This is a genomic window from Brevibacterium senegalense, from assembly GCF_000285835.1.
GTDB lineage: Bacteria > Actinomycetota > Actinomycetes > Actinomycetales > Brevibacteriaceae > Brevibacterium > Brevibacterium senegalense.
Window position 1 is genome coordinate 390,542 of the sequence record NZ_HE978600.1, and the last position, 113,283, is coordinate 503,824.

Genomic DNA, 113,283 nt, shown 5'->3' on the forward strand with positions numbered 1-113,283 from the left:
GGCCATACGCATCAGTCGGGCTGTCTGGTCCCGGCCGATGTCCCATCCGGCTCGGTGCATCGCGTGCCACATCTTCCGCACCCCGTAGACACCGTAGTTCGCGGCGTGGATCCGTTTGACCTCCTCGACGAGGAGACCATCGCGGAGGGTGCGGGATGCGGGCGTCCGGGACTTCGCTGCCCGGTAGCCACGGGAGGTGATGAACCCACGTGCCGTCGCGCCCAGGACGCGACAGATGAACTCGACCCCGAAACGACCCCGGAACGTGTCGATGAACCGGATCATTTCGTCGTGGGACGGTCGAGTTCCGCGGCGAAAAACGCTGACGCGGTCTTAAGGATCTCGTTCGCGCGTTTGAGCTCCTTGACCTCGCGGCGCAACCGCTTGAGTTCCTCGAGGTCCGCACTCGTAGGACCTTCTTCGACACCAGCGTCACGGCGAGCTTGTCTCGACCATCCCCGCAACGTGTGCGGGGAGATCCCGAGCTTCTCGCCAGTCGCAGTGGCAGCGCCCCAGACCGAGGTCTCTTCGACCCTGCGGTGGTCGTCCATCATTCGTAGTGCCCGCTCCTTGAACTGCGGGCTGTACGTGTTGGCCATATTCCAATCCTCCTAGATCAAGCGGATCGGAACGAAACCCAGGACGGTTCATGATCGAACGGCCCCGCGACAAACAGGGTGACCGCGACGAGTACTTCACTTGCTCCGGATGCCGCAGGAAGAACGGCTGCACCCGGTCTGCCATCATCATCGACCGCATCGAAGACCGGATCGAATCCACCTACAACACCAACGGTTTCACGGCCGCCGAGGCCGATCGTGTCCGCGAAGTCCTCGGCACCGTCTTCGATCAGCTCGAAGTCACCACCGACGACGAACGCTCACTCCTCCTCACGCAGAAGGAGAAGCTCGACGCCGAGCGACTCAAACTCGTCCAAGCTCACTACGCCGACGCCATCCCGCTCGACCTCCGCAAATCCGAACAAGACCGCATCCGCACCAACCTCGACGCCATCGAACACCGGCTGGAGAACCTCGCCACCAGCCCCGAGGACGCCCGCGAAGGCCTCGACCAGCTCGCCGACATCCTCACCGACCTCGGCGACGTCTACGCCCGATGCGAACCTGCTGAACGCCGCATCCTCAACCGAGCCCTCTTTGACAAGATCATCCTCGACGACGAAGACCACGTTGACTACGTGCCCACGGATGCCGTCAGCGTGACGATTGCCCAGGCCAGGGCCATACAGCCGCCCGACCTGGGGACGAAAAAGAACTTGCCCCGCCATCAGGCGGGGCAAGTTTCGAATTTCTCATCTCTGGTGGAGGTAGCGCGACAGTGTTCGAACCTTGCCCCGGCGCTGACGCGGGCCGTGTCGTCGCATCACGCGATTCGGCGTCGGGACTCGTTGGTTCGCCAGGAGTCTTTGAAGCAGCTACCGCGCCCGGTGACGCGCTTGACGGAAACCATGCTGCTTGAGGCCGAGCGGAGGTATCGGGGTGGGGAGATCCTGCGGACCATCGCGAAGGATCTGGGGGTGAGTCGTGAACGCCTCTCAAGTCATTTGCGCGAGCGAGGGGTCCGGCTCCGTCGAGAGAAGCCCACTCCTGCGCTGGTGCTTGAGATGTGCCGCCGTTACGAACAGGGTGAGTCGTTGGCGAGAGTTGGCGCGCGCCTTGGATTCAACCCCAGTTCCGTGCGTGTCACGCTCCTCGCTGCGGGTGTGAAGCTTCGGGACACTCATGGGCGAGTGCGGTGAGTCTCGGCGCCCCTGTCGGGGTGTTACTCGATAGCCCCGAGTATTGCTGCGACTCGGGGTGGCAGCAGAGGCTTCGTACCAGTGGTGTTTACAAGCGTGGCGAGGTTGCGCCAGGCATGGGCTCGAATCTGAGCGGTGGTGACTCCGCGCTGCTTGGCGAGAGCTGCTTCGACGTCGCGGACGTTGCCCGGTTGATGCGGGCGGGCTCCGCTGCGGTTCCCATCGGGGTGGTCTGTTTCCAGGAGGAGACGGTCCGTGGGGATGAGGTCGATGGCGTCGCTTCGGCGCAGGGTGGCGGTGTTGATCGAGAAGTAGGCTCCGAGTTCAACTGCGCGCCTTGTGGTGGCTCGGTCGCCGAGCCACCAGTGCAGGATCGCGCCGGTGATCGGAGTGTGTTCGAGATGTTCCACGACTTCGTTGGTTGCCCGGTAGCTGTGGATCGACGTGAGCCGGGGCTTCGCTTGGAGTTGCGTGAGCAGCGCGGTCAACACCTCGTGTTGTTTGGCGAGGCGGGATGGGACTTTTGCGTCGAGTCCAATTTCGCCGACGTAGGGGGTGCGGGCGATGAGACGCTCGAACTCTTCGGGGTCGTAGCCGTCGAGTGCGGTCTTCACTCCTGGGTGAACGCCGACGCCCCAGATCGCGAGCAGGTCGCGGTGCTGGCGATCGAGGGCGAGACGCGACTCGGCGAGGCTGCGGCTTGCCGCGAAGATCACGGCTCGGAGGTTCAGCAGGTCCCGAGGGGTGATCGTCGGGTCGATGTGGGCGTGGAGGTCAACGGCCGGGAAGTTGGTCATGTCAGCGTTTCCAGCTCGCGTGCGCCGCGGACGCAGAGGTCACGGGCGTCGGATGCGGAGTACCCGTCAGGCAGGCGCATCGCTGCGATGTCGCTGACCCGGATTCCGCGGGCCACGAATCCGCGGATGCTGGGAAGGATCGACGCCTTTTCGAGTTGAGATCTCGCGGCCTCGCTGGGAGGGGTGTCGATCACGTAGGTGCTTCGGTCGGTGAGTTCCGCGGCCGCAAACGATGCCCGGCGCACCAGGCACCCGAAGCACGTTCCGCAATGATCGGTCGCTGTCACGCCGAGCCATCGTCGGTTGGTGAACGCGCACGAGTTGGTCGCGCTGAGCAGGTCCGAGGCCGTGCCATCGCCGACCTGGTCCGCCAGCCACCGGAACATCTCGCCCTTCGTCTGCGCCGCGAATGGATTGGACAGGGTCCCCCATGCGCCAGCGGCGGAGACGAGTCTGGACAGTTCGGTGAGGAACCACGGGTGGGTGGTGCGGGTGGAGAGACTGCCGAGCTGGTCAGGGCCCAGGGGTGGGTTCAGTGACGCGAACCCGTTCTCGGGGATCCAGAGCTCCACCTCGTTGACCGAGGCGAGGGCGAGGCCGAGCGCGAGGAACAGGAACGATCGGGTTCGCGTGGTGTTCTCGTTCTTGAACCGGTGTCCTCCGGGTTGTGTCTGGCGTCGGGTGAAGCGGATCTGCGCGTGCTGCTGCGTGCTGCCATTGGGGCAGAGGTCTCGGATGCGTTCGGCGACGTCCTGCTGGATGGGTGAGATCGATGTCGCCCCGACGTGAGAGACAAGCAGATGCGGTTCGGGCTGGGTGCGTGCGAGGAATGCACCGGTGGCGGAGTCGGCGCCGCCGCTCATGAGCACCACCCGCTGCACGTCGGGATACCCGTTGGGCGCGATGTCCTCACGAGGGATGCGTGCTGCACGGAAGGTGAGCGTCCATCGGTCACCCGACAAGAAGTCGAGGAGCTGCTGCAGCTGGTCCGTGATGGCGTTCCAGGGTGCCGTGTCGTGGACGGGGACGCTCAGAGCGATGTGGCGTTGGGTCCAGTTGACGCGGCCGGCCCGGCGCGGAACGGAGCGGTCTGCGGCGTAGACCATCGCAGCTAGGCGGAACAGTTCGATGTTCTCGCGTCGCACCGGGCCGAGCTTGCCCAGCCGGGGTCCCAGGGAGGTGTTGAAGGTGCCGGCCCCAGCGGTGGGCCAGTAGAACGTGCGATCGGCGGACTCGGGAGTGAGCGCCGATGGGACTTGGAAACGAAGGTCGAACTGCGCCATCTCAATCTGCCTCGTGGATGGTTCTGAGATATTCGAGTCCGTCTTCGATCGCGCGCGTGAACTCCTCGGGGCTGGGCCCGCTGGGCGAGAGGTCCGCGTGCGCGGCGAGCTCTTCCGCGGCCTGACGGATCCCGTCCTCGAACGCCGCGCGTTCGGCTCCTGACATGTCCTTAGTGTTCAGGCTGGACGCGGTCTCCACGAGGTATGCCTCGGCCAGGATCAGGGCGACCGCTTCCTCGGCGATCTGCCCGAGTGACACGTCCGTCCCCGTGCTGTCGCTCTCGACGAGCCATTCGGCGAGCCTGCCGACGACCTCCATCTGCTCCGCAGTTTCGATCGTTCCCGCGGGGAGGTCCTCACAGACTTTCTGTGCGATCTGGTGGGCGACGTCGAAGATATTCGGGTTCGCCCGCAGTGCGTCGTAGTCCAGGCCGAGATCGCGGAGAGTCTGCGCGTCGCCGCTGCGGTACGCGTAGGCCGCTGCGGCTCCACGGCCGGCGGAACGCGCGGAGGCTGCCGTCGATCGCGTGAGACTCTCGTCGCCCCGGCGGCCGCCCCCACCCCTTCCCCCTCCGCCGCGGGAGGAACGGAAGAGCGCGGCCGTGGGCAGCATCCTGCCGGCCGGTGAGCTCGGGGAGGGCTTCAGCGGAGAGAGAAGCGAGGGCTGGTTACCTGGGGGCGGCGGGGCCTGGCCGTCAGCCCCAGGGAGGCTGGCCAGCCAGTCGTCGAGTCCGTCGCGCAGGTCACCACCGGCGGCGCTGCCGGAGTAGGAGCCTTTCGTCCCCATCAGCGCTTACCACCTTTCGGTGGCGGCGTGGTGAGCGCCTTCTTGATGTTGCCGTCTGGGAGTTGCGCGGCCAACGCGTTGATGACGTCCTTCATCCCGGGGATCTCGACCCCGGCGAGGATGACGGCGGTACCGGGCTGCAGATCGGAGGCCGGGAGCCGACGGAACGCGTCAAGCGCGGCCGGTTGCACGGCGACATGTGCGGTGGCGAGTCTGACGATCCCGGCGACCGCGCCGCGTTGCTCCTGGACTCGGTCTCGTGCGCGCAGCCCCAGGTGCCGCAGCAGCTGATCGACATCGTCGGTCGTGAGCGCTCGCAGGCTCTCGTCGGTGAGTTGCCGCCTGTCCACCGTGCGGGTCGAGGCCAGCTGCGCGGCCAGATCGCGGAGATGTTGGGGAAGCTCGGCGCTGACCAGGAGGTCGCCGCGGAAGGATGCCGCCAGGTGCAGGTACGGGCTCAGGTCGAGGTCATGAAGATCCGGTGGGAGCTTGGCCCACCGAATCATGTCCTCGGCGAAGTGCGGGGCGACCGCGGCTGCTGACGCTGCTTGGGTCGGCGCGTCTTCCGCTTCGGATGGTCGCGCATCTTCCGCGGTGTCGTCCGGTTCCGCTCCGGTCACGTCCGCAGCGATCTCGGCGGGTTCATCCGGTGCGTGGTCGGCGAGGTCAGTTGGCGGAGCGGGGACGGGAGGTTCTTTCGGCCGGTTGGCTTGCGCTTCCAGCGACTCCAGTCGATCTCGAAGCTCACCGGTTCGCAACCATGACAGCACGGACTGGAACTGATCCGGCAAGAGGACTTCGAGAACCATGAGCTTGGCGACGACGTCGAAGTCGAGCTCGATGCCCCGCCGCGCAGCGATGGATCGACGGATGTTCAGGTCGTTGAGGAATCGCTTGATGCGCCGCGGGTTGCCCCGGAGCTTCTCGTAGAGGATCGTGGTGAGCCGACGCGCGAAAGACAGCTCTCGCTGGACGTCGAGGTCGTCAGGCGCCTGGAGGTCGTCGAGAGCGCCGGCCATGCGGAGCCGGTGGCATTCGGTGATGACCTTTTCCAGTTGCTCATCGGTGAGACGCTGGTCAACGCGATTCTGCAGCTGCAGCAAGAGCACATACGACTCGGTGTCGAAGGCACCCAGAGCCGGCAGTGGGACGGTGGTCTGGACGATCTTGTGCAGATAGAGCTTGGACGGGGGTTCCGCTGGGAGAGCGTCTTCGTCCTCTGGACGTTCCGTGGGCATGCTCGAATCTGGCAGGCGGGTGCGGATCGCATCGGCGACCCGGTCCTCGTCTGCCGCGATGACGAACGCCATGCCCTCAACGCTCAGGAAGAGACGGATCGCTTCCAGGGTCTCCACGACGGTATCCACCAGGCACCGGTCGAGGTCGTCGACCAGCACCGCCACCCGGCGTACGTGAGCCATCTCCTCGGCCCCCAACAGCTCAGCGAACTCGGCCTTGAAACCGGCCAGGCCCCGCGGCTGGTCGCCGGCGCCAGTCCCCTCGGACGCCGGTTCGCGAATGAGATCCAGCACGTCGCTGACACCTGGGATCTGCAGGGTGAGCGACGACTTGGCGGCGAGCTTGACCGCCTTGGCCCAGTCGACCCGATCAGAGAGCCTCTTCAGGAGCTTCTTGATCTTCTCGCCCTTGGACTCCTCGACGTCCTTGAGGCGTTCGGTGAGTTCGGCCGCGATGGCGTCGAGGACCTCACCGATCAGGCTTTCCTTCGCGCCCACGGCAGGGTCGTAACGCCAGGGGTCGGTGCGGACGGTGATGATCTTGGCGTTCTCGGGGTCGCTGCGGGAGTCAAGATCGGCCTTGATGAGTTCAAGGACGGTGGTCTTGCCGCTGCCCCACGGGCCGGACAGTCCGATCGCCAGCGGATCGAGCGCGTCATCGAGCACGGCGTCGGAGACTGTTTCCGCGATGGCCCGCGCCGCGAGGAAGTCCACTTTCGACGGCTCATCGGACCAGAGGCGACCGCGAAGGTCCTCGATCGTGGACATCACGCCTCCTCACGTTCAGCTGCGAAGGCGGTTCTGTGAGACCCGCCGCGAGCTCGCCCGCCGTCGGGGCGGTGCGCGAAGCGCGCACAAGCATCCGACGGCCCAAGTTTTCCGTTCAGGATCTCATGTTTGCCCTCGCATTCGGGGCCGACACGCAGGGAGCCCTCGGCGGCTGTAGCGGGTCAGTCCGTGGAGTCGTTGCCGCCGGAGGGGAACGGCCGCCGGGCCTGGGCGTCGAGGTGTGCCTGCTTGACGGCGATCAGGTTCTCCTCGACGGAGCTCGTCGTGCGGTCGTTGGTGACGTGGATGTCGAGTCCGGCGTCGTGGAGTTGCTGGACGACGGCGACGTGATCGGCGTACTTGGAGCCGAGCCGACCGAGATCGGTGACGATGAGCCCGGTCACGTCCTCCCGCGCGACGGCATCGAGCATGTGATGCAGGCCGTGGCGGCTGTGCCCGACGTCGGTGAAGACCTGGGTGACGGTCAGGCCGTGCTCGTCGGCGTAGCGGCGGCAGTCGGCTTCTTGCTGGTCCAGCCAGGTTGGGTTCTCTGCCGCGCTGTACCGGTAGGTGACGGCCTTCATGATGCACCTCCGGCCATGACCAGAACCTCATCCGGCGTAACACCGGGCAGCTCGGCTTCGCGGCGGGCAGTGCGGCGCTGGACGTGCTCTCGGTAGCGGACGCGGGCGAGGGCGATGAGGCTCATCGGGCCGAGCCAGAGCATCTTGAGCGCGTTCCATGCGCACAGCAGGACGACCAGGTGGAGCCAGCCGGGGCCGCCCTGCTCGATGTGGTCGGTCAGGATCTTGACGGCTGCGATGTAGGGGGCGGCGAGCAGCATCGCGGGGACGCCCCATTTGAGTCCGCGGCGGGTGTAGACGGCATCGCGGATGCGGTTCGTCGGGAAGAGCCGGCGGGCCGGTTCCAGGTTCTGGGCGGTGTTCTCGCTCTGGCGCCAGCGGCGTCGGACGCGGTCGCTGAGGAACATCGGTGGGCCTCCATTCAACACGGTTCGAATGATCGAGAAGCGGCGTGTTGGTGGTGGCCCCGAAGGGGCGATCCCGAAGGACCCTACAGATGGAATGCCTGCGCTTCACTTCATAGTTTACGCCGGGGCCGGGCGAAGGGGAAGGTCTCGTCGCGGTGCCGGGTGCACCTGCGCTGGTAATGCCTGGTGAGTGGAAGGACCCGGTCATGGTTGCTCTGGCTGACTACACCTCCGATGAGCGGACGGCCCGCGTGATGCTCTCGATGATGATCGAGCCCGCCGACCGCGCCGTCGGCCGCCTGCTGCGCCGCGAAGGCGCCGTCGAGACCCTCCGGCTCCTCGACGCGGGCGGATCGATGCCCGGCGTCCGGGCTGAGGAAGGAGCGCTCCTGCACCACACCGCGCAGCAGTTCGCTTCCCGGGGCGGCCTCGGCGATGATCTGGCGGGGCTGCTGGACGGGTCGTATGCGCCGCTGATCCCTGGCGATGCGCATTGGCCGGTCTCGGTGGACGCGCTGGGCGATCGTGCCCCGTATGTGCTGTGGGCGCGAGGTGCGACCTCGTTCCTCGCGACCCGGCGCGATGCGCGGTATTGGTAGCGCGCGTTATTGAGCCTCGCGCTATTGAGCCTCGATTTCGTATGCCGTTCAGCAGCAGGTCTCGGGTCCGCAGCAGTTGCTGGACGGCTCGACGCTGCGAGCGGGCTGGGGCCGCTCGTCGAGAATCCCGGTGATCACGGTGCGACCGAGCTCGAAGGCGTCGCTGACGGGGAGGGTCTGCGCGCCGGGGTGTTCGGTGAGCCAGCTGGCAGCGTCCTGCGGGGAGGTGAAGTAGTGGACCTGGTTGCAGAACGAGGAGCGGATCGATGGCGTGTCTGCGGCATTCACGAGGGACATCACCGCGGTCGCCGGTTCGACACTGGTGACGCCGACGGTCGGGTCGACGCTCACCCGGATCGTGTCGCCGCTGGTTGGGGAGATCGACTCGATGCGGGCGGGGCGGTCCAGGAGGGCGGGGAAGATCAGGGTGTCGAACGCGCACCAGGTGTAGAGCTCTTCACCGGAGACGGTGAACCGGTGCCTGGTGGGGCGCAAGGTGAGGCCCTGGCCGATGATCCGGCCCTGGCCGTCGTACTCGGTGTCCGGCGTAGCGGCCAGGCGGGCTCGGACCTCGTCGACGGGGAGCTTTACGGCGCCCGCGAGGTCGTCGATGGTGACCGGGTCACCGTCGACGAGTAGTCGCAGCAACGGGACCAGCAGGGCTTCTTCATCGAATCGGGCGAGCCGGTCGGACAGATCGGTCGTGAGGTCAGTCATGGGCATTTTCTCCGGTTTCGTGGGTGATGAAGCGGGTTGGTCCGTGCTCAGGCGCAGCAGGACAGCATCGAGACGTCGGTGGTGAAGGCTTTCGCGACGATGCGGATGCCCTCGGCCATGGTCAGGTACGGGGCCCACGCGTCGGCGACCTCCGTGATGGTCTTACCGAGGATATGGACGCCCGCGGCGGCGAGCTCGCCGGCGTCCCGGGCGACGGCGGTGAGGCCGAGAATCTCACCGGTGTCGGCGTTGGCGACCATCTTGATGAACCCGCGGGTGTCTCGGTTCACGACCGCCCGCGGCACGTACTCCAGGGGAAGGACGCGGCAGTCGCAGCGGATCCCGGCCGCGAGGACTTCCTTCTCGGTCATCCCGACCGAGCCGATCGCGGGACTGGTGAACGTGACACGCGGCATCCGCGTGTAGTCGACGGACTCGTGTGCATCGGCGAAGGCGTTCTCGGCGACCATCGTGCCGTGCCGGGCGGCGACGTAGACGAACTCGGGATGCCCGGTCGCATCCCCGGCCGCCCACACGCGAGGATTCGAGGACTGCAGGTCGCCGGTGACTAGGACCTGCCCGGCGTCGCCGGTATTCACTCCCACTACATCCAGGTTGAGACCCTGCGTGACCGGGCGGCGTCCGAGCGCGACGAGGATCTCGTCGGCACGGAACTCCTGCTTACTGCCCAAGACTTCGGCCGTGACGACGATCTGACCGGTCGCCACGTCCCGGGCCACGCGTGTGGGAACAGCGCGGCGGACCACCCGGATGCCCTCGTCGGCGAAGACCTCCTGCAACGCTTTGGAGACCTCTGGCTCCTCCTTCGACGCCAGCCGGGACCGCACCAGGAGGGTCACCTTCGCGCCGAGCCGGGCGAACAACTGGGCCATCTCCAGTGCCACATAGCCACCGCCGAGCACCAGCAGCGAGTCCGGGACCTTGTCCAACTCCATCGCCGATGTCGAGGTCAGGAAGTCGACCCCGTCCAGCCCTTCGATCGGTGGGGCCCAGGGGCGCGCGCCCGTGGCGATCAGGTAATGCGCCGCCTCGACCGTTTCGACCCTGCCGTCCGCGGCCGTGACTTCCAGCACCGGTGCATCCGGGGGGCCGGCAAAGGCCGCATCACCCTGATGGTTCTGCCAGCCGTAGGCATCGGCCACGTCGACGTACTTCTCGCTCCGCATCGCCTCCACCAGATCCTGCTTCCCGGCGATCAGCGCCGGCATGTCCACCAGGGCCGCGGTGGCGGCGATCCCCGGGAACCGGGAACCGGCGTCGGCGGCCACATGGCGTGCCTCAGCGGCCGCGAGCAGCGCCTTGGACGGTACGCATCCGGTGTTCACACACGTGCCACCGAACGTGCCACGCTCGATCATCACCACCGACTTACCCAGCATCGTGGCGCGGATCGCGGCGGCGAACGCCCCGCCACCCGACCCGACAATCGCGAGATCAAACGTCGACTGCATCCGATTCCTCCCTGGAGTACTGAAAATCCTGCTGATACAGTCATCATGAACCTTCCAGCATGGGGGAAGGTCAAGAGGTGCGTGCAACATGCGCAGAGGAGCGAGGAACATGCGGATCGGAGAACTCGCCGACGCGGCCGGCACGACCACGAAAACGCTGCGGTTCTACGAAGACCAAGGGCTCCTACCGTCCGCCGAGCGGACACCCGCAGGCTACCGCGACTACACGGCCGATGCCCTCACTCGGATCGGCTTCATCCACCGCGGGCAAGCCGCAGGCCTCACACTCGCCCAAATCCGGCAGATCCTCGACATCCGCGACCACGGTCAAGCACCCTGCGGTCACGTCCGGGACCTGCTCGATACGAGGCTCGCCGATATCGACCAGCAGATCGCGCAGCTCAACGACCTGCGCAACACCCTCGCCGGGCTCCGCGACCACGCCGAACACGTCGAACCCGACACATGTAGTTCTGTCGACGTATGCCGATACCTATAGCCGAAGCCGACCGTCCAAGGACTCCGCTGACAGGGCATAGGGTCATGGTTCAGAGAGTCGGCAAAGGCATGCCGACTCGTTCGATGACTGCGGTGGCGTAGGCGTTGTTGTTCGCGCCGATCGCGTTGGACCAGGCGATTGCGGAGGAGATGTCCAACCCCGTCAGGCGACTGAGAACGACTGGTGGGAGTTCCTGCGCGAGGGCGATCAACGCGCTGGTGCGTGCTAGTTGTATGAGGCCAGCACGTTGTTGACGTGCGTCGGCGTCGCCAGTGCGGGTGGTTGTCCGTCGTGTGCGCCGTGGGGTCGGTGGTAGTTGTAGTGCTGGTTCCAGACATCGAGTGCTGCGGCGCGTTCGTGTTCTGAGCGCCAGGTGCGTGCGTAGAGGAACTCCTCGGCGAGGATGCGGTTGTAGCGTTCGATCTTTCCGTTGTGTCGCGGCGTGTAGGGCGTGATGCGCTGGTGTCGGCTCTCGCCCATGGCAGCAGCGAATGCGCTGGCCCGGTAGCAGGCGCCATTGTCGGTCACGATGCGCTCAATGTGGGTGATGCCGTGCGCGGCGAACCATGCTCTCGCGCGATCGAGGAACGCAACTGCGGTCACTGCTTTCTCATCGGACAGTGCTTCCGTGTAGGCGAGTCGGGAGTATCCGTCGATCGCAGAGTGGAGAAACACGTATCCAGTCTTGGCACCTCTCTTCTTCGTCCGCGCGACCTTCTTTGCTTCGATGCTGCCCTTGCCGTGCACGCGCCAGCCGCCGCCGTCCGGGATGCGTCCTGTCTTCTTCACGTCGATGTGCATCATGTGTCCGGGGCGCTCAGCGACGATCTTCTGCGGTTCTCGGTTCGTTGCACCGGTCGGGTCGATGATCTTCCGGCGATTCAGCCCGAGGTGTGCGAGTAGGCGCGTGACCGTGCGGCGGCTGACGGAAATGCCACGCTGATCCAGCTCGAACGCGATACGTGAGGCTGACCACTTGTGATGGCGTCGCATGGCTTCGATCATCACCACGACTTCGTTCCGCGTTGCCGTTGGCTGACGGATTGGGGTAGACGCACGATCATGCAAGCCGACCTCACCGAATCGGCGGTATCGTCCGACCCATTTGGATGCGGTGGCTCGGGAGATGCCCATCTCGGCGGCGACATGCGCGAGGGGTCGAGTCCGACAGCGTTCGATAAGTCGGCGACGACCCTCGACCGTCAATGGCGAGTTCGCATGCGTCACTTGACCACTTCTCTCTCGGCGGGTGCGACCAGTCGAAGAACGGGAATGGCGAGCAGCAATGCGGCTGCGGTTACGATGACGGCCACCCACACCGGCCCGAGCGCGCCGGGCATTACACCGAGTGCGGCAGCGGCGAGGACTGGACCTGCTGCTGCACCGACGTTGAGTGCCGCGGTCGCATACGAACCCGCCATGGTGGGCGCACTCGCCGCCGCATAGAGCACTCGCGTGATCAGCGTGCTCCCGACAGCGAACCCCAACACCCCCTGAGCGAATACGAGCCCGAGCAGGGCAACGGGGTTCGTCGCGAAGAGCGCCAACGCGACCCACCCGAGCACAAGAACGCTTCCACCGCCCACGATGACGATTCCGGGTCGGGCATCCGACAGGCGTCCCGCAACGGTGACTCCGATGAAGGAGCCGACGCCGAAGAGCACAAGCGCTACCGACACCCACCACTGGCTCATGCCGGCGGTATCCGTAACAATCGGCGCAAGGAAGGTCAGCGTCGCGAAGGTTCCGGCGTTCACCAGGGCAGCCAGCAGCATCGTCAGAAGGAGGCGCGGGGAGGCAAGCTGGGCTAGCTCCACCCGCAGCGAGGTCGAGAACGACTCCTCCCTTGGCGAGTCGTCAGCTTGAGCGGTGAAGCCCGCGGCGATGCCGATCGCAGCGGGGACGCAGAGAAGAGCGATCGCCCAGAACGTCGACTGCCAGCCGAGTGCCGTACCAAGCAGAGTACCCGCGGGCACGCCGGCGACGGTTGCGACGGTGGTGCCCGCCAGCAGAATCGCCACGGCCCGACCTTTGGCGTCGGGTGCCACGAGTTTCGTCGCCGCACCCAGCGCGACCGCCAAGAAGCCTGCGTTGACGACCGCCGCGATCACACGCGTGATGAACAGAACAGTGAAGTCCGGTGTGAGTGCCCCGACGACATGGGACAGCGCGAACACGATCACACAACCCAAGAGTGTCGCTTTCACGGGGAGGCGACGAGTGAGCGCGGCCATCGCAGGTGCGCCGATCACCATCCCTGCCGCGAACGCCGATGTCAGGAGACCAGCTGTCCCCACGGAAACGGCGAAGTATGCGGAGATGTCCGGCACGAGGCCGGCGAGCATGAATTCGGAAGTACCCATGGCGAAGACCACCAGGGCAAGAAGATAGAGAGCAAAAGGCATCGAGATAGCTCCGAAGCGAGAGTACGAACAAGAGAACGTCTCGTCACCACGGTCAGCGCCCAAAGGACACCCGAATGTCGTGCTGCGCGCAGCACTGAACGGCAGAGAGCTAGGGGCTCAGCGGAGGTGAGGGGCTGACGGCGTGACCGAAAGCCCCTGAGTGTCCGATTCAGGGCTCGACATACGCCTCATCGTAGCCGTCTGCGTCGCCACCCCCAAAGAACGTCAACAACCTCATGGCCAGCAACACTCGTCACCGGCCACCACGACCTCGCCACCCTCACCAGCGACCGACGACGCCAGGCCCCGGCACGAACCACGGGCCTGAGCACCGCGCGCGATCTCGATGCCGTCGATCAGAACCGGCCCGGCCGCTCCCTCTGATCCGCGGGTCAGAGCGTGCGCCCCTGCCGGGCCTCCATGGTGAGGTCCGGCTGCTCGGTGTTCGGGGTGTGGCGGCTGAGCTGCTGCGCCCGGGTGAGCGCGGCAGTGGCGCGGGCGGCGTCGAGCTTCTGCGCATCCGATTCCGCAACGGGGCCGAGCGGGGCCTCGTCGGTGATCTGGTACCGGTCGCGGTACGCCGCGACGACCCGGCCGGCCTGTCGCCATCGCTGCGCCGTCCACTCGTCCGCGGGCTTGTTCCCGAGCGCGGCCGTCCACGGCTCGCCCTCGTTCAGGTCGCGGTCGAGGACCGCGGACGCGCGGTGTTCGATCAGCTCTTCGCGTCCGGTGAGGGCGTGGCGCATCTCGGGGTCGATCACGCCGGAGGCATACGGGATGAGCCCGGCGATCAGTCGCGGCGACCGGCGGGTGCGCCCGGACCCGGCAGGTCGGGCGGTTGCGCGGGCGAGGCGGTGATGCAGGACCGAGGCGATGTCGTCGGCATCGGCGAAGCCTCGCGCTGCCACGAGCCGCGGGAGCAGGGCGCCGAGGTCGTGATGGTTGGCCTCGGCGCGGCGCAGCTCCGCGGACAGGGCACCGTAGGCGTCGGAGCCGAGCACGAGATCGACCTGCTCCTCGGTGAGGCCGGACGCGGTGAGGAGGGTGGCCCAGCGGTCGTGCTGTCCGGCTTGGGCGATGGTCTCGTACTCCGCCGCCAACTGGGCGATCGCGCCCCAGCGCTCCTGTTCGGCAGTGATGGTCTCGTGCGCGGACAGCACGGCGCCGACGTGCTGGAGCACCCCGTACAGGACGGACCGGGCGGTGGCGTCGGGGTTGTCGGAGGGGTGCGGGGCGACATGCGCGTCGTCGGTGGTGTCGGTGGCGACGTAGGCGTAGTTCCCGTGCCGGGCGCGGGTCATCGCGACGTAGAAGTTCTCCCGCGTCGTCGTCGCCGTCACGACCGCGTGCGCGGTATCGACGGTGACGCCCTGGGCACGGTGCCCAGTGATCGCATACCCGAGCTCGACCTGCTCCGCCACATACGTGGCCGGCAGCACGAGCGATCCGCCGAAGCGTCGCCCAGCTGGGCGGACGGTGATCGACCCGTCCCCGGCGACGGCGGTGATCGTCCACCGGTCGCCGTTGCGCACCCAGTTCTTGCCGTTCTTCGACCGCAGGCGCCGGTCATTCTCCCGCGTGATGACCCGATCACCCTTGGACGCCTGGGTGCCGTCATGCAGGGCGACCTCTCGGCCGGGGGTGATCGTGCCGTCGAGGATCAGGTCGGCGCGGGCCCGCTCGTTCAGCTCGGTGACGGTCTCGCGGGTTTCGGCGACGAGGACCGACGCCCACCCCGCCTGCACGTCGCGTCGCCAGGCGGTGTAGGCGGCATCGACCATCGCGCCCTGCTCCCCGCCGCGCACCCGGTCGTGCTCGATGAGCGTGTCGATCGCCGAGGTACGGCCGTGCCGCAGGGCCAGCGAGTTGGACTTCTCCCACGCCTGCGTGAACCGGTGCACGTCGGTGAGTTCTGGGGCATCGTCGCGGTCGTGGACGAGCATCCCGAACGCCCCGCCCGCATCCACGGCTTGGAGCTGTGACCAGTCACCCACGAGCAGGACTTTCGCGCCGGCTTGTTCGGCGAGGCCGGTGATGCGATCGAGGGAGCCGGTGCCGGCCAGGGATGCCTCGTCGAGGATGACGAGCTGGTCCTTGTCGAACGTGGTCCTGTGGAGTAGGTGCATCTGCCACCAGCGGGCCGTGTTCTCCGTCTCGATCCCCAGTTCCTCGCCGAGCACTTGCGCCGCGTTCTCCGACGGCGCGAGCCCGACCACGCTGCCGGCGCCGTGCTGCTGTTCCCATGCCCGCTTCAACGCGCTCATCGCCGTCGTCTTCCCCGCACCGGCGGGCCCGACGAGCACGTCCACGACCCGGCCCGACACCGCGATCCGCTGGAGGGCGTCAGCCTGATCGAGGCCGAGCCGTCGCCCTTCCGCGTCGGGCCTGCTGGTGATCCGCTCGACGGTGGCCAGTTCCACGGTCGGCCCGGTCGTCGCGTGCGAGCGGTCGAGGAGGCGGTCTTCCGCGGCCAGCAGTTCTTCGGTTGAGTACAGCACGGCGCCGGGGTGGCGGAAGCGGCTCGACCCGTCCGGACGGCGGAACACGACCGGGCTCGACGCCAGCTCCGGCGGCGTCAACCGCAGCGACGCCTGCTCGGCCGCGTCGGTCACCATCCCGGTGATTGCCTCCCGATCCTCCGCCGACGCAAACCGCACACCCATGAGCTGCCGGGAGGCTTCGGCGTGGAGGTTCCAGCGCCGCCACGTCGACCGCTTCTCCCCCACCGCCACCACCACCGCACTGCCCAGATCGGCAATCGTGTCGAGTGGCACGTCATCAGCCCGCAACAGCACCGACGGCTCGGCGGCGGTGGCGAGCGTGCGCGCCCAGCCGGTCGCGTCTTCGCCCAGCAGCTCGGTGGCGCGATGCCGCCAGCCAGCGGTGAGGTCCGCGAGCGACTGCACATGCTTCTCCGGACGGGTCGCCAGCGTCGCCTGGGCGCGGAGCTTCAGGATCGTCGCCGCCGACGGCTCACGGCCGTGCTTGGTCCGGTAGGCGTCGATCAGGCGGGTCTTCTCCTCCTCGATCTGCCGGGACCGTGAGGAGAACTCCGAGATCAGCTCGTCGGCCACCGGGGTGAGCTCCCACGCGGGGTTCCGATCCCGGCCCCGGTCCCGGGCCTCCCACTCGATCCCGAACATGCCCGTGATCCGGTCGGCAAGGGTCGCGTTGTACATCTCGGACAGAGCGACGACCGAGGCGTGCACCGGGCGGCCGGCGAGGGTGCGCCACTTCTGGTCCTGAACCGTCAGCACCTTATTGCTCACCACGACGTGCGTGTGCAACTGCGGATCACCACTGCGTGAGTCGTAGTGGTCGAACGCGGTTGCGAGGACGCCAGCGACATCGACGTGCGCGACCGCGCCGTCCGGCCCGGCGGCGCCGACGCGGGTGGTCGCAACCTCGCGTTCGAGGAACGCAACCACCTCTGCAACCGCTTGATGATGCGCGTCCGCAATCAGCGATTGCGTGCCTCCGTCCGCAACACCCCACCATGCCGACAGCGACTTCGGCACCGAGAACGTCAAGTCATACCCCGCGACCGCGCGGCGGGTGCCGCGCTCGGCTTCCTCCGCCTCGATCGCCGCGATCTGCTCCGCACGCGACACCGGCCCCAGTTCCGGGTCAAGATCAGCGACGCGCCGATCGACGCGGTCCTGCACGCTCGCGTACTGCCGATACGCCTCACCCAGCGGCTCGCCCGTGATCGGGTCGCGGCCCATCCCGACCAGCAGCTGGAGCTGCGCCTCGGACACCTGCCCGCCCTCGGCGAGCTCACCGCCGCCGAGGTACGGCAGGCCCGACCCCATCCAAAACCCGGGAGGAGTTCCCTCCTCCGTGTAATACCTCGTCAACGGGGTCGAAAGGGAACGGTCGCCGTCACCGGCGGCGATGGTGCGCAGCAGGTACTCGTAACCGTCGCCGGCGCTCATCACTCGCATCGAGACCGTCATGCCGGCCAGGTGAGCCGACGGCGTCTCACGACGGCGAAGCGTCTGAACCCCCGCTGGCAACTTAGGTTGACGGCGGAGGCCTCGTTTGAAAGACGTGTGGCGGCTCATGAAGCGGCGGGAGGAGGCGCTGCTGATCAGGCGGCGGCGGCGGGGACGAGCGGGCGATGACGGTGGTTGAGGGTCCGGGTCGGGGACGCTTCTGAGGCTGCGGTGCTCGGGATGCATCGGGCGGCCGGTGCACCTAGCAGGTGTTCAGCCCGGAGAGTCGGCGCACGCTCGGTCGCGTCGAGGTCCGGGGTTCACAAAGCCTGCGGAGCTCTCATGCGCGACGACCATTCCCATCGCGGCCGCCCTGTCCGGGTCGGGTCGCTGTTCTCCGGCTACGGCGGCCTGGACCTTGCCGTCGAGTACGCCACCGGCGGGGAGACGATCTGGTTCTCCGAGATCAACACCCCCTCCATCCGCGTCTTCGCCCACCACTGGCCAGGCATCCCGAACCTCGGCGACATCACATCCGTCGACTGGGCGGCGGTGCCACCGGTCGACATACTGATCGGTGGGTTCCCCCTGCCAAGACGTCTCGACCGTCGGCAAGGGCGCCGGCCTCGCACCCGGCACCCGCTCCGGGCTCTGGTCGCACATGGCGGCCGCGATCGACGCACTGCAACCCGAGCTCGTCGTCATCGAGAACGTCCGCGGCCTACTCTCCGCACCCGCAATCCGCGCTCTGGAAGGCGCAACCCCCGATGCACGCAACCCCGACGATGCAACCAACGAGCATGCAACCGCCGTTCGCAACCTGGAACCCGACCCGTGGCTGCTGGGAGACGAGCCAACGCGACCTCTTCGGGCGCACGGAGCCGTACTCGGGGATCTGGCCGACCTCCGGAGAAGTGCACGATGGATCGGCTTACCGGCGTCACTGGCCGGCGCACCGCATCACCGGTTCCGGGTCTTCATCACCGCCTACCGCGAAAGCGCTGTTCCGGACGCCTTTGGCCTCGGACTCCTCGCGCGGCGGCGAGACCCTGGACCAGGTACGGGCACGGCGGGGCACGATCGCCCTAAGCCATCAAGTGATCGACCTGGCCCTGCACGGGCCGCATGGCTCGCCCGCCAGCTGGAACGAGTCGGAGCCCCTGTTCGCCCTGATCGAGGACATCTTCACCGCTGGGGGCGATACGCCCACGCCATCGCCCGATGGGAACACATCACCGAACGAACCGCCCCTGACCCCGCGATCCTGAACGAGGAGAAGGACCACGCCCGGCGCCCGAGTTCGTGGAATGGCTCATGGGCCTCCCGACGGGGTGGGTCACCGACCCCGAACACGGCCTGACCGCGAACCAACAGAACACTGCCCTCGGCAATGGCGTCCTGCCCCTCCAAGCAGTCGTCGAGCTTGACGCACTACGGGCGGCGACCGAGCCATGATGAGCGCGGAATTCCTCACCTTGCGTGACAGCCGCAGCGCTGGTGATCGGCCACACGCCACGTCCTCGGAGTTGTGCCGATCTAGAACAGAACGATTTCCCGGGGCACGAGCAGCTGATGCCCGAGGTCAGGTGAGTTGCAGGGTAGTGATGCAAGTCGGGTCGTCTTCGTTCATCGTGGAGATGATCGCGGTTCCCGTCTGACCTTCGTGCTCGATCGTGAGGGTTGCCTCGATGCCGCGGGGCACCCAGACGCCGACGAACCCATTGTCGTAGGTCTGCTGTACCTCGTCGACGAGCACGTCGCCGCCCTTGCTGGTGAGCGTGACCTGGACCTCGGTGTTGGCGAGTTCGCCGAGGCAGGTGGTCAGGCTGTGGAAGTGACAATCGTGCGTTTGCTCCCGATAGGGGGCGACCGAGATGTACACCTCATCATCGGGCATCGGCAGTCGTGTCTCGCGGTCTTGATCGTCGGTGAGGACGAGGGCGTCGGGTTGCACGGATGCGATCAGATCGGCGGGACGGTCGGCTACGGGCATAGTGTCGAGCCGCCCGATGACCTGCGTGGCGTCGAGTCCGTCCAGGTTGTGGTCTGTCAGGAATTCAGTGTCGACGGCTTGACTGCCGATGGAGATGGATTCGGGTTCGGGCGACGTTGTGGCGCATCCAGTGAGAACGAGGGCCGCGGCAAGCGTTGCGGTGGCAGTGACGATCAGATTTCGGCGCCGCGGCATGGTGGGGTGATTCATGGCGTGATCCTTCAAGGGTTTGAGTGGGTAGTCGATCAGAGGGTGGCCAGGAGGTCCTGCATCTCCTGGATCTCAGTGGTCTGCGCGTCGATGATGGTCTGCGCGAGCTCGACGGCATCGGGGTTGCTACCGTCATCGACCTGTGTCTGGGCCATTTCGACCGCTCCCTCGTGGTGGAGGATCATCTGTTCCAGGAACAGGCGTGACGCCTCGGCGCCGTCGGCGGCTTCGAGTGCGGCCAGGTCGTCCTCGCTCATCATCCCGTCGCCGTGGTCCATCCCACCCATCTGGTGATCGTCGGGGTCGACGCCCCAGTCCTCCAGCCAGCCCTGAAGCTGTTTGATCTCGGGCCCCTGGGCGGTCTTGATCGTCTCGGCCAATTCGACGACCCGCGGGTCGACGCCGTCCTTGGCGAGGACGATGTCGCTCATCTCGATGGCCTGCTCGTGGTGGACGACCATCATCGAGGCGAACATCTTGTCCGCGTCATTGACGTCCCCGCCGGTGGCGTCCGGCGTGTGCTCGGACGAGCCGTGATCCATGCCCGACATCGCATCGTCGTCTCCGGCGGAGCAGCCGGCCAGGGCGAGTGCAGCGGTCAGTGCGAGTGCGGCGGTCGCCGCGGTACGAAACTTCATGAGTGTTCTCCAGTGTCAGCAGTCGTGTCAGTGGCGCGGGACCTCAGGGGCACCGCGTGAGTGCAGGGGGAACCGTCGGCGCTGCTGCGCCGGGTTCACCGCTCTGTCACGTGCGACTGATGCAGAGAACCTGTAATGAAGGAGCCCTCGACAGCCCCCTGTCGAAGAAGCGGGCGATCGGGAGAGATCGAGGTGCGGTGCGCGGCCATCCCGGCAGAATCCGCGGCAGCACGAGGACGAGCAGGGCGAGCAGCAGTGCGAGCACGCACGCCATCGCCATGCCCAGGTGTCCATCGCTCCCGCAGTCGGTGCAGGAACCGCCGGGATCGTGCGTTGTGCCGCTGGTCGCGTGAGCGCTCGCTGTGTCGTGATGCGCCGCGCCCTGGCGCGCCTCACCAGAATCGGTGACGGAGACCGCGGCGGTGGCCGCGTGGGCGGCGGGTGTGCCGTGCAGGTTCAGCGTGTGCATGGCGAGCAGACCGGTGATGACCGCGGCGACCAACAGGCCGCCGAGCAACACGCCTCGGAGAAGGCCGAGATGACCTCTCCGGGTACGCGTTGCTGCGGTGGACGCCATGCACCCCAGTTTACTGATCCCGCCGACGGCCGCCTGAGCGCTGCGCCGGATCGCCCCGTACGGCGCACACCGTGGGCGCACTCCGTTCCTCGTGGAGCACCGTCGGAAATACCCCAGGGGGGTATAAGGTTGGAGGGGTTACGTGTTCTTGAGAGGGTTTGAGGAGAAGATTGATGCGCCTGTTCGCGATCCGCGACTTCCGCCACCTGTTCGGTGCGCAGATCATCGCGCTGTTCGGCACTGGGCTGGCGACAGTGGCGCTGGGCCTCCTCGCCTACGACCTGGCCGGCCCGAGCGCAGGGTCGGTGCTTGCCACCGCTCTGACGATCAAAATGGTCATGTACGTTCTGATCGCGCCGCTGGCAGCGGCGTATGCTGACCGGCTTCCGAGGCGGATGTTCCTGACACTGCTCGATGTGGTGCGCGCCGGGGTGGTGCTGGTGCTCCCGTTCGTCACGGAGGTCTGGCACATCTACGTGCTCATCGGCGTCCTGCAAGCGGCGTCGGCGGCCTTCACGCCGACATTCCAGGCCGTGATCCCCGATATCGTCACCAAGGAGTCCGACTACACCCGAGCACTGTCCGCGTCGCAGGTCGCGTACACGATGGAGAGCCTGCTCAGCCCGGTCCTGGCGGCCGTCGCGTTGACGTTCATGGCGTTCAACTGGCTGTTCATCGGCACCTCGATCGGGTTCGCGCTCTCCGCCGTGCTGGTGCTCTCGACCCACATTCCCAATGCCACCCCGAGCGGGCACGTCGGCGCCTGGGCGCGGGTCACATCGGGAGTCAGGGTCTTCTTCGCCACGCCCCGGCTGCGCGGTGTGGTGGCCTTGAACCTGGTCGTCGCGGCAGCGGGATCGATCGTCGTCGTCAACACGGTCAACTACGTCCGCGACCACCTGGGCGGCTCGCAGGCCGACGTCGCGTGGATGCTGGCCGCCTCGGGCGGCGGCACGCTGCTGGTCGCGCTGTTCCTGCCACGCGTGCTCGACCGGATCGCCGAGCGGATTGTGATGATGACCGGCGCCCTGGTGCTTTTGGCCGGAGTGCTCGCCGCCGTCGCGATGACCGCCACCCAAGTCGCATCCTGGATGGTCACCGCACCGATCTGGGTGATCATCGGCGGCGGCATGGCGATGATCGTCACCCCGACCGGGCGCGTCATCCGCGGCTCGGTGGCGAAGCAGGACCTCCCCGCGGGATTCGCCGCACAGTTCTCCCTCTCGCACCTCGCCTGGCTCGTCACCTACCCGATCGCGGGCTGGATCGGCACCGCGTCCGGGTTCACGCTCGCCTGGTCCGTCCTCGCCGCCCTGGCAATCGCGGGGGCGATCGCGGCGCACCTGCTCTGGCCGCGCGAGCAGAAGGACAGCGAGGCCGCCCCGACCGGTGTCGCCGCCGCAGAGCCGGTGATCAGTGATCGGGCGGTGCGCGAGGAGACCGAAGCCGCCGAAGGCACCCTCGCGGCGTGCCAGTGCGCCTGCGTGCGCACCGTCTGAACTCCGTTTGACGCGAGGGGCTCATACGTGCTGTCGCGTCACCGGATCAGCCGCGGTTTCAGGGTGGTGCAGGCCGGGCATCAGCTCACGCATAGGGCCGGCGGCATTCACTCCGGTGAGCGCGACCAGCACCTCGTCGAGGTAGTGGGCTGTGATCAGTGGTTCCTCGGAGACGACGCGGGTGCGTGTGCCCAGGGCGGGGTGTCCAACACCGGTGAGGGTGTGGCCGTGGATGCGTGCGGAGAACGTCGAGCTCGGCAGGTACTGGCCGGGGTCGCCGGCGATACCGAGGTCGTGCAGCAGCGTGTTCGCGGCGTGGATGCCCTGGGCGGCGGAGTCGTCCCAGTGATCGATCCGGTAGGAGCCGTGGCCGGGATAGTGATGCACGGCGACGCCGCCGGCGGCGTAGATCCGTTGCCGCGGGGCGTGCATGGAGCGCAGGCGGGAATCTACGGGGATGCCGTCGGGCCCGGTCCATGGTGCGGGGGCGGCGGGCAGAGTGCCGTGCGCGACGATCGCGAGGTCGCCTTCGACCTGGCTGCCGTCGTTGAGGGTGATGCTGATGCGGTCGGTGTGGGTGCGGATCGAGTGCACGGTGCGTTCCAGGTAGGCGGCGTGCTGGGGGCGGTGCAGGTCGCGTAGCCGCCGGGCGACGTGTTCGCCGATGGCGTTCGCTCCTGGGATCGCGGCGCGGGTGATGAGGGCGACGTCGTGGCCGGCGTCGGTGAGCAGCGAGGCGGTCTCGGAGGTGACGAGGCCGCCACCGAGCATGAGCACCCGGGCAGGCTGAGTGGTCGCGAGTAGATCGCGGACGCGGACGGCGTCGGCGGCCGAGTGCAGGGTGGTCAGTCTGCCGCCGCTGATGGCCTGGTCGCGGCCGATCACCTCCTCGTCGAGAGTGCGGGGCCGGCTGCCGGTGGCGATGAGGAGCGCGTCGTAGGCGTGTGTATCGCCGGAGTCCAGCCGCAAGCGCCGAGCCCTGGGGTCGAGGCCGCGCACCGTCTCCGACCGGAGGGCGGCCCCGGTGTCGGGCAGGGCCGCCTGGGCCGGTTCGAGCAGCCCGATCGCGATGCCCTTGTTGACCAACGTCCGGTTGAACGGCACCTCACCGTTCCGGGCGTAGAGGTCGACGTCGACACCGGAAGCGTGCAGGGTTCTTGCGGCTGCGGTGCCAGCGGCGCCGGCCCCGATGATCGCGATGCTGGGCATCCTCATCAGGCTCCTTCCCCAATGGTGGTGGTGCTGGTGGTGGCGGCGAAGGCGGGCAGCAGGATCGCCTCGATGAACCACGGCGCGTCGTCGGCGTCGAGGCGCCCGGCACGCACTTCTTCGGCGGCACCGTTCATCACCACGTGCGTAGTAGTCAGCAGCCAGGACACCGGCAGATCGACCCGGAAGACACCCTCGCGCTGGCCGCGCAGCAGCAGAGCCCGCATCCGCCCCTCGGCCTTCTCGTGCAGCTCGCGGATGCGTGCCGCAGGCAGTTCTTTCAGCGCGGCCGCCAGCAGCGCCCGCGACTGGTCGACCAGCACCCAGCTGGAGGCCACCAGTCGCCGGAACGCCTCGCCCGGATCACCATCCAGGGGCACCCCGCTGAGCACGTCTTCGCCGCGTTCGAGGCTGTCAACGAGGGCGGCCTCGATCAGCTCCGCGCGGGTCGGGAAATGCCCGTAGACGGTCACTCTGCCCATCCCGGCCTCGGCGGCGATGTCGCCGACCGAAGCGTCGGGGTTCTTGCGGATCGCCGTCGCCGTCGCGACCAGAATCCTTGCCCGGTTGCGCTGCGCATCCGCCCGCTGATTGGCCGCCCGGCCACCGCCGCCTGACGCACCGGTCGTCGTACCGCGGGACGTCGTCTTCTTCACCGTCATGATCCACCTCACAAGTCGTACTGGAATGTATGAGATAGTGTAGCTGTTACAACTCGTACACCGATGATCGAGTTCCGGCTCGGAGGGCGAGGCGGGGCCGACAGAGAGGAGATGACTACCATGTCCACGACACACATCCCTGGGGGTGCGCGATGAGCGACACCGCCGCGCCGCGTGCCGGCGCCAAGCAGTGGTGGGGGCTTGCCGTTCTGGTGATCCCCTCGACGCTGCTGTTCATGATGCTCACGATCCTGTTTCTCGCCGCCCCGAATCTGGCCGCGGACCTGAATCCGTCGAGCACGCAGCTGCTGTGGATTCTCGACATCTACGGCTTCGTGATGGCCGGGTTCCTCGTCGCGATGGGCGTGCTCGGCGATCGGATCGGCAAGCGCCTGCTCATGGTGATCGGCGCGATCCTGTTCGCCGCTGTCTCGATCGCCGCGGCGCTGACGACGATCCCGGAACTGATGATCGTCTGGCGGGCCGTCCTCGGGCTGGCTGCGGCGATGATGGTGCCGGCGACGATCGGGCTGATCTTCGTGCTTTTCGCCGATGCGAAGCAGCGCGGTGTCGCGATCGGCGTGTGGGCCGGCGGCATCTCCGCTGGTGTGGCGCTGGGCCCGCTGCTGTCCGGCTTGCTGCTGGAGGCCTTCGGCTGGCAGGCGACGTTCCTGGTCGCGGTGCCGATCATGGCGCTCGTCGCGATCGCCGCCCCCATCCTCGTGCCCGAGCATCGTGACCCGTCGGCGCGGATCGACCTGTTCAGCGCACTGCTGCTGGTCGCGGGTCTGCTGGCGATCATCTACGGCATCAAGCGCTTCGCCGCCCAGGAGCCGGCCGGCCCCTCGATCGGGCTGCTGGTCGCGGGCGCGCTGATCGGCCTGTGGTTCGTGATCCGGCAGCTGCGCGCCAAGCAGCCGCTGCTGGATGTTCGACTGTTCGCCAACCGCACCGTGTCCGGGGCACTGGCAGTGTTCCTGCTCTCGGCCGCAGCGCTCGGCGGGGTGTACTCGCTATTCACCCAGTACCTCCAGCAGGTCCAGGAGCTCTCGCCGTTGCAGGCGGGCCTGTCGATCCTGCCGGCCGCGGCGGTGCTGATCGTCGTCTCGACGCTCTCCCCGGTGCTCGCGCGCAGGTTCCGGCCCGGCAACGTGATCGCGGTCGGCCTGCTCACCCAGGTCGTCGGCTACATCCTGTTCACCCAGCTCGACGCCGGCACGGGTCTGGCGCTGGTGATCGCGAGCTTCGTCATCACCTACCCCGGCGTGGCCCCCTCGATGGCGCTGACCACCGACCTCGTCGTCGGCTCCGTGCCGCCGGAGAAGACCGGCGGGGCCTCCGGCCTCGCCACCACCGCTAACGACCTGGGCATCTCGCTCGGTGTCGCGGTGATCGGCAGCGTCGGGATCGCCGCCTACCGCAGCCAGATCGGCGATCTGCTGCCCGGCGGCCTGCCCGCCGATGCCGCCGCGGCGGCATCGGACAGCGTCGACGGCGCCATGGCCGCAGCGGCCCAGCTGCACGGTGCGCTCGGAGAGCAGGTGGTGGCCGCCGCGCAGACCGCGTTCACCGGCGGGCTCAACACTGCGGCCATCGTCTCGGCGGTCATCGCCGGTCTCGCGGCGATCATCGCCGCCACGAGGCTGCGCCACGTCCGCCCGACTGGTGAAGCACAGCAGGCCGCCGAGGAGCAAGCCGCACCTTGACTTATACCCCTGGGGGGTATTAGCCTGAATGCAAGTCGTACACGAGTGAAGGAGTTAGAGATGGCGACCACGACCGAGTACCAGGTGACCGGGATGAGCTGCGGGCACTGCGAGAGCGCGATCCGCGCCGAGGTGTCCGAGATCGCCGGGGTGACCGGCATCGAGGTCAGCGCTCAGACCGGGCGGCTGGCCGTGACCAGTGAGCAGCCGGTCGATGACGCCGCGGTGATCGCGGCGGTCGACGAGGCCGGCTACACGGCCGTGAGGAGCTGACATGAAGGCACCTGCACGGCTGGGCCTGTACGGGCTGGTGCTGGTGGCCGTGTTCGCCGTGGCCGCGTTCACGGCGAACACGGTCGTCCCGGAGAGCACGGTGCAGGCCTGGGCGGAAGACACCGAGAGCACCACCCACCAAGGACACGAAGAAGGAGGAGAAGACATGGACAGCACCGGGCACGAGGGCCACGACGCCGGGGCCGGGTCGCTCGGCCTGGGCATCGCGCAGGACGGCTACCAGCTCACCGCCGTCACCGCCCCGGACGCCCTCGGCGCCGACGGTGAGCTGTCGCTGACGGTCACCGGCCCGGACGGCAAGCCGGTCACCGACTACGAGTTGGAGCACGAGAAAGAGCTGCACCTGATCGTCGTGCGCGCCGACGGCACGCATTTCCGTCACATCCACCCCGAACGAGGCGCCGATGGCGCCTGGTCGATCCCGTGGCAGTGGGAGGCGGCCGGCACCTACCGGGTGTTCGCCGACTTCGTGCCCGCCGAGCACGGCGAGGGCATCACCCTGTCAACTGCGGTGCAGGTGCCCGGCGACTACGACCCGGCCGCGGCCGAACCTGTCGCCGAGACCACGGTCGAGGGGTTCGACGTCACGGTCGAGGGTGATCTGGTCGCCGGTTCCGCGTCGGAGCTGACGATGACCGTCACCCGTGACGGGGAGCCGGTCACCGCGCTGGAGCCGTACCTGGGGGCGTTCGGGCACCTGGTCGCGCTGCGCGACGGCGACCTGGCCTACTTGCACGTCCATCCCCACGGGGATGCACCGAAGGCCGGTGAGACCTCCGGGCCGGAGATCGTGTTCGAGGCGACCGCTCCCACGCCCGGCCGGTACCTGCTTTACCTCGACTTCCAGGTTGACGGGCAGGTGCACACCGCGCCGCTGGTCATCGACACGACTACCGGTGGGGCCGAGGGCGAGCACGGCGGCGGGCATGAGGAAGGAGGAGACCATGACCATGGCGAGTGATCCGATCATCAGCACGAACAGTGTCGAGCTGCAGATCGGCGGGATGACTTGCGCCTCCTGCGCGAACCGGATCGAGAAGAAGCTCAACAAGCTCGACGGTGTCACCGCGTCCGTGAACTACGCGACCGAGAAGGCCAGCGTCACCGCCCCTGCGGACTATGACCCGCAGGTGCTCATCGCCGAGGTGGAGAAGACCGGCTACAGCGCAGAGCTCCCCACCCCGAAGGGAAAAGCACCCGAATCAGGTGCCGAGGATGAGGGCGAGTCGCGTGAGGATGCCGAGCTGCGCAGCCTGCGGCAGCGGCTTATCGGCTCGGCCGTCCTGGCGGTGCCGGTCATCGCAATGGCGATGATCCCCGCGCTGCAGTTCGACTACTGGGGCTTCGCCTCCCTGGCGCTCGCAGCACCCGTGGTGGTGTGGGCGGGCTGGCCGTTCCACAAGGCCGCCTGGATGAACCTCAAACACGGTGCCGCGACGATGGACACCCTCATCTCCGTGGGCACGACCGCGGCGATGATCTGGTCCCTGGTGGCGCTGTTCTTCGGCACCGCGGGCGATCGCGGCGTCGTCCACCCCTTCGAGTTCACCATCTCCCGCTCCGACGGGCTCGGGCACATCTACCTGGAGGTCGCCGCCGGGGTGATCACGTTCATCCTGCTCGGCCGCTACTTCGAGAAGCGCTCCAAGCGCCGCGCCGGAGCCGCCCTGCGCGCCCTCCTGGAACTCGGCGCGAAGGAAGTCTCCGTCCTCCGGAACGGGAAGGAGGAACGCGTCTCCATCGACGAGCTGAGCGTGGGTGATGACTTCGTCGTCCGGCCGGGCGAGAAGATCGCTACCGACGGCGTCATCACCTCCGGCAGCTCCGCGATCGACGCGTCCATGCTCACCGGCGAATCCGTGCCCGTCGAGGTCCGCGAAGGCGATGCCGTAACCGGTGCGACCGTGAACGCCGGCGGGCGCCTGGTCGTGAAGGCCACCCGGGTCGGTGCGGATACGCAGCTGGCGCAGATGGCCAAGCTCGTCGAGGACGCCCAGTCCGGCAAGGCCGAGATCCAGCGCCTCGCCGACAAGGTGTCCGGGGTGTTCGTTCCCATCGCGATCGCCGTCGCCGTGGCCGCGCTCGGTGCCTGGATCGGGGCCGGGTTCCCGCTCTCGGCCGGGTTCACCGCCGCGGTCGCGGTGCTGATCATCGCCTGCCCCTGCGCACTCGGCCTCGCCACCCCCACCGCACTGCTGGTCGGCACCGGTCGGGGCGCGCAGATGGGCGTGCTCATCAAGGGCCCCGAGGTCTTGGAATCGACCAAGAAGGTCGACACCATCGTGCTGGACAAGACCGGCACCGTCACCACCGGCAAGATGACCCTCACTGAGGCGATTCCCGCCGAGGGTGTGGATCGGGGCGAGCTGTTGCGCATCGCCGGCGGCCTGGAGGACTACTCCGAGCACCCGATCGCGCAGGCCATCGCCGCCGGCGCCACCAGCGAGGTCGGCGAGCTGCCTGCCCCGGAGTCGTTCGAGAACATCGAGGGCAAGGGCGTGCAGGGCGTCGTCGACGGGCACGCCGTCCTCGCCGGCCGCGAGTCGCTGTTGGCGGACTGGTCGATCCACCTCGACGACACTCTCCGGGCCGCGAAGCAGGAGGCCGAATCGCAGGGCAAGACCGCGATCGCAGTTGGCTGGGATGGCGCCGCGCGCGGCGTGTTGGTCGTCTCCGACCAGATCAAGCCCACCTCGGCTGAGGCGATCCACCAGTTCAGGGAGCTGGGTCTGACCCCGGTGCTGCTGACCGGTGACAACCAGGCGGTGGCCGAGCAGGTTGCCTCCGAGGTCGGCATCACGCAGGTCATCGCTGAGGTCCTGCCCAAGGACAAGGTCGATGTCGTCACCCGCCTCCAAGGCGAGGGAAAGACGGTGGCGATGGTCGGTGACGGCGTCAACGACGCTCCCGCCCTCGCTCAAGCCGACCTCGGATTGGCAATGGGCACCGGCACCGACGTCGCGATCGAAGCCGCCGACATCACCCTCGTCCGCGGCGACCTGCGCGCCGCGGCGGACGCGATCCGCCTGTCCCGGAAGACACTGGGCACGATCAAGACGAACCTGTTCTGGGCCTTCGCCTACAACACCGCCGCGATCCCGCTGGCGGCGTTCGGACTGCTCAACCCGATGCTCGCCGGCGCAGCCATGGCGCTCTCGTCGGTGTTCGTCGTCTCCAACAGCCTGCGGCTACGGACCTTCAAGGCCCGTGCGGACGACGCCTCCACTCCGGCACCGGCCGGAGCGGCGCCGGCTCGCGAGCCGGTGAATGCCTGACCCATCCGTCATCGACACAACACGAAAGGAAACACGATGACTGCATACGAGAACCTGAACCTGACCGACACCTCCTCCAGCGGTGGGAGCTGCTGCGGCCACACGCCGAGCGCCGAAGCGATCGCACAGACCCCCGCCGAGGAGATGACCGAATGCCGGGTGATGGCCGGCACCCCGGTCGTCAAGGCGCAGGCGGAGGAAGCCGGCCTCTACCGCGACTACCAGGGCCAGCGGTACTGGTTCTGCTGCGCCGCCTGCGGCCCGCTGTTCGACGCCGACCCCGACCGCTACGCCAACGCCGCCTGACAGGCGACCAGAACGACCCGGGTTCCGTGCCTCCCGCCTTCGGTGGGAGGCGCGGAACCACCGAATCCGGTGAAAGAGCTTTCGGATGAATACGCGCATGACCACCCTTATTGCCGCAGGCATTCTCGGCAGCAGCCTCACTCTGGCCGGCTGCTCCGCCGCAGACGGCCCCGCGGAACCGTCGGCGTCACAGAGCGAGGACGCACACGGCGGCCACGACGGTATGGATCATCCCGCCGACGGCGGCCCGGTGCCCGAGGGCATGACCGAAGCGGTCGACCCCGAGTACCCCGTGGGCACCGAGGTCACTCTGACCGCCGACCACATGGAGGGCATGGACGGCGCCACCGCCACTATCGTCGGCGCCTACGACACCTACACCTACGCGATCGACTACATCCCGGTCGGCGGCGGTGAACCCGTGACTGACCACAAGTGGGTCGTCCAGGAAGAACTCCAGGATCCCGGCGAGGAGCGCCTGGCCGATGGTACCGAGGTCACCGTCACCGCCGATCACATGGACGGTGTGGACGGTGCGAGGGCCACGATCGCGTCCTCGACCGACGAAACCGTCTACGTCGTCGACTACGAAGCTGGCGGCATGGAGATGACGAACCACAAATGGGTCGTCGAAAGCGAGATGCAGCCCGCCTCCTGATCACGCAGGAGCGTCCGGGCTGGAGAGAGAAGGAATGGACCGACCATGAGCGAGAAACACGCCCACCACGGCACCGAGGTCGATGAACACGCCGGCCATCACAGCCACGCGCCCCACACCGAGCACAGCGCTTACGAGGGACACGGCGCCCATACTGAGCATGGCGACCACGAGACTGATGCTGGTCACGACCATGCCGGGCATACGGGCCACGGCGGGCATGGAGGCCACTCTGGGCACGAGGGGCACGGTGATCACGTCGGTCAGTTCCGCCGGCTCTTCTGGATCATGCTTGTTCTCGCGGTCCCGGTCGTTGGGTTCAACGACATGTTCGCCCACCTCCTCGGCTACCACCTGCCCGACGCGGGGTGGGTTTGGTGGGTCTCGCCGATCCTCGGCACCGTCATCTACTTCTGGGGCGGCTGGCCCTTCCTCACCGGTGGGCTGAGCGAGATCCGCTCCCGCAAGCCCGGCATGATGCTCCTGATCGCCCTGGCGATCACGGTCGCGTTCCTCGCTTCCTGGGGCGCGAGCCTGCACATCCTGCACCATGAGCTGAACTTCTGGTGGGAACTGGCGCTGCTGGTGGTCATCATGCTGCTGGGGCACTGGATCGAGATGCGCTCGCTGGCTCAGACCACCTCCGCCCTGGATTCCCTCGCAGCACTCCTGCCCGACGAGGCGGAGCGGGTCGATGGCGACGAGGTTGTGAAGGTCGCACCGGCGGAACTGCGTGTCGGCGATGTGGTCATCGTGCGACCCGGAGCGTCCGTACCGGCCGACGGCAAGATCGTCGACGGCAGCGCCAGCATGGACGAGTCGATGGTCACCGGCGAGTCCAAGACGGTGCGCCGCGAGGCCGGCGAGAACGTCGTCGCCGGCACCGTGGCGACCGACTCCGGTCTGCGCGTCGAGGTCACCGCCACTGGTGATGACACTGCCCTGGCCGGAATCCAGAAGCTCGTCACCGATGCTCAGGCCTCCTCCTCCCGCGCCCAGCGCATCGCCGACACCGCGGCGGCCTGGCTGTTCTGGTTCGCCCTGGGAGCCGCGGTGATCACCGCGCTCGCATGGACGCTGCTGGGAATGCCCGACGCCGCGGTGGTGCGCACCATCACCGTACTGGTCATCGCCTGCCCACACGCCCTGGGCCTCGCGATCCCGCTGGTCGTCTCGATCGCGACCGAGCGCGCCGCCCGAGGCGGGGTACTCATCAAGGACCGGCTCGCACTCGAGTCCATGCGCACCGTCGACGCCGTGCTGTTCGATAAAACCGGCACCCTCACCAAGGGAGAACCCACCGTCACCGCGATCGATCCCATCGAAGGACGTGACGAAGACGACGTGCTCGCCCTGGCTGCTGCGGCCGAAGCCGACAGCGAACACCCGCTGGCCCGCGCCATCACCGGAGCCGCCAGATCCAAAAAATCCAGGTGCCGAAAGCCTCGGACTTCTCCTCGTCCCCGGCCGTGGGAGTCAAGGCCACCGTCGATGGCGCCGTCATTGAGGTCGGGGGCCCCTACCTGCTCGACCAGCAGAACCGAGATGAGCTGCCGGTGGCCGACCAGTGGCGGGAGGAGGGTGCGATCATCCTCCACGTCCTCGCCGACGGCGACGTGATCGGCGCGCTGCGGCTCGCCGATGAGATCCGTCCCGAGTCCCGCGACGCCGTCGACGCCCTACACTCCGCCGGTGCTCAGGTCGTAATGATCACCGGCGACGCGCAGGCCGTCGCCGACACCGTAGCCAAGGATCTCGGCATTGATCGGGTCTTCGCGGGCGTGCGCCCCGAGGACAAGGCCGCGAAAGTCAAGGAACTCCAAGACGAGGGCCGCAAGGTCGCGATGGTCGGCGACGGCGTGAACGATGCCCCCGCATTGGCCCAGGCCGACGTCGGCATCGCCATCGGCGCAGGCACCGACGTCGCCATCGGTTCCGCAGGCGTCATCCTCGCCTCCTCCGATCCGCGCTCAGTGCTCTCGGTGTTCGAACTCTCCCGCGCCAGCTACCGGAAGATGAAGCAAAACCTGTGGTGGGCCGCAGGGTACAACCTGATCTCCGTGCCGCTCGCGGCGGGCATTCTCGCGCCCATCGGGTTCGTGCTGCCGATGAGCATCGGCGCGATCCTGATGTCGGCTTCGACCGTCGTCGTCGCACTCAACGCGCAGTTGCTCCGGCGCCTGAACCTCGATCCCGCGGCCAGCGCGCGGCGGCTACTCAACCGCTCCGAGTGATCCGGACTGTCCCTATCGTCCATCAGGAGACCGATGATGAGCACCCTGTCCCTTCCCTCCGGTCACGCTTCCGAGAGCGCGGCCGACCGCGGCTACATCAGCGACAAGGCCCGCTACCTCGCTCGCCTCAGGCGCATCGAGGGACAAGCCCGCGGCATCCACCGCATGATCGATGAGGACGCCTACTGCATCGACATCCTCACCCAAGTAAGTGCGATCACCTCCGCGCTAGAGAACGTCGCGATCGGTCTCCTCGATGACCATCTCAGGCACTGCGTCACCGGCGCCATCCGGAACGGTGAGACCGCAGCCGATCACAAGATCGATGAGGCATCCCAAGCCATCGCCCGACTGATCAAGTCCACCTGAAGGAAGGAAACCGATGCGACTCCTCACCCGCATGACCTCAGCCATAGCCCGATCCTTCGAGGCCGAGCTCACCGTGCGCCGATGCTGCCAGGCTGTCCGTTGGGCACTCACCATCCGATCCGCCGGCAGTCAGCAAGAGTCGCCGTGAGGCGCCTCTCGAACGATCCGCATCCAGCTGCGGTCGATCCCTGAGTCAGACAGCAGCAATGAGTGACCGCACGACTCTCCCCGCCCTTGTCTGCCCGCACCCGCACCGTTCATCGCCCCATCGGGCCTGCCTCATATGACTGCGTGCAACTCGTCGTCGTGCGCGATGGCACGGCGATCGTGTTCTCCGAGTTCGGTGAGCAGCCGGTCAGCTTCGGCGACGCGATCCTCCTCGGACCCAACGTGCTCTGCGGGACCGAACCGGAGGGGCAGCTGACTGTCACGACGATCTACATCGACACCGATCTCGCTCTGGATCAGTTCTTCTGGCAATACTCCACGATCCTGCACGATCGACTGGACGCGCAGGGCTTCGCCAAGAAGGTCTACTCCGAACCAGCCCAAGTGCTGCATCTGGGCCGGGATCGGGCGGGCCTGATGCTGCCGTGGCTCGATGAGATGGTCGCACTCAGTGCCGAGGGGCATTTCCATGAACGCTTCCCCCGGTTACAGTCGCTCTGGTTCGCCGTCGTGGACGTCATCGCCCCGCATGTCCGCGTCTCCCCGATGCGGCTGACCAGATTCCAGCGCGCTCGCTCCCGCCCGGTCTCTTCCCATGAGCGAGCGCTGGGACCGTTACGCCGCGAAGCGATGCTCGTGCGCGATGCGCTCCATCGTGATGTCGCCTCCCCGTGGACATTGACAGAGCTGGCTGAGCTGGCGCAGCTCTCCCCGAAGCAGCTCGCCCGCGTGTTCACCGCTGCGTTCGGTAAGACCCCGACCGCCTATCTGACGATGCTGCGAGTGCAGGAGATGGCGCGACTCCTACGGGAGACGAACATCACCGTCGCGGCGGCTGGGCAGCGGGTCGGCTGGCGCAGCCGATCACGCGCGATCGAGGCGTTCACCGCGCATACCGGGGTCACCCCGAACCGGTACCGAGACATGCGGCCGGTCGTCGCCGACGTGCCCTGACTTCCGAGGTTCCCGGTTTCGAGAACGGGACAGTTCGACCGGGAAAATCCCGGTCAGGGCGGCTTCTCCTTCTCCCCGGCGCGGCCCGTGGGTAAGCCGGTATGTCCTACGTCAGGTGCCTCCGCGTTCCTGACGGCCAACCTACCGACTTCGCTGTTCGCTGACCGTCTGACTCGCCGGAAGCTCCTGGCTCACCTCGCTGGTGCAAGGCCAGCAGCCCCTCGTGCGGCTGGCCGCTCGGGAGGAGGCCGACGATGGCGACGAGGCAAGAGGAGGCCCGCCAGGCGCGGGAGGCGAAGCTCGACGAGTTCCACGACAAGCTCACCGGTGCGGTCGAGCGGCTCGTCACCGGGGATGACTGGGCCGATGCGCTCCGGTTCGCCGCGAAGTTCAGGTCACGGAGCTTCAACAATGTGCTGCTGATCTGGACGGCTCATATGGAGGCGTTCGAACAGGGCCGAGTGCCTGAACCTTTCCCCACCCTGGTCGCCGGATACAAGCAGTGGCAGCAACTCGGCCGACAGGTCGAGAAAGGCCAGGCTGGGTATCAGATTCTCGCACCAGTGACGGGCAGATTCGCCTCCGCGAACCTCGCCGACGCAATGTCGTGGCGGCGGCTGAACCGAGGTGAGAAGCCGAAGCCGGGAGAAACAGTGCGCACCCGGATGGTCGGAGTGCGACCGGCCTACGTCTGGGATGTCTCCCAGACCAGCGGTGAACCGATCCCCGCACGACCCGAGCCTCAGCTGCTCAAAGGCGAAGCCCCGGCAGGGCTCCGTGACGGCCTGGCCGATCAGGTGCGAGCGGAGGGGTTCGAGCTGCTGTGGGTGCCGCACGAGGGCATGATCGGCGGCGCGAACGGGCGCACGAACTTCACCGAGAACTGGGTCGCGGTGCGCACGAACATGGACGACGCCGCGCAGGTGAAGACCCTCGCCCACGAGCTCGCCCATGTCCTGATGCACGGCCCTGATCAGCAGGAGGCCCGGCAGCATCGCGGGATCGGGGAGGTCGAGGCCGATAGCGTCGCGCTGATGATCGGCGCCGCTCACGGGATGGACACCAGCGAGTACACGATCCCGTACGTCGCGGGCTGGGCGGCGGCCGTGGATGGGAAGAACCCGGTCGAGGTGGTGCAGGCCGCCGGGGAGCGGATACGGAAGACCGCTCTCGATGTGCTCGACCGGCTCGACACGGAGCAGGTGAGCAATGGCATCCCGCCCGGCCTCACCCGAGACGCACCCCAGCAGCAGGCGCAGCGCGAGCGCCCCCGCATCGCGTCACGAACACGCGAGCCCGAGGAGCCTCAGCCTGAGCTCGCGACACCAGAGCGGGGGCTGTGATGGCTGCCCGTGACCTGTCGGCGATCTTCCTCAACGCCACCGAGCAGCCACTCCCGCACGCGGCCCGTGAGCTTGCGGTCGCTGGGGTGCCGGTGTTCCCGGTCGCGCCGCGCGACAAGGTGCCGCTGATCCGCCACGGCCGGGGCTTCCGGGATGCGACGACGAACCTGCGCCAGGTGGAGGCGTGGTGGCGTAGTTCGCCACACGCGAACATCGGGATACCCACCGGCCGAGTCTCGGGCCTGTCGGTGGTGGATGTGGACGTGCACGGCACGAACGGCTACGACGCCCTGAACCGCGCAGACCGCGCCGGGCTCGTGAGCGGGTGGGAGTTTCTGGTGCGCTCGCCCACGGGCGGCCTGCACCTCTACTACCCAGCCGCCGACGAGATGGAGCAGCGGTCGTGGCAGGTCGGGGATGCGGGGATCGACTTCCGCGGCGACGGCGGCTACATCGTCGCCCCACCCTCGCTGCGGGTGATCGACGGCGAGACCGTGCCGTACCGGATCACCGAGCTCGGCACCGACCCCGCACACCCGCTGGACGCGGGCCGGCTACGGCGTTTTCTCGAACCGCCCCGCCCACCGCGCCGATTCCCACCCCGGATGCGCGGGCAGGGGCGGACCGATCCGCAGAAGCTCGCGAACTGGCTGGGCGGAGAGCGCACCGACCGGAACCGGAAGCTGTTCTGGGCCTCCTGCGTCCTCGCCGAGGAAGGCGTGCCGTATCGAGATGCGCTGGACGCGATGCTCACGGTCGAGCAGCCCGATTTCGGGCAGCGGGAGATCATCCGCACCGTCACCTCCGGCTACAAACGCATCCACGGCACCCCAACACCGGCCAGTCGGACGAGGGTGTCCCGCCCCGGCCCGGCGCGCGACACGGCCCCGGAGCAGCGGCTGACGCCGGCGAGGGGGCTGTGATGAATCGGCGGCGCGGGTGGGCGGTGGTCACGGCCGCGTCGGGAACCGTGCTCATCGGGGCAGGCGCGTTCTGGCTGTCGTTCACGGCGCTGGCCGACCTCGCCGTGCGTTCCGGGATCGGGGCTGGGCAGGCGTGGATCTGGCCGCTGCTGGTCGATGGGCTGATCGTGGTCGCCACCGTTGCCGTGGTCGCTCTCGATGGGCACCGGGCGGCCTGGTATCCGTGGGCGCTGCTCATCGGCGGCGCACTTGTCTCGGTGATCGCGAACGCCGCTCACGCCCTGGTCACCGCCGAGGCGTCCGTGCCGGGCCTGCTCGCCGCGACCGTCGCCGCCGTCCCACCCCTGGTGCTGCTCGCCTCCACCCACCTGACCGTCGTGCTCATCCGCTCCACCCGCACCACGACCACACCGCCGCAGACGGAGGCACCTCCGCCGGCTCTGCCTGCGGCCGGCACCCCACCCGAGAACCCGACCCCGAGCCCGGCGCCGGAGCCCGACGGTCCCTTACCGCAGCACGAGGACGAGGACGAAGTAGAGCCGTCCGCGCCTGCGACACGCGAGTCTCACGAGTCGGCTCCGCCGGGGGCTGGTGCTGGTCGGCGGGAGCGGGCGGCGCGGCTGCGGGAGGCGGGCTGGTCGAACAAGCAGATCGCCCGCGAACTCGATGTGCACCCCTCGACCGTGGGCCGCTGGTTTCCCCGACGGCCCCAGGCCGAGGGGTCTGAGTCGTCCGGCCCGCAGGAGGCCGGCACCCCACCTGAACATTCCGAGGAGGAACCGTCATGAACACCGAACAGTACCCGCACGACCAGCAGTCGCCCGAGCAGCCGCCGCCATCCGAGGCGGCAGGGCCGGAGCGGCCTGATCCGTCGGCGGGGATGGCGCCCGAGGCGATCCAGGCCGCCGACGTCGACCGCGAGAAGCAAAGCGCGGAGGGCGTGGACGTGGAGAGGCCGACGCGCGGGGTGGACTGGGTGCGCGCCTCCGATCTGATCGCCCGTGGCAGCGGCTCTCTGTCGCGGCGCGGCATCGACCTGGACTCCAAGCTGGCTCGTGGGACCCGGCACGGCGTTGCGGTCAGCGCCAAGTATGTCGGTCGGCAGATCGCCACGGGCGCGAGGCGGCTGCCGCCGGTCTCGGCGTTCGGCCGCGAGGAGCCCGCACCCGAGTCGCCGGGTCTGGGCAGGAAGTGACCCCGGGGTGAGCCGTCATGTCTACGATCCGACGTTCTTTCCCTGACCACCCCGCTACTCGTGGGAGCCGGTGTGCACCTGCCTGGCAGGAGGTGCCGAGATGATCCCGCACATGACAACCGCCGCCGCACCGGGAGGCGGCGAGGACTACACGACCGGTGAGGGCTTGCGCGCCCTGCTGGTCCGGCTGCACGCGGAGGGGCCGGGCGGGTGGCGCACCGATCCGACCGCCGCGAAGCTGATGCAGTACGCGGCCGACAAGTACGCCGCTCTAGCGCGTAAGCACGGTCTTGATCCGTGGGAGGCGGCGGGTGCCGCGTTCGATGTGATGCGCACTCGTTCCGCGCGCGAGGCCGATGACCCGTGGGGCGTGGTCACCCATGCGGTGCGGATCACCTGCATCGCCGAGGAACGCGCCCAAGGCCTGCTGTGCTCGACGCATCAGGCGCGCCGCCCGCACTACTCGGTCTTCCACGACGCCGAGCGCCTCTCCGACCGGGAGAACCCGCTGGATGACTACCATCCCGCGTTCCACATCACCGACCCCCGCCCCGACGACGAGAAGCACGAGGGCGAGCGGGAGGTGGTGGAGCCGGCGGGGGTGGTCACGTCGGCGTCTGGTGCGGTGGAGGACGCGATCGCGTTCGTCACCGTCCTCGGGTGGCCGGCGCAGACGGCCCGCGCCGCGGTCGAGCATGTCTGCCATGCCCTCGCCCGTACCGGGTCGCGGCAGTCGGCGTTCGAGGTGCTGCGCCGCGACCAGCACTCCCGCGCCCTGCTCGACCTGCCCGGCTCCTCATGGACGGCGCTGCTGCGGGCACTGCTCGGCAACCCCGCACCCGGGATCTCCGCGACCTCGGCAGGGCGGGGCATCCTGCTCAGGTTGTTGATCGGCGAGACGCTGCCGGTGCTGCTGCACGACGACGACCTCGTGCTCACCGTGTCACTCGCGGCACCCCGGAATGGGGGCCGGCGATGAGTATCGAGCTGGAACGGGCCGTGTCCTCGATCAGGATCGGGAACCGGCATCGCACCGATCTGGGCGACATCGACGCCCTGGCCGCGTCCATCGCCCGCGACGGCCTGCTTCAGCCCCCGACGATCACCCCGGACGGGGTGCTCGTGTGCGGCCGGCGCCGACTCGCCGCGATCCAGCAGCTCGGCTGGCGCACCGTGAACGTGTGGGTGCGGCAAGGAATCTCGAACCGGCTCGGGCACCTCCTCGCCGAGCAGGACGACAACCTCCTGCACAAAGACCTCAACCCACTGGAAGCAGCGTCCCTCTACCGCGAACTCAAGACCCTCCTCGCTGAGGACGCGGCGCGTCGGCAGGAAGCGTCCCGGTTCAGCAGCGACCACCAGCCTGCCGAGGGTGGGGAGGACGGTGGCGGAAAATTTCCGGCACCGTCACCGACACCGGCGGGTGAGGCGCGGCAGCAGGCGGCGACGATGATCCCCGGTGCCGCGTCGTACCGGACATTGGACAAGATCGAGGCGATCCAGCAGGCCGCCGACCGCGACGACCTCCCCGACGACACCCGTACGTCGGTAGCGAATGCGTTGGCGCGGATCGAGGCGGGCGCGCCGGTGCATCCGATCTTCGAGGAGGTCCGCTCCCTGATCGACGATCCCGCCCGGAGCCGGGACGCGGAACTGGACCGGCTCGCGCAGGAGGCGGTCGCCCGCGCCAAGAACCGCCCCCGCCGCACGAAGAGCCCTGCCGCTCTGGCACCGGCGGGGCTGACGGTGTGGACGGCCCGCTCGTTCGTCGTGATCTGGGGCGAACTGGTCGACTGGTGGACGCATTACGACCCGGCCGTGCTCGCCGGCGAGCTCACCGAGGAGCAGATCGAGATGTTCCTGACGATCGCCGACGGCACCGCCCGCTTCGCCACCGCCCTCCGTGCCGCATGCAACCAGAACACCGACAACGACGAAGACCGTGACGAGGGTGAGGGTGGGATGCGGCATCTGCGCGCCCTCTGACCCCCTCCCGTTTCGCCGCCTCGGGCCCCATGAGGGGGTGTCGGGGCGGATGCGCGTTCGGGTGCACCTGGTGGGCATGAACTCGACAGATGCTTCTCGTTCCCGCCGCCGACTGGTCGTCCTGGTCTCGGCCGCAGTCGTCGTGCTGCTCCTGGTCGGTATCGGGGTCTACGGCCTGGTCGCCGGCCCCCGCACCACCAGCGACCCGCCACCCGCGCCCCCGTCACCGACCGCACCAGGCACGACGGAGCAGGGGCCGCGGGACCTAGCGCCGATCCCCGAGACCGACGACCCGGAGAAGTTCGTCCGCGCCGTTGCGGAGGCGCTGTTCGGGTGGGATACGACCAGCGGGCTGATGCCGCTGGACTACACCAGCGTGCTCCTGAAGGTTGCCGACCCGTCCGGGGTCGAGCAGGCGGGCCTGGCCTCGGATATCGCCGGCTATCTCCCGAACCGGGAGACCTGGGTCGAGCTGCGCAAGTACGGCACGACGCAGCGTCTGGAGATCACGGACGTGTTCGTGCCGGAGGCGTGGGCGGAAGCCGAATCGCAGGCGCAGCCGGGGCAACTAGCGCCGGGCACCACGGCGTACGCGGTCGAGGGTGTCCGCCACCGGCAGGGCATCTGGAATGACGAGGCCACGTCGAGTGCGCATGAGGTGGCGTTCACGATCTTCCTGACCTGCCCGCCGGACGGCGACCCGTGCTATCTGCTGCGCCTGTCCATCCTCGACCAGCCCCTGCGCTGACACCGGGGAGGAGGCTCTGATGCTGCGCAAAGCGATCGCGGGGCTCGCCGCCCTCGTCCTGCTCTGCCCGATGGTCGTCCTCGTCTCGGTCGGGCTGCTCGTCAACCCCTCCGCCGCCTCCTGCGCAGCCCCTGGCGGCAGCGTGCAGGTCGGCGACATCCCCGACGAACTGACCTCGATCACCCGCCACGGGGAACAGATCGTCCTCGGCAAGGCCGAGCTCACCCACGCCGCCACGATCATCGAGACCGGTTCGAGCACTGAGGGGGTCGGCCGGGATGGGATCGTGATCGCGTTGATGGCGGCGCTGACCGAGTCGCGGATGCGGATGCTCGCCAACACCTCTGCGTATCCGGAGAGCGGCGAGTACCCGAACGACGGCAACGGCTCCGATAACGACTCTTTGGGGCTGTTTCAGATGCGGCCGGCCTCCGGGTGGGGCACCGTCGCCGAGCTCATGGACCCCGACTATCAGGCCGCCGCGTTCTACGGCGGCCCCGACGGCCCCAACGCCGGCTCACCCAGGGGGCTGCTGGACATTCCCGGCTGGGAGCAGATGGGCAAGGGCGAAGCCGCCCAGGCCGTGGAAGTCAGTGCCTTCCCGGACCGGTACGACAACTACGAGCCCGTCGCCGAAGACATCCTCACCGCCCTCACCGGCAGCGGCGAGCCCGGCCCCACCCGTACCCCGGTCCTGGTGAGCGCGGAACCGGTCGAGTCGGGGCGGGTGGTGTTCCCGCTGCCGGAGGGCACGTGGGTGCCGACCAGCCCGTTCGGGCCGAGGACGCATCCGATCACCGCGGAGCAGTCCTTCCACACCGGCAGCGATTTCTCCGCCCCGGACGGCACCCCGATCCTCGCCGCCGCCGACGGCACCGTCACGGTCTCGGAGTTCTCCGGCGGCTACGGGGGTCTCGTCGTCATCGAGCACCGCATCGACGGGAAGACCATGGCGACCGCTTACGCGCATTCCTGGGAGCACGGCATCCACGTCGCGCCGGGTGACACGGTGCGGGCCGGGCAGCACATCGCCGACGTTGGCAGCTCGGGGATGTCGACGGGGCCGCATCTGCATTTCGAGGTCCGCGACGGCGGCACCGACGGCGAGTACATCGATCCCGCGAAGTGGCTCAACGACCACGACGCCGCCGACCTCGACGAGTCCGACGTCACCCCACCCGGACAGCACGAGGACTGCGTCACCCAGCAGGGCACGCCGGGTGATCCGGCCCCGGTCGAGGGCGACCCGGACGAGCTGGTGGACGACCCCACCACGGATGGGCAGATCACAGTGCGGCTGCGCAGCGTCTACGAACAGACCCTCACCGCGTTCCCGGAGTCGACGTGGGCGTGCTATTCGCCCCGCCCCGGCACCAAGTCCGAGCACCCGATCGGCAGAGCCTGCGATGTGGCGTTCGGGAACGCGATCGGCCAGTACCCGACCCCGGCCCAGCTCGAATACGGGTGGCAGGTCACCGACTGGCTCCAAGAGCACGCCGAGACCCTCGGCGTCGAATACCTGATCTGGCAGGGCAAGATCTGGTCCCTCGCCCGAGCCGACGAGGGCTGGCGCGACTACACCCGCGGCACCGATATCACGACCCGGCACGACGATCACTTGCACATCACGGTCCGAGAGGGGGCGTGATGGAGGTCTTCCCGGATTTCGAGGGACTGTCGGGGATCGAGGACCTGCGGGAGGTCGCCGGCGCGCTGTTGATGTTCGTGCTGATCGTCGCGGTGCTGATGCTCATCGTCTCAGGCATCTGCTGGGCGATCGGCTCCAGCAACGGCAACTACCAGCTCGCTCACCGCGGCCGGGCCGGCGTGTTCGTGTCCTTCGCCGGCGCGATCTTCGCCGGTGCCAGCGTCGCCTGGCTGAACTGGCTCATCACCATCGGCAACCAGCTCTAACCCCCAGCTGCTCGTCGTCGGTTTTCTCTGGCCCGCCCCTCGGGTGCTTCGGCACCTCCGGGGGTCGGGCTTCTTCGTGTGCCCCTGGGGGTCGGGGTGCACCTGGCGGTCGGAACTGTCTCACGTCTCGTGAAAGGGCACATCGTGATCGACATCGACCCCAACTCCAGCGGGCTGCCGGGCATCGAGCAGCTGCGCACGATCGTCGGCGCCGTGATGACCGTCGGCCTCATCCTCAGCGTGCTGGCGCTGATCATCTCCGCGATCGTCTGGGCCTACGGCTCCAACTCCTCCAACCCGCACCTGGCCGGGCGGGGGAAGACGGGGCTGCTGATCTCCTGCGGCGCTGCCGTGATCTGCGGCGCCGCCGTGGCCCTCGTGAACTTCGGCTGGTCGGTCGGCCAGCAGGTCTGACCCCTTCTTCTGAGTGTGAAAGGAGGGGTGCGCCGTGAGCGTGTGCGATATCCCCGTCATCTCCACCGTGTGCGATGCGGTCGGCGAGGGCACCGCGTCCTTGATCGCCGCCCCGTTCGACTGGCTCGCCTCCTCGATGGCCGGGGCCGCCGCCTGGCTGATGGAGACCATGTGGACCGTCTTCGACACCACCACCCTGGTCGACCTGAACCAGGACGGGTTCATCTCGGTCTACAACATCGTCTTCGGGATCGCCCTGTTCATCATCGCGATCTTCTTCTTCCTGCAACTGATCACCGGGATGATCCAGCGCGACCCCGGCGCCCTCTCCCGTGCCGCGCTCGGGGCGGGCAAGTCGATCCTCGGCAGCTTCGTGGTCATCACGTTGACGACGGTGCTGCTGGAGATCGTCGACCAGCTGTGCATCGGCCTCATCCAGGCCGCCGGGGAGACCACCGAATCGATGGGCAACCAACTCCTCCTCCTCGCTGGCGCTCTCGCGGGGTTGAACATTACGGCTCCCGGCGTCGGGGCGATCGTCTCGATTTTCCTCGCCGGCCTGATGATCGCCGCGATCGGCATCGTCTGGTTCTCCCTCCTGATCCGCAAGGCCCTGATCCTCGTCACCGTCGTGCTGGCCCCGCTGGCCTTGTCGGGGGCGTCGTGGGATGTGACCAAGGGGTGGATCGGGAAATGGGTGACGTTCCTGATCGCCCTGATTGTCTCCAAGCTCGTCCTCGTCGTGGTGTTCCTGGTCGCGATCACGCAGGTCGCGACCCCCATCGACGCCGGCCTGACCGCCGTGACCGAGCCCATCGCCGGGATCGTGCTGCTCGGAATCGCCGCTTTCGCCCCGTACATGGTCTACCGGCTCCTGAGCTTCGTGGGCTTCGACCTCTACAACACCATGGGCGCCGAACAGGACGCGAAGAACGCCATGAACCGCCCCCTCCCGATCCCCACCCGGGGCGGCGAGGGCCCGAAGAAGATCCTCGACGGCTCCAGCGGCGGAGGTGATGGTGACGGTGATGGCGGTGGGAGCCCGCCCGCGACGAAGCCGCCCGCCAGCACCGAGACCGCGGGCACGGAGACCGCGACCGCCGAGGCGGGGACCGAGACTGCCGCGAGCAGCGGGCCTGCCGCCCCGGTCGTGGCCGGCGTGATCGTCGCCAAAGAAGCCGCCGAGGCAGGGCCGGCAGCCGGCAACGAGGTCGGCGCCCAGGCCGACACCACCGCCGCGGGCGCGCAGAACACCGGCAACACCACCCCCAACGGCAGCAGCGGCGACGGCGGCCCGGGCGACGGCGGTACGCCGCCGGCTCCGTCGGCACCGGTGCCCAACACCCCGACCGAGCCGTCCGCCCCGGCAGACCCCGGCACGAAGGAGTAGGCGATGCCCCGCACCGACGACACCACGACCACGGGCGCCGGCGAGCTGGTGCCGGTGAAGTTCTCCCGCCTCACCCGACGCGGCCTCATCCTGGGCCTGTCGCTGTCGCAGATGATCGCCCTCGGCATCGGCGGCGCGTCCCTGATCGGGGCGCTCTACGCTGGCGGCGGCATCCTCATCGCCTACTCCGCCCCCATCTGGGCGGCCGCGATCGCCCTGACCTGGGTGAAGATCAGCGGCCGAGCCTTGGTCGAATGGATACCCGTCTGCGCCTGGTGGGCCTGGCGCACGACCGGCGGACAGCTCCTCTACCGGCGCCGGATCGTGACCCCCAGGCCCGAGGGTACGCTCGCGCTGCCGGGTGACATGGCCAGGCTGCGCGAGTACACCGATCCCGAGACGGGGGCCGGGATGATCCACGACCCGACCGCGAACACGCTGACGGTGGTGGTGTCGGTGACGCATCCGGCGTTCGTGCTGCTGGACCCGTCCGAGCAGCACCGCCGCGTCACCGCCTGGGGCCGTGTGCTGGCGACGATCTGCCGCTCCGGCCGGGTCGCCACCCTCCAAGTCCTGGAACGGACATTGCCGGATTCGGGGCAGGGGCTCGCCGAATGGTGGGCCGAGCACGGCACCCACGACACCTCCTGGGCTTCGACCACCTATGCAGAGTTGATCGACCGGGCCGGGCCTGCCGGGGAACGGCACGCCATGACGCTGTCGCTGTCTCTGGATATGAAGGCGGCGGGCCGGCAGATCCGGACCGCCGGCGGCGGCATCAAGGGCGCGGCGAACGTGCTCCGCCAGGAAATGACCACCCTCGTCTCCGCGCTCCGCGCCGCCGACCTCACCCCGTCCGGGTGGCTGAGTCCCGGGGAGATCGCGGTGATGCTGCGCACCGCTTACGACCCCGCGATCGGGCCGACCCTGGAACGCCACGGCCAGCTCGGGCAGGACCTCGCCACTGCCGGCCCCGTCGCCATCGCCGAGACGTGGGAGCGGTTGCGCACCGACTCGGGCTATCACGCCGTGCTGTGGATCAGCGAGTGGCCGAGGGCGATGGTGTATCCCGGGTTCCTCGCCCCGGTGACCTTGTCGACGGGGATACAGCGATCGATCTCGCTGCTGTGCACCCCGCTGAGGACCGATCAGGCCGTGCGCGACATCCGCAAGAAGAAGGTGGAGTACATCAGCGACCGCGCCCAGCGAGCGAAGATCGGCCAGATCCAGGACGCCTCCCAGACCGCCGAGTACGAGGACGTGCTGCGGCAGGAGGCCGACCTGACCGCGGGGCACGGGGTGCTGCGCTACACCGGCCTCATCGCCGTCACCGCCCCGACCATCGAGGAGCTCGACACCGCGGTCGCGGCGATCGAGCAGGCCGCGATCCAGGCCTCCTGCGAAACCCGGCGCCTGGTCGGGCAGCAGGCCGCCGCGTTCACCGCCGCCGCCCTGCCCATTGCCCGCCGCATCTGAGATGTGGTCAGTCGGTGGGCTTGACCAGGATCGTGGCGCCGGGGTCGACGTCGGGAGCTGCGGCGAGGGTCGGGAGCTCGGCACCGTCGAGGCCGGCCATCTCCAACGCGGCCTGTCCGGACAGATGCGCCGAGCGCACGGACTGCCCGTTCGCAATGGAGGCGTAGAACTGGGCGGCGTAGTTGATGGCGTCTCCGTCGTCGATGCTGTCGGCCATGCCGATGGCGAACGGGACGACGTCCGCGACGAGTCGATCGATCTGCGCGGCAGATTTGCAGGCGTTGAGCAGCACGAGCAGCGGCGGGTCGTCGGTGGCGGCGATGGCGCGTGAGAACGCGCGCGCCGTGACGACGTGCCCGTCGTGCGGTGCGTCGGTGTCGTGTTCGAAGACGACGAGGTCTTCGTTGCTGTGTCCGGAGAAGTGCACGACGTGCGGACGGAACTTGGTGATGCCATCCAGCAGGTCGCTCGCGGTCGCGGCAGGGCGGACATCGAGTTCGATCAGGTCTCGGTGCAGCGCGGACTCGACCGCGGATCGGATGCGCTTCTGCTCTCGTCCGACGCGTAGATCGCCTTCGGAGGACGCTCCGAGCAACAGCACCCGCAGCTTCTCGGGCTTGGGTGCTCGCAGTTCCCGGAGCGCTTCGCCGACAGCATGTTCCGTGCGGTCGAAGCGCATTTCGGTTGCCGCACGTTCGGCAGCCGCACGCCGATCAGCGGCGGTCTGCTCTCGCTTGCGCTTGCGTTCCGCCGCGTCGGCCTCGGAGCGCTCTGCCCGGGCGAGCTTGGTCTGGAGGTCTGCTTCCTGCTTCCGGTAGCCGGAGGCCTTGTCCGCCCACTTGTTCGCTTCGCTTCCGGCGGACGCGGCCTCCTTGTCGCGCTGGGCGGCCCGGCTCAACTTCGATTTCTGTGTCGACGCGCTCTTGGTCTTCGTCGCCTCCTGACGCGCCTTGTCCGCCTCGGCACGCTTCTTCGACTCCTTGTTCCGGTACTCACCGGCCTTCTTCTCCGCGTCGACGCGCTGCTTGCGCTTGCGCTCCAGCTCCCCGCGGTACTGCTGTGATCCCACCCCGGCTCCTCTCGACTCACCTGCGTGGCAACGCTATCCGGCACCACGGACACAGCAGAGCCGCGCGCACCTGGCAGGCACAGCGCCCCGACCCCTCACCTCCGCCGGGGTCGGGGCGCTGCCGCGCCCGCCGAAACCTGAGGAGTTGTCATGCCGACGTTCACCGATCCCCAAGCAGCTGCTCGCGAAGCCGCCGAGGCCTTGCGCGGGCTCGCGCACGCCACGATCACCATCGAGGACCCGCGCGCCATGTATGAGGTCATCGGGGACCTGCTGGCCAGCACCCGGTACCTGGCCCAGGTCACCGATCAGCTCGCCCGGAACCATCACCGCAGTGCGGCACGGGCGACGACCGATCACGGCGATCCGCTCGCCGCGCGAACTCTCCTCGGTGACACGATCGACGCGCTGCGCACCGCGTCCGCCCGCATGGATGAAGCCGAAGTCTCCCTCGACCAGGCGTCCGGGAAGGCGGGGCAGATCGCGTGGAAGCCCGACGATCCGCAGCACCGGTGGGTCAGCATCGTGTTCATCCAAGGCGAGGACGCGGACCCGGTGGTGGAGATCATCGACCGGCAGGGCACGGACGCCGCGATCGAATACCTCGCCGCCTGGGATCACGGCGAGGAGACGGTGAGCGATGCGATGGAGAACGGGTACGTCTACGACACCGCCCCGCACAGCGCCGCCGACCGGCTCGCCGCCTCCGGCGACTACGCCCTCACCTACAGCCCCGACCTGGGCTACGTCGGGCTGTCCCGCCGCATCGACGCGCCCGACCCGGACGCTCCGGCCTCCGGCACCACCACCGCACCGCCCCTATCGGAGCCTGAGCCGCGGCGGGAGCGGCATCGCCGACCGGCACGGCCGGAAGCGTCGTCGTGGTTCCGGCCGGACGCGATCGACGAGGTCGCCGAGAACCGGGGGCTGTTGCGGTGAGCGGCGACCGCGAGAAGCTGCACTCCGCCGTCCTCGTCGCCCCCGCCAAGGAACGCCGCCGACTGCGCCAGCAACGCCGAGCCGCCGCCGCGGAGCTCGTCGCCGAGCAGCGCACCCGCGAGCGGGCCGAGGCCCGAGCGAAGCGGGAGCGCGAGCGGGCCGAACGGCGGGCGAACCGGTATCTGCCCGCAGCCGGCGAGCCCGGCCCCGCCACCCTGCGCACGCCGGGCCGGTTCCGCCTCCCGAAGCATCAGGACACCAGCGCGATGCTCGCCGGGGCGTATCCGTTTCTCGCCGAAGGCGGCCTCGGCTCCCAAGGCGTGTTCATCGGCCAAGACCTCTACTCCGGCGGGTCGTTCGTCTACGACCCCTGGGTGCTGTACGCGAACGGGGTCATCACCGCCCCGAACATCGTGGTCGCCGGCATCGTAGGCTCCGGCAAGTCGAGCCTCGCGAAGAGCCTCTACACCCGCTCGCTCGGGTTCGGGCGCCGCGTCTACATTCCCGGCGACCCGAAAGGCGAACACACCGCCGTCGCGGAGGCTGTCGGGGGCCGGGCGATCAAGCTCGGCCACGGCCTGCCCTCCCGCCTAAACCCCCTCGATGAGGGCTACCGGCCGGCCGGGATGAGCGAGGAGCAATGGACCGCGACCGTCGTCTCCCGGCGGCGCGACCTGATCGGGGCGCTCACGGAGACGGTGCTGGCACGACCCATGTCACCGTTGGAGCACACCGCAATCGACACCGCGCTGGCGGCGACGATGCGCGGCAATTCGGTGCCGATCCTGCCGATGATCGTCGACCACCTCCTCAACCCCGCCCACGACGACGATGGACGGCTGAAGGAGGACGGGCGGATGGTCGGGCACGCCCTGCGCCGCCTGGTCGCCGGTGATCTCGCGGGCCTGTTCGATGGCCCCTCGACGGAGGTGTTCGATCCGTCGCTGCCGATGATCTCCCTGGACCTGTCCCAAGTCACCGAGAACTCCACCCTCATCTCCGCCCTGATGACCTGCTCGTCGGCGTGGATGGAAGCCGCCCTCCTCGACCCCGCCGGTGGGCAGCGCTGGTGCATCTACGACGAAGCCTGGCGCCTCATGAGCCAGCCCGCGTTGTTGAAGCGGATGGACGCGCACTGGAGGCTCGCCCGCGCCTATGGGATCGCGAACGCGATGATCTTCCACAAGGTCAGCGACCTCGACAACGTCGGCGACCAGGGCTCAGCGATCCGCGGCCTCGCCAACTCGTTGTTGGCGAACGCGGAGACGAGGATCATCTACCGGCAAGAATCCGACCAGCTCGGCCCCACCTCGGCCGCGCTCGGGCTGACCGGCACCGAGCAAGCGCTGCTGCCCACCCTCGGGGTCGGGCAGGGGCTGTGGAAGATCAAGGGCTCCTCCTACGTCGTCCAACACCAACTGCACCCGGCCGAGAACCGGCTCTTCGACACGAGCTCGCGGGCGGCAGCGCGCAGCTAGGCGGCACCGGATGGTGCGGGTGCACCTGGCGGGCATGAGACACGCACACGCCCCTGCCGATTCCACCAGTTCCGCGCCGGTGTCGGTGCCGCATCTCGTGCTCGACGTGCACGAGGACGGCACCCTCACCGCCACCCTCGACCACCACCCGGTCGCCGCGCCGGATGATGTGGGGGCGTGGCGGCGGGCGATGTTCGCGCAGATCATCGATCACGTCACCGGCGACCGGACGATCCCGGTTCGCGTCACCGTGCACGAGGTGGACGGCAGCTCCTTCACCGACATCCTCCCCGCCGTCAAACGCCCCACCCCGAAGCGCGACACGGACTCGGAGCCGGAGCCGGTGAAAAAGCCGGGCCGGCGTCGTCGCGGGGCCGGTCCCATCGAGGTCGACGGCGGTGACGGGTTCATCTCCGGCGAAGACATCGCCGTCGCCCTCATCGTCGCCCACACCGACGCGACCCCGGATGGGCGGGCCCGCGCCCTCCTCGACCCCCAGGTCATCGCCGCGGCGAAGGCGGCGGAGGTGGTGCTGGTCGGGCGCGTCTCGGGCACGATCGCCGTCCGGGGCCTGCCGTGACCGGCCCGCAGGGCCGCCCCGGCCAGCCGATGGGCGACGAGCTCACCAACCTCCTGCTCATCGCGATCGGCGGGCTGCTCGGGGTCGCCTTCGTGCTCCGCGCCGCGGGAAGCGTCGCCGCGTTCCTCACCGGCACCCCGCAGCCGACCGCCGGGGCGACCGGCGGGGTCGCGGTGTTCTTCCACCCGGCGGACCCGGGCGGGCAGCTCGGCGCCGCCGGCCTGAACCCGGTCGTCTACTGGATCACCGCCGCCCTCATGCTCACCGCCCTGACCGCGGCAGGTCTCTGGGCCTGGAGCCTGATCCGCCGGCGGACCCGGCAGGCCGCGGGCGATCCGCACCGGCAGGAGGGCACCGCCACCGGTCACGAGGTCGCTAAGGTCGCGTCGGCGAAGGCACTCATGCGACGGGCCGGCACTCTCCGCCCCAGCCTGGCGAACCCGCGGCCGGGCGATGTCGGGTATCGGCTCGGCACCGCGCACCGCCACGAGGTGTGGGCGAGCGTGGAGGACTCGATCCTGCTGATCGGCCCGCCCCGCTCCGGCAAGGGCCTGCACCTGATCATCCCCGCGATCCTCGACGCACCCGGCGCCGTCGTCACCACCAGCACCAGGCCGGATAACGTCACCGCCTGCCTGCGCGCCCGCAAGCGCATCGGCCCGGTGGCGGTGTTCGACCCGCAGCATCTCGCCGAGGGCCTGCCTGCGGGGATGCGGTGGTCACCGATCCGGGGCTGCGAGTCCCCGCAGACCGCGATGATCCGCGCCGCCGGCCTGGCCTCTGCCACCGGCTTGTCCGCGGGCGGGGTCGAAGGGGGTGACTTCTGGGAAGGCAAGACCCGCGCCGCGCTGCAAGCGCTACTGCACGCCGCCGCCCTCGACGGCCGCTCACCGTCTGAGCTGTTCCGGTGGACCCTCGACCCCACCTCGGCGGCAGATGCGGTCGCGATCCTCACCAACCACCCCGACGCCGCGACCGGATGGGCGGACTCGCTCGCGTCGATGATCGACGCCGACCCGCGCACCCGCGACTCGATCTGGCAAGGCGTCAGCCTCTCTCTCGCGGCGCTGGCCGATCCAAGGGTGCTCGATGCGGTCTCACCCGCCGAGGGTGAAGAGTTCGACCCCGAGGCATTCATCCGTGAGCGCGGCACCCTGTTCCTCCTCGCCACCGGCGCCGGCGCCGGGAACAGCGCCGCACTCGTCACCGCGCTGGTCGAAGACCTCGTGGAGACCGCCCGTCGCATGGCCGCCCGCTCGACGGGTGCCCGGTTGGACCCGCCGATGCTGTTGTGCCTGGATGAGATCGGGAACCTGGCGCCTCTTCCCAGCCTGCCGACGTTGATGGCCGAGGGCGGCGGCACCGGCATCACCACCCTCGCCGTGCTCCAGTCCCTGGCGCAGGCGCGGGACAAGTGGAACGAGCACCAGGCCGGCGCGATCTGGGATGCGTCCATCGTGAAAATCATCCTCGGCGGCGCCTCCAACAGCCGCGACCTCCAGGACCTCTCCACGCTCATCGGGGAACGCGACGAGCTCACTGACACCACCACCGTCGGCGACCACGGCTCCCGCTCCAACCAACGCTCGGTGCGGCGGGTCGCGATCCTCCCGCCCGATCACATCCGACGCCTGCCGTTCGGCACCGCGGTGACCCTGCTGCGGTCGGCGCCCCCGATCATCACCGACCTGCGGGCCTGGCCCGCCCGCCCCGACGGCAAACAGATCCAGTCGGATCGAGCCGAGGTCGAACAGCTCCTGCACAACGCCCACCGCGAGTAGACGACGCCGGCGGGCCTGGGGTGGTCGGGTGCACCTGTCTGCCACGAGCAGCCCCGACGACGAGCGGGCGGCATGAGCAGAGCAGGAGCACACGATGAGCGAGCAGAAACCAGACGTCGACCCGGAGATCGGTCAGGCGTTCTACGGGTTCGTCGCCTCCGAACCGCAGCTGACCTGGCATGACGGCAAGCCGCGCCTGTACTTCAAGGCGGGGCAGGAGCACTACGAGTACGGCCCGGACGGGTCGCGCACCAAGCTGCCGACCACCTTCCACGATGTCGTCGCGTTCCGCGGCGCCGCGAAGAGCGGTGGCGAGATGCTGTCCAAGCAGGACTGGTTCATCGCGCACGGCCGCCTCGAAACCAGCACGAACCCGAACACCGGGGTGGAGAGCAAGGAGTTCATCGCCAACCGGTTCGGCCCCGACGCCGCCCGGATGAACATCGAGATTGGCACGCCGCGCCGGCTGTCGCAGATGGGGTCCCCGAACCCGCAGCAGCCGCAGCGTCAGGGCGGGTTCGAGCCGCCCGAGCAGGGACAGCCCGCCCACGAGCAGCCCTCACGGGCCATGTGAACGGCGGCGGACGCGATGAACGACACCACCACCCCGCCCGACCGCCCCGAACCGGAGGAGTGGGACGACGAGGACTTCGGTCCGGTCGGCCCCGACGATGATGTGCCGGGGCCGCCGCGGCCGGTGAACTGGAACCTGCTGCTCGCGCACGACCTGGAGCAGGAATGGCTCGCCCTCAACCGTTGGGTCGAGTGGGTCAGGAGAGAGTACGCGCTGCCCGCATCGGTGATCCCGCCGTTGTGGCACCGGCATCCGGCGCTGAAGTGGGAGCTTTCCGCGCTGCACCTGCACTGGCTCGCCGCGTACGATCCGGAACAGGACGCCTCGGCCGCGATCGGGTGGCACCGCGACTTCGCCGCCGCCCGGCAGCGGCTGCGCGACTGGGTCGCCGCCTCCGGCACCCGCCTGGATCGCGACCGCCCCGACCGGCAGACCGCCTGGCCCGGCGAGCCCCCGGCCCCACCGGTCGAAGACATCCCCATCACGAACCGGCGCGAGGACTTCGTGGCCTTCGTGATCGAACAGGTCGCCCGCCGCAAAGCCGCCGAAGACGCCTTCTTCGCCCGCCTCGACGACGCCGACCTCGACACCGACATGGGTAGAGATTCCGAAGGCGGGTGAGTGGCGATGGTGCGGAACTATCAGCGCAAGACCCAACGCCCATCATCGGACCGGCGGTTGCGGGTCACGTTCACGAGGCGGGAGCAGATCGACACCGAGAAGATCGCCGAAGTCCTCATCCGCGTCGCCCTGCGCGAGGCCGGCACCGGCAGCACGGTCGGTCAGGCCGGAGACCAGTTCCGGGCGCTGCTGGCCAGCGAACGGTAGAATCCCTGTTGTACGTCCACCCCAGGGCGCTACCGGCTAACCCATCTGTTGCCCGAGCCCGTCGCGGTTCGGCAGGCCTCCCCATCTGTGTCGTGACCGCCAGTCGGCGCCCGCACCCAACCCCATCGCTGGGGGCTGGGTGAGAGCCCGAAAGGCAGTCACGACCATGACGCTCATCGACCTCCCCGCCGGCCTCGACCTAAGCGCCCTGCGCACACTCGCCACCGGCCCGAAACCCTCCCACGAGGCGACGGCCCTTCCTGATGGGAAGGTGCCCGCGATCTCCTACCTGCGGGTCTCCACCAAGGACCAGGCCACCCGCAACGGTCTCGAAGAAGGCCTCTCCATCCCCGCGCAGCGCGACGCCGCGCAGCGCAAGGCCGACCAACTGAACGCCGTCATCGTCGCGGAGTTCATCGAGCCCGGCGAGTCCGGCAAGACCGCCCGCCGCAAAGCGCTCCAGGAGATGCTGGACTACCTCGCCGAGCACCCCGTCAGGTACTGCATCATCAACAAAGTCGACCGCATCGCGAGGAACCGGCTCGATGACGCGATCATCCACGCCACCCTCCGCCAGGCCGGGGTCACGCTCGTGTCCGTCATGGAGAACATCGACGAGACCCCATCCGGGATGCTGATGCACGGCATCATGGCCTCCATCGCCGAGTTCTACAGCCTGAACCTCGCCCAGGAGGTCACCAAGGGGCTCGTGCAGAAAGCCACGATCGGCGGCACCCCGCACAAGGCGCCCATCGGCTACCTCAACATCCGCACCGTCGACGCGGGCGGGCACGAAGTCCGCGAGGTGCGGCTCGATCCCGACCGGGCCGAGCTGATCCGGTTCACGTTCACCGCTTACGCCACCGGGGACTGGTCGCTGTCGAGGCTCGCCAGGGAGCTGGAGACCCGCGGCCTCACCACGAGGCCGACGCCGTCGTTCCCGGCGAAGCCGGTCACCACGACCGCGCTGCACAAGATCCTCACCAACCCCTACTACCAGGGCATCGTCACCTTCCGCGACGTCACCTACCCCGGCACGCACGATCCGCTCGTGACGCCGGAGACGTTCGAGCAGGTGCAGACGATCCTGCGACAGAACCACGTCGTCGGCGACAAGCCCCAGAAGTACGACCACTACCTCAAAGGCTCGATCTACTGCGCCTGCGGGAAACGGCTCATGTTCGAGCGGCCCCGCAACCACCAGGGCGTCGCCTACGACTACTTCACCTGCACCGGCCGTCGGTTCAAGCGCAACAACTGCCAGCGCACCGCCGTCCTCACCCACCGCGTCGAGCAGTCCATCGAGGCCGGCTACCAGGACATCTCCCTCAGTCCCGGCGAGGCCGCGCAGGTCCAGGGCGTGCTCAGGCAGGTGTTCGACACCCTCGCCGAATCCACCAGCGATGAGAAGAAGCTCCTCGCCGGGCAGAAGGCCAAGCTCGAAGCCGAACAGGTCAAGCTCCTCCAAGCCCACTACGCCGACGCGATCCCCCTCGACCTGCTCAAGACCGAACAGGACCGCATCCGCGCGAGCCTGCAAGCGATCACCAGCCGGCTCGACACGTTGGAGACGACCTACGACAAGGCCAAGGTCGGGCTCGACGCGATCCTCGGGCTCCTCACCGACATCGGCGACGTCTACGCCAAGGCCGAACCCTCAGAGCGGAGGATGTTCAACCGGGCACTGTTCGACCGCATCACCATCGATGACGAGGACGACGCCACCCTCCAACCGACTGAAGCGATCCAGACGATCCTGGCCACCAACCCCAGGCCACACAACGAAAGAACCTTGCCCCGCGATGATGCGGGGCAAGGTTCGAACGTTCAACTTTACGTGGAGCTAAGGGGATTCGAACCCCTGACCTCTTCATTGCGAACGAAGCGCTCTACCAACTGAGCTATAGCCCCGCAGCCACCCGGAGGTGACCGCTGCCGCCCGCAGGCGACCGCTCTATCCTACTGCGACCGCGCGTCCGCGCCAAATCGAGAAGCGCTCCTGAGACGCACGTCGCAGAGGCACCGTCAGCTCTCGCCGGTGGGTGCAATCCGGTAGCTCGCCGGGGTGCGCGACAGCTTCACCGGCGATGCGACACCGCGGTACCCGTCCTCCATCTCGACGATCATCCCGCGATGCCGCGTGTGGGGATGATCCACCGCCTGCTGCGCATCGAGGATGGGTCCGGCCGGCACCCCTTCGGCCATGAGCGCCTCCCCCAGAGCGACCGCCTCGAACGGCGCGAACGCCGCCTCGAGCTCCGCACGCAGGGCGTCCCGGTGCCCGTTGCGGTCCGCATTCGTCGCGAACCGCGCATCGTCTGCGAGTTCCTGCCGCCCCACCCGCTCGCACAGCTTCCGGAACTGCCGGTCGTTGCCCACCGCCAGGAACACGTCGCCGTCGCCCGTCGCGTACGTGGAGTACGGCGCGATGTTCGGATGGTCGTTGCCCGTGCGACCCGGCGCCTTCCCGGTCCCGAACAGATTGGGCATGTGCGGATGCATGACGGACAGCGCCGAGTCGAACAGCGTCGACTCGACCCGCTGCCCCTTCCTCGACACGCTGCGCTCGTGCAGCGCCAGGAGGATCCCGTTGACCGCGTTGAGCCCGGTGATCATGTCGACAGCGGGCATCCCGATCCGCGTGGGACCGGTCTCCGGCCTCCCGTTCACGCTCATGAGCCCGCTCATCGCTTGCGCGATCGCGTCGTAGCCGGGCATCCCGCCCAGCGGTCCGTCCTCCCCGAAACCGGTGATCGAGCAGTGGATGAGACGCGGGAACTCCTCCCGCAGCGCCTCCTCGTAGCCCAGTCCCCACTTCTCGAGGGTGCCGGGCCGGAAGTTCTCGACCAGCACGTCCGCGTCCGCCAGCAGCGTCCGCAGCTCGCCCCGCCCCTCCGGGGCACGGAGGTCGATCGTGCGGATCTCCTTGTTCCGGTTGACGCCGGCGTAGTACCAGGCGACGCCGTCGCGGTAGAAGGGCGGACCCCAGCCGCGCGTCTCATCGCCCTGCGGCGGCTCGAGCTTGATGACCCGCGCCCCGTGGTCGCCCAGGATCTGGGTGGCGTACGGTCCGCCCAGCACGCGCGACAGATCGATGACGGTGAGGCCCGCCAGGCTGCCGGGGCCCGTCGCCCCCGCCGCCGAGGCCGTGCCCGGCTCCCCGCTCACTTCCCACCGCCCAGCGCCACGCCCAGGTAGTCGACGGCCTGCTCGCGGTTCACCGTCTCCTGGAGGATGAGTGAGCGCACCAGATCGTCCGGGTCCTCGACGACGCGCAGCGGGTCCTGGGGCTGCAGGCGGTGGCGGATCACCATCGTCGCCAGGACGACCCGCGACCAGTCGCCCGTCCGCGCGCCGATCTGCACGCCCTCCCACGCGAGAAAGACGGCGGAGCACAGGCAGTACAGCGCAGTCGAGATCTGCCGGGCCTGCGCCTCGTTGGCCTTGTCCCCCAGCATCTCGAGCGCGTGCAGCAGCTCCCCGGCGTAGCGCTCCAGCTCGTCCGCCAGCGGTGCGAGGACCGCGGACCCGGCGGCGGCCTCGGCGACCCCGCCCTTTGCACCGCGGCCGGCGACCACGGCGATGAGGTCGTCCAGGTAGGCCATGAGCGGCTTGAGCGCGGAGGACCGGTGAGCGGCGCGGACGACGTCGAGCGCGACGATGTTCGTCGTCCCCTCCCAGATCGAGCCCAGCTGGGCATCGCGGAACGTGCGGGCGTCGCCGTACTCCTCGATGTAGCCCACGCCGCCGCGGACCTCCATCGCGTCCGCCGTGACCGTGCGGGCCTCACGGGTCGTGCGGACCTTGATGATGGGCGTGAGGATGCGCAGGACCGCCGCGGCCTCGTCGTCCCCGGCGTCCGCGCGTTCGAAGACGCGGGCGGTGTGCAGCGACATGCTGAGCCCCTGCTCCGTGGGCAGCAGCAGCTTCGACAGCTGGCGGCGCTGCAGCGGCAGGTCCAGGAGGAGCGTGCCGAAGGCCTCGCGGTGGGTGCAGACGTAGCGCGACTCGCCCAGCGCGCGGCGCATCATGCCGGCGGACCGGACCGCGTTCGACAGGCGCGACGAGTTCACCATGTCCGCCATCTGCTTGAAGCCCTGACCCACATCGCCCACGAGGTACGCGGTCGCGCCGGACAGGCTCACCTCGCCGGACGGCATCGAGCGCGTGCCCAGCTTGTCCTTGAGCCGGACGATCCGGTAGCTGTTGCGCGTGCCGTCCGGCAGCGTCTTGGGCAGGAGGAAGAGGCCGATGCCCTTGATGCCCCTGGGCGCGCCCTCCGGGCGGGCGAGGATCATCGTGACGTCCGCGTCCGCATTGGAGCAGAACCACTTCTCGCCCGTGAGCGACCACGTGCCGTCGCCGTTGTCCGCAGCGTGCGTCGTCGCCCGGCCCACGTCGGAGCCTGCATCCTGCTCCGTCATGAACATCGCGCCCTGCGTGAGGGTGTCGAGGGAGACGGACGTCATCGTCGGCAGGTAGCGGTCGATGAGCTCCTGGTCGCCGAACTTCCGCAGCGTCCGGGTGAGTGCGTCCGTCATCGACACGGGGCACTCGAGGCCGAACTCGGCCTGCGCGAAGAGGTAGAAGAACATGTACTTGACGAGTGGCGGCATGGGCTTATCCCAGCCCAGCACGGGCCGGTGGCTCATCGCGTGCATGCCCAGCTGCTCGAACGCGACCTTCTGCAGCTCGCGGTAGGCGGGGTGGACCTCGATCCACTGGTGGTCGCGGCCGGACCGCGTGCGGTGGCGCAGCACCGGCGGATTCGTGTCCGCCAGATGCGCCCACTCGTCCATCTCGCCGCCCAGGCGCGGGCCCAGGTCCTCGAGGACCGGCTGCAGGTGGGCCAGCAGGTCCGCGTCGAGGTAGAGCGGCAAGAGCGACCGGAGGCTGCGGTCGTCCGCGTAGCGGTCGATCCCGAAGCTGTCCGGGACGGGCCAGTCCCACGTCGACGCCGCCGGCGTCTGCGCCTGTGCGCTCTCCGTCTGCGAGTCGGCGACTGCGGTCATGGGGGCTCTCCTTCGAACGACCGATGCGGGGTCTCCCCCAGCGGGGAGGATCCCCTCCACCGTAGGGAGTCACGCGATAACCGTCCAAGAGTCATCCGCGAAGGTGAGATAATCACCTGTTATGAACGACCTCGATCTGCGCCGGCTCCGCTACTTCACCGTGCTGGCCGACACCCTGCACTTCGGGCAGGCCGCCCAGCTCCTGCACATCTCCCAGCCCGGTCTCAGCGCGGAGATCAAGCGCTTCGAGACGCAGCTGGGCGTCACCCTCTTCCGCCGCTCTCCGCGCACCGCGCTCACCCACGAGGGCGAGCTCCTCCTGTCCGAGGCCGCCGCTGCTCTGGCCGGCGCCGAGAAGTTCGTCTCCGCCTCCTTGGCCCTGGCCACCGGTCGCGCCGGCGTCGTGACGATCGGGACGACCGCGACGGCCCTGGAGGACGGCCTGCTCGAGGCCGTCGCCGGGCTGCGTGCCGACGCGCCGGACCTCCAGGTCCTCGTCGAGGAGATGGCCAGCGCCGAGGCCGTCGAGGCACTGCGCACCGGTGCCGTCGACCTGGCGCTGGGGAACGCGGCCGGGGACAGCGCGGAGCTGGTCTCGACCCGACTCGCCTCCGCTCCCTTCGCCCTCGCCGTGCCGTCCGCCCGCGCACCCGAGCCCGCGCCGGGCATCCCGACGGACGGACCGCGCAGTCTGGCCGCGTGTGCCCGGGCGCCGTTCGCGGTGTTCCGCCGGTCCGCCTCGCCCCGCTTCCACGACACGATCCGCGCACTGTGCACGGAGTCGGGCTTCGAACCGCGGTTCACGCACCGGACCCGCACGTGGCGGTCCGCCCTCGATGCCGTGAGCGCCGGGGGATGCGTCGCCCTCGCCCCGGAGCCCATCGCCCGCGCACGCGCCGCGTCGGATCCGCGCGTCGACGTCGCCCTCATCGTCGATTCGCACCTGCGGGCGGAATCCTGGATCAGCCGGCGCGCGGACTCCTCCTCTGCGGTCCTCGACCGCGTCGAGCAGGCCGTGATCGACGCCCTGGGCGAGGACTGAGCGGCCTCAGTCGCAGACCCCGTCGATCGAGCAGGAGGCTCCCTGTGCGCTCGCGAAGAGGTCGTCGAGCGTGGGCAGCGCATCGGGGGCCTCGGTGGCCGCTCCAGGATCCTCGGCGCCCTCGGCAGGGTGGTCCTCGACACGCGCCTCATCTGCCTGGGTCGTGCCCTCCGTGGCGTTCGCTTCGTCCGTGGTGTCCCTACCGTTCATCTCCGTCGGCCTCATACTCCGCTCACCTCCTGTGCGTCCGCCAGCTGGCGCAGCGCCCGGCGGTACGTGTCGATGTCCATGGCGCCGGGGGCCGCCATCCGCTCGTCGAAGACCATGAAGGGCACGCCTTGAGCCCCCATCTGCCGGGCCTGCTGGATGTCCGCGGTGACCGCGGCCTCGGCGGCGGTGTCGTCACCGGAGGAGGCGACGCGCACGGCGTCCGCCGGGGCACCTGCGGCGACGGCCTGCGCGATGATCGCGTCTTGGTCGAACGGGTCCAGAGCGCCGGCGAAGTACCCGTCCTGGATCGTGGAGAAGAACGCGGCGGCGGCCGACGTCCCCGCGTGGGTCTCGACGACTTTGACGATCCGGTGCAGCGCGCGGGTGTTCGCCATGGGACGCTCGACGACGTATGGGCGGTCGATCTCCGCGGCCATCTCACCGATCCGCTGCTCCATCGCCTCGACCTGGTCGCGCGGCATCCCCTTCGCCCGCACGAGGTGGTCGAGGTTGGACGGCGCGTCCGCGTGCGCGTGCGGCGCGGAGGGATCGAGCTCGAACGAGTGCACCCGCAGATCCACGTCGACGCCCTCCGCCGCGATCGCCTCGTCCAACCGCGCCTGGCCCACGTAGCACCACGGGCACACGAGGTCCGTCCACACGTCGATGCGGACTGTCCGCGTCTCCGCCGTCTGCTGATCCACTGCCTCTGTCATGCCGCTCCCCTGATCTTTCCCGCACGCGCTCACCCGTGCGCATCTGCCCGGTGAACACCGCTCCGGACGCCGTCATTCCCGCCGGGCCCACACACGCGCAGGTTTCTGCTCACTCTGCGCAGGTTCCGCTTCCATTCCTGAGCGTTACACGCTTATACTCGCTGGAATCTGTGTGCTCTCTGAGTGCGCACGCACCCGCACTCCCCCCCCTCACCCGCACCCCACTAGGAGTCCACCATGGACGTGCAGCTGCTGTTCGCGCTGGTCCTGGGCATCACGACGATCGTCGTGCTCGTGCTCGCAACCCGGCTCGACGCCTTCGTCGCCCTCCTCATCGCAGGCATCGTCACCGGCGTCGTCGCCGGCTCCGGCTTCGTCGAGACCGTCGGCTGGATCACCGACGGCTTCGGAAGCACCCTCGCCAGCGTCGGCATCGTCATCGGCCTGGGCGTCTTCATCGGCAAGATCCTCGAGGTCTCCGGCGCCGCGGACGCCCTGGCCCGCGCCTTCCTCCGCCTGTTCGGCAAGGGCCGCGAACCGTGGGCGATGGCGTCCGTGGGTTCGCTCGTGTCGATCCCCGTCTTCTGCGACTCCGGCTACGTCATCATGAACCCGCTCGCCCGGTCGATCGCGCGCGTCAAGAAGGGCGCGTACGTGACGCTGGCACTGGCGCTGGGCTGCGGCATGACGCTCACCCACCACATGGTCCCGCCCACGCCCGGCCCGCTGGCCGTCACCGGCATCCTGGGCGCGGACATGGGCTCCGTCATCCTCACCGGTGTCATCTTCACGGTCCTCCTCCTGCCGGTCGTCGTCGTCTACGCCCGCTGGATCGGGCCCCGCCTGGAGTCCCGTCTCAACACCGTCGTCGCCGAGGACGTCTACGGCTCCCGCCACGACGTCGCCCTGGCCGCGCGCGGCGGCTCGACGGACTCCGCGGACGTCTCCGGCATCGTCACCTACCGCCCCGAGGACTTCCTGGGCGAGACCCCGGCCGGCCGCAAGCCGCACCGCACGAACGCCCTCCTGGGCTCGCTGCCGCTCGTCATCCCGCTGCTGCTCATCGTCCTCAACACCGTCTCCTCCGCGATCGACCAGGGCAACCAGGGCATCATCGGCGACCAGGAGGTCGACTACGTCCCGTCCGCGTGGGCCCAGCCGCTCGTCTTCCTGGGCAACCCCGTCGTCGCACTCACGATCGGCGTCATCCTCGCCGTCTACGTGCTGCTGCCCCGCTGGACGCCGCGCACCCAGGTGCACGGCTGGCTGTCCGAGGCCGCGGGCTCCGCCGGCCTCATCCTCCTCATCACCGGTGCCGGCGGCGGCCTGGGCATGGTGCTGCGCGAGTCCGGCGTGGGCGACGCACTGGCCGCCGCGGTCGCCGCGACCCCGCTGCCGGCGTTCTTCGTGCCGTTCATCATCGCGACCGTCGTCCGCATCGCGCAGGGCTCCGGCACCGTCGCGATGATCACCGCCGCCTCCGTCTCCGCCTCCGTCGTCGCGGAGTCCGGCCTGGACCCGCTCGTCGCCGTCATGGCCTGCACCGCCGGGTCGATGGTGTTCTCCTACTTCAACGACTCCTACTTCTGGGTCGTCACGAAGTTCTCCGGCCTGGACGGGCTCGAGGCCCTCAAGGGCTGGTCCGGCATCACCACCGCCGTGTGGGCCGGGTCGATCCCGCTGCTCGTCGTCCTCAACCTGGTCGTGGGCTGAGGCGGGTCACATGGCGGACGTCCTCATCGTCGGCGACGATCTGACCGGTTCGAACGGTGCGGCGACGGGCATGGCCCGCCGCGGCCTGCGCACCGCCACGCTGCGCGTGGGCGAGGCACACGAACGGATCACGGCCCAGAGGGAGAACTACGACGCCCTCGTCGTCACGACCGACTCGCGTCACCTCCCCGCCGCCGAGGCCGCCCGCCTCACCGCTGCCGCCGTCCGAGCCGCGTGGCCGGCCTCCTTCGTCTCCTCCCGCTGCGATTCGACGCTGCGGGGCAACGTGGGGGCCCAGGCGCAGGCGGTCATCGACACGGTCCGGGAACTGACGGACCGCCCGGTCATCGGCCTCTGCATGCCCGCGTTCCCGTCCGCAGACCGGCAGACGGTGGGCGGTCTGCAGCTCATGGGCGGCAGGCGGCTGGAGCTCACGGAGCTCGCCCACGACGTGCGCACCCCCATGACGAGTTCGTCCGTCGCCGTCGCCCTGGAGAAGGACTCGACGCTCACGTGCGCGCACGTCGACCTCGAGACCGTCACCGCCGGCGGACGGACGCTCGAGGATGCGATGCATCAGCTACTCGCGTCCTCCCCGGACGTGCTGATCGGCGACGCGTACACGGAGGACCACCTCGACGAGCTGGCACGGGCGGCCCTGGCCGTCCGCCCGGAAGCGCTGTGGGTGGGGATCGACCCCGGCCCCGGCAGCTGGGCGCTGGCCGCACGGATGGGCCTGACCGGCAGTGAGGCCGCACGGCCGCTGCTGGCCGTCTCCGGCTCCGCCACGGAGCTCACCCGCGCGCAGCTGGCCGCACTGGGCCAGTCCCGTGCCGTGTCCGTCGTCCGCCCCGTCTTCCTCCCGGGCACCCGCCGGATCGACGTCGAGGCGACGGCCCGCGACGTCTCCCGCGACCTGCGCGCCGCCGCGGGCACGGAGCCGATCGTCCTGCTCGCCACCGTCCTGGACGTCTCCGACATCTTCGACCTCACGGAGGCGGAGTCCGACGACATCCCCCACGCCCTGGGCCGCGTCATCCGTCTCGTCCTCGAAGACACCGGTGACGAGGAGAGCGCCCCGGCCGTGGGCGGCCTCTACACGACGGGCGGTGACGTGACCGCGGAGGTCCTCGACGGCCTCGGCGGCGTAGGCATCGAGATCCACGGTGAGGTAGTCCCGCTCGCCACGTCCGGCACCGTCGTGGGCGGGCCCGCGGCAGGTCTGCCCATCGTCACGAAGGGCGGTCTCGTGGGCGACACGGACACCGCGATCGTCTGCCTCGACGCGCTGGCCCAGTTGGCCCGCGCCGGCGCCCCTCAGTACCGCGACACACCCCGCACCACCTCTGGGAAGGAATCCTCATGACCGCACCCGTCCTCGCCCTCACCCCCGGCGACCCCGTGGGCATCGGGCCGGAGATCACCGCCGCCGTCCTCCACGAGTACGCCGGAGACAACTCCGTCCACGGCATCGCGGTGGCGGACGCGTCCGTCATGCGTCGCGCGGTCGAGGTGCTGGGCCTCGACGCCGAGGTCCGGGTCGTGTCCTCGTGGGACGCCCCCTCCGCCGGTGCCGGTGTCATCGACGTGTTCGACATCGACGTGCTGGGCGAGGAGCAGCTGGAGTGGGGCGTCGTCGACGCCCGCGCGGGCCGGGCGGCCGTCCGCGCGATCGAGGTCGCGACGACGGCGGCGATGGAGCAGAAGGTCGCGGGCATCGTGACCGGCCCCATCAACAAGGAGGCGATCTGGCAGGCGGGCTCCGAGCACCTGGGGCACACGGAGATGCTGGGGGCGCTGACCGGCGTCACGAAGCAGGACACGATGTTCGTCGTCGAGCGCTCGCATGTCCCCGGCCACCACATGCACGTGTTCTTCGCGACCCGCCACATGTCGCTGCGGAAGGCGCTCGACGCGATCACGGTCGACACGCAGGCGGATTCGATCCGGCGGGCCCATCGGGCGCTCGAGGTGTACGGGATCGAGAACCCGCGCCTGGCGACCGCCGCGATCAACCCGCACGGCGGCGAGAACGGCGCGTTCGGCGACGAGGAGATCGAGGTGCTGACCCCCGCGCTCGAGCGGGTGCGGGCCGAGGGCCTCGACGTCGCCGGCCCCGTCCCGGCGGACTCCGTCTTCCACCAGGGGCTCACCGGCCGGTACGACGGGATCCTGTCGCAGTACCACGACCAGGGCCACATCGCGGCGAAGACCTTCGACTTCGACGGCACGATCTCCGTGACCGTGGGGCTGCCGATCCTGCGCACCAGCGTCGACCACGGCACCGCCTTCGACATCGCCGGCCAGGGCAAGGCCGACCCCGGCACCATGCGCTCCGCGTTCCGCGCGGCGATCGGCTACGCGCCGTTCGTCGACGGGATCCGCGCGGAGTACCTGCCCCGGTCATGAGGGTCCGCCCGTGACCCCCGCAGCGGCCGCACGCCCCCACCGCGCGACCCGGGACCGTCGCGACGCCCTCATGGGGCTCGTCCGGTCCGGGACCGTGCGGGTCGAGGACCTGGCTGAGCGCTTGGATGTCTCTCCCTCGACGGTGCGCCGCGATCTGGCCGCGCTCGAGTCCGACGGCCACGTCTCGCGCACCTACGGCGGCGCGATCACGGGTGCGCCCTACCGCGACCGCGCGCTGGGCGAGCGGCTGGCGGCCAACTCCACCGGGAAGGCCCGGATCGGGCGGGCCGCGCTGGATCTGGTCCACGACGGGGCGACCGTCTTCGTCGACGCGGGCTCCACGACGATCGCGTTCGTCGAGGCGCTGCGCGACACGGCCGTGAGGGACCTCACCGTCGTGACGCGCGGCGTGGAGAACGCGGTGCTGCTGGTGGGGCGCGAGGGGATCGACGTGCACGTGGCCGGTGGCCGGCTCACGCCCGCCTCCCATGGCACGACGGGCCCGCTCACCCTCGAGGCTCTGGGGCGGTTCTCCTTCGACGTAGCGGTGCTGGGGTGCGATGCCGTCTCCCCCGTCAGCGGGGTGGGCGAGCCGACGCTCGAGGAGGCGTACGTCAAGGAGTTCGCGGCCTCCCGCAGCGCCCGCACCGCCGTGCTGGCGGACGCCTCGAAGTTCCACGTGTCCGGGATCAGCGCGTGGGCGCACCTGCCGGCCGGGTGGACGCTCGTGACCGACCACCGCGATGAGGAGGCACTCGCGCAGTTCGCTGCCGCCGGTGTCCGAGTGGTGTCCACGGCGGGGGACGCATCATGAGAAGTGCCTCATGAGCGCCTCATCCTCGGTTCATCCGGCATCAGTACAGTCAGGGACATGACGAACACACGCGCATTCCGCACCCTGTCCCTCTCCGTCGTCGCAGCCGCAGCCCTCACCCTGTCCGCATGCGGTGGCGGCGAGACCGCACCGGAGGAGTCCGAGGCCGCACCGGCCCAGTCGGCCGACTCCGGCGAGGCCGTCCCCACCGCCGAGTCCACCGAGTCCGCGGACAGCGCGGACTCCTCCGCCGACTCCGCGCAGAGCCGCGGCGGCGACCTGGACGATGCGCGGACTGCGGTCCAGACCGCGGAGGACGAGAACGGCGGAACCGCCCACAGCCTCGACTTCGATGACAACGACCTCTGGGAGGTCACCGTCCTGGCGGACGGCACCGAGTGGGAGTACGACATCAGCACGGACGGTTCCACGATCGAGCGGACCGACGAGGACACCGAGGACGACGCGGACGATCAGCGCGAGCTGGATCAGGCCGAGGTCACGCTCATCGAGGCGCTCGAGACCGCGCTCGAGGACACGCCCGGCACGATCGACGACATCGATCTGGACGAGGACGACGGCACCCTGCGCTGGGACGTGACGGTCTACGCGGAGGACTCGGGCGATGAGCAGGAGATCGACGTCGACGCCGTCTCCGGTGAGGTCCTGGACTCACGCACCGACAGCGACGATGACGACGACAGCGACGACGATGATGACGACTGAGTCGTGAGGATGATGGGTGCGTCACACTGACGCCCCTTCATGACGAAACATGACGGCCCGTGACGCGCGAAGGCGCGGCACGGGCCGCCTGTGTGACATCCCGGCGTCGCGGACCCAGGCGCCCGCGATTGGATGGGGGCATGACGGCAGGGACCACGACGGCGACCACGACGCAGGCAGACGCAGCAGACCCGGCCCCCACCGCCGGCCCCGGCGGCGCGGCAGAGGACCGCGTCGCGTTCTGGGAGCGGCAGGCCGGGCGGCTCGACTGGGTCCGCCCCTGGGACACGACGCACACGTTCGCACCACCGCAGCGCATCGGCACCCACGACGACGGCTCCGCGCAGTACTCCGTGCCCCGGATCGAGTGGTTCTCCGGCGGTCAGCTCAACGCCGCCTACAACTGCGTCGATCGCCACGTGGAGGCGGGCAATGGCGATAAGCCCGCACTCCACTTCGAGGGCGAGCCCGGCGACCGCCGCACCCTCACGTACCGCGACCTGCAGGAGGAGGTCTCCCGCGCCGCGAACGCGCTCACCGCGCTGGGGATCACAGCCGGCGACCGCGTCGTCGTCTACCTGCCGGTCATCCCCGAGACCGTCGTCATCACCCTCGCGTGCGCGCGGATCGGCGCGGTCCACTCCCTGGTGTTCGGCGGGTTCAGCGCTGATGCGCTGCGGTTCCGCGTCGAGGACACCGGGGCGAAGCTGCTCGTCACCTCCGACGGCCAGTTCCGGCGCGGGCGGGCCGTCCCCGTCAAGGAGGCGGCGGACCACGCGGTCGCGGGCCTCGACCACGTCGAGCACGTCCTGGTCGTCGAGCGGACCGGGGACGACATCCCCTGGACGGAGGGCCGCGACGTCCGGTGGGCCGACGCCCTCGCCCAGGCCTCGCCCCACCACGAGCCGCAGCCGTTCGACGCGGAGCATCCGCTCTTCCTCATCTACACCTCCGGCACGACCGGGCGGCCCAAGGGGCTCCTCCACACGACCGGCGGCTACCTGACCCAGACCGCGTACACGCACGCGCTGCTCTTCGACCTCGTCGCGGAGGAGACGGACGCGGTCAACGACCCACAGAAGGTGGCGGACACCGTCCACTGGTGCACCGCGGATCTCGCCTGGGTCACCGCCCACACGTACGAGATCTACGGCCCGCTGCTCAACGGCGTCACCCAGGTGATCTTCGAGGGCACGCCGCAGCAGCCGCACCCCGGTCGCCACTTCGAGATCATCGAGCGCTACGGCGTCACGACGTACTACACGGCGCCCACCCTCGTCCGCTCCCACATGGGTGCCTTCGGCTCGCAGCCGCAGCCGGGCGAGCGGCCGGCCGACCGGTGGGACCTCTCCTCGATCCGCCTCGTGGGCACCGTGGGCGAGTCCGTGAATCCGGAGGCCTGGACCTGGCTGCGCCGCGAGGTGGGCGGCGGCACTGCACCGGTCATCGACACGTGGTGGCAGTCGGAGACCGGATCCTGCATCCTCTCCCCCCGCCCCCGCGACGCGGTCTGGGCCGAGGACGCACCGCACGCCCCCAAGCCCGGCTGCGCGACCCGCCCCCTGCCCGGCCTGAACGTCCGAGTCGTCGACGAGGACGGGGCGGACACCCCCACCGGTGAACAGGGGCTCCTCGTCGTCGACGGCCTGGGTCCGTCCGCCGCACGCACCGTGTGGGGCGACCCGCAGCGGTACCTCGACTCGTACTGGGCGCACTTCGGCGAACGGGGCTGGTTCCTCTCCGGCGACGGCGCGCGCAGGGACTCCGACGGCGACATCACCGTGCTGGGCCGGGTCGACGACGTCATCAACGTCTCCGGCCACCGCCTCTCGACGATCGAGATCGAATCCGCCCTCGTCTCCCACCCGTGGGTCGTCGAGGCGGGCACCGCCCCCACGCACGACGCGCTGACGGGACACGCCGTCCTCTCCTTCGTCGTCCTCGACCGCGCCGCCGCAGACGTCGATGCGACCCGCCTGCGGGACACGCTGCGCGCCCACGTCTCCCAGCGGATCGGCCCGATCGCGAAGCCGGCCCATGTCATCGCCGTGCCCGAGGTCCCCAAGACCCGGTCGGGCAAGATCATGAGACGACTGCTCACCCAACTGTTCGAGCACACTACGCTCGGAGACACGACGTCGCTGACCAATGCCCACGCGGTGGAGGAGATCGCCGGGATCGTCGGGCACCCGCAGGCCGCGGGCGCCCGGTCCTGACGACGTCTCCCCGTCCGTCCGGCACCGTTCACGAGAGGCAGGAACCCCTTTTGTCCGACCACCAGTTCGGCTTCCGCACCCGCGCCCTGCACGCCGGCGGCGTGCCCGACGCGGTGCACGGCTCGCGCGCCGTGCCGATCCACCAGACCACGTCGTACGTCTTCAAGGACGCGGACGACGCCGCGAACCTCTTCGCGCTGCAGAAGTACGGGAACATCTACTCGCGCATCAGCAACCCCACGGTCGCGGCGTTCGAGGAGCGCATCGCCAGCCTGGAGGGCGGGATCGGGGCGGTCGCCACGGCCTCGGGCATGTCCGCCGAGTTCCTCGTCTTCGCCGCGCTCGCGCAGTCCGGCGACCACATCGTCGCGTCCTCCCAGCTCTACGGCGGCACCGTCACCCAGCTGGACGTGACCCTGCGCCGGTTCGGCATCGACACGACGTTCGTCGACGGCACGGACCCCGCGGACTTCGAAGCCGCCCTGCGTCCGGAGACCCGCGCGGTCTACACGGAGCTCATCGCGAACCCGTCGTCGGAGATCGCGGACCTCGAGGGCCTGGCACGGGTGGCGCACGGCGCGGACATCCCGCTCATCGTCGACGCGACGCTCAACACCCCCTACCTGTGCCGTCCGATCGAGCACGGCGCGGACATCGTCATCCACTCCGCCACCAAGTTCCTGGGCGGGCATGGGACCACGCTGGGCGGCGTCATCGTGGAGTCCGGCCGCTTCGACTGGGGCAACGGGAAGTTCCCCCTCATGACGGAGCCTGTGCCCACGTACAACGACCTGTCGTGGTGGGACAACTTCGGCGAGTTCGGCTTCCTCACCCGCCTGCGCTCCGAGCAGCTGCGCGACATCGGTCCGGCTCTGTCCCCGCAGTCCGCGTGGCAGCTGCTCCAGGGTGTCGAGACCCTGCCGCAGCGCATGGACGAGCACGTGGCGAACGCGCAGCGCGTCGCGGAATGGCTCGAGGCGGACCCCCGGATCGCGTACGTCAACTACTCCGGGCTGCCGTCGCACCCGCACCACGAGCGGGCCAAGAAGTACCTGACGTCCGCCGGGTCCGTCTTCTCCTTCGGCGTCGCCGCCGCGGGCGGACGCGACGGACGCGCCGTGGGCGAGACGTTCATCGGCAGCCTGCAGTTGGCCTCGCATCTGGCCAACGTGGGCGACTCACGGACCCTCGTCCTGCACCCGGCCTCGACGACGCACCAGCAGCTGAGCGCCGCGCAGCTGGAGGCCGGCGGTGTGAACCCGGACCTCATCCGCATCTCCGTGGGACTCGAGGACATCGATGACATCCTGTGGGATCTGGACCAGGCACTGACCGCCGCCGCGGAAGGAGTGGAGTGACGATGACGGAGACGACCGCACGCACATGGGAGGGCCCGTCCGCCGGTGAACGCCTGCGGATGCTGAAGAACGCGCAGTCGATCGCGATCGTGGGTGCCTCCGCGAAGCCCGCGCGCGCCTCGAACTTCGTGGGCACGTACCTGCTGTCCTCGTCGTCCTTCCGGGTGTACTTCATCAACCCGCGCGAGAAGGAGATCCTGGGCCGGCCGGTCTACGCCTCGCTCGAGGACCTGCCGGAGGTGCCGGACATCGTCGACGTGTTCCGCAAGCACGACGACCTGCCGGAGGTCGCGCGGGAGGCCGTGGCGATCGGTGCGCAGACCCTCTGGATCCAGTTGGGCCTGTGGAACGAGGAGGCCGCACGCATCGCACAGGACGGCGGGCTGGACGTCGTCATGGACCGCTGCGTCAAGATCGAGCACGCACGGTTCCACGGCGGCCTCAACCTGGCCGGCTTCAACACCGGGGTCATCTCCTCCAAGCGCCAGACGCTGGACTGATCGGCCCTCCCGCGCACGCGTCGAGGGCGTGACCGAGACGAGTGCCGTGAGCTCACCAACGGGCGGCCTGCGCCGCCGTATCGCGATCCTGCTGCGAAGGCCGGAGGTCACGACGGATGCGCTCCAGATCGTCAAGAGCGTCGTCGCCGCCACCCTGGCCTGGTGGCTGGCGGTCGAGGTCCTCGAGTCCCAGATGCCGTTCCTGGCGCCCTGGGTGGCGCTGCTGACCGTCTATCCGACGGTGTACCAGTCCCTGCGACGCGGCGCCCAGACGACGGTCGCGTCGTGGGCCGGTGTGGGCGTCTCGTTCGTGATCGGGCACTTCCTGGGCGTCGGTCTCTGGACCTTCGCCTTGGCGATCGTCGTGGGGACGGCGGCGTCCAGGATCCCGTGGATCCGCGACGAGGGCGTCGCGATCGCCACGACCTCCGTCTTCGTCCTGGGAGACGGCTTCACCCAGCAGCAGCCCATGCTGCTGGACCGGATCATCGAGGTGGCCGTGGGCGCCGCGGTCGGCCTCCTCATCAACCTCCTCCTCATCCCGCCGCTGCGCGATCGGCAGGCCTCACGGTACGTCGACCACATCAATCTGCGCATGGGACGGGTCCTCATCGACATGGCCGATGCGTTCCGGGATTCGTGGGACACGGACGATGCGGAGTCGTGGGCGGAGGAGATCCAGTCGATGACGGACGACCTCTCGACCGCCTGGGAATCCGTGCGCAGCGCCCACGAGAGCCGCCGTGCCAATCCGCGGCTGCGCATGCTCCGCTCGAGGACCGCGCGGACGTCGACCGAACGCGCCGACTACGGAGAGATCCTCGCCCGGGTGGACGAGGGCGTCTCCCATCTGCGACATCTGGTCCGCACGCTGCGCGACGCAGCGCACTCCGAGGGCGAATGGGACACTCGGTTCCGCGAGGCGTGGGCGGGCATCGTCCGCGACGCGGGACACGCCATCGCGGATCCCGACAGTGAGGTCGAACCGATCGACGAACGGCTGGAGGGACTCTCGACCGAACTGTCGCAGGACCGCTCGCTGCCCCAGCGCACCTGGCCTCTCTACGGCTCCCTCATCACGAGCATGCGGCACATCGCCCGCGTCGTCGACGACGTCGCCTCCGCCCGGGAGGCCCGCGAGTCAGGCCCGACCGGCACCTGACGCGGGCCTCCCGTTCACGGCTGGTGGGGCGCGCTCACGGCTGGTGCGGCGGCTGCGGCGGGATGCCGCGCTGCTGCTGGTCCTGCACCCACTGCTGGGCGCGCTGCGCCAGGTCGCGGGGCTGTCCCTGCCGCTGGCCCTGGCCCTGCTGCTGCGAGGACTGCTGGCGGGACCGCTCGACCTGCTGCTGCGCCTCCTGCGCCTGCTGCTGCGCCTGCTGCCGAGCGCGCGCCGCGCGGCGCGAGGCCTCCTGAGCGGACTGCTCCTCCCAGTCGTCCGCCATCGCGGTGCCCCTCTCGTTCGCCTGAGCGGAGAAGAGGGTGTTGCGGATCTCCCCCATCATCTCGCCCAGACCGCCCGGGTTCGACGGCATGAAGAGGACGTTCGAGCGGCCACCGCGGGCCACCTCCTGCATCGCGTCGAAGTACTGGGTCATCATGAGCAGCTGCTCTGCGGAGTCGCTGATGCCCACCTCACTGAGGCGCTCGTACTGCACCGCGATGCCGTCCGCGATCGCCTTGCGCTGGGCGGCGACGCCCTCACCGTGCAGGCGCATCGCCTCGGCATCCGCCTCCGCCTGCGTGACGCGCTTGATCTTGTCCGCCTCCGCCAGCGACTGCGCGGCCACGCGGTCGCGCTGGGCGGCGTTGATCGAGTTCATCGAATCGCGCACCCGCGAATCCGGCGAGATGTCCGTCACGAGGGTGTTGACGATGCGGAAGCCGTACGCGGCCATCGACTGCGAGAGGCGCTGCTCGACGTTGTGCGCGATGTCGTCCTTCGACTCGAACGCGGAGTCGAGGGTGAGGGAGGACAGGGCCGACCGGACCGTATCGAACACGTACGAGCGGATCTGCTCCTCCGGGTTCGCCAGTCGGTAGTACGCGTCGACGACGCTGTCCTCGCCCACGACGTACTGGACGGCGACGGGGACGTTCACGAAGACGTTGTCCTTCGTCTTCGACTCGATGTCGACGCCCAGTTGCTGGACGCGCAGCGAGATGGGCTTCGTGGTCGTCTCGATGAACGGCGCCTTCGTGTTGAGGCCCGGTCGCGCGACCTTCTTGAACTTGCCGAACCGCTCGACGATCACGTTCTCCTGCGTCTTCACGGTGAAGAAGATCGAGGTCCGCAGACCGCCGAACAGCAGGGCCGCCACGATGATGACGGCGATGATGAGGACGACGGCACCGATGCCCAGTCCGAGAATGGCTTCCATGGCGTGCTCCTGGTGGGTCGTGCGGCGGTCAGTTCAGTGCGGCGACTGCGGCGTCGTAGTCCGGCTCCTGACCGATCTCCGGCACCTGCTCCGTGTGGAGGACCGTTCCGTCCGCATCGAGGACGACGACGGCGCGGGACAGCAGACCGGCCAGCGGGCCGTCGTTCTGCACGAGGCCGTAGTCCTCGCCGAACGTGGAACGGAAGGCGGACCCCATCGTCACGTTCTCGATGCCCTCGGCACCGCAGAAGCGGGCCTGCGCGAACGGCAGGTCCTTCGAGACGCACACGACGGTCGTGCCCTCCAGGGAGGCGGCGCGCTCGTTGAACTCGCGGACGCTCGCGGCGCACACGCCGGTGTCCACGCTGGGGAAGATGTTGAGGACGACCCGGGAGCCTGCGAGGCCCCGGGCGGTGACGTCGGAGAGGTCGGTGCCCACGAGCGTGAAGTCGGGTGCCGTCTCACCGACGGCGGGCAGCTCGCCGCTGGTCGTGACGGGTGTTCCGCGAAATGTGATGTCAGCCATGTGCCCATCCTTTCGCACCCTCAGGCACGAGGCAACCCGAGGTGAGGGTCGACTAACCTGCTGGGCTAGGGTGGCGAGCGCACTCCGCGCGGCACCGCGCGGCCGCCCCGTTCGAAGGAGCTCCTCGTATGACCGAGCAGACCCGCCCCGCCCGTCCGCCCCGCCCGCAGCACGTCATGGAGGTGCTCTCCCGCACTGAGCTGGGCCCGTCCCTGGTCCGCCTGGAGCTGGGCGGGGAGGGCTTCTCCACCTTCCCGGAGACGCCCAGCACGGATGCGTACGTGAAGATCGTGTTCGCGAAGCCAGAGCTGGGGCTGGAGCCCCCTTACGACCTCGCGGCCCTGCGCGAGACCCTGCCGGGTGAGGACATCCCCGTGACCCGGACGTACACGGTCCGCTCCGTCGACCGCGCGGCCGGGACGCTCGCCCTCGATTTCGTCGTGCACGGCGACGAGGGACTGGCCGGCCCCTGGGCGCGCGACGCCCAGCCAGGCGACCGCGTCGCGTTCATGGGTCCCGGCGGCGCGTACAGTCCCGATCCGCAGGCGGACTGGCATCTGCTGGCCGGCGACCTGTCCGCGGTCCCCGCGATCGCCGCCGCCCTCGAGGCGATGCCGGATGACGCGCGGGGGCTGGCCTTCCTCGTCATCGATTCCGAGGCGGACCGCCTCGAGCTGACCGCGCCGCAGGGAGTCGAGGTCGTCTGGACGACCGGCGCGCAGGGCGGCGCGGCGACCGAGCTGCTGTCCACCGTCATGCAGTCGCGGCCGTGGCCGGAGGGTCGTGTGCAGGTCTTCGCCCATGGCGAGCGGGAGTCCATCAAGCTGGTGCGCCGCCTGCTCAAGGAGCGCGGGATCGAGCGCGATCAGATCTCGATCTCCGGCTACTGGGCCCACGGCCGCACCGAGGACCGCTTCCAGTCGGAGAAGCGCGAGCCGATCGGGAAGATCGGGGACTGACATCCATGGGCGCATCGCGCCTGTGGCCGACCGGAGCCCCCTGACCGGGGCCTACGCGCAGTCCGGCAGTTCCACCGTCGAGAGGATGGTCGCGGACCCGATCGTGTCGTCCGGAGTCTCCGCCTCCGGGGGCGCTGCCAGTGCGGAGTCGACGAGAGCGCACTGCGCGTCCTCGTAGACGTGCGTCGCCGCCGGGGTCTCGACCTGCAGGGGCGTGAGCAGCGCCCACCCGTCGGGCCGGGCCAGCGCAGCGGTGAGCTCGTCCGCGTCGCCGGCCTCGGCGTCGACGGGCAGCGGCGATTCCCCGGAGACGTCCGGGTTCGCCTCGACGGCCCCCAGCGACAGCGGGGTGCCGGAGGCGGGGTCGCCGGACACGCCCAGCGCGGGCACGACGCCGTGGCAGCCGCCCTCCCCCAGCGGGGCGACGGCGTCCGCGAGCGCCTCGTCGGCCTCGGCGGCGTCGCAGACGAGCGAACCCGCAGCCCACACGGGCACGACGGCGGCGGCCGGACGGGGGTAGTCGGCGCCCTCGGCCCCGTCCTCGTCGCTGTGGCCGCCCTCGTCGCTGTTGCCGTCGTCCCGGCTCGTGACGTCCACCGTCGCAGAGGCTCGCACCAGCAGCCCGTCATCCGCCGGCTGAGCGTCGAAGAGCGCGGAGATCCCGCCGATCTCCAGCGCCGGCAGGTCCGGCGCGACGAGCGTGCCGGCCAGTCCCACTGTGCGGGTGGCCCGCTGCTGGCGGGCCGCTTCCGCCTCCGCCGAGGCCGTGGCCGCCATCTCCGGATCCATCTCCGGGGCCGTCACCTCGACGGGCACGGGATCCGACGCGAGGTCGGTCCCCTGTTCGCAGCCGGACAGGACGAGCAGCCCGGCGCACAGCGCGGTCAGGACGATCGGACTCCTCATGGGGAAAGCCTACGACGCCGCCCTGTCTGCCCCGGCGCCCTCACCGGAGGAGCTGCGCGACGCGGCGCTGGGAGGCCAGCAGGACGTCGGCGATCGATTCGGCGCCCAGGTCCTCGAGACGGGTGGCCGGCAGCGAGACGGACACGGCCGCGCGCAGCTCACCCGCACCGCCGAAGATCGCCACACCCACCCCGGCGATGTCCGTGCGCCACTCCGCGCGGTTGACCGCGTACCCGCGCGTGATCGCGGCGGTCACGTGCCGTTCGATGTCGTCGCGGTCGAAGCCGGGAAGGTCCGCCTCCGCATCGAGGATCTGCTGCCGCTGCGCCGGGGGCATCGCCGCGAGCATCGCGCGGCCGGAGGCGGTGCTGTGGTGGGGCACGCGCGTGCCCAGCGCCAGGTAGGTGCGGATCGCGCCCACGCCGTCCGCGCGCGAGACGACGACCTGCGCGTCCCCGTCGCGGACCAGGAGGTGGACGGTCTCACCCACCTCCTCCCGGATCGCGGTGAGCTCGCCCTGCATGAGGGTCGCGAGGTCGCCGGCCGGTGCCGACCGCATGCCCATGAGCAGGGCCTTGTTCGTGAGCGCCCACTCCGAGCGGCCGTTCGGGCTGGCGGTGAGCCACCCGGTCTCCCGCAGGGTCGAGAGGCACCGCAGCACCGTCGTCTTGGGCAGCCCCGTGAGGCGGGCGGTCTCCGACAGGCCCACGGGCTGGTGGCCGGCGACGGCCTCGAGCACGGCGAAGGCGTTGACGACGCTCTGGATGGGCTGGGACATGGACAGGACTCCGATCAGGCTGGTCCGCGCGGTTGACGCGGACCGCGGCGAGATCTACATTACCTAAGGAATGGACCACTGGTCCACCCAGCGGACCGTGCGATGCGGTGCGGCTCACGAACGACCACCGCCGAGGCCCCGCCCGGCGCGAAGGAGCACCTCCCGGTGACTGCGTCAGACCTCACCCAGCGCCTCGTCGACACGGCGGCCGCGTGGGACCATCCGGATCCCGTGGCCGCCGCCCGCGGTGCCGGCGTCGCCTTCGCAGACACCGTCGCCTGCGCGATCGCCGGCCTGGCCGACCCCGCCGTCGCCGCCTACGCCCGGGCGACCGGCCACTCCCCCTTCGACGCGACGATCCCCGCTGCGGACTTCGCACGGGCCACCGGTCTGGCCGCGCACGCGCTCGACTACGACGATGTGGACGACGCGACGATCAGCCATCCCTCGGCCGCGGTGGTCCCGGCTCTCCTGGCGGTCGCGCAGACTCGTCCGGGTGGGCATGCGAAACAGGGGGACCGCGCCCTCGCGCCGTCGGCCACGGGTGCAGAGTCCGCCACCGGCGCGGACGCCGTCGCAGCGCTGCACCGCGGTCTGGCCGTGGGTCGGATGCTGGGCGAGGCGCTGGGCGTGCGCGCGCACTACGAGGCCGGCTGGCACACGACCAGCACGATCGGGACCGTGGCCGCCGCGGCCGCGGTGGGCTCGCTGGCCGGGCTGGACACCGCGCGGATGCGCACCGCTTTCGGCATCGCCGGTTCGCTGGCGCAGGGCAGCCGGCAGAACTTCGGGTCGATGACGAAGCCGCTGCACGCCGGACAGGCCGCGCACAACGCGGTGCTGGCGGTGTCGCTGGCCCGCGAGGGCTTCACCGCTGACGCGGACCTCCTCGACGGGCCGCTGGGCTTCCTCGCCCTGCATCGCGGACCGGGGACCGCTTCCCCGGTCACGGACGCGGACCCCGCGATGCCGCACTTGAACGTCAAGCTCTACCCGTGCTGCTACTACACCCACGCGGCGGCGGACGCGGCCCGTGAGGTCCGGGAGGAGCTGGCGGGCGAGGCCACCATCCGCTCCGTCCACGTGACGGTCCAGCCCGGCGGCCTCGCCCCTCTCATCCACCCGCGGCCTGCGGACGGGACGCAGGCGAAATTCAGCATGGAGTACGTCATCGCCGCGATGCTGACGGACGGCGCGGTCACTCTGGGCACCTTCGCCCCGCAGACGGTCTCCCGGCCCGACCTCCAGGACCTGCTCACCCGGGTCACGACCGCCGAGGCCCCGGTCCCGCCGGCGGGTCCCGCCGCGTGGAACGCGGGCTACGCCGTCGTCGAGGCGACGCTGACGGACGGCCGCACGGTCACCCGCCGCGTCGACCGTCCCCGCGGTCATGCGACCCGTCCCGTCGACGATGCCACGCTGCGGGCGAAGGTCGACGACTGCCTGATCCATGCCGGCGCGGACGCCTCTCGCGCAGCACAGCTCTTCGAGACGCTCGTGCAGGTTGCTGAGCAGGAGTCCCTTGCAGACGTCGCCGCTCTCGTCGCGGATGTGGCGGGGGCAGGAGCAGCACGGTGACCCACTCCCTTCGCAAGCCCCTCGACGGGGTGCTCGTCGTCGCCCTGGAACAGGCGGTCGCCGCTCCGTTCGCGTCGCGGCAGCTGGCCGATCTGGGAGCCCGCGTCATCAAGGTCGAGCGCCCCGGCGGAGGCGACTTCGCCCGCGCGTACGACGAGCACGTCGACGGCACCTCGTCCGCGTTCGTGTGGCTGGGTCGCGGCAAGGAGTCGGTCGTCCTCGATCTCAAGGACGAGGAGGGACGCCGCCGCCTCGAGCAGCTGCTGGAGCGGGCGGACGTCTTCATCCAGAACCTGTCTCCGGCCGCCGCGCGCCGTGCGGGACTGGACCCGGATTCCGTGCAAGCACGCCATCCCCGTGTCATCGCGTGCGGGATCTCCGGCTACGGGGAGGACGGCCCGCTGGCGACGGCGAAGGCCTACGACCTCCTGGTGCAGGGCGAATCCGGCCTCATCGATCTGACCGGCGACGGCGAGATGCGCGCGAAGGTGGGCACGTCCATCGCGGACATCGCGGCCGGCTCCTACGCGTACTCGTCGATCCTCGCAGCCCTCCACCACCGCCTGCGGTTCGGCGAGGCCCTGCCGGTGAAGATCTCAATGCTCGAGGCACTGGCCGAGTGGGTGAGCTACCCGTACCTCTACGCCGCCCACTCCGGCGCGGCCCCGCTGCGGCGCGGCACCTCGCACGCGACGATCGCCCCCTACGGCGCGTTCGCCACCGGCGATGGCGGCCGGATCCTCTTCGCCGTCCAGAACGACCGGGAGTGGCGACGCTTCTGCAACGTCGTGCTGGGCGACCCCGCCCGCGCAGACGACCCCCTGTTCGCCGACCAGACGCGCCGCGTCACGCACGCGGACGCGCTCGAGTCACTCATCGAGGAGAGGCTGTCGACCCTCACCATCGACGAGGCCCGTGCCCTCCTCGAGCAGGCGGACATCGCGGTGGCCCGTCTCAACGGCATCGACGCCCTGGGCGAGCACGAGCAGCTGCGCGCCCGCGACCGCTGGGTCGAGACCCCGCACCCCGGCGGCACTGCGGAGACGCTGCGCCCGCCGTGGAGCGTCCCGGCCGCCGGGGGCGACTTCGGCGCCGTCCCCGCACTGGGCGAGCACACGGAGTCCGTCCTTACCTGGCTGGACGAGGATCCGCCTTCCGCACCTGCACATCCGCAACCCCTGAGGAGCCCCGCATGACCACGACGTACGACGAGACCGAGACCCGGAAGGACCTGCGCAGCCTGGTCGACCAGATCTGCAGGGACTTCCCCGACACCTACTGGCAGAAGGTCGATGCGGAGGACGCGTACCCGGAGGACTTCGTCCAGGCGCTGACCGCGACTGGCGCCCTGGGCGCGCTCATCCCGGAGGAGTACGGGGGTCTGGGCCTGGGTCTGGGCGACGGCTCCGCGATCCTCGAGCAGATCAACTACAACGGCGCGAACTCCGGTGCGATCCATGCACAGCTGTACACGATGAACGCCGTCCTGCACCACGGCAGCGAGGAGCAGAAGAAGCAGTACCTGCCCCCGGTCGCGACGGGCGAGCTGCGCCTCCAGGCGTTCGGTGTGACCGAGCCGGGCGCCGGCACGGACACGACGAGCCTCTCGACCACCGCGGTGCGCGACGGCGACGAGTACGTCGTCAACGGCCAGAAGGTGTTCATCTCCCGCGTCCAGCAGTCGGACCTCATGCTGCTGCTGGCGCGGACGACGCCGCTGGACCAGGTGCAGAAGAAGTCCGACGGACTGTCGCTGTTCCTCATCGACATCCGCGATCTGCCGGGGCTCACGATCAACCCCATCAAGACGATGATCAACCACGCGACGACGGAGCTGTTCTTCGACGACATGCGCATCCCCGCCTCGTCGCTCATCGGCGAGGAGGGCAAGGGCTTCAAGTACATCCTCACCGGCATGAACGCGGAGAGGATCCTCATCGCCAGCGAGTGCATCGGCGACGGCCGCTGGTTCATCGAGCGCGCCGTCGAGTACTCGAAGGACCGCGTCGTCTTCAACCGTCCCATCGGCTCGAACCAGGGCATCCAGTTCCCCATCGCCCGTGCGCACGTCGAGCTCGAGGCCGCTGACCTCATGCGCTGGAAGGCCGCCGACCTGTTCGACGCGGGCAAGCCCTGCGGCGCGGAGGCGAACATGGCGAAGATGCTGGCGTCCGAGGCGTCGTGGCAGGCGGCGGACACCTGCCTGCAGACGCACGGCGGCTTCGGCATGACGCAGGAGTACAACATCGAGCGGAAGTTCCGCGAGACGCGCCTCTACCAGATCGCCCCGATCTCCACGAACCTCATCCTGTCGTTCGTGGGCCAGCACGTGCTGGGCATGCCCCGCTCGTTCTGAGTCTCACGGGACGAACCCGGACCTCCGGGTCCTCGGACCCGCCCCTACACTGACTCCCGGTCCGCACCCGGACCCGCCATCTCCAGCGCTCCCCCGTCCGGCACACCCCCGCCGGACGGGGCGACCGCGCCGGGCGACGACGCCCGGCCGCGCACCTGATCCGTGCGTCACCGCCGTCGCACCTCTCACCCGAACCCCACAGGAATCAGATTCCATGTCACCCACACCACCGTCGCTCGGTCGGAGGTCATTGCTGACCCTCGCGGCCGCGGCGCCCCTGCTGGCCGCCGCCGGCTGTGCCCCCGGCGCGGCCGCAGACGGCCTCCGCCCCGACGGCGCGCTGCGCGTCGCCACCTACATCACCCCCGGCTACACGGACCTCTACCCCGGCATCGAGCGCTTCAACGAGGTGCTCGATGAGCATCTGGGCGCGGGCGTCGTCGACTTCTTCGACTCCGGCGCGCTCCTGAATGCGGAGCAGCTGGTCCCCGGAATGCTGCGCGGCATCACGGATGTGGGGTTCCAGACCTCCAGCTACGTCTCCGCGAGCTTCCCGATCCTGGGGGCGGCGGAGCTGCCCTTCATCAACGACGGGTTCGAGCAGATGCGCCGCGCGCTGGCACCCGACTCCCCGCTCATCGCCCTCATCAACGAGACGCTGGAGCCGCAGGGCATGTCGAGCATCGGCGCGATGCCGTGCACGGAGCAGTGGATCTTCACGGTCGACCGGCCGATCACCGCCCCGGACGACCTGCGCGGGCTTCGAATCCGCACCGCCGGCCACGTCGAGGGCGAGATGGTGAAGTCGATGGGCGCCGCCCCGGTCTCCATGTCCTCGGCGGAGCTGTACGAGGCCCTGGAGCGCGGCACGATCGACGGCATGGTGTCCTACCTGGGCACGATCGTCTCCCGCGGGCTGCAGGACATCCTCAAGTACGGCACCCGCGCGCACTTCGGCGCCTACAGCGTAGACGCGTACGCGAACACCGCCTGGCTCCAGGACACCTCGTCCGAGGTCCAGGACGCCCTGCACGACGCCGGTGCCGTCTACGCCCAGGAGGGCACGGACACCCAGTTCAGGATCTACGAGGACGACTACCTGCCCCTCGTCGAGGAGTCCTCGCTGGAGGTCATCGACCTCGATGAGACCCAGACCGACGCGTTCCGCGACGCGACCGGCTCCGTCGTCGACTGGTGGAAGTCGAAGGTGGGCGATGACGATCTCGCCGACCGCGCACTGGCACTCGTGAAGGAGGCGTGATGCGGAAGACGTTCGACTCCCTCCTCTCCGTCACCCAGGCCCTCCGCATGCTGTCGGGGATCGTGATCGTGGCCGTCATGCTCATCACCGGCTACGACGTCGTCATGCGGTACGTGTTCGCGCGTCCGCTCGACTGGTCGATCACGATCTCCATGGTGGGGCTCGTGACGATCGTGCTGCTGACCGTCCCGGACCTCGAGGCCCGCAACGAGCACATCGCGATGGACCTCTTCTACCGGGGCTTCGGACCGAAGAAGTCACTCATCGCGGACGTCGTCACGATGGTCGCGACCACCCTCTTCTGCGCCGTCTCCGGCGTGGTCGCCGCGATCACCGCCGTCCACTTCCTCACGGCGGACCTCCGGACGGCCGGCACCTTCAATCTGCCGATCTGGATCGGCTACGCCCTCGTCGCACTGGGTCTCCTCCTGGCGGCGCTCATGTCCGTCCTGCGTTTCGCCCTGACCCGTCAGTCGACGACCGCGGACGCTCCGGACTCGCTCGAGACCCAGGAGGGAAGCGCTCATGCTTGATGTCCTCGCCGTCAGCGCGGCCGTCGTCCTGCTGCTGGTCCTCGTCTACCTGCGCACCCCCATCTTCATCGCGCTGGGATCGTCCGGCCTCCTGGGGCTGCTCCTGCTGGAGGGCCCGCGCGGCCTCCAGCAGATTCCCGTCGCGTTCGTGAGTCAGCTGGAGAGCTACTCGCTGGTCGCCGCTCCCATGTACATCCTCATGGGCGAGATCCTGGCGGTGGGCGGCCTGGGCCGCGCGATCTTCCGGTTCGCCCATGCATGGCTGGGCCGCCTCCCCGGCGGTCTGGGCGTCACCGCGGTCGGGTCGTCGACCGTGTTCGGCGCGCTGTCCGGCGTGAGCCTCTCCGCCGTCACCGTCGTGGGACGCATGGCGGTCCCGGAGATGCTGGCGCGCGGCTACCGTCCCAGCTTCGCGACCGGTGCGGTCGTGGCCTCCGGCGCGCTGGCCATGCTCATCCCGCCCAGCCTCATGTTCATCCTCTACTCCTCGGTCTCCGGCGAGAGCATCGGCGCGCTGTTCGCCGGCGGCATCATCCCCGGTCTGCTGCTCGCCGCACTCATGGCGCTCTTCGTCGTCGTCATGGCCTCCGTCAAACCGGAGCTGGCGCCCCGGGCGGATGAGGGCATCACGTGGAAGGACCGCCTCGACGCCCTCGTGAAGGTCGCGCCCGCGCTCATCCTCATCATCATCGTGCTGGGCTCGATCTACACGGGCATCGCGACGGCGACGGAGGCGGCGGCGATCGGCGCGATCGGCGCCTTCCTGGTCGTGGGCGTCTTCGACCGGGCGCTCACGTGGGAGAACATCAAGAGGATCATCGTCGGCACGACTCAGATCTCCGGCTCCCTCCTCATCATCGTGGGGTCCGCCTTCGTCTTCACCCAGATGCTCGTCGTCGTCCGCGCGGCGGAGGCCCTCACCTCGTTCGTGAGCGGCCTGTCCGTGCCGTCGTGGCTCATCGTCATCGTGCTGCTCGTCATCGTCATGGCGCTGGGCTGCCTCATCGACGCGGCCTCGCTCATGCTCGTCATCACGCCGATCCTGCTGCCGATCTTCACGGAGCTGGGCTACGACCCGCTGTGGGTGGGCGTCGTCCTCGTCGTGACCCTCGAAACCGCGGTCATCACCCCGCCGGTGGGCCTCAACCTGTACGCGATGAAATCCGTCGTGCCGCAGGTGGACATCGGCGCGATCATCCGCGGCGCGCTGCCGTACCTCGCGATCGAGTTCGGCCTCCTCGTCCTCATGGTCTTCGTGCCGGAGCTGGCGACCTGGTTCCCCTCGCTCACCGCGACGTGACGCTCGCCTGACATCCCCTTGTGCACCCTCGTGCCCCCGGTCCAGACTGGGGACACGAGGGTGTACCGCTTCACAGTCCGCGATGGGGCTGACGGGTGAGGGGATGGGATGACCGACGTGCAGGGGTTCGACGTCGTCGTGGTCGGCGGCGGGATCATGGGGCTCACCAGCGCCTACGAGTTGTCACGTGCGGGGCTGCGGGTCCTCGTCGTGGAGCGCGGCGAGCTGGGGTGCGGGTCGACGTCGAAGGCGGCGGGCGGCCTCCGCAGCCAGTTCTCCGACGAGGCGAACATCCTGCTGGGCGCCCGCAGCCTCGAGTCGTACGTGCGGATGCAGGAGGAGCGGCACCACGCCCTCGACCTGCTGCGGACCGGTTACCTCTTCCTCCTGAGCGACGAGGCGGATCTGGCCCGCTTCGAGCGGGACGTCGCCCTGCAGAACGAGCTGGGGCTGCCCACCCGGATCCTCACCGTCGCCGAGGCCGTGGCCCTGTCCCCCGTCGTCTCACCCGACGGACTGGTCGCCGCCGTCTTCAACCCCGCGGACGCCCACTGCACGCCCGAAGCCGCGGTAGGTGCCTACGCCCACGAGTCGCGGCGCGCCGGTGCCGTCGTCTGGACCCGCGCGGAGGCCACGGACATCGAGGTCGCGAACGGCCGGGTGCGGGCGGTCACGGTCGCCCGCAGCGGCCTCGGCGGCGGCGCGCAGCGCGAGCGCGAGGTGCGGGTCGAGACCTCCCACGTCGTCTGCGCAGCCGGGGTGTGGTCGCCCGCGATCGGGACGATGGCGGGGATCGACCTGCCGATCCGGCCGCTCAAGCGGCACGTCGTCGTGACCGAACCGGTCGACTTCGACGCCCGCGCGATGCCGTTCACGATCGACTTCTCCACGTCGTTCTACTTCCATTCGGAGGGGTCGGGGCTGCTCATGGGAGCGCCTGAGGTGCAGGACACGTGGGAGTACGACCTGCGGACCGATCCCGCCTGGCTGGAGCACCTGGGCGACCTCATCGAGCGGCGCGCCCCGCAGCTGGGCGAGGCCGAGGTGCGGGCGGGCTGGGCCGGTCTCTACGAGGTGACACCGGACCACAACGCGCTCATCGGGAGCGCTCGGGAGGTCGCGGGGTTCCACTACGCGTGCGGGTTCTCCGGCCACGGATTCCTGCAGGGGCCGGCGGTGGGCGAGGTCGTGAGGGACCTGGTGACCGGGCGGACGCCGTTCGTCGACGTGAGCGGGCTGGGCCTGGACCGGTTCGCCGGCGGGACACTCCGCAGAGAGCTCACGGTGGTGTGAGCTCACGGTGGCGTGAGACCGGTCGATGCATAGAACCGGCACAATTTCTCCTGAGAGGATCATGGATCTACAGTTGACCGGAATTCACTAGGCAGCCGGGAGCCGCCGTCCCCCGTCGGAGCATGAGCGCATGCGGATCCGGACCCGTCGGAGTCAGTCCGATGGCGCGCGGGGCGTGCCGCTTCCGGCTCATTTCGAGTAGGGAGTACGTCGATGTCCGAATCGACTTCAGCGGGCGGCGCGTCGGGCGCAGGCGCCTCGGGCGCGAAGGTCAGCAAGCGCCAGCTGCGCGGGGAGCAGGTCCCCGTCAAGGCCAAGCGGATCGTGGGCCCCGGCCTGGTCGCCGCCGGCACCGGTGTGGGGGCCGCCGACCTCGTCGCCACCCTGGTCGCCGGCTCGAACTACGGCTACGCGCTCCTGTGGGCCGCGGTGCTGGGCGCCGTCCTCAAGATCGTCCTGGTCGAGGGCGCGGGTCGCTACTCGCTGGCCACGGGTCGCTCGATCTTCGTGGGCTGGCGCAGCCTGGGCAAGTGGACCTCGTGGTACTTCGGTCCGTACATCGTCATCTGGGGCGTCGTGTACGCGGCGTCGGCGACGACGTCGTCCGCGCTGCCGATCATCACGATGTTCGATCTGGACGCGGCCTGGATCACCCCGATCGCGATCGTCATCGCCGTCGCGGTGTTCGCCCTGGTGTGGGCGAACAGGTACACGGTCATCGAAAAGATCATGACCTTCTTCGTGCTCGTCATGTTCATCATCGTCATCGCCACGGCGATCATGACCGCGCCGGAGATCCCCAAGATCCTGAGCGGCCTCATCCCCACCTTCACCGGTGACGGCGGAGAGAACGTCAACATCATCTACGTTCTGGCCATGGCCGGCGGCGTGGGCGGCACGATCACGCTCGCCGCGTACGGCTACTGGCTGCGCGAGAAGGGCTGGTACGCGCCCAAGTGGATGCGCGTCATGCAGATCGACAACACGATCGCGTACACGATCACCGGCCTGTTCGTCGTCTCTGTCCTCATCATCGGCGCGGAGCTGCTGTACACCGCGAACATCGCGCTGGCCTCCGGCGACAACGCCCTCATCGACCTTGCCCGCATCCTGGGCGAGGAGTACAGCGGCTTCTGGGGCAACATGTTCCTGGTCGGCTTCTTCGCGGCCGCGGTGTCGTCCGTCATCGGCGTGTGGAACGGCGTCTCGCTCATGTTCGCGGACTTCATGGGCCACGTCCGCAATCTCCCCGAGGAGCACCCGGACCGTCTGAACGGCGGCAAGTACTTCAAGTGGTACCTCGTGTGGCTGACGTTCCCGCCCATGCTGCTGCTGTTCCTGGGACAGCCCACCGGTCTCGTGCTGGCGTACGGCGTGCTGGGCGCACTCTTCATGCCGTTCCTCGCGCTCACGCTCCTGGGCCTCCTCAACACGAAGCGGGTGCCGTACGAGTGGCGCAACGGCTGGTTCACGAACGTCATGCTGGTGCTGTGCGTGGGCCTGTTCGGCTACCTCGCGGTCGACAACCTCATCGGCCTCTTCACGGGGTGATGGCAGACAGCTGACGACTGCCCTGCCCCGGCGAGGGAACGATGGACTGTGCACACAACGGAACGAACAGAGTCCTCGCATGAGCCAGCCGCCGATCCCGCCGCCGGGGCAGGTCTTCCAGACGTACGGTGAGTCTCAGCAGTACGGCCCGCAGACCAGTCCGCATACGGGCACCGGCGGGCCTTCGCCTGGAGCTCACGGATCCGCCGGTCCCGGAGCGCTCGCGCTCGTCCTCCTCCTGGGCGGATTCGCACTCCTCCCCATTCCCGCGATTCTCATTCCGGTCTTCAACGTCACAGGTCTGGCTGACCCCGTCTCGGTGGGGTTCACTGTCTTCTCGGTCGGACTGGGCGTCGTCGCGCGACTGATCGGCATCACCGGTGTGCTGGTGGTGCGAAGTGCGACATGGGCACGCAGAGGTATCGCTGCGGGGATCCTGGCAGCGAGCACGGTTGTCGTCTACGTCGGGCAGTTCGTGCTGCACCTGGTGATTCAGCAGATGGTGGGAGCCGCGGGCCCCGAGCTGGTGGGGACGATCTCGACGGCCGGCTCCGCAGTGCTGGGGCTCCTGTCCGCCGCGTCGTGGGTCGTGGCCTGGCTGGTCGTTCGCCGGGCGCCGCGCGCTGCCTGGTGCACCGCGCTGCCGGTCGCCCTCGTGCTGCCCGCCATCTGCACCATGCTCGTCAACGTGGGCCTGGCCTTCGTGTTCGGCGGCGGCCTGTACCTGTTCGCGACAATGGGGAACGCAGTCATGGCTCTGCCCTTCTTCGTCGCCGCGGTCGTCTTCGCGGAGTTCCTCACGCGGGGTGCACGGCGGCGAACGCAGACCTGACGCGCGTGACCGTGGCCCACAGTCTGCCGTCGAGCTGAGGGCCTGGTCGAGACCGGGATGCCCGTGGGGGACGTCTATGCTCCCACGTCCTCCCCGGACAGCACCGCCAGCACCGCCTCGCCGTACTCCGCGAGCTTCTTCGCGCCCACGCCGCTGACCGTGCCGAGCTGGCCGATCGACGTGGGCTTCGTCTCGACGATGCCCACGAGCGTCGCGTCGGAGAACACCATGTACGGCGGGATCTGCTTCTCCTTCGCCACGGTGGTCCGCCACGCCCGCAGGGCTTCGAACACCTCGCGATCGCCGGTCTCCAGAGTGTCCGCCGCCCTCGATCGCGACCCGCCCGAGCGTCCGCCCGACGACCTGCCCGAGGCCGTGGTCACCGTCGTGCGGTCCTCCGCCAGTTCGACGGTCGTCTCCCCGCGCAGGACCGGGCCGGCCTCTGCGCCCAGCGCCAGGACTCCGTACTCCCCCACGGCTTCGACGATTCCGCGGGCCAGCAGCTGTCGGAGGATCGTCCTCCACTGCTTCTCGCTGAGATCCTGTCCGATCCCCCACACCGTCAGCTCGTCGTGGTGCGACTGCGCGGTGCGGTCGGTCTCCCGCCCCAGCAGGACATCGAAGACGCGTCCGGACCCGAACCGCTCCCCGCGCTCGCGGTCCAGTCGGATGATCGTCGACAGCAGCTTCTGCGCCGGGACGGTCGCGTCCCACGTGACCGGTGGGGTCAGGCACGTGTCGCAGTTGCCGCAGGGCTCGGAATCCTGTCCGAAGTAGCGCAGCAGCTGCACGCGCCGGCAGGTGACGGTCTCGCAGAGGGCGAGCATCGCATCGAGGTGGGCGCGCGCATTGCGCTTGAACTGATCGGAGCCCTCGCCGCCGTCGATGAAGCGACGGAGGTTCACGAGGTCGCCCAGACCGTAGGCCATCCATGCGGTCGACGGGAGGCCGTCGCGTCCCGCGCGGCCGGTCTCCTGGTAGTAGCCCTCGATGCTCTTGGGCAGGTCGAGGTGCGCGACGAAGCGCACGTCCGGCTTGTCGATCCCCATCCCGAACGCGATCGTCGCGACGATGACGATGCCCTCCTCCCGCAGGAAGCGCTCCTGATGCGCCGCACGCACGCGGGCGTCGAGTCCCGCATGGTACGGAAGCGCGGTGATGCCGCGGTCGGACAGCCATGCGGCAGTCGCCTCGACGCTCTTGCGCGACAGGCAGTAGACGATGCCCGCATCGCCTTCATGCTCGGCTCGGATCAGGCGCAGCAGCTGGTCGCGCGGCCGGTCCTTCGGGTCGATCCGGTACTGGATGTTGGGCCGGTCGAAGCTGGAGACGAAGTGCCGGGCATCCTCCATGCGGAGTCGCTCGGTGATCTCCCGGTGCGTCTCGCGCGTCGCCGTCGCGGTCAGTGCGATACGCGGCACGCCGGGGAACGCATCGGCCAGCACCGCCAGATCCAGGTAGTCCGGCCGGAAGTCGTGCCCCCACTGCGAGACGCAGTGCGCCTCATCGATCGCGAGGAGTGAGAGTCTGGCCCGCCGCAGCAGGTCCAGGGTCCGCGGCAGGACCAGCCGCTCCGGTGCCAGGTACAGCAGGTCGAGGTCGCCGGCGAGCAGCTGCTGCTCCACCACCTGCGCCTCCTGCGGGTCCAGCGTCGAGTTGAGGTACGCGGCACGGATCCCCACCGCCTCGAGCGCCGCGACCTGGTCGGCCATGAGCGCGATGAGGGGCGACACGATGATGCCCGTGCCCTCGCGCAGGATCGCCGGGATCTGATAGCACAGCGACTTCCCGCCACCCGTGGGCATGAGGACGATCGCGTCTCCGCCCCCGGAGACCTGGTCGATGATCGCCGCCTGGTCCCCGCGGAACTCGTCGTAGCCGAAGACTCGGGACAGCACCTCGAGCGGCGTCGAATAAGAGACCGTGCCGCCGGAGCCGACCGTGCCGCGACCTTCCACCGCACTATCCGAACCGAACGCATCAAGACCGTCCGGATCAGCCGCGCTGCTCCCGAGGCCGTGGTCACCATCGCTCTGCGCCTGGACCCCTCCGTTGTGCTGGTGGGCACCCCCGCTGTGCGCGTGATCGGTGGAATTATGGTCATGGTCGGTGAGTCCCAGGTCGTACTCGGTCAGCCCAGGTTCGTCGTCCGGCTCCCACGGAGGCAGCTCGGGCAGGTCTCCCCCGTCCTCGAACACCTTCAGGCCATCGCTGAATCGTCCCGCCGCGCTGTGCTCATCCACCATGGCCACCAGCCTAGAGGTGTCCGCTCATTCGATCCGGTTGCCGTCCACAGACCACGGGTCGACCTCGTCCAGCCCCGTGCACCGAGCAGCCCGGGTCCGTCAGAACGGCGGTGGGTCAATCAGAACGGCGGTGGGTCGTCCTCCATCGGGTCGCCCCTTCGACGCTTCCCATCGTCCGCCGGTGCCGCAGTCTCACCGGTCGAGTCGGCGGCCTCCTCCACCGAGGCCGTCGAATCTCCGGACGACGCACTCTCGCAATCCCGATCCTGGCCGGCGAGCGACACCACCCAGCGGCCCCGGTGCCCGTCGACGTGGTCGACCACCGGCACCGGCTCACCGTCCCGGAGCACCTCCTGCACGATCGTCCCGTCGAAATGGGGCGAGCGCAGGCGAACGCCCAACAGCTCCATGAGGAGACTGTCGCGCCGGCCGTCCGTGACGGCACTGGGCGCACGGGTGCGCGTGACGACGCCCAACGGCAGCACCCATTCGACCTCATTCGGCCCGGCCCTGCGGAGACGGATCACTCCTTCAGTCTTCAACTGATGGTGGAGGACGCACAGCGGTATGAGGTTGTCCGGGTGGGTGCGACCGCCACGCCCGGGATCCTCGTGGAGGAACGGTTCGCAGTGGTCGATCTCGCATCTCTCCGCATTCCGGGTGCAGCCCGGAGCCGTGCAGGTGCGCCACTTCTGCTCGACGGCGCGCCGCATCGACGCCGTCGGCCTGTAATTGCGCGTCGCCTCGTCCTTCACGGCTCCCGTCACCGGGTCGAAGAGCATCCTCCGCCACACCGTCGAGTGGGCGGCGACGCGGCGGGCGTGCTGGGCCGGCAGCGGCGTCGACAGGCCCAGGGTCGCCGGGTCGTCACCCAGTCCGGTCAGAGTCGCGAGCGACATCGTCACTGTCACCGCCGCCTGGCGGCGCAGCCAGGTGCCCGAGGTGGGGCAGGCAACCGTCACAACGAACTCGTCCGTCTCGAGAATGCCGGCATCCGCCTCGTGACGCCCGGCGTCCGCCTCGTGAGTTCCCGCGTTCGTCTCGCGGACCTCCACGCCGCGAGCGTATGGGTCGGTGTCAGTCGTGCGGACTGCGGGGGCACCGCTCGCACGGACGACGCGCACCTCCGTCTGCGGCACAGCACCCGAGAGGGTGTCGAACATGAGGTGGCCGATCCGGCGCTCGTCGACGCTCAGCAGCGCATCGTGCTGAGAACCGACGACTGCAGAATTCGCGCCACGGCCACCCGCGTCTATCGGGCCCTCGCCCTCGACACTCGTCACGGTGAGCGCCTCGAGCTCATTGCGGGCGATCGCCCGGCTCGTGGCCCGGACTCGCTGGTACAGAGCCTCCAGGTCGACGGCCGGGCCGAAGGCGCGCAGCTCACCCCACCCATCGGGGTACTTCTGGAACTCGACGCCGCGCAGAGCCGCGATCGACTCCTGTGTGGGCGCGGGCAGCTCGATGAAGGTGTGGATGAACTCACGGACCTTCTTGTCGAACTGATCCAGCGACCGCGACGGATCCAGCTGTGCCGCGAACTCGTCGACTCCGTTCATCTGGCGCACCGTCAGACGCGCTGCGATGACGCGAGTGAGGAGACGCTCCACCTTGTTGAAGCGGATGCTTCCCTCGACCGCGCACTCGAGAAGACGCGGCGTTCCCAGGAATGCCGCCAGGGCCCGCCCGGTCTCCCGCCGCGCCGTTCCCAACCGCGACTTCAGCGTCGCGTTGAACGACAGGTGGTCCTCGGGCCTGACGAGGGTCTCGACCTGTTCCATGGGCGGAACGGAATCCGGCTCGCGCTCGCCGAACGCGTTCTCATCGTCCCCAGTGCACGCATCCGCGTCGTCTTCCGTCTGGCACAGTGCACCCCGGCGGAGGATGACCCCCAGCCGCCGCACCGACGCGTCATCACGCAGCACCCGCGAGAGTCCCAGCCGGGCATGGTGCAGCATGTCGATCGCGCGCAGGCGATCGGTCAGCCCATGCGCAGCAGACCACTGGGTCAGGCAGTGTGCAGGCAGCGGCAGATCCGCGTCGACATCGACGTCGACACCGTGCGAGCCGACCGCCCCCTCGCTGGTTGCGGCCCACTCAGCCAGAAGGTCCACCGGCTCCGGGATGCGGAGGGCGGCGAGCGCGACGCGGACGTCCTCAGCCGTCTCGTACAGCACCGTCCCCGGCACCTCACGTCGTGTCGCCGTGGTTGTCATCGCGTCCCACCTCCTTCCGGTCGTCCTGAGCAGCAGAATCAGCCGATCACGCGGTCGCAATCGAATGATTCGATCGCAAGCTCTCATTCTATTCGATGACCCTCACAATAGAACACGGCACGGACACGGCTGAGGAGAACACACAGTCGCTGGTCAGACAGGTCGATCGGAACACCGGGGCAGTCCCCGCGGTCGAACCTGCGTCAGCCGCAGGCCAACAGCTCGCGCACGTCGTCAGTCGCGACGACCCGACGCGCTCACCAGCCCCGATTCGTACGCCGCGACGACGATCTGCGTGCGATCGCGCAGCGCGAGCTGCAGGAGCGCAACCGCATCGCGCAGGAGCTCCACGACGTCGTCGCCCACAGCATGTCCGTCATCAGCGTGCAGGCGACGACCGCGGAGTACCGCCTGCCGAACGTCGACCCCCGGACGGGCGAGGAGTTCGCCTCGATCGCGGACTCCTCGCGCCGAGCATTCAGTGAGATGCGCGGACTGCTCGCCATCCTGCGCGGATGCGACGAGGCGCCGCTCGCCCCACAGCCCACCCTCGCGGACGTCCGGACGCTCGTGGACTCCACCCGCAGCTCCGGGGCGCACATCACATGCGCCATCCGGCCGGACGACCTCGACACGGCCGGAGGCGTCCGCAAGGCCGGGCCGGGCGCAGACGTCGAACCCGAGCCGGGCACCGTGACCGGAGCGGATCTCGAATCCCGCCCCCCTCCGCCCGCACGGGCGGCCGACCCCGACTCCCCGCTGCCCGTCGCCCCGGGTGCCGGGCAGGGTCTGGCAGGGATCCGTGAGCGGGTGGGCGCGCTGGGCGGGACCGTCGAGGCGGGACCAACGAGGCGGGACCGCGACCCGACGGCGGGTTCACCGTGCATGCGGAACTGCCCACGCGGTAACGTCGCGGCCATGGATCTGGCACAGACGCTGCACTCATTGGACGGTCGCGGCTACGGCGACTACAAGCGGATCGTCGGCACGCACGATCTGGGGGTGTGCCGGTTGACGGTCGACCGCGTGCAGGTCGATCCCTTCGCGCCGCCCTCGCTCATGCGCGTGAGCGTCGACCGGTCGCGCACCGGCATCCCCGACGACCTCGTCGCCGACCACGCAGGACGCATCGCCGCCGGGGACCACCTGGCCCGGGCGTTCGCCGCCGCGGCGCGGTCGCACTCCGGCGGCGGCCGCAGGAGCCCCCGCCGTGCCGACCGCGACCAGCCGCCGCCCGTGGCGATCGGCACCCCGGGTCAGCAGATCCTCGAGCGGACCAGCGTGGTCTTCCCCGCAGACGGATCCCCCGAGGGTCAGGTGGAGGCTCGCATCACCGTGGACCTGCCGGCCTCCGGGCGCAGGATCCGCGGCCACCAGGCGGCCCAGATCCTCACCGACACCCTGCCCGGGATCGTCGAGGAGGCCCTGCTCGATCTGGACATGGGGGACCTTCGCGCCCAGGTCGTCCAGTACCGGGACCAACTGGCGCTCCAGGAGCAGCTGGCTGCACGCGGCCTCGTCGCGTTCGTGGGCGACGGTGCGATCCTGCCCCGCCGGTCCGGGGACTCGGATCGTCCTCTGGGCCCGGATGCGGTACCGTTCCGCTCCCCGGACTCCCGGCGCGTCGCCTTCGACCTGCCCAGCGGCCGGAGGGTCGAGGGCATGGGCGTCCCGGAGGGCGTCACCCTCATCGTGGGCGGCGGCTACCACGGCAAGTCCACACTGCTGCGGGCGATCGAGCGCGGCGTCTACCCGCACATCGCCGGTGACGGCCGCGAGTGGGTCCTCACCCGCCCGGACGCCACCGCGATCCGTGCGGAGGACGGACGATCGGTCGCCTCGGTCGACATCGCGCCGTTCATCAGCGGCCTGCCGTCGGGCACGGACACGCGCGCGTTCACCACGACGAACGCCAGCGGATCGACCTCGCAGGCGGCGACCCTCGTCGAGTCCGTGGATGCAGGCGCCACCGCGCTCCTCATCGACGAGGACACCTCTGCGACGAACTTCATGATCCGCGACGCCCGCATGCGCCAGCTGGTGCCCGCCCACCGCGAGCCGATCACCCCGTTCGTCGACCGGGTCCGTGCCCTCTACGAGGAGCGCGGCGTCTCGACGATCCTGGTCGCCGGCGGCTCCGGAGCCTTCTTCGACGTCGCGGACCACGTCCTCGCCCTGGACTCGTACGTCCCCCGGGACGTGACGGAGCAGGCTCACGCGATCGCCGCCGAGGCCCCCACGCCCCCCGCGGATGGGTTCGCCTCAGAAGCCGCCCAGGCCGGCACCGCTCCTGTCTTCTCCGCGCCCGCCGCCCGTGTGCCGTCCACCGACTCGCTGCGGCCGGCGGACAAGCGGAAGTTCGCGCGCGCCCGCGGCCGCACCACGATCCAGTACGGCCGGGAGGACATCGACCTCACCGCCGTCCTTCAGCTCGTCGATCCCGCGCAGACCCAGGCGATCGCCCATGCGCTCGAGCGTCTCGCGGACGATTTCGCCCAGGATCCTGGACTCAGCGTCGCGGAGGCCCTCGCCCGGCTGGGACGGCGGCTGGACGCAGACGGGCTCGAGGGCCTCTCCCACCACCGCGGCCACCCCGGACACCTGGCACGGCCCCGCATCCAGGAGATCGCGGCCGCCCTCAACCGGTATCGGGGTCTCCGCATCGTGCGGCAGACGGGACAGCCTGGCACGGGTGAACCGTCCGGCGCAGGTCGATCGTCATGAGCGGCAGGTGGCCCGGCAGGAGTGCCGCAGCCTCCGCCACGCACGTGACGGGTCCCGGTCGGACCCGTGAGGACCCGCGGTGAGCGGTACCGGATCCGTGCAGAACCCCTCCGGCCTCACAGTCAGAGCGATCGCTCTCGTCTTCGTGGGCGGTGCAGTGGGCACGACCGTGCGCGCCGCCGTCGACGGTGCGGTGGGAGACGTCGCACTGAACGACCCGGGCCTGGCACCCGTCGGCTCCGCGACCTGGGGCGACTTCCTGCCTGCGGGCGCCACTCTGCACGAGTTCCCCCTGCACACGTTCGCGATCAACGTCGTGGGATCGCTGCTGCTGGGGGTCCTTCTGGAGCACCTCGCTCGCCGAGGCCCCCTCCCCTCCCGCACCCGCCTGCGCCTCCTGCTGGGCACGGGCGCCCTGGGCGGGTTCACGACGTACAGCGCCCTGACCGTGACCACGGCCCAGCTGCTGCGGGTCGGGTTCCCCGCCGCGGCCGCGGTCTACGCGCTCGCCACCGTGCTGCTGGGACTCGTGGCAGCAGGAGCCGGCATCGCGCTCAGTGCGCGGCTGTCGCGAGGAGCCGGACAGACGTCTGTCGTCCGGCGGGAGGACGAGTCCGATGAGGCGCCGAGAGGCCGGCCGTGAGCCCGCTGCTGCTCGTCCTCGTGGGAGTGGCCGGCGGTCTGGGGGCCGTGTGCCGGTACGGCCTGGACGCACTCATCCGTGCCCGTTTCCCCGGGCGGACCTTCCCGTGGTCGACCGCCGTCATCAACGTGAGCGGCTCGCTGCTGCTGGGCCTCGTCGTGGGGATCGCGCTCGGCTCCGCCGTCCTGTCGTCCGCCGCGGCGGACCAGCCCGGCTGGGCCGTCGTCGCGGGGACCGGGTTCCTGGGTGGGTACACGACCTTCTCGACGGCCTCGGTCGAAGCCGTCCAGCTGGTGCGGGAGCGACGCTGGGGGTGGGCTGCGGCCTCGGCGGCGGGGGTGCTGGTGACCGGCACGGCGGCCGCGGCCGCGGGCCTGTGGCTGGGAGCCTCACTGGTGTGACGGTCGGGATGGTCTGAGCCAGGGGATGGCCGGACGGAGCCGATGGTCACGAGTCTCACACTGCTGAATCCCGCCCTTCTGCTCGAATATTATTCGGACGGCTGTACGGCATTGGAGGCGCCGTTGCATATCGGCGCCTTTTCGTGTGCCCACCGCGAATCCGGGGGCGCAGCCCTCCGATGAAAGGTGGTCATCCTCTGCATGGATGAGGTCGACGATCAGCAGAAGCGGCCCGTGGTCGAGCGCGAACGTTTCAGCGGCACGGACAGGAGCCCGTCCCGACGTCAGAACGAGACGGCTGATCGGCCTCCGATCTCCAGCGAGGAGATGCAGCGCGGTCGGACGGACCTGGCGCAGCACGCGGGACCGCGGGTCGACTGGCGCGTCTTCCTCACCGCTTCGCTCGTCATCGTGGCCCTCTCCCTGTGGGCGATGCTCACGCCGGACACCGCGCAGACGACCATGAAGGCCGCCGTCGACTGGATCGCGGAGAACCTGGGCTGGTTCTACGTCGTCACCATCACCGCCGTCATCCTCTTCGTCCTGTGGGTCGCGCTGTCGAAGGAGGGCAGCGTCCGGCTGGGACCCGATCACTGCTGGGCATGCGCGTGCGGGGCGCGACCGGCGACGTCATCGACATCGTCGCGCTCGTGGGCACCGTGTTCGGCGTCGCGACGTCGATGGGGATCGGCGTCGTCCTGCTGAACGTGGGATTCTCCTGGCTCTTCGGGCTCCCGCAGGGTCTGGGCCTGCAGATCGCGCTTGTCGTCGTCGCGGTCGTCATGACGATCGCCGCGTGCACGTCCGGCGTCGACAAGGGCATCCGCATCATCTCCGAGGCCAACCTCTGGAGCACGGCCGCGATGATGGTCTACATCCTGGTGACCGGCCAGACCGCGTTCCTGCTGAACGCGCTGGTCGAGAACAACGGCACCCGTCCTGTGCGACTTCATCATCGTGTCGATCTTCGGCAACTCCGCCCTGGCGCGCGTGTTCGCCGGCGACACCGAGTCCGCGCAGCTGGCGATCGACTCGCCGGAGAGCGGTTTGTACGCGCTCCTCGAGCAGTTCCCGGGCGCCGCGTTCCTCCTCGGCCTGGCGACCCTGTCCGGGCTGCTGTTCTACCTGACCAGTGCGAACTCGGGTGCGATGGTCATGTCGAACTTCTCCTCGAGCATCCCGGACCCTGCGGACGACGGCGCGAAGTGGCTGCGGACCTTCTGAGCGGTCCTCACCGCCCTGCTCACGATCGCGATGCTGGTGGCCGACGGCGTCACGACGATGGAGTACGCGACGCTCATCTTCGCACTTCCCGTCACGGTCATCGCCTACCTCGTCATGGCATCGTTCTCGAAGGTGCTGCGGATGGAGCGGGCGGAGCGCGAGGGACGCGCCCGCCGTCACCGCGGTCTGGCGGTGCACGGCGGTCCGGCGCCGGAGAAGACGTGGCGGCAGAGGCTGGCCCGGATGCGCTCGTTCCCCTCCGCCAAGTCCGCGGGGCGGTTCCTCACGGAGGTCGCCCAGCCCGCGCTCGAGGCCGTCGCAGCCGAGTTCCGCACGCAGGGCGGCCCGGTCGCACTCATCCATGAGACCAACGAGGAGACGGGACTGACGGACTCCGTGCTGCGGGTCGACATGGGAGAACACCGCAGCTTCCTCTACCAGGTCACGGCCGTCGCGTACCGCGTCCCCACGTACGGTGCGCGCAGCGCGGCCCGCGGCGACGACGTCTACTACCGGATCGAGGTCTTCACGCACACCGGTTCAGAGGGCTACGACCTCCTGGGCCTGAACCGGCAGCAGATCATCGACGACGTGCTGGACCGCTACGAGACCCACCTGTCGTTCCTCGAGTACTCGGGCGAGCACGCGTTCGACTCCGTCCTCACTCCCCCACCGGCGCAGACCGTCACCGGACCCGTGCGCACGGTCGAGGAGTCCGGCGAGGACGTCGAGGCCGTCCGCCCGTCGCTGCGCGCGGCCCGCAGGCCGGTCGAGGACGTGACGCCGTCGAGCGGGTCAGGGTCGTCACCGGCCACGGGGACGTCACCGGTGTCGGGGTCGTCATCGGCCTCCGGGACGGACGAGGGCCGGGACATCGGGTGAGTCGCTGACGGGGCGGGTGGTCCCGCCCCGTCACTCCTCCGGATCGCGGAAGGGCATGGACCACTCGAACGGGTGCAGGACGATCCGGCTGCCCGCAGTGCCGTCCCACTCGACGGCGAGTCCCGCGGCGCGCAGGACGGGGACGGCGGTCCGCGCGATCTCGACGCCGTCGGCGTCCTCACCGGACATCGCGCCGAAACCCATCAGCAGGGTCCCCGTCAGCACCACCCGTTGGAGGTCCTGCTGGTGCACCCAGAGGTAGCCGCGCACCGTGTGCCCGTCGCCCTGCATCTCGACCGCTGCGGCGTACGCGTCGTTCGCGGCCTCCTGCGCATCGAATCCGGAGAAGGACGTGACGATCCCGGACTCCTGACCCAGGCTGTGGATCGCGGTCGTGAGTGCGACGAGGTCGTCCGACACCTCGGTGACCGTCGCATCGTGCAGGCGGATGGTCTGCTCCAGCCGGTCGTAGGCCTCCGCCAGCGTGGGCTCGGGCTCGTCCGGGTGAACCTCGGGGAACTCCCCCGTCGTCACGAGATCGGAGATCCGCTCGCGCAGCATGTCCTCGTCGTCCAGGCCGGCCGCGACGTCGAGCATGAGCGAGCCGGCGAACGACTCGTCCGACGGCGGGCACTCGGTCGCGCAGGTGGGGTGCGGGTGGGACTCGGGGTGTGCGGGGGACGCGGGAGTCGTCATGTGGCCATTCTGCACCGGAATCCCTGGGGGCGGCGAGGCTCCGCCGGATAGGCTCGGAGGACACTCCACTCCCACGAAGGGGCCACCGTGCAATTCCTCGTCATCTCCGGTGTCATCCTGGCACTCCTCATCATCGGGCTCATCGCCTTCATCACGTTCATCCGGGCCTACCGGGTCGCAGCCCCCAATGAGGCGCTCGTCATCACGGGTCGCGCCCCGGCGAAGAAGGGCGACATCGATCTGGAGGCCGGGGCCCGCATCGTCGTGGGCGGCCGCGCGATCGTCCGCCCCCTCTTCGACCGCGCGCACGTGCTCTCCCTCAGCTCCCGCCAGATCCAGGTCGAGGTCGAGGGCTACTCGCTCAACGGCATCTTCCTGCGCCTCAAGGGCGTCGCCCAGATCAAGGTGGGCGAGCAGATGGGCGACATCCGCAAGGCCGCCCAACGCTTCCTCGACCAGCAGGACAGCATCGAGTCGTACTGCCAGGAGATCCTCTCCGGAACCCTGCGCGCCGTCGTGGGCACGCTGTCCGTCGAACAGGTCCTGCGGGATCGTGCCAGCTTCGCCTCGCAGGTGCAGGACGACGCGGCCGGGTCGATGAACAACCAGGGCCTCGTCATCGACACGTTCCAGATCATCTCCGTCGAGGACGACAGCGACTACCTGCGCGACCTGGGCCGTCCGGAGGCCGCACTCGTCGCGAAGAAGGCCCGCATCGCGGAGTCGGAGTCGATGCGCGAATCGACGGAGGCGGAGAACCGCGACCGCCAGCAGGTCGCGGAGTCGCAGAAGGCCCTCGACCTGCGGAACGCGGAGATCCAGCGCGAGACCGCGATCCAGCGAGCCGCCGCGGAGGCCGCAGAGGAACTGGCGAAGCGCGAGCAGGAGCAGCGGATCCTCGCAGAAGCGCAGAAGATCGCGGATCAGAAGAACGAACTGCGCGAGCGCGAACTCATCGCAGAGGTCCGCAAGCCGGCCGACGCCCAGCAGTACGAGGCGGAGCGGCGCGCGGATGCGGAGCGCTACAAGCGCGAGCAGGCGGCCCAGGCCTCGCTGACGGAGTCGGAGAACAAGGCGCGCGCGTTCGAGATCGACGCGCAGGCGCAGGCGCGTGCGGTGGCGGAACGCGGACGCGCGGAGGCCGACGCGGTCAAGGCGTCCGGTACCGCGGAGGCGAGCGCGATCGCGGAGAAGGGCAAGGCGGAGGCCGAGGCCGTGCTGGCGTCCGCAGAGGCCTACAAGCAGTTCAACCAGGCCGCCGTGCTGTCCCAGATCCTCGAGGCGCTGCCCAAGATTGCACACGAGGTGTCCGCGCCGTACTCGAACATCGAGTCGTTGAGCGTCGTGTCCTCCGACGGCGAGGCGAAGCTCAGCAAGAACATCGCGACCGGGATGCGCGAGACGATCGACCTGCTCAAGTCCACGACCGGACTGGACCTGGGCGAGTTCCTCCAGAGCGCGATGGACCAGCAGGACCCGGGCGCGGACCGACCGCAGGAGCGGCCCGAGCCGGGCACGGGGTCACTGGACGGCTGACGGATCCAGCGGTCGGGCGATGAGATGGATGAATGCGGCGGTGAGTGCGGCCGCGTCCAGCATCCGCGCCGAGGCCACCCGCCGCTCCCGCACCGCCAGCCGGCAGACGGTGGGCGGGGTGATCCAATCCGTGACCGCGCTGAGCCGGTTCACGGCCGGCAGTCTGCGCGATGCGGCACGAGGGAAGGCCGTCTCCGTGCCGAGCAAGCGCGACACCGCCTTCTGGGGCATCTCGCAGCTGGCCCCGGCAGGGCTGGTGTCGCGAGTGGCCGCACGGGGGCGGTGACGGAAGAAGCCGGGACATCGATCGATGTCCCGGCTTCCGCACTGTGGAGGTAAGGGGATTCGAACCCCTGACCTTCTCCATGCCATGGAGACGCGCTACCAACTGCGCCATACCCCCGGATCGTCCCCCATCTCTGGGCGACTCGAATAATAGTAGGCCATGTCGAGACCGCGCGCAAAACGAGTGCGGCACCCGGCCGGACCGCCCTCGCACCGCCCGTCTCCTAGACTCGACGCATGCCGTTCCCACCCGCCGAGCGCCTGTCTCCCCGCGCGGACTTCCCCTGGCCACCGCCGCCGTCCGATGCCGCAGCCCCGCCCCGGTCCGACGACCCGGCCCCGTTCCCGGAGGCCGCCCCGACCCCGTTCCCGGAACCGGCCGTCTGGCGGTACCCGGCCCGGGCCTCGGCGAGCCGGGCACAGGACACGACGAAGCCGGCACGGGAGACGGACCCGCCCGCGGACACCGCCGATCGCCCGGTCGTCCTCATCCACGGCTTCCGCGGCGACCACCACGGCCTCGCACTCATCGCCCATGACCTGCGCCGCCGCGACGTGTGGGTCCCGGACCTGCCCGGATTCGGCCGCACGTCCCCGCCGGCCCGTGGCCTGGATCTCGACGCATTCACCGCCTTCATCCGCGCCCTCTGCGCCGCCTGCGAGGCCGCGACCGGACGGCGGCCCCTCCTGGTGGGCCACAGTTTCGGGTCGGTACTCGTCGCCCATGCGGTCGCCCGGGATTCTGCGATCTGCCACGGCGTGGGCCTCCTCTCCCCCATCGTCCAGCCGCCGTTGGAGGGATCCGCCCGCTTCCTCACGCAGCTCACGCGCCTCTACTACGCTGCGGGCCGGGCACTGCCGCAGCCGGCGGGCGCCGCACTGCTGGCCCAACCCGTCATCGTCCGCGCGATGAGCGAGGTCATGGCCACCTCTCGCGACCGTATGACCCGCGCCTTCATCCACGACCAGCACGCGCGGCACTTCTCCGACTACGCGGACCGCACGTCCCTCGCACAGGCCTACGAGGTCTCGACCCGGCACACCGTCACCGAGGCCGCGGCCGGCCTGGCCCACTCCGCCCACCCCCTGCTGGTGGTCGCCGGGGACGACGACCTCATCGCGCCCCTGCCGGCGGCGCGGGGATTCGTCGAGGACCTGCGGGGGCTCGGAGCGGACGTGGACCTGCAGGAGCTGGGAGGCGTGGGACACCTCCTCCACTACGAACGCCCCCACCACGTGGCAGGGGCGATCGAGGAGTTCACAGCTGGGCTGGACGCGGAAGGCATGCAGGACTGAGCCATCCGCCCCGACGGTTCACGTGGTGACACTGTCGTCCGAGGTGACCAGACGGTCGAGTTGCCCGGTCGAGCGCACAGGAGGGCGTGTCAGACGCTCCTCTGCGCCGGTCCGTCCCCGTGAGCCGTTTCCGTCTCCGCGGTCGGATCACCGGTCTCGCCGCCGTCCACCGGCACCAGCGGCTCGACGAGACGGTTGGGGCGCGTATACCGGTGGACGGGCGATCCGACCAGCACCGTCGAGCGCGACAGCGTGTTCGACGCGATCGAGCTGACGATGATGAACGACAGGAAACCCACGATCGCGATGAGCAGGCGGTAGACGGAGAACCCCTCGTGCTGCAGCGTGTAGATGTAGCAGCCCAGCAGGACCAGCGGCATCCCCAGGCCCGTCGCCGGGGAGAACACGTTGATCCGCGACAAGGCGTCCTTCGCCCGGAACATCGCGAGCGCGCTCGTCACCATGAGCAGCGCCCCGGTCAGCACGAAGACGGCGATCAGCACGTCGACGATCAGCATCAGCGGTACCCCCTCGTGAGGATGCGCGAGAGCGCGATGGTCGAGAGGATTCCCAGCAGCGACGCCAGGAAGATGACGTCGAGCATGATCGTGAGGTCCACCAGCATCGCGATCATCGTGAGGATGCCCACAGCAGCGAAGTACACGAGGTCGCCGATGATCGCACGCGACCCCAGGTCCTTCGCGGTCGCCACCCGGGCCAGCGCGATGGCGATCGCCACTGCGAAAAGGCAGATCGCGATCCAGAACACGATGCTCATGCGGTCTCTCCTTCCTGGGTGCCCTGCGCGCCCCGCAGGATGGCGTCCGCCACCGGCTTGGGCGGCCGCCTCCGCATCGCGGTGAGCAGGCGGGTCTCCATGTCGTAGAGCCCGTCCAGGGCGTCCGCCTCGGAGTCCGCGAACAGCACGTGCACGAACAGGGTGGGCGGATCGTCCGCCTCGTCACCGGCGGCGATCGCGACGACGAGCGTCCCGGGCGTGATGGTGATCGACGACGCGAACATCGTGATCTCCAGGTCGGTCGTGCAGCGCAGGGGCACCTGCACGATCATGGGTCGGCTGTACCCGTGCGGGGTGAACAGCGATGTCGTCATGGAGAGCGTCCCGGAGACGATCTCCTTGAAGATCCAGAGGAAGTACCCCAGGAGTCGCAGCGGATCAATCATGTCCCAGCACCGCCCTGATGTAGTCGCTGTCGTGCAGGAGGGCCTCCGCGGACCGCTGCGTGATCTCGATGAGCGGCTGCGGGACCACGAAGATCAGCACGGACAGTCCGATGAGGATCGCCCCGGGGGCCAGCAGGCGCTTGGGGATCCGGACGTCCGCAGGCAGATCCGTCGGTTGCGCGCGGCCGGTCAGGGCGGAATCGGGGCGGTACGAGGTCATTGGCTCGCCCCAGAACGTCCCCCGCCACAGGCGGATGAGTGCGAACAGGCTCAGCACGGAGCCCAGCACGATCGCGCCGATGAGGACCCAGCCCAGCACGGAGGTGCCCTCTGCGTCCCCGACCGGTGCGGCCGCGCCCACGACCAGTCCGACCTTGCCCCAGAGGCCCGAGGTCGGAGGCAGTCCCACGAGGGAGAAGAGTCCCAGCACCACGAGCACGGCGGTCGCCTTCTCACGCGAGGCCAATCCGGACAGCTTCCGGTAGAGACCGGTGCCGTAGACCTGCTCGACCGCGCCGAAGACCAGCAGCAGCCCCGCCATCGTGATGATGTGGTGGACGGTGTAGAAGATCCCGGCCTGGACCGCGACGGTGGTGAGCAGGACCGCACCGATGAGGATGTGGCCCATGCCGGAGGTCATCTGGAACGCGAGCGCGTTGCGCACGCGGTCCTCCGCCATTCCGGACAGCGAACCGATGAGGATCGAGAGCACCGCGATGACCGCCAGCGCCCACGCCCACGCCGGCGGCTCGCCGAAGATCGTGCCGTAGATCCGGAAGATCGCGTAGATGGCGACCTTCGAGTGGAGCGCGGAGAACAACCCCATCATGCCGGCGGAGGTGTTGGGGTAGGACCGCACCAACCAGGTGTGGGCCGGGACCGCGCCCGCCTTGATGACGAACGCGACGACCACCAGTGCCAGGGCGAGCTGCGCGGATCCGTCCAGCTCCTCCAGGTTCGCGAGCGTTCCGATGTTGACGGTGCCGGTCGTCGCGTAGACGAAGCCCACCCCCACCAGCAGCAGCGTCGACGTCAGCAGGTTGACGATGACGTACATGCGGCCCACGCCCAGGCGGCGCCACGTGCCGGTCACCGCGACGAGCGCGTACGACGGCAGCACCATGACCTCGACGAAGACGAACATGTTGAAGAGGTCGCCGGTGAGGATCGCGCCGTAGACGCCCGTGAGCATCATGAGGATGAGCGCGGGGACGAACCGGTACTGGTCCTCGCCGGTCGCGATGAGGAACCACCCGCACAGGATCGCCGCGATGCTGGTGACCAGCAGCAGGAGGGCGGCGAACGTGTCGGACACGAACGGGATCGCCAGCCCGTTGAGATAGCCGCCCACGGAGTGCGCCAGGACCGGGTGGTCGCGGTGCACGATCAGCAGCACGACCGCGGCCGCGCCCACGAACGTGGGTGCGCCGATCAAGAGGGTGCGATCGAAGCCGCGATGCTTGACGAGCGTGCTGAGCGCAGCCGCCGCCAGCGGCACCGCGATGAGCAGCAGGAGGAGGGCGGGGTCGAACGGCGCCTCGACGGGCCGCACGGTCTGTGCGTCCATCAGCGCTCCTCCCCCGTCTCCGGTGTCCTGTACTGGTCGTCGTCGTGGCCGAACACTGCCATCGCGAGCATGAAGATCGTCACGGCCAGCGTGATGACGATCGCGGTCAGCACGAAGGCCTGCGGCAGCGGGTCCGCCGCGAGCGCCACGTCCGTGCGGCCGTCGATCGGCTCACCGCGCCACGCGGAGACGCCCGAGGCCAGCAGCATGAAGTTCGCCGCGTGCGAGATCATCGTCATCCCGAACACCGCCCGCACCATCGACCGCTGCAGGGTGAGGTACACGCCGCCCGTGACGAGGACGGCCACTGTCACTGCGAGGATCATGATCCGTCCTCCTTCGCTTCGCGTCCGCGCGACATCGTCGCCGTGCGCGCTCCGACCTTGGGCTTCCACCACGCCCTGCGTCTGCTCCACCACGACGGCCGCTCGCCCCGCACGGACTCCATCGGACCGGACAGTTCGCCGTAGACCATCTCATCTGCGCGCTCGCGGGTGGACTCCGGCACTTCGTCGGCCACGTCGCGCAGCATCCGGCCGTCGAACAGGACGTCGTTCCCGGCCGGGGTGAAGGCGGAGTCGGAGGTCCCCAGCAGATTGAAGCTGATGAGGATGAGGCCCAGCACCGCCATGTAGACGCCCACGTCGAACAGCATCGACGTCGTGAAGTGCTGACCCAGGATGTACCCGTGCAGTGGCTGCAGGAACGACCCCACGAGGATGAGGCCCACCGCGCCGGTGAGGACGGCGATCAGGACACCGCCGCCGATGAGGAAGACCGGCGCCTGGGGCTTGCCGATCGCCCGGTCGGAGGTCGTTGACATGTAGAGGAGTCCGATGACCGCAGAGCCGATGAGCGCCGCGATGAAGCCGCCGCCGGGCTCGTTGTGGCCGCGCCAGAACACGAGCGCGGAGGTGATGATGAGGATCGGGACCATGCGGCGGACCGTCATCTGGACGGGGATGACGTTGGGCCACGCGACGAACAGCGCCCGCTGCGAGGTGGGGTGCCGCAGCTTCACGTACGGGGTGCGCGGGACCTCGGGCACGTTCTCCGCGGGCGGGTCGATGTACCGGTCGCGCACGGAGGACATGACGGCGACGATCGCGATGCCGGCCATGCCCAGCACGGTGAGCTCGCCCAGCGTGTCCAGTGCGCGGAACTCGACGAGGATCGTGTTGACGATGTTCGAGCCGCCGGAGATCTCCGGCGCCTGCTCCAGGTAGTACATCGCGAGGTCGGAGCGCTCGCGCCGGCCGGCCATCGCCCAGGTCGCGGCTCCCATCGACAGTCCGATGACCACCGCGAAGCCCGCCCGCTTGAGCTGGAACGAGCGCGGGTGCTTCCAGAAGGTGCGCGGCAGCTTCTGGAGGACCAGCATCATGATGATGATCGTCATCGCCTCGACCAGCAGCTGGGTCAGGGTCACGTCCGGTGCGCCCAGCGACATGATCTGGACCGTCGCGAGGATGCCCACGGCGGACAGTGCGACGATCGCAGTCATGCGCGAACGGGCGAAGCAGGCGACGAGCACCGCGATGGACGTGAGGACGAGCACGACGACGTCGATCGGCCGGTTGAGTCCGTCCTGCGCCTGCGGCAGACCCGGCCCCTGCACGATCGCGCCCACACCGCCCAGGATGACGACGGCCAGCAGCGCCAGACCGGGGACCACGTGGCGGGCCGCGCGGATCGGCTCCGTGAGGACCACCGTCGCGCGCGCCGGGCGGATGAGGAGGCGCTCGATCGCGTTGATGACGTCCGCGCCGTCGAACGGCAGGACCGCGCTGTCGAAGAAGCGCCACACCCGGTGCCGGGTCAGGATGATGAGCACGCCGGCGGCGAGGATGAGCGCGGTCGCCAGCAGCTCCGGGGTGAGACCGTGCCACAGCGCCAGGTGGGGGTGGGGGTCCGTGCCGGGCAGGGCCGCCGTCACGGCGGGGACGACCAGCTTCTCCACCTGCGGAAGCATGAACGCCAGCGGGATCGACGCGAGGATGGGCAGCGCGGCGAAGACGAGCATGACCGGGTTCTCGCGGCTGGTCTGCGCAGCGCCAGCCTGCTGCTGATCGCGGCCGGCGGCCGGCGGGCCGTCGACGAAGGCGCCGAAGACGAGCTTCGCGCAGTAGGCGAACGTGAGCACGGATGCGGCGGCGCCCGCGACGAGCGCGGCCCATCCGGTCCAGTCGGCGCCCGGCGCCTCCAGGAGACCCGTGAACACGGACTCCTTCGACACGAAGCCCAGCAGCGGCGGAATCCCGGCCATCGACGCGCTGCCCAGGACCGTCACGACGAACGAGGCGGGGGCGACGCGGATGAGCTGCGGGATCGATCCCACCTGGCGGGTGTGCGCGACGTGGTCGATGACGCCCACCATCATGAAGAGCCCGGACTTGAAGAGCGCGTGCGCGATGACGTGCAGGACCGCGGCGACCAGCGCCATCTCCGTCCCCACCCCGATCGCGGCGGTGATGAGGCCCAGCTGGCTCACGGTCGAGTAGGCCATGAGCTTCTTGATGTCCGACTGGGTGAGCGCGAACCAGCCGCCGATCGCGGTCGTGAGCAGTCCGGCGACGATGAGGAGGGCGTTCCACGCGGGCACGTCCGCGAACGCGGGGCTGAAGCGGATGAGCAGGAAGATGCCCGCCTTCACGACCGCGGCGGCGTGCAGGTACGCGCTCACCGGGGTCGCGGCGGCCATCGCATCCGGCAGCCAGGAGTGGAACGGGAACTGCGCGGACTTCGTCATCGCGGACACGGCGACCAGCACCGCCAGCGTCGCGACGAGGAACGGGCTTGCCTGCTCCCACGCCGGTGACGTGAGTGCCTCGGAGATCCGGGTCGTGCCGGTCACGACGATGATCCCGGCGATCCCGGTCAGCAGGGTCAGTCCGCCCAGGAAGGTGATCAGCAGCGTCCGCATCGAGGGAGCCTGGGCGGCGGTGCCGGACCGGGCGATGAGCAGGAAGGAGGCGAGGCTGGTCGCCTCCCAGCAGACGAAGAGGACCAGCAGGTCGTCCGTGAGGACCAGGCCCGTCATCGCGAGCGTGAAGGTCGTCATGAGCCAGTAGAAGCTCAGCTGGCGGCCCTTCTCCAGGTATCCGGTCGAGTACGCGAGGACGACCGCGCCGATCACCAGTGCGATGAGGGTGAAGACGACGCCGATCCCGTCCGCGCGGAACGCCAGTTCGACTCCGGCGCCGGGGAGGCCCAGTCCGGGCGCCCACGGGATGGACCATTCGAGCGGGGCGCCGTCGATCGCCGCGGTGACGGCGGGGAGGAAGGTGAGGGTCGCGAGCACGTAACCGGCCGCCAGCAGCCAGCCGGAGGCGCGTCCCAGCAGGGACGTGGCGACGGGGACCAGGACGACCAGAGCGGCGAGCACACCGAGCGTGAGCACTAAGGGCAAGCGGGAACTCCTCCGGTCGTCAGCGACACTCCTCAGCGAACCGGCGCTGGTCTCGGGGTGTCCCGGACGACGGCACTGCTGGACGGCTGCAGGTGCATGAGCGCGTCCACTCTATCGAGACTCAGCGCACACGGGCAAAACGCTCAGGATCCGGACAGCGATCCGGCAGGCGCGTCGCAGGCGTCGACGCGACTAGGGTGGGGCCGCATGAGGCTCCTCTTCGACGCCCGATACACGCGCTGGCCGCGCCACGACGGCATCTCGCGCTACGGAGCAGGACTGCTGACCGCGCTGGCGCACCTCACCGCGGACGACGACGCGATCACCCTCGAGGCGCTCATCCACGACGAGCGCCAGATACCGATGCTGCCGACCGTGCCGCTCCACCGCGTCTCCGCTCCCACCTCGCCGCGCGAACCGCTGCTGGCACGTCAGCTCAACCCGCTGCGCCCGGACGTCGTGTTCTCGCCCATGCAGACGATGGGGTCATGGGGCCGCGACTACCGGCTCATCCTCACGCTCCACGACCTCATCTACTACACCCATCCCACTCCCCCGCGGGACCTGTCCCTGCCCCTGCGCGGTCTGTGGCGCGCCTACCACACCGCGTACTGGCCCCAGCGACTCCTGCTGGACCGCGCGGACGCGGTCGTGACCGTCTCGCGGACGACCCGCGATCTCATGGCGGCTCACCGGCTCACGCGCCGGCCCGTCACCGTCGTCTCCAACGCCGCGGACGAGGTTCCGCAGCCGCCGCAGCGGCGGAACGGGCACGCGGCCCGCACCCTCACGTACATGGGCGCCTTCCTGCCGTACAAGAACGCCGAGGCCCTGGTCCGGTCCCTGGCCTGGCTCCCCGGCTACACCCTGCACCTGGCGTCCCGGATCGAACCCCGGGAGGAGGCCCGGCTGCGGGCTCTCGCACCGGCCCGGGCCCGTGTCGTGTTCCACCGCGGCATCAGCGATGAGGACTACGCCCGGCTGCTCGATCACTCAACAGCACTTGTGACTGCGTCGCGGGCGGAGGGCTACGGCCTGCCGATCGTCGAAGCGATGGCGCGGGGCGTCCCCGTCGTCGTGACGGACATGCCGATCTTCCGGGAGGTCACCGGTGCGGACGCCGGAGTGGGGCCGACTGTCGGAACGCAGGCGGACGGTGGACCGGCCGAGTTCGCCGATCCGGATGATCCCCGGGACTTCGCCCGCGCGGTCCGCAGGCTCGAGGACCCGGTGCGGTGGCAGGAGGCCGCGCAGGCGGGACCTGTCCGAGCCGCCGCGCACACGTGGGAGGATTCCGCGCGCACGCTGCTCGCGCTGGTGCGGTCCCTGGCCGGGGACGCGCACGGACGAGACTGAGGCGGTGCCAGGTCCGCGAGGGCAGCATCAGGTCCGGACCGTTGGATCAGGCCCGGGACTGCTCCGGGGCCTTCTCCTGGGCCCGGGCCACGGCCTCGGCGCCGCCGCCCCACGACCGCAGCACCCAGCCCGACTCACCGGGGATCAGGTGCGCGTACGTGCAGTTCGTGAGGACGCCCAGGTGGCCGGGCGCATCCGTCATCCCCAGCAGCAGTTCCGTCGCACCGCGGATGACGGCGCCGTGCGCGACGACCAGCAGATCCGCGTCGTCCGCGGCCTCCTCCACGTGCCGCAGCACGGCGTCGTGGACGCGCTGCGACGACTCCGCACGGCTCTCACCGCCCGGCGGACGCATATCCGCACCGGACAGCCACGCCTCGAGGTCCTGAGGCCACTTCAGCGCGACCTCGTCACGGGTGTAGCCCTCCCAGTCCCCCACGCTGATCTCACGCAGCGCCTGATCGTGGGTGACGGGCAGGCCCGTCGCACGGGCAACCGCGTCCGCGGTCTGGGCGGCGCGCGCCAGGTCGGAGGCGACGATCGAAGAGATCGAGGCGGAGGAGGCCAGGTGTACGGCGACGGCCTCGGCCTGGGCCAGGCCCAGGGAGTCGAGCGGCACGTCGACCTGGCCCTGGAAGCGACCCACGGCGTTGTACTCCGTGCGGCCGTGCCGCAGCAGCGTCAGCGATCTCACCACGGTCAGTCCTCCTGGGGTGCGGCGGGGGCACCGGCGGCGGCCACGGCCTCGGCGACGTCGACCACCGGGCAGTCCTTCCACAGGCGCTCGAGGGCGTAGAACTCGCGGTCCTCGTCGACGAACACGTGCACGACGATGTCCGCGTAGTCCAGCAGGACCCAGCGGCCACCGCTCTTGCCCTCGCGACGGACCGGCTTCTGGTCGTCCTCCCGCAGGAGACGCTCCTCCACCCGGTCGACGATCGACAGGACCTGCCGCTCGCTGGGAGCGGACGCGATGACGAACACGTCCGTGAGGACCAGTTGGAGGCTCACGTCCAGGGCGACGATGTCGGTGCCCAGCGCCTCCGAGGCCGCGAAGGCTGCGGAGCGAGCGAGGGCGACTGCTTCAGGGGTGGCGGTCACGGGTTCCTTCCGGGGTGGGGACGGGTCAGAAGAGCAGGGTGATCGCGACGATGACGAGGATGAGCGCGGCGAAGCCCGTCACGCCCAGGACGATGTAGGGAACCATCGAGTTGCGCTCCGCGACGAGAACGGAACCGTCCTCGTTCGTGACGGATCGGGCGCTCATGGGGCGCGCCGGCGGCTCCTCCAGCTCGTCCGAGTCCTCCTCCTCGTCCTCCTGACCCAGGCGGGACCACGGATCCGCGGCGGGACGGGAGGTGCGGAAGACCGGCGATTCGGAGGTGCGGAACGTGTCCGTGCCGCGCGATCCGGAGGCCACGGACTCGTCGATCGCGGACATGGGGGTCGTGGGCGGGTTCGCCTCGAGATCCGACTCCGTCACGATGGGCAGCGCGCCCGTCACGACGCGGATGTTCGAGCCCGTGGGCGGCTTGACGACGGGGCTGCGGCGCTTGAGCGGCGCATCGTGGTCACCCAGTGCCGACGGCGTGATGACGGCGGTCGAGCTGGTCTCGAAGTCCGGGCCGGTGGCGTGGGAGCCCACTCGGCGGCCGGCCAGATCGAACTGCGGGGCGCCGGCACCCGTGCTGACAGCACCGGTCCGCGGAGTGCCGCCCGTGGTGGGGGTGCTCCCGGTGGTGCTGGTCGACGAGGGCTGCGCGGGGGTGTCGAAGAGGGACCCCAGACCACCGCTGGGGCCGGTCGCCGGCTCGTCCGAAGGAGCCGTGGTGACGGTGACCGGGTCGTCGGATCCGAAGAGGCTGCCGGAATGCCCCGTCTGCTGCGCAGCCGTCGAAGTGGTCACGGAGGCGGCGGGTGCTTCGGACTCCGTGGAGGCCGCACTGGCCGGAGCGCTCACTGAATCCGTGGAGTCCGATGCGCCCGTGGAGTGTGCTGTGTCCGTGGAGTGTGCTGCGTCCGTGGACTCGCGGCCCGAGGATCCGACGGTGTCTGCCGCGTCCGCGGCGTCCGCACTGTCCGTCTCGATGCCGGCGGCGCGCTGCGCCAGGACGATCGGGATCGACGCCGTCGGGATATCCGCCGGCAGATCGTTCTCACGCAGGAAGCGCTTGCGCTCACCGCGGGTCGCGAAGTGCGGTGGCTCCGTCAGCTCAGCGGCCGGGGCGGGAGGCGAGGCGGGCTCCGGAGGTGCGCTCGGAGTGGGGGGTGCATCCGCACCGGGGGGCGCAGTGGACGCGGGGGCTGCGGCGGGCTCCGCCGGTGCGGGCTCCGCTGGTGCGGGCTCCGCTGGTGTGGCGGCCTCGGGGGCGGTGGGCGCGCTGGTGGGACGCGGCGGTGCGGCGGGAGGAGCCGCGGCCTCGGCCACGGGGGCCTGCTGATCCTCGGACGGCTCCGCCTCCGCCGCCTGCTGAGCGTCGTACGCGGCGTCCGCCTGCCGGCGCTCCGCCTCGCGGCGCTCCCGTCGCGTCATGAACTTCTCAGCCACTGTGACTCCTGTAGAGATCGTGCTTGGCAATGTACTGGACCACCCCGTCCGGCACGAGGTACCAGACCGGGAGATCCTGCTCCGCACGCCGGCGGCAGTCCGTCGACGAGATCGCAAGGGCGGGGATCTGCAGCAGACTCAGCCGCCCCGTGGGCAGGCCGTCCCCGGTCAGCTCGTGCCCCGGCCGGGACACGCCCACGAAGTGCGCCAGGGCGAACAGCTCGTCGACATCCTTCCACGACAGGATCTGCGCGAGCGCGTCCGCACCGGTGATGAAGAACATCTCCGCCGCGTCGCCGTAGACCCCCCGCAGGTCGCGCAGCGTGTCGATGGTGTACGTGGGGCCGGGGCGATCGATGTCCACCCGCGAGACCGTGAACCGCGGATTCGAGGCCGTCGCGACGACGGTCATGAGGTAGCGGTCCTCGGCGGCGGAGACCCGCCGGTCCTCCTTCTGCCACGGACGTCCCGTGGGCACGAACACGACCTCGTCCAGCTCGAACATCGCCGCAGCCTCACTGGCGGCGACGAGGTGACCGTGGTGGATGGGGTCGAACGTGCCGCCCATGACGCCGATGCGGCGCGGGCGGTCTGCGGGGCGGACGGGAATCACTCGCGGAGAAGGAGGAGGGGGCCGGTGGGGTCAGTGCCGGTGCGAGATGCCGCTCCAGGACAGCGTGATGACGCCCAGGAACATGAGGATCGAGAAGGTGATGAGCCCGAAGCCGATGGGCGGGATCGGCAGGTCGTAGGCGACATGGGGCGTCTCGGCCACGGCTGCGAGGATCGAGGTGGTCATGAAGGCCGTCCTTCGTTCGGTGGAATGATCAGTCTGGGAAAGTGTCTCATGCCCGGGTGCGGGAGGCGGAGTCGGCCCGCCGCCGTGGACTCAGGTGCGGATCTGGCCGTTGCCGCGCATGACCCACTTGGTGGTCGTGAGCGCTTCGAGGCCCATGGGACCGCGGGCGTGGAGCTTCTGCGTCGAGATGCCCACCTCCGCGCCCAGCCCCAGCTGGCCGCCGTCGGTGAAGCGGGTCGACACGTTCACACCCACGGCGGCCGCGTCGACCGCCTGCACGAACGTCTCCGCGTTCGCCAGGTCGTTCGTCACGATGACCTCCGTGTGACCGGACGTGTACGCGTGGATGTGCTCGATCGCCTCGTCGACGCTCGAGACCAGCCGCACGGCCAGTTCGAGGTCGAGGTACTCCTTCGCCCAGTCGCGGCGGGTGACCCGGCGGATCCGCATCCCCTCCGGCGCGTACGACTCGATCTCCTTGTCCGCACGGACCACGACACCGGCCTCATGCAGAGCGCCCAGGATCTTGGGCAGGACGCGCTTCGCGGCCTTCTCGTGGACCAGCAGGTTCTCCAGCGCATTGCACACGCTGGGCCGGTGCGTCTTCGAGTTGAGGACCAGGTCCGTCGCCATCCGCACGGGCGCCGACTGGTCGATGAACATGTGAACGTTGCCCACACCCGTCTCGATGACGGGGACCAGGGACTCGTGGACGACCCGCGCGATGAGCTCCGCGCCGCCGCGCGGGATGAGCAGGTCGACGTGATCGCGCGCCTGCATGAGCACGACCGTTCCGTCGCGGCCGAACTCGTCGATGCCGCTCACGATCTCCTCCGGCAGACCCACCGAGGCGACTGCGCGTCGCAGCAGCGAGATGAGGAGCGTGTTCGAGGACCGGGCCGCGGAACCGCCCCGCAGGACCACCGCGTTGCCGGACTTGAGCGCCAGGCTCGCGATATCGACGGTCACGTTGGGACGCGCCTCGTAGATCGTTCCCACGACTCCCACGGGGACCGCCTCCTGGCTCACCCGCATGCCGTTGGGCATCGTCTGCCCGTGGCGGATGACGCCCACAGGATCCGGCAGACCGATGACCTCGCGCACGGCACCGGCGATGCCCCGCACCCGCTCCTCGGTGAGCGTGAGGCGGTCGATGAGCGAATCCGGCGTCTCGCGCTTGCGCGCCGTCTCGATGTCCTCCGCGTTCGCGGCGAGGATGTCGTCGACGTTGGCCTCGAGGGAATCCGCGATCGCGGCCAGCGCGTCGTTCTTCACCTGCGTCGACGCCTGCGCGATGCTGCTGGCGGACTCCTTGGCGGCCGCGACGATGCGCGTGACCCCGCGCGTCACGCGTGGACTGATCTCAGTCGTCATTGTTCCCCTTGTTCGAAGACCGCGTCCGTGAGGACCATATCGTTGCGGTGAATGACCTCTCTACGGTAATCCGATCCCAGCGCGTTGCCCAACTCCTCCGACGACCTGCCCATCATGGCGGGCAGCTCGTCCTCCGCGAAGTTCGCGATGCCGCGGGCGACGAGCGCGCCGTCCGGACCGCGGACGTCGACCGGGTCGCCGGCGTCGAAGCCGCCGTCCGCACCCACGACGCCCACCGCCAGCAGGGACCGTCCTCGCTCGGCCACGGCGCGGGCCGCGCCCGCGTCGACGTGGATCGTGCCGTGCTTCTGTGCCAAATGGGCGATCCACAGCAGCCGGGTGGCGCGGCGTCGGTGCGTCACGCCGAAGGCGGTGCCCACCTCTCCCCCGGCCACGGCCTCGGCGATGTGATCCGCGGAGCTGAGGATCGTCGCGATCCCGGAGTCCGCGGCCATCGTCGCGGCCTGCACCTTCGTGACCATCCCGCCGGTGCCGGTGCCCGCGGAGCCGGTCCCGCCGATCCGCAGCTCGTCGAGGTGGGCCGGACCGCCGATGAACGGCACCCGCCGGCTGCCGGGGGCGCCGGGCGGTGCGCTGAGGAGGGCCTCGACGTCGGACAGCAGGACGAGGGCCTCGGCGTGGATCAGGTGCGCGACGAGCGCGGACAGGCGGTCGTTGTCTCCGAAGCGGACCCCGTGCGAGACGACCGCGTCGTTCTCGTTCACGATCGGGAAGATCCCCAGCGCCAGCATGCGCTCGACCGCGCGCTGCGCGTTGCGGTACTTCGCACGGTGGATGAGGTCGTCCGCGGTCAGCAGCACCTGCGCGGGCACGATCCCGTGCTCTGCGAGCGTGTGCGTGTACTCCGCCATGAGAAGGCTCTGCCCCACCCCGGCGGCGGCCTGCTTCGTCGCCTGGTCCTTGGGACGCCGGGTGATGCCCATGGGTTCCAGCCCGGCGGCGACGGCGCCGGAGGACACGAGGACGATCTCACGGCCCGCAGCCCGCTGCTCGCCCAGCACGCGGGCGATGCGACGCACGCGGTCCCGGTCCAACCCGTCCTGGACGGTCGTCAGGGACGACGACCCGACCTTCACGACGATGCGCTTCGCGTCGCGCACCTGCGCGCGCGTCTGCGCCTCCGTCCTCACGCCTCCACGTCCTCGTCCCCGGCCTGTCGCGCGCGGGCGGCGCGCTCCGCCAGGCGCTCCTCCTCGAACTCCGCACGGGTCGCGGCCTTCGCGTCCATGCGCTCGTGGAAGGCCTCCTTGCGCTCGCGGCGGGTG

At 69.6% G+C, this 113,283-nt stretch carries 107 protein-coding genes, 2 tRNA genes and 5 pseudogenes (1 of these 114 running past the window's edge); 66 read left to right on the forward strand and 48 right to left on the reverse strand.

Going from position 1 to position 113,283, the window contains the following annotated elements:
* Together HGBR_RS01805 and HGBR_RS01810 are read right to left on the reverse strand one after the other, a co-directional pair.
* Positions 1–285: IS3 family transposase (locus HGBR_RS01805; RefSeq protein ID WP_019157624.1), on the reverse strand; the 285-nt coding region annotated here is incomplete at its 3' end.
* Entirely contained in the window at positions 282–599 is a 318-nt protein-coding gene (locus HGBR_RS01810) for a transposase (protein ID WP_019157625.1), read from the reverse strand. The genes HGBR_RS01810 and HGBR_RS01805, both read right to left, overlap by 4 nt.
* Before the next feature lie 50 nt (positions 600–649).
* Here HGBR_RS01810 and HGBR_RS20295 point away from each other — a divergent pair, with 50 nt between their 5' ends.
* Positions 650–1,759 (forward strand): hypothetical protein, encoded by a 1,110-nt coding sequence (locus HGBR_RS20295; RefSeq protein WP_020693881.1) that lies wholly within the window; start codon positions 650–652, stop codon positions 1,757–1,759.
* Positions 1,760–1,782: 23 nt separating this feature from the next.
* Here HGBR_RS20295 and HGBR_RS19240 read toward each other — a convergent pair whose 3' ends face one another.
* The 6 genes from HGBR_RS19240 to HGBR_RS01845 all read right to left on the reverse strand — a co-directional run bounded on the left by HGBR_RS19240 (position 1,783) and on the right by HGBR_RS01845 (position 7,623).
* Entirely contained in the window at positions 1,783–2,556 is a 774-nt protein-coding gene (locus HGBR_RS19240; RefSeq protein WP_019157626.1) for a TatD family hydrolase, read from the reverse strand.
* Positions 2,553–3,839 (reverse strand): hypothetical protein, encoded by a 1,287-nt coding sequence (locus tag HGBR_RS15990; RefSeq protein ID WP_019157627.1) that lies wholly within the window; start codon positions 3,837–3,839, stop codon positions 2,553–2,555. Before HGBR_RS15990 ends, HGBR_RS19240 begins: the two co-directional genes overlap by 4 nt.
* A gap of 1 nt (position 3,840) precedes the next feature.
* A complete protein-coding gene (locus tag HGBR_RS01830) occupies positions 3,841–4,626 on the reverse strand; it encodes a hypothetical protein (RefSeq protein ID WP_073117296.1) in 786 nt (261 codons plus the stop codon).
* Positions 4,626–6,632 (reverse strand): KAP family P-loop NTPase fold protein, encoded by a 2,007-nt coding sequence (locus tag HGBR_RS01835; protein ID WP_019157629.1) that lies wholly within the window; start codon positions 6,630–6,632, stop codon positions 4,626–4,628. Before HGBR_RS01835 ends, HGBR_RS01830 begins: the two co-directional genes overlap by 1 nt.
* 182 nt (positions 6,633–6,814) lie before the next feature.
* Entirely contained in the window at positions 6,815–7,216 is a 402-nt protein-coding gene (locus HGBR_RS01840; RefSeq protein ID WP_019157630.1) for a recombinase family protein, read from the reverse strand.
* The gene (locus tag HGBR_RS01845) at positions 7,213–7,623 is read right to left on the reverse strand and encodes a hypothetical protein (RefSeq protein ID WP_019157631.1); all 411 of its coding nucleotides are present in this window, start codon (positions 7,621–7,623) and stop codon (positions 7,213–7,215) included. Before HGBR_RS01845 ends, HGBR_RS01840 begins: the two co-directional genes overlap by 4 nt.
* 206 nt (positions 7,624–7,829) lie before the next feature.
* On the opposite strand from HGBR_RS01845, the gene HGBR_RS15995 reads away from it, so the two are divergent.
* Positions 7,830–8,222 carry a hypothetical protein gene (locus tag HGBR_RS15995; protein ID WP_019157632.1) on the forward strand — a complete coding sequence of 131 codons (393 nt, stop codon included), beginning with the start codon at positions 7,830–7,832 and terminating at the stop codon, positions 8,220–8,222.
* Positions 8,223–8,270: 48 nt separating this feature from the next.
* On the opposite strand, the gene merB is transcribed toward HGBR_RS15995, so the two are convergent.
* Together merB and merA are read right to left on the reverse strand one after the other, a co-directional pair.
* On the reverse strand, positions 8,271–8,939 hold the full coding sequence (merB, locus tag HGBR_RS01855) for an organomercurial lyase MerB (protein WP_019157633.1): 669 nt from the start codon (positions 8,937–8,939) through the stop codon (positions 8,271–8,273).
* Between the two features lie 47 nt (positions 8,940–8,986).
* On the reverse strand, positions 8,987–10,411 hold the full coding sequence (merA, locus tag HGBR_RS01860; protein ID WP_019157634.1) for a mercury(II) reductase: 1,425 nt from the start codon (positions 10,409–10,411) through the stop codon (positions 8,987–8,989).
* 109 nt (positions 10,412–10,520) lie between these two features.
* On the opposite strand from merA, the gene HGBR_RS01865 reads away from it, so the two are divergent.
* Entirely contained in the window at positions 10,521–10,910 is a 390-nt protein-coding gene (locus tag HGBR_RS01865; RefSeq protein ID WP_019157635.1) for a heavy metal-responsive transcriptional regulator, read from the forward strand.
* A 225-nt stretch (positions 10,911–11,135) separates the two neighbouring features.
* Here HGBR_RS01865 and HGBR_RS01875 read toward each other — a convergent pair whose 3' ends face one another.
* From HGBR_RS01875 to mobF, 3 genes are all read right to left on the reverse strand, one after another.
* On the reverse strand, positions 11,136–12,137 hold the full coding sequence (locus HGBR_RS01875) for an IS481 family transposase (RefSeq protein ID WP_051013252.1): 1,002 nt from the start codon (positions 12,135–12,137) through the stop codon (positions 11,136–11,138).
* A complete protein-coding gene (locus HGBR_RS01880) occupies positions 12,134–13,315 on the reverse strand; it encodes a Cmx/CmrA family chloramphenicol efflux MFS transporter (RefSeq protein ID WP_019157638.1) in 1,182 nt (393 codons plus the stop codon). Before HGBR_RS01880 ends, HGBR_RS01875 begins: the two co-directional genes overlap by 4 nt.
* Positions 13,316–13,707: 392 nt before the next feature.
* Positions 13,708–17,271, reverse strand: a complete 3,564-nt coding sequence (mobF, locus tag HGBR_RS01890; protein ID WP_026077251.1) for a MobF family relaxase — start codon at positions 17,269–17,271, stop codon at positions 13,708–13,710.
* 321 nt (positions 17,272–17,592) lie between these two features.
* Between mobF and HGBR_RS20980 the strand changes: the two are divergent.
* From HGBR_RS20980 to HGBR_RS20630, 3 genes and pseudogenes are all read left to right on the forward strand, one after another.
* A pseudogene (locus HGBR_RS20980) lies at positions 17,593–17,769 on the forward strand (DNA cytosine methyltransferase); the annotation flags it as partial.
* A gap of 58 nt (positions 17,770–17,827) precedes the next feature.
* Positions 17,828–17,932, forward strand: a pseudogene (locus HGBR_RS20985) (DNA cytosine methyltransferase); the annotation flags it as partial.
* A gap of 118 nt (positions 17,933–18,050) precedes the next feature.
* Positions 18,051–18,518: a hypothetical protein gene (locus tag HGBR_RS20630; protein ID WP_245533254.1), complete on the forward strand. Its 468-nt coding sequence runs from the start codon at positions 18,051–18,053 to the stop codon at positions 18,516–18,518.
* 314 nt (positions 18,519–18,832) lie between these two features.
* On the opposite strand, the gene HGBR_RS01900 is transcribed toward HGBR_RS20630, so the two are convergent.
* The 3 genes from HGBR_RS01900 to HGBR_RS01910 form a co-directional block, all read right to left on the reverse strand.
* Positions 18,833–19,453 carry a CueP family metal-binding protein gene (locus tag HGBR_RS01900; RefSeq protein WP_019157641.1) on the reverse strand — a complete coding sequence of 207 codons (621 nt, stop codon included), beginning with the start codon at positions 19,451–19,453 and terminating at the stop codon, positions 18,833–18,835.
* Positions 19,454–19,488: 35 nt separating this feature from the next.
* On the reverse strand, positions 19,489–20,091 hold the full coding sequence (locus tag HGBR_RS01905; protein ID WP_019157642.1) for a DUF305 domain-containing protein: 603 nt from the start codon (positions 20,089–20,091) through the stop codon (positions 19,489–19,491).
* A 106-nt stretch (positions 20,092–20,197) separates the two neighbouring features.
* A complete protein-coding gene (locus tag HGBR_RS01910) occupies positions 20,198–20,668 on the reverse strand; it encodes a DUF6153 family protein (RefSeq protein WP_051013283.1) in 471 nt (156 codons plus the stop codon).
* A gap of 173 nt (positions 20,669–20,841) precedes the next feature.
* Here HGBR_RS01910 and HGBR_RS01915 point away from each other — a divergent pair, with 173 nt between their 5' ends.
* A complete protein-coding gene (locus HGBR_RS01915; RefSeq protein WP_019157644.1) occupies positions 20,842–22,167 on the forward strand; it encodes an MFS transporter in 1,326 nt (441 codons plus the stop codon).
* Between the two features lie 21 nt (positions 22,168–22,188).
* Here HGBR_RS01915 and HGBR_RS01920 read toward each other — a convergent pair whose 3' ends face one another.
* Together HGBR_RS01920 and HGBR_RS01925 are read right to left on the reverse strand one after the other, a co-directional pair.
* Positions 22,189–23,382, reverse strand: coding sequence for an FAD-dependent oxidoreductase (locus tag HGBR_RS01920; RefSeq protein ID WP_019157645.1), 1,194 nt, complete (start codon positions 23,380–23,382; stop codon positions 22,189–22,191).
* Complete coding sequence (locus tag HGBR_RS01925; protein ID WP_019157646.1) at positions 23,382–24,038, reverse strand: TetR/AcrR family transcriptional regulator; 657 nt, start codon at positions 24,036–24,038, stop codon at positions 23,382–23,384. The genes HGBR_RS01920 and HGBR_RS01925 overlap by 1 nt, the downstream gene beginning before the upstream one ends.
* Positions 24,039–24,190: 152 nt before the next feature.
* On the opposite strand from HGBR_RS01925, the gene HGBR_RS01930 reads away from it, so the two are divergent.
* The 21 genes and pseudogenes from HGBR_RS01930 (at position 24,191) to HGBR_RS02035 (ending at position 45,391) form a co-directional block, all read left to right on the forward strand.
* A complete protein-coding gene (locus tag HGBR_RS01930; protein WP_019157647.1) occupies positions 24,191–25,744 on the forward strand; it encodes an MFS transporter in 1,554 nt (517 codons plus the stop codon).
* A gap of 60 nt (positions 25,745–25,804) precedes the next feature.
* A complete protein-coding gene (locus HGBR_RS01935; RefSeq protein ID WP_019157648.1) occupies positions 25,805–26,017 on the forward strand; it encodes a heavy-metal-associated domain-containing protein in 213 nt (70 codons plus the stop codon).
* Between the two features lies 1 nt (position 26,018).
* A complete protein-coding gene (locus HGBR_RS01940) occupies positions 26,019–26,999 on the forward strand; it encodes a hypothetical protein (RefSeq protein WP_019157649.1) in 981 nt (326 codons plus the stop codon).
* Positions 26,983–29,313, forward strand: a complete 2,331-nt coding sequence (locus HGBR_RS01945; protein WP_019157650.1) for a heavy metal translocating P-type ATPase — start codon at positions 26,983–26,985, stop codon at positions 29,311–29,313. The genes HGBR_RS01940 and HGBR_RS01945 overlap by 17 nt, the downstream gene beginning before the upstream one ends.
* Positions 29,314–29,349: 36 nt before the next feature.
* Positions 29,350–29,619, forward strand: a complete 270-nt coding sequence (locus HGBR_RS01950) for a YHS domain-containing protein (protein ID WP_019157651.1) — start codon at positions 29,350–29,352, stop codon at positions 29,617–29,619.
* Positions 29,620–29,704: 85 nt separating this feature from the next.
* Positions 29,705–30,277 (forward strand): YdhK family protein, encoded by a 573-nt coding sequence (locus HGBR_RS01955; protein WP_026077252.1) that lies wholly within the window; start codon positions 29,705–29,707, stop codon positions 30,275–30,277.
* Between the two features lie 45 nt (positions 30,278–30,322).
* Positions 30,323–32,511, forward strand: a pseudogene (locus tag HGBR_RS16005) (heavy metal translocating P-type ATPase).
* Between the two features lie 33 nt (positions 32,512–32,544).
* Positions 32,545–32,880, forward strand: a complete 336-nt coding sequence (locus HGBR_RS01970; protein ID WP_019157654.1) for a metal-sensitive transcriptional regulator — start codon at positions 32,545–32,547, stop codon at positions 32,878–32,880.
* Positions 32,881–33,171: 291 nt separating this feature from the next.
* Positions 33,172–34,002 carry a helix-turn-helix transcriptional regulator gene (locus tag HGBR_RS01975; protein WP_019157655.1) on the forward strand — a complete coding sequence of 277 codons (831 nt, stop codon included), beginning with the start codon at positions 33,172–33,174 and terminating at the stop codon, positions 34,000–34,002.
* Between the two features lie 254 nt (positions 34,003–34,256).
* Positions 34,257–35,345, forward strand: a complete 1,089-nt coding sequence (locus HGBR_RS01980; protein WP_019157656.1) for an ArdC-like ssDNA-binding domain-containing protein — start codon at positions 34,257–34,259, stop codon at positions 35,343–35,345.
* Positions 35,345–36,268 carry a bifunctional DNA primase/polymerase gene (locus tag HGBR_RS16010; protein WP_019157657.1) on the forward strand — a complete coding sequence of 308 codons (924 nt, stop codon included), beginning with the start codon at positions 35,345–35,347 and terminating at the stop codon, positions 36,266–36,268. The genes HGBR_RS01980 and HGBR_RS16010 overlap by 1 nt, the downstream gene beginning before the upstream one ends.
* A complete protein-coding gene (locus tag HGBR_RS16015; RefSeq protein ID WP_051013254.1) occupies positions 36,268–37,056 on the forward strand; it encodes a DUF2637 domain-containing protein in 789 nt (262 codons plus the stop codon). The genes HGBR_RS16010 and HGBR_RS16015 overlap by 1 nt, the downstream gene beginning before the upstream one ends.
* Entirely contained in the window at positions 37,053–37,463 is a 411-nt protein-coding gene (locus tag HGBR_RS16020) for a hypothetical protein (RefSeq protein ID WP_019157659.1), read from the forward strand. Before HGBR_RS16015 ends, HGBR_RS16020 begins: the two co-directional genes overlap by 4 nt.
* Before the next feature lie 112 nt (positions 37,464–37,575).
* The gene (locus tag HGBR_RS02000; protein ID WP_026077255.1) at positions 37,576–38,442 is read left to right on the forward strand and encodes a hypothetical protein; all 867 of its coding nucleotides are present in this window, start codon (positions 37,576–37,578) and stop codon (positions 38,440–38,442) included.
* Positions 38,439–39,449: a ParB N-terminal domain-containing protein gene (locus HGBR_RS16025; RefSeq protein WP_019157661.1), complete on the forward strand. Its 1,011-nt coding sequence runs from the start codon at positions 38,439–38,441 to the stop codon at positions 39,447–39,449. Before HGBR_RS02000 ends, HGBR_RS16025 begins: the two co-directional genes overlap by 4 nt.
* A 76-nt stretch (positions 39,450–39,525) precedes the next feature.
* Positions 39,526–40,197 (forward strand): hypothetical protein, encoded by a 672-nt coding sequence (locus HGBR_RS02010; RefSeq protein ID WP_026077256.1) that lies wholly within the window; start codon positions 39,526–39,528, stop codon positions 40,195–40,197.
* A 19-nt stretch (positions 40,198–40,216) separates the two neighbouring features.
* Positions 40,217–41,845, forward strand: a complete 1,629-nt coding sequence (locus HGBR_RS02015; protein WP_019157663.1) for a M23 family metallopeptidase — start codon at positions 40,217–40,219, stop codon at positions 41,843–41,845.
* Entirely contained in the window at positions 41,845–42,111 is a 267-nt protein-coding gene (locus HGBR_RS02020; protein WP_019157664.1) for a DUF6112 family protein, read from the forward strand. The genes HGBR_RS02015 and HGBR_RS02020 overlap by 1 nt, the downstream gene beginning before the upstream one ends.
* A gap of 144 nt (positions 42,112–42,255) precedes the next feature.
* A complete protein-coding gene (locus tag HGBR_RS02025; RefSeq protein ID WP_051013284.1) occupies positions 42,256–42,525 on the forward strand; it encodes a DUF6112 family protein in 270 nt (89 codons plus the stop codon).
* A 34-nt stretch (positions 42,526–42,559) separates the two neighbouring features.
* On the forward strand, positions 42,560–43,915 hold the full coding sequence (locus HGBR_RS02030) for a hypothetical protein (RefSeq protein ID WP_019157666.1): 1,356 nt from the start codon (positions 42,560–42,562) through the stop codon (positions 43,913–43,915).
* Positions 43,916–43,918: 3 nt separating this feature from the next.
* Entirely contained in the window at positions 43,919–45,391 is a 1,473-nt protein-coding gene (locus tag HGBR_RS02035; protein WP_019157667.1) for an SCO6880 family protein, read from the forward strand.
* A 7-nt stretch (positions 45,392–45,398) separates the two neighbouring features.
* On the opposite strand, the gene HGBR_RS02040 is transcribed toward HGBR_RS02035, so the two are convergent.
* A complete protein-coding gene (locus HGBR_RS02040) occupies positions 45,399–46,460 on the reverse strand; it encodes a CHAT domain-containing protein (RefSeq protein WP_019157668.1) in 1,062 nt (353 codons plus the stop codon).
* Between the two features lie 150 nt (positions 46,461–46,610).
* Here HGBR_RS02040 and HGBR_RS02045 point away from each other — a divergent pair, with 150 nt between their 5' ends.
* The 8 genes and pseudogenes from HGBR_RS02045 to HGBR_RS21120 all read left to right on the forward strand — a co-directional run.
* The gene (locus HGBR_RS02045; protein WP_019157669.1) at positions 46,611–47,399 is read left to right on the forward strand and encodes a hypothetical protein; all 789 of its coding nucleotides are present in this window, start codon (positions 46,611–46,613) and stop codon (positions 47,397–47,399) included.
* Positions 47,396–48,877, forward strand: a complete 1,482-nt coding sequence (locus HGBR_RS02050) for a TraC family protein (protein ID WP_019157670.1) — start codon at positions 47,396–47,398, stop codon at positions 48,875–48,877. The genes HGBR_RS02045 and HGBR_RS02050 overlap by 4 nt, the downstream gene beginning before the upstream one ends.
* A 34-nt stretch (positions 48,878–48,911) precedes the next feature.
* A complete protein-coding gene (locus HGBR_RS02055) occupies positions 48,912–49,457 on the forward strand; it encodes a hypothetical protein (RefSeq protein WP_218915926.1) in 546 nt (181 codons plus the stop codon).
* Positions 49,454–51,238 carry a type IV secretory system conjugative DNA transfer family protein gene (locus HGBR_RS02060; RefSeq protein ID WP_019157672.1) on the forward strand — a complete coding sequence of 595 codons (1,785 nt, stop codon included), beginning with the start codon at positions 49,454–49,456 and terminating at the stop codon, positions 51,236–51,238. The genes HGBR_RS02055 and HGBR_RS02060 overlap by 4 nt, the downstream gene beginning before the upstream one ends.
* Before the next feature lie 94 nt (positions 51,239–51,332).
* On the forward strand, positions 51,333–51,812 hold the full coding sequence (locus HGBR_RS02065) for a single-stranded DNA-binding protein (protein WP_019157673.1): 480 nt from the start codon (positions 51,333–51,335) through the stop codon (positions 51,810–51,812).
* A gap of 15 nt (positions 51,813–51,827) precedes the next feature.
* The gene (locus HGBR_RS02070) at positions 51,828–52,433 is read left to right on the forward strand and encodes a hypothetical protein (protein WP_019157674.1); all 606 of its coding nucleotides are present in this window, start codon (positions 51,828–51,830) and stop codon (positions 52,431–52,433) included.
* Positions 52,434–52,439: 6 nt separating this feature from the next.
* Positions 52,440–52,640 carry a hypothetical protein gene (locus HGBR_RS02075; RefSeq protein ID WP_026077257.1) on the forward strand — a complete coding sequence of 67 codons (201 nt, stop codon included), beginning with the start codon at positions 52,440–52,442 and terminating at the stop codon, positions 52,638–52,640.
* Positions 52,641–52,806: 166 nt separating this feature from the next.
* Positions 52,807–53,679: pseudogene (locus HGBR_RS21120) on the forward strand (recombinase family protein); the annotation flags it as partial.
* Positions 53,680–54,478: 799 nt separating this feature from the next.
* Here HGBR_RS21120 and HGBR_RS02100 read toward each other — a convergent pair.
* The 3 genes from HGBR_RS02100 to HGBR_RS02110 all read right to left on the reverse strand — a co-directional run bounded on the left by HGBR_RS02100 (position 54,479) and on the right by HGBR_RS02110 (position 57,652).
* A tRNA-Ala gene (locus tag HGBR_RS02100) sits at positions 54,479–54,551 on the reverse strand.
* A gap of 114 nt (positions 54,552–54,665) precedes the next feature.
* Positions 54,666–55,808, reverse strand: a complete 1,143-nt coding sequence (locus HGBR_RS02105) for a CaiB/BaiF CoA transferase family protein (RefSeq protein WP_019157676.1) — start codon at positions 55,806–55,808, stop codon at positions 54,666–54,668.
* Positions 55,805–57,652, reverse strand: a complete 1,848-nt coding sequence (locus HGBR_RS02110; RefSeq protein ID WP_019157677.1) for an acyl-CoA dehydrogenase family protein — start codon at positions 57,650–57,652, stop codon at positions 55,805–55,807. The genes HGBR_RS02105 and HGBR_RS02110 overlap by 4 nt, the downstream gene beginning before the upstream one ends.
* 121 nt (positions 57,653–57,773) lie before the next feature.
* On the opposite strand from HGBR_RS02110, the gene HGBR_RS02115 reads away from it, so the two are divergent.
* Positions 57,774–58,694 carry a LysR substrate-binding domain-containing protein gene (locus HGBR_RS02115; protein WP_019157678.1) on the forward strand — a complete coding sequence of 307 codons (921 nt, stop codon included), beginning with the start codon at positions 57,774–57,776 and terminating at the stop codon, positions 58,692–58,694.
* Positions 58,695–58,700: 6 nt separating this feature from the next.
* Here HGBR_RS02115 and HGBR_RS02120 read toward each other — a convergent pair whose 3' ends face one another.
* The gene (locus HGBR_RS02120) at positions 58,701–58,904 is read right to left on the reverse strand and encodes a hypothetical protein (protein ID WP_147522122.1); all 204 of its coding nucleotides are present in this window, start codon (positions 58,902–58,904) and stop codon (positions 58,701–58,703) included.
* Between the two features lie 11 nt (positions 58,905–58,915).
* Entirely contained in the window at positions 58,916–59,620 is a 705-nt protein-coding gene (locus HGBR_RS02125) for a DsbA family oxidoreductase (RefSeq protein WP_040364515.1), read from the reverse strand.
* A gap of 237 nt (positions 59,621–59,857) precedes the next feature.
* On the opposite strand from HGBR_RS02125, the gene HGBR_RS02130 reads away from it, so the two are divergent.
* The 9 genes from HGBR_RS02130 to HGBR_RS02170 all read left to right on the forward strand — a co-directional run bounded on the left by HGBR_RS02130 (position 59,858) and on the right by HGBR_RS02170 (position 70,518).
* On the forward strand, positions 59,858–61,333 hold the full coding sequence (locus HGBR_RS02130) for a GntP family permease (protein WP_019157681.1): 1,476 nt from the start codon (positions 59,858–59,860) through the stop codon (positions 61,331–61,333).
* A 10-nt stretch (positions 61,334–61,343) separates the two neighbouring features.
* A complete protein-coding gene (locus tag HGBR_RS16030) occupies positions 61,344–62,699 on the forward strand; it encodes a four-carbon acid sugar kinase family protein (protein WP_019157682.1) in 1,356 nt (451 codons plus the stop codon).
* Positions 62,696–63,742 carry a 4-hydroxythreonine-4-phosphate dehydrogenase PdxA gene (pdxA, locus tag HGBR_RS02140; RefSeq protein WP_019157683.1) on the forward strand — a complete coding sequence of 349 codons (1,047 nt, stop codon included), beginning with the start codon at positions 62,696–62,698 and terminating at the stop codon, positions 63,740–63,742. Before HGBR_RS16030 ends, pdxA begins: the two co-directional genes overlap by 4 nt.
* 10 nt (positions 63,743–63,752) lie before the next feature.
* Positions 63,753–64,556, forward strand: coding sequence for a DeoR/GlpR family DNA-binding transcription regulator (locus HGBR_RS02145; protein ID WP_019157684.1), 804 nt, complete (start codon positions 63,753–63,755; stop codon positions 64,554–64,556).
* Positions 64,557–64,613: 57 nt separating this feature from the next.
* On the forward strand, positions 64,614–65,282 hold the full coding sequence (locus HGBR_RS18610; RefSeq protein WP_019157685.1) for a PepSY domain-containing protein: 669 nt from the start codon (positions 64,614–64,616) through the stop codon (positions 65,280–65,282).
* A 140-nt stretch (positions 65,283–65,422) separates the two neighbouring features.
* Positions 65,423–67,498 carry an acetate--CoA ligase gene (acs, locus tag HGBR_RS02155; RefSeq protein WP_019157686.1) on the forward strand — a complete coding sequence of 692 codons (2,076 nt, stop codon included), beginning with the start codon at positions 65,423–65,425 and terminating at the stop codon, positions 67,496–67,498.
* 50 nt (positions 67,499–67,548) lie between these two features.
* The gene (locus HGBR_RS02160; RefSeq protein WP_019157687.1) at positions 67,549–68,856 is read left to right on the forward strand and encodes an O-acetylhomoserine aminocarboxypropyltransferase/cysteine synthase family protein; all 1,308 of its coding nucleotides are present in this window, start codon (positions 67,549–67,551) and stop codon (positions 68,854–68,856) included.
* Between the two features lie 2 nt (positions 68,857–68,858).
* Positions 68,859–69,356 (forward strand): CoA-binding protein, encoded by a 498-nt coding sequence (locus HGBR_RS02165; RefSeq protein WP_026077261.1) that lies wholly within the window; start codon positions 68,859–68,861, stop codon positions 69,354–69,356.
* Positions 69,357–69,402: 46 nt separating this feature from the next.
* Positions 69,403–70,518 (forward strand): FUSC family protein, encoded by a 1,116-nt coding sequence (locus HGBR_RS02170; RefSeq protein WP_245533240.1) that lies wholly within the window; start codon positions 69,403–69,405, stop codon positions 70,516–70,518.
* A gap of 34 nt (positions 70,519–70,552) precedes the next feature.
* Here the strand turns inward: HGBR_RS02170 and HGBR_RS02175 are convergent, their stop codons facing one another.
* A complete protein-coding gene (locus HGBR_RS02175; protein WP_019157690.1) occupies positions 70,553–71,737 on the reverse strand; it encodes an SPFH domain-containing protein in 1,185 nt (394 codons plus the stop codon).
* A gap of 28 nt (positions 71,738–71,765) precedes the next feature.
* Positions 71,766–72,263 (reverse strand): thiol peroxidase, encoded by a 498-nt coding sequence (tpx, locus tag HGBR_RS02180; protein WP_019157691.1) that lies wholly within the window; start codon positions 72,261–72,263, stop codon positions 71,766–71,768.
* 128 nt (positions 72,264–72,391) lie between these two features.
* Here tpx and HGBR_RS02185 point away from each other — a divergent pair, with 128 nt between their 5' ends.
* Complete coding sequence (locus HGBR_RS02185) at positions 72,392–73,222, forward strand: siderophore-interacting protein (protein ID WP_019157692.1); 831 nt, start codon at positions 72,392–72,394, stop codon at positions 73,220–73,222.
* Positions 73,223–73,273: 51 nt separating this feature from the next.
* Here the strand turns inward: HGBR_RS02185 and HGBR_RS02190 are convergent, their stop codons facing one another.
* Both HGBR_RS02190 and HGBR_RS02195 read right to left on the reverse strand, forming a co-directional pair.
* A complete protein-coding gene (locus tag HGBR_RS02190) occupies positions 73,274–74,128 on the reverse strand; it encodes a hypothetical protein (RefSeq protein ID WP_019157693.1) in 855 nt (284 codons plus the stop codon).
* A gap of 40 nt (positions 74,129–74,168) precedes the next feature.
* Positions 74,169–74,906 (reverse strand): IclR family transcriptional regulator, encoded by a 738-nt coding sequence (locus tag HGBR_RS02195; protein ID WP_019157694.1) that lies wholly within the window; start codon positions 74,904–74,906, stop codon positions 74,169–74,171.
* Between the two features lie 165 nt (positions 74,907–75,071).
* Between HGBR_RS02195 and HGBR_RS16040 the strand changes: the two genes are divergently transcribed.
* From HGBR_RS16040 to HGBR_RS02240, 9 genes are all read left to right on the forward strand, one after another.
* Positions 75,072–76,484 (forward strand): MmgE/PrpD family protein, encoded by a 1,413-nt coding sequence (locus HGBR_RS16040; RefSeq protein ID WP_161601830.1) that lies wholly within the window; start codon positions 75,072–75,074, stop codon positions 76,482–76,484.
* Positions 76,481–77,680: a CaiB/BaiF CoA transferase family protein gene (locus HGBR_RS02205; RefSeq protein ID WP_019157696.1), complete on the forward strand. Its 1,200-nt coding sequence runs from the start codon at positions 76,481–76,483 to the stop codon at positions 77,678–77,680. The genes HGBR_RS16040 and HGBR_RS02205 overlap by 4 nt, the downstream gene beginning before the upstream one ends.
* The gene (locus HGBR_RS02210) at positions 77,677–78,840 is read left to right on the forward strand and encodes an acyl-CoA dehydrogenase family protein (RefSeq protein WP_019157697.1); all 1,164 of its coding nucleotides are present in this window, start codon (positions 77,677–77,679) and stop codon (positions 78,838–78,840) included. Before HGBR_RS02205 ends, HGBR_RS02210 begins: the two co-directional genes overlap by 4 nt.
* 214 nt (positions 78,841–79,054) lie before the next feature.
* Positions 79,055–80,101, forward strand: coding sequence for a TRAP transporter substrate-binding protein (locus tag HGBR_RS02215; RefSeq protein WP_083882691.1), 1,047 nt, complete (start codon positions 79,055–79,057; stop codon positions 80,099–80,101).
* Complete coding sequence (locus HGBR_RS02220) at positions 80,101–80,634, forward strand: TRAP transporter small permease (protein ID WP_019157699.1); 534 nt, start codon at positions 80,101–80,103, stop codon at positions 80,632–80,634. Before HGBR_RS02215 ends, HGBR_RS02220 begins: the two co-directional genes overlap by 1 nt.
* Positions 80,627–81,934, forward strand: coding sequence for a TRAP transporter large permease (locus HGBR_RS02225; RefSeq protein WP_019157700.1), 1,308 nt, complete (start codon positions 80,627–80,629; stop codon positions 81,932–81,934). Before HGBR_RS02220 ends, HGBR_RS02225 begins: the two co-directional genes overlap by 8 nt.
* 108 nt (positions 81,935–82,042) lie before the next feature.
* Complete coding sequence (locus HGBR_RS02230; RefSeq protein WP_019157701.1) at positions 82,043–83,227, forward strand: NAD(P)/FAD-dependent oxidoreductase; 1,185 nt, start codon at positions 82,043–82,045, stop codon at positions 83,225–83,227.
* 213 nt (positions 83,228–83,440) lie between these two features.
* Entirely contained in the window at positions 83,441–84,778 is a 1,338-nt protein-coding gene (locus HGBR_RS02235; RefSeq protein WP_019157702.1) for an Nramp family divalent metal transporter, read from the forward strand.
* A gap of 79 nt (positions 84,779–84,857) precedes the next feature.
* Entirely contained in the window at positions 84,858–85,610 is a 753-nt protein-coding gene (locus tag HGBR_RS02240; protein WP_019157703.1) for a hypothetical protein, read from the forward strand.
* Positions 85,611–85,684: 74 nt separating this feature from the next.
* Here HGBR_RS02240 and recQ read toward each other — a convergent pair whose 3' ends face one another.
* The 3 genes from recQ to HGBR_RS20990 all read right to left on the reverse strand — a co-directional run bounded on the left by recQ (position 85,685) and on the right by HGBR_RS20990 (position 90,438).
* Positions 85,685–87,856, reverse strand: coding sequence for a DNA helicase RecQ (recQ, locus tag HGBR_RS02245; RefSeq protein ID WP_019157704.1), 2,172 nt, complete (start codon positions 87,854–87,856; stop codon positions 85,685–85,687).
* A gap of 119 nt (positions 87,857–87,975) precedes the next feature.
* Positions 87,976–90,072, reverse strand: coding sequence for an HNH endonuclease signature motif containing protein (locus HGBR_RS18615; RefSeq protein ID WP_019157705.1), 2,097 nt, complete (start codon positions 90,070–90,072; stop codon positions 87,976–87,978).
* A gap of 234 nt (positions 90,073–90,306) precedes the next feature.
* Entirely contained in the window at positions 90,307–90,438 is a 132-nt protein-coding gene (locus tag HGBR_RS20990; RefSeq protein ID WP_019157706.1) for a hypothetical protein, read from the reverse strand.
* 3 nt (positions 90,439–90,441) lie between these two features.
* On the opposite strand from HGBR_RS20990, the gene HGBR_RS16050 reads away from it, so the two are divergent.
* The 7 genes and pseudogenes from HGBR_RS16050 to HGBR_RS20660 all read left to right on the forward strand — a co-directional run bounded on the left by HGBR_RS16050 (position 90,442) and on the right by HGBR_RS20660 (position 95,946).
* Entirely contained in the window at positions 90,442–92,796 is a 2,355-nt protein-coding gene (locus tag HGBR_RS16050) for a P-loop domain-containing protein (protein ID WP_019157707.1), read from the forward strand.
* 79 nt (positions 92,797–92,875) lie between these two features.
* Positions 92,876–93,439: a CrcB family protein gene (locus tag HGBR_RS18620; protein ID WP_019157708.1), complete on the forward strand. Its 564-nt coding sequence runs from the start codon at positions 92,876–92,878 to the stop codon at positions 93,437–93,439.
* Positions 93,436–93,840, forward strand: a complete 405-nt coding sequence (locus HGBR_RS02270) for a fluoride efflux transporter FluC (protein WP_019157709.1) — start codon at positions 93,436–93,438, stop codon at positions 93,838–93,840. Before HGBR_RS18620 ends, HGBR_RS02270 begins: the two co-directional genes overlap by 4 nt.
* A gap of 201 nt (positions 93,841–94,041) precedes the next feature.
* Positions 94,042–94,545, forward strand: coding sequence for a BCCT family transporter (locus tag HGBR_RS20645; RefSeq protein WP_245533241.1), 504 nt, complete (start codon positions 94,042–94,044; stop codon positions 94,543–94,545).
* Positions 94,443–94,707 (forward strand): annotated as a pseudogene (locus HGBR_RS20650) (BCCT family transporter); the annotation flags it as partial. The gene HGBR_RS20645 and the pseudogene HGBR_RS20650, both read left to right, overlap by 103 nt.
* A gap of 72 nt (positions 94,708–94,779) precedes the next feature.
* The gene (locus HGBR_RS20655; protein ID WP_261795106.1) at positions 94,780–95,064 is read left to right on the forward strand and encodes a BCCT family transporter; all 285 of its coding nucleotides are present in this window, start codon (positions 94,780–94,782) and stop codon (positions 95,062–95,064) included.
* Positions 95,065–95,100: 36 nt separating this feature from the next.
* Complete coding sequence (locus HGBR_RS20660) at positions 95,101–95,946, forward strand: BCCT family transporter (protein ID WP_245533242.1); 846 nt, start codon at positions 95,101–95,103, stop codon at positions 95,944–95,946.
* 30 nt (positions 95,947–95,976) lie between these two features.
* Here the strand turns inward: HGBR_RS20660 and HGBR_RS18625 are convergent, their stop codons facing one another.
* Positions 95,977–96,642: a DUF6891 domain-containing protein gene (locus HGBR_RS18625; protein ID WP_019157710.1), complete on the reverse strand. Its 666-nt coding sequence runs from the start codon at positions 96,640–96,642 to the stop codon at positions 95,977–95,979.
* Positions 96,643–96,729: 87 nt separating this feature from the next.
* Between HGBR_RS18625 and HGBR_RS16070 the strand changes: the two genes are divergently transcribed.
* Positions 96,730–98,178, forward strand: coding sequence for a flotillin family protein (locus tag HGBR_RS16070; RefSeq protein ID WP_019157711.1), 1,449 nt, complete (start codon positions 96,730–96,732; stop codon positions 98,176–98,178).
* On the opposite strand, the gene HGBR_RS20120 is transcribed toward HGBR_RS16070, so the two are convergent.
* Both HGBR_RS20120 and HGBR_RS02305 read right to left on the reverse strand, forming a co-directional pair.
* Complete coding sequence (locus HGBR_RS20120; RefSeq protein WP_161601831.1) at positions 98,164–98,331, reverse strand: hypothetical protein; 168 nt, start codon at positions 98,329–98,331, stop codon at positions 98,164–98,166. The two genes, HGBR_RS16070 and HGBR_RS20120, sit on opposite strands and share 15 nt — an antisense overlap.
* A 177-nt stretch (positions 98,332–98,508) precedes the next feature.
* Positions 98,509–98,581 (reverse strand) — tRNA-Ala (locus HGBR_RS02305).
* 119 nt (positions 98,582–98,700) lie between these two features.
* Between HGBR_RS02305 and HGBR_RS16075 the strand changes: the two genes are divergently transcribed.
* Positions 98,701–99,759 (forward strand): alpha/beta fold hydrolase, encoded by a 1,059-nt coding sequence (locus HGBR_RS16075; protein WP_019157713.1) that lies wholly within the window; start codon positions 98,701–98,703, stop codon positions 99,757–99,759.
* Between the two features lie 89 nt (positions 99,760–99,848).
* Here HGBR_RS16075 and HGBR_RS16080 read toward each other — a convergent pair whose 3' ends face one another.
* From HGBR_RS16080 to HGBR_RS02340, 6 genes are read right to left on the reverse strand one after another with little or no spacing between them, the layout of a single operon-like run.
* Entirely contained in the window at positions 99,849–100,277 is a 429-nt protein-coding gene (locus HGBR_RS16080; protein WP_019157714.1) for a cation:proton antiporter, read from the reverse strand.
* Positions 100,277–100,537 (reverse strand): monovalent cation/H+ antiporter complex subunit F, encoded by a 261-nt coding sequence (locus HGBR_RS02320; RefSeq protein WP_019157715.1) that lies wholly within the window; start codon positions 100,535–100,537, stop codon positions 100,277–100,279. Before HGBR_RS02320 ends, HGBR_RS16080 begins: the two co-directional genes overlap by 1 nt.
* The gene (locus HGBR_RS02325; protein WP_019157716.1) at positions 100,534–100,944 is read right to left on the reverse strand and encodes a Na+/H+ antiporter subunit E; all 411 of its coding nucleotides are present in this window, start codon (positions 100,942–100,944) and stop codon (positions 100,534–100,536) included. The genes HGBR_RS02320 and HGBR_RS02325 overlap by 4 nt, the downstream gene beginning before the upstream one ends.
* The gene (locus HGBR_RS02330) at positions 100,937–102,511 is read right to left on the reverse strand and encodes a monovalent cation/H+ antiporter subunit D family protein (RefSeq protein ID WP_019157717.1); all 1,575 of its coding nucleotides are present in this window, start codon (positions 102,509–102,511) and stop codon (positions 100,937–100,939) included. Before HGBR_RS02330 ends, HGBR_RS02325 begins: the two co-directional genes overlap by 8 nt.
* Positions 102,511–102,837 (reverse strand): sodium:proton antiporter, encoded by a 327-nt coding sequence (locus HGBR_RS02335; RefSeq protein ID WP_019157718.1) that lies wholly within the window; start codon positions 102,835–102,837, stop codon positions 102,511–102,513. Before HGBR_RS02335 ends, HGBR_RS02330 begins: the two co-directional genes overlap by 1 nt.
* The gene (locus HGBR_RS02340; RefSeq protein WP_019157719.1) at positions 102,834–105,911 is read right to left on the reverse strand and encodes a DUF4040 family protein; all 3,078 of its coding nucleotides are present in this window, start codon (positions 105,909–105,911) and stop codon (positions 102,834–102,836) included. The genes HGBR_RS02335 and HGBR_RS02340 overlap by 4 nt, the downstream gene beginning before the upstream one ends.
* Before the next feature lie 216 nt (positions 105,912–106,127).
* Here HGBR_RS02340 and HGBR_RS02345 point away from each other — a divergent pair, with 216 nt between their 5' ends.
* Positions 106,128–107,276: a glycosyltransferase family 4 protein gene (locus tag HGBR_RS02345; RefSeq protein WP_019157720.1), complete on the forward strand. Its 1,149-nt coding sequence runs from the start codon at positions 106,128–106,130 to the stop codon at positions 107,274–107,276.
* Positions 107,277–107,322: 46 nt separating this feature from the next.
* Here HGBR_RS02345 and HGBR_RS02350 read toward each other — a convergent pair whose 3' ends face one another.
* The 8 genes from HGBR_RS02350 to obgE form a co-directional block, all read right to left on the reverse strand.
* Positions 107,323–107,970 (reverse strand): histidine phosphatase family protein, encoded by a 648-nt coding sequence (locus HGBR_RS02350; protein WP_019157721.1) that lies wholly within the window; start codon positions 107,968–107,970, stop codon positions 107,323–107,325.
* Between the two features lie 5 nt (positions 107,971–107,975).
* Positions 107,976–108,377: a ribosome silencing factor gene (gene rsfS / locus HGBR_RS02355; RefSeq protein WP_019157722.1), complete on the reverse strand. Its 402-nt coding sequence runs from the start codon at positions 108,375–108,377 to the stop codon at positions 107,976–107,978.
* A 25-nt stretch (positions 108,378–108,402) separates the two neighbouring features.
* The gene (locus HGBR_RS02360) at positions 108,403–109,824 is read right to left on the reverse strand and encodes a hypothetical protein (protein ID WP_026077268.1); all 1,422 of its coding nucleotides are present in this window, start codon (positions 109,822–109,824) and stop codon (positions 108,403–108,405) included.
* The gene (nadD, locus tag HGBR_RS02365; RefSeq protein WP_019157723.1) at positions 109,817–110,437 is read right to left on the reverse strand and encodes a nicotinate-nucleotide adenylyltransferase; all 621 of its coding nucleotides are present in this window, start codon (positions 110,435–110,437) and stop codon (positions 109,817–109,819) included. Before nadD ends, HGBR_RS02360 begins: the two co-directional genes overlap by 8 nt.
* Positions 110,438–110,467: 30 nt before the next feature.
* The gene (locus HGBR_RS20340; RefSeq protein ID WP_019157724.1) at positions 110,468–110,623 is read right to left on the reverse strand and encodes a hypothetical protein; all 156 of its coding nucleotides are present in this window, start codon (positions 110,621–110,623) and stop codon (positions 110,468–110,470) included.
* Between the two features lie 90 nt (positions 110,624–110,713).
* Positions 110,714–111,997 carry a glutamate-5-semialdehyde dehydrogenase gene (locus HGBR_RS02375; protein ID WP_019157725.1) on the reverse strand — a complete coding sequence of 428 codons (1,284 nt, stop codon included), beginning with the start codon at positions 111,995–111,997 and terminating at the stop codon, positions 110,714–110,716.
* Positions 111,994–113,148 carry a glutamate 5-kinase gene (gene proB, locus HGBR_RS02380; protein WP_019157726.1) on the reverse strand — a complete coding sequence of 385 codons (1,155 nt, stop codon included), beginning with the start codon at positions 113,146–113,148 and terminating at the stop codon, positions 111,994–111,996. Before proB ends, HGBR_RS02375 begins: the two co-directional genes overlap by 4 nt.
* Positions 113,145–113,283, reverse strand: partial view of a GTPase ObgE gene (gene obgE / locus HGBR_RS02385; RefSeq protein WP_019157727.1) — the 3' portion only. Its footprint extends 1,406 nt past the window's final position; the window shows 139 of its 1,545 coding nt (coding positions 1,407–1,545); its start codon lies off the right edge, out of view — the gene reads right to left on this strand; its stop codon occupies positions 113,145–113,147. The genes proB and obgE overlap by 4 nt, the downstream gene beginning before the upstream one ends.

What these genes read in the sequence shown, in the direction of transcription:
- HGBR_RS02015 (WP_019157663.1), top strand. Translation starts at nt 40,217, where the DNA reads ATGCTGCGCAAAGCGATCGCGGGGCTCGCCGCCCTCGTCCTGCTCTGC.
- HGBR_RS01930 (WP_019157647.1), top strand. Translation starts at nt 24,191, where the DNA reads ATGAGCGACACCGCCGCGCCGCGTGCCGGCGCCAAGCAGTGGTGGGGG.
- HGBR_RS02325 (WP_019157716.1), bottom strand. Translation starts at nt 100,944, where the DNA reads ATGATTGATCCGCTGCGACTCCTGGGGTACTTCCTCTGGATCTTCAAG.
- HGBR_RS02335 (WP_019157718.1), bottom strand. Translation starts at nt 102,837, where the DNA reads ATGATCCTCGCAGTGACAGTGGCCGTCCTCGTCACGGGCGGCGTGTAC.
- HGBR_RS02115 (WP_019157678.1), top strand. Translation starts at nt 57,774, where the DNA reads ATGAACGACCTCGATCTGCGCCGGCTCCGCTACTTCACCGTGCTGGCC.
- HGBR_RS02020 (WP_019157664.1), top strand. Translation starts at nt 41,845, where the DNA reads ATGGAGGTCTTCCCGGATTTCGAGGGACTGTCGGGGATCGAGGACCTG.
- HGBR_RS02230 (WP_019157701.1), top strand. Translation starts at nt 82,043, where the DNA reads ATGACCGACGTGCAGGGGTTCGACGTCGTCGTGGTCGGCGGCGGGATC.
- HGBR_RS18615 (WP_019157705.1), bottom strand. Translation starts at nt 90,072, where the DNA reads ATGACAACCACGGCGACACGACGTGAGGTGCCGGGGACGGTGCTGTAC.
- HGBR_RS02195 (WP_019157694.1), bottom strand. Translation starts at nt 74,906, where the DNA reads ATGTCCCAGCCCATCCAGAGCGTCGTCAACGCCTTCGCCGTGCTCGAG.
- HGBR_RS02190 (WP_019157693.1), bottom strand. Translation starts at nt 74,128, where the DNA reads ATGAGGAGTCCGATCGTCCTGACCGCGCTGTGCGCCGGGCTGCTCGTC.
- HGBR_RS18610 (WP_019157685.1), top strand. Translation starts at nt 64,614, where the DNA reads ATGACGAACACACGCGCATTCCGCACCCTGTCCCTCTCCGTCGTCGCA.
- HGBR_RS01865 (WP_019157635.1), top strand. Translation starts at nt 10,521, where the DNA reads ATGCGGATCGGAGAACTCGCCGACGCGGCCGGCACGACCACGAAAACG.
- HGBR_RS01970 (WP_019157654.1), top strand. Translation starts at nt 32,545, where the DNA reads ATGATGAGCACCCTGTCCCTTCCCTCCGGTCACGCTTCCGAGAGCGCG.
- HGBR_RS02130 (WP_019157681.1), top strand. Translation starts at nt 59,858, where the DNA reads ATGGACGTGCAGCTGCTGTTCGCGCTGGTCCTGGGCATCACGACGATC.
- HGBR_RS02220 (WP_019157699.1), top strand. Translation starts at nt 80,101, where the DNA reads ATGCGGAAGACGTTCGACTCCCTCCTCTCCGTCACCCAGGCCCTCCGC.
- HGBR_RS02185 (WP_019157692.1), top strand. Translation starts at nt 72,392, where the DNA reads ATGACCGAGCAGACCCGCCCCGCCCGTCCGCCCCGCCCGCAGCACGTC.
- HGBR_RS01880 (WP_019157638.1), bottom strand. Translation starts at nt 13,315, where the DNA reads ATGCCTTTTGCTCTCTATCTTCTTGCCCTGGTGGTCTTCGCCATGGGT.
- HGBR_RS18625 (WP_019157710.1), bottom strand. Translation starts at nt 96,642, where the DNA reads ATGACGACTCCCGCGTCCCCCGCACACCCCGAGTCCCACCCGCACCCC.
- HGBR_RS01940 (WP_019157649.1), top strand. Translation starts at nt 26,019, where the DNA reads ATGAAGGCACCTGCACGGCTGGGCCTGTACGGGCTGGTGCTGGTGGCC.
- HGBR_RS16015 (WP_051013254.1), top strand. Translation starts at nt 36,268, where the DNA reads ATGAATCGGCGGCGCGGGTGGGCGGTGGTCACGGCCGCGTCGGGAACC.
- HGBR_RS02320 (WP_019157715.1), bottom strand. Translation starts at nt 100,537, where the DNA reads ATGAGCATCGTGTTCTGGATCGCGATCTGCCTTTTCGCAGTGGCGATC.
- HGBR_RS01845 (WP_019157631.1), bottom strand. Translation starts at nt 7,623, where the DNA reads ATGTTCCTCAGCGACCGCGTCCGACGCCGCTGGCGCCAGAGCGAGAAC.
- HGBR_RS02045 (WP_019157669.1), top strand. Translation starts at nt 46,611, where the DNA reads ATGCCGACGTTCACCGATCCCCAAGCAGCTGCTCGCGAAGCCGCCGAG.
- HGBR_RS20645 (WP_245533241.1), top strand. Translation starts at nt 94,042, where the DNA reads ATGGATGAGGTCGACGATCAGCAGAAGCGGCCCGTGGTCGAGCGCGAA.
- HGBR_RS02110 (WP_019157677.1), bottom strand. Translation starts at nt 57,652, where the DNA reads ATGACCGCAGTCGCCGACTCGCAGACGGAGAGCGCACAGGCGCAGACG.
- HGBR_RS02165 (WP_026077261.1), top strand. Translation starts at nt 68,859, where the DNA reads ATGACGGAGACGACCGCACGCACATGGGAGGGCCCGTCCGCCGGTGAA.
- merB (WP_019157633.1), bottom strand. Translation starts at nt 8,939, where the DNA reads ATGACTGACCTCACGACCGATCTGTCCGACCGGCTCGCCCGATTCGAT.
- HGBR_RS01910 (WP_051013283.1), bottom strand. Translation starts at nt 20,668, where the DNA reads ATGGCGTCCACCGCAGCAACGCGTACCCGGAGAGGTCATCTCGGCCTT.
- HGBR_RS16030 (WP_019157682.1), top strand. Translation starts at nt 61,344, where the DNA reads ATGGCGGACGTCCTCATCGTCGGCGACGATCTGACCGGTTCGAACGGT.
- HGBR_RS01840 (WP_019157630.1), bottom strand. Translation starts at nt 7,216, where the DNA reads ATGAAGGCCGTCACCTACCGGTACAGCGCGGCAGAGAACCCAACCTGG.
- HGBR_RS02215 (WP_083882691.1), top strand. Translation starts at nt 79,055, where the DNA reads ATGTCACCCACACCACCGTCGCTCGGTCGGAGGTCATTGCTGACCCTC.
- HGBR_RS02210 (WP_019157697.1), top strand. Translation starts at nt 77,677, where the DNA reads ATGACCACGACGTACGACGAGACCGAGACCCGGAAGGACCTGCGCAGC.
- HGBR_RS01925 (WP_019157646.1), bottom strand. Translation starts at nt 24,038, where the DNA reads ATGACGGTGAAGAAGACGACGTCCCGCGGTACGACGACCGGTGCGTCA.
- HGBR_RS16075 (WP_019157713.1), top strand. Translation starts at nt 98,701, where the DNA reads ATGCCGTTCCCACCCGCCGAGCGCCTGTCTCCCCGCGCGGACTTCCCC.
- HGBR_RS02010 (WP_026077256.1), top strand. Translation starts at nt 39,526, where the DNA reads ATGAACTCGACAGATGCTTCTCGTTCCCGCCGCCGACTGGTCGTCCTG.
- HGBR_RS01915 (WP_019157644.1), top strand. Translation starts at nt 20,842, where the DNA reads ATGCGCCTGTTCGCGATCCGCGACTTCCGCCACCTGTTCGGTGCGCAG.
- HGBR_RS02345 (WP_019157720.1), top strand. Translation starts at nt 106,128, where the DNA reads ATGAGGCTCCTCTTCGACGCCCGATACACGCGCTGGCCGCGCCACGAC.
- HGBR_RS15995 (WP_019157632.1), top strand. Translation starts at nt 7,830, where the DNA reads ATGGTTGCTCTGGCTGACTACACCTCCGATGAGCGGACGGCCCGCGTG.
- HGBR_RS02065 (WP_019157673.1), top strand. Translation starts at nt 51,333, where the DNA reads ATGAGCGAGCAGAAACCAGACGTCGACCCGGAGATCGGTCAGGCGTTC.
- HGBR_RS16050 (WP_019157707.1), top strand. Translation starts at nt 90,442, where the DNA reads ATGTCCGTCATCAGCGTGCAGGCGACGACCGCGGAGTACCGCCTGCCG.
- HGBR_RS01900 (WP_019157641.1), bottom strand. Translation starts at nt 19,453, where the DNA reads ATGAATCACCCCACCATGCCGCGGCGCCGAAATCTGATCGTCACTGCC.
- HGBR_RS20295 (WP_020693881.1), top strand. Translation starts at nt 650, where the DNA reads ATGATCGAACGGCCCCGCGACAAACAGGGTGACCGCGACGAGTACTTC.
- acs (WP_019157686.1), top strand. Translation starts at nt 65,423, where the DNA reads ATGACGGCAGGGACCACGACGGCGACCACGACGCAGGCAGACGCAGCA.
- tpx (WP_019157691.1), bottom strand. Translation starts at nt 72,263, where the DNA reads ATGGCTGACATCACATTTCGCGGAACACCCGTCACGACCAGCGGCGAG.
- HGBR_RS02175 (WP_019157690.1), bottom strand. Translation starts at nt 71,737, where the DNA reads ATGGAAGCCATTCTCGGACTGGGCATCGGTGCCGTCGTCCTCATCATC.
- HGBR_RS16010 (WP_019157657.1), top strand. Translation starts at nt 35,345, where the DNA reads ATGGCTGCCCGTGACCTGTCGGCGATCTTCCTCAACGCCACCGAGCAG.
- HGBR_RS02120 (WP_147522122.1), bottom strand. Translation starts at nt 58,904, where the DNA reads ATGAACGGTAGGGACACCACGGACGAAGCGAACGCCACGGAGGGCACG.
- HGBR_RS01905 (WP_019157642.1), bottom strand. Translation starts at nt 20,091, where the DNA reads ATGAAGTTTCGTACCGCGGCGACCGCCGCACTCGCACTGACCGCTGCA.
- HGBR_RS01955 (WP_026077252.1), top strand. Translation starts at nt 29,705, where the DNA reads ATGAATACGCGCATGACCACCCTTATTGCCGCAGGCATTCTCGGCAGC.
- pdxA (WP_019157683.1), top strand. Translation starts at nt 62,696, where the DNA reads ATGACCGCACCCGTCCTCGCCCTCACCCCCGGCGACCCCGTGGGCATC.
- HGBR_RS02240 (WP_019157703.1), top strand. Translation starts at nt 84,858, where the DNA reads ATGAGCCAGCCGCCGATCCCGCCGCCGGGGCAGGTCTTCCAGACGTAC.
- HGBR_RS02225 (WP_019157700.1), top strand. Translation starts at nt 80,627, where the DNA reads ATGCTTGATGTCCTCGCCGTCAGCGCGGCCGTCGTCCTGCTGCTGGTC.
- recQ (WP_019157704.1), bottom strand. Translation starts at nt 87,856, where the DNA reads ATGGTGGATGAGCACAGCGCGGCGGGACGATTCAGCGATGGCCTGAAG.
- merA (WP_019157634.1), bottom strand. Translation starts at nt 10,411, where the DNA reads ATGCAGTCGACGTTTGATCTCGCGATTGTCGGGTCGGGTGGCGGGGCG.
- HGBR_RS02035 (WP_019157667.1), top strand. Translation starts at nt 43,919, where the DNA reads ATGCCCCGCACCGACGACACCACGACCACGGGCGCCGGCGAGCTGGTG.
- HGBR_RS02330 (WP_019157717.1), bottom strand. Translation starts at nt 102,511, where the DNA reads ATGGACGCACAGACCGTGCGGCCCGTCGAGGCGCCGTTCGACCCCGCC.
- HGBR_RS02055 (WP_218915926.1), top strand. Translation starts at nt 48,912, where the DNA reads ATGAGACACGCACACGCCCCTGCCGATTCCACCAGTTCCGCGCCGGTG.
- HGBR_RS16080 (WP_019157714.1), bottom strand. Translation starts at nt 100,277, where the DNA reads ATGCTGATCGTCGACGTGCTGATCGCCGTCTTCGTGCTGACCGGGGCG.
- HGBR_RS01945 (WP_019157650.1), top strand. Translation starts at nt 26,983, where the DNA reads ATGACCATGGCGAGTGATCCGATCATCAGCACGAACAGTGTCGAGCTG.
- HGBR_RS16020 (WP_019157659.1), top strand. Translation starts at nt 37,053, where the DNA reads ATGAACACCGAACAGTACCCGCACGACCAGCAGTCGCCCGAGCAGCCG.
- HGBR_RS01810 (WP_019157625.1), bottom strand. Translation starts at nt 599, where the DNA reads ATGGCCAACACGTACAGCCCGCAGTTCAAGGAGCGGGCACTACGAATG.
- HGBR_RS19240 (WP_019157626.1), bottom strand. Translation starts at nt 2,556, where the DNA reads ATGACCAACTTCCCGGCCGTTGACCTCCACGCCCACATCGACCCGACG.
- HGBR_RS02075 (WP_026077257.1), top strand. Translation starts at nt 52,440, where the DNA reads ATGGTGCGGAACTATCAGCGCAAGACCCAACGCCCATCATCGGACCGG.
- HGBR_RS20630 (WP_245533254.1), top strand. Translation starts at nt 18,051, where the DNA reads ATGCAACCGCCGTTCGCAACCTGGAACCCGACCCGTGGCTGCTGGGAG.
- HGBR_RS01830 (WP_073117296.1), bottom strand. Translation starts at nt 4,626, where the DNA reads ATGGGGACGAAAGGCTCCTACTCCGGCAGCGCCGCCGGTGGTGACCTG.
- HGBR_RS02375 (WP_019157725.1), bottom strand. Translation starts at nt 111,997, where the DNA reads ATGACGACTGAGATCAGTCCACGCGTGACGCGCGGGGTCACGCGCATC.
- HGBR_RS15990 (WP_019157627.1), bottom strand. Translation starts at nt 3,839, where the DNA reads ATGGCGCAGTTCGACCTTCGTTTCCAAGTCCCATCGGCGCTCACTCCC.
- mobF (WP_026077251.1), bottom strand. Translation starts at nt 17,271, where the DNA reads ATGACGGTCTCGATGCGAGTGATGAGCGCCGGCGACGGTTACGAGTAC.
- HGBR_RS01835 (WP_019157629.1), bottom strand. Translation starts at nt 6,632, where the DNA reads ATGTCCACGATCGAGGACCTTCGCGGTCGCCTCTGGTCCGATGAGCCG.
- HGBR_RS16025 (WP_019157661.1), top strand. Translation starts at nt 38,439, where the DNA reads ATGAGTATCGAGCTGGAACGGGCCGTGTCCTCGATCAGGATCGGGAAC.
- HGBR_RS01950 (WP_019157651.1), top strand. Translation starts at nt 29,350, where the DNA reads ATGACTGCATACGAGAACCTGAACCTGACCGACACCTCCTCCAGCGGT.
- HGBR_RS02125 (WP_040364515.1), bottom strand. Translation starts at nt 59,620, where the DNA reads ATGACAGAGGCAGTGGATCAGCAGACGGCGGAGACGCGGACAGTCCGC.
- HGBR_RS02000 (WP_026077255.1), top strand. Translation starts at nt 37,576, where the DNA reads ATGACAACCGCCGCCGCACCGGGAGGCGGCGAGGACTACACGACCGGT.
- HGBR_RS01920 (WP_019157645.1), bottom strand. Translation starts at nt 23,382, where the DNA reads ATGAGGATGCCCAGCATCGCGATCATCGGGGCCGGCGCCGCTGGCACC.
- HGBR_RS02070 (WP_019157674.1), top strand. Translation starts at nt 51,828, where the DNA reads ATGAACGACACCACCACCCCGCCCGACCGCCCCGAACCGGAGGAGTGG.
- HGBR_RS02235 (WP_019157702.1), top strand. Translation starts at nt 83,441, where the DNA reads ATGTCCGAATCGACTTCAGCGGGCGGCGCGTCGGGCGCAGGCGCCTCG.
- HGBR_RS20340 (WP_019157724.1), bottom strand. Translation starts at nt 110,623, where the DNA reads ATGACCACCTCGATCCTCGCAGCCGTGGCCGAGACGCCCCATGTCGCC.
- HGBR_RS01935 (WP_019157648.1), top strand. Translation starts at nt 25,805, where the DNA reads ATGGCGACCACGACCGAGTACCAGGTGACCGGGATGAGCTGCGGGCAC.
- HGBR_RS01980 (WP_019157656.1), top strand. Translation starts at nt 34,257, where the DNA reads ATGGCGACGAGGCAAGAGGAGGCCCGCCAGGCGCGGGAGGCGAAGCTC.